The following is an 88,279-nucleotide window of genomic DNA, read 5'->3' on the forward strand; positions in this document are numbered from 1 at the left end:
ATGTTCGGCGGCGTGACGGGAATCGTTTTTACCGATCAGGCGCCAAGCACGAAACGCTCGATGGCGACGGCGACCCCGTCCTCGTCATTGCTGGCGGTGATGTGGCCGGCCAGCGCCTTGAGCTCGTCGGTGGCATTGCCCATGGCGATGCCAAGGCCGGCGTACTCGATCATGTGGCTGTCGTTGCCGGCATCCCCCATGCAGATCACCTGCCGGCGCTCGATACCGAGGTGCTCGGCCAGTGCCGAGACGCCGGCGCCCTTGTGGCTGTGGCGGTTCATGATCTCGAGAAAGAAGGGGGCGCTCTGTACCACGGTGTAATCCTCATAGAGCGAGGTCGGCAGTTGGGCGATGGCCGGGGTGAGCAGCTCGGGTGGGTCGATCAGCATCACCTTGAGGATCTCGTCTTCCGGGTCAAGCTCGGCGAAGTCGAGCAGGGTGATGGGCAGATCGTTGAGGCGGGACTCGTGCTCGGTGTAGTGATTGAGCGCCGGGGTGATGAGGCCAAGAGTGCGCGAGAAGGCGTGCACGTTGACGCCGAGCTGGCGGGCCAACTGCGCGACGCGGGAGGCATCAAGGCCACGCAGCGCCTGGCTGCGGATCACGCTGCGATCGGCGGCGCGCTGCACCAGGGTGCCGTTGTAGCAGATGACGTAGTCATCGGCGCCGGTCATCGCAAGCTCGTCCAGGTAGCGGGTCATACCCTCGAGCGGGCGTCCTGAGGCGAGCACCACGGTTACCCCCTGCTGGCGGGCGGCAGCGATGGCGGCCTTGTTGCGAGCCGAGATCTGCTTGTCGTGACCGAGCAGAGTCCCATCCATGTCGAGAGCGATCAGTTTGTACATACGGCTACCTGCAAGGGGCTGAGAAGAGGCCAGAGTCTACTCAAAAGTGCAGGGTGATGCGACCTCAGCGTGCGGTGCGCGGCGCGCTCCATGGCAGCACAACGGCCTTCCCCTCCTGAACCCGGATCTGCACCGGACCATGCTCGCTGTCGACGCGGCAGGAGAGGGGGCCGAGCTCGACCTCCACCCCGGCATAGAGGTGCTGGGCCGCCACGACCTTCATGCGGGTCAGCGCCATCTGTTGCTCCTCGCGGCAGCGCTCCACCTCGCTTTCGATCCGCGCCAGGGTGGCCATGTGTTGCTCCCGCTGCAACTTGAGGCGCTGCAACAGGGCCGGATCGCGGCGCTCGCGCGGCAGTTGCAGCAGCTTGAGCAGCACCTCGTGCACCTTGTCGAACCAGAGGTGGGTGGCCTCTTTCTCGCTGAGCAGCTCCTGCTCCTGACTGCGCAGCGCGAAGACACCGCCGAGCACCTGCAACGCGGTCTGATTGGCGGCCTGGGCGCCGATGATGGCCGCCTGTATGCTCTCGCCCGCAATGCTGAGGCCGCCGAGCAGGGTGCCCTTGTGCAGCGCCGGATCGCCGACCAGCAGGTGGTAGCCGGCCCGGCAGTAGCAATGGGAGATCTGGTTGTGGATATGGATATCCAGCTCGGCCTCCAGGCTGGCGTACTGGGCGAAGGCCAGAGTCAGGTTGCCGCCGGCCGTCAGGCGGCAGTTGAAGGGCTCCCCCTGGCGGTTGTGGTGGCCGATGGCGCCGTGCTTGATGGTGAGATTGCCCCCCGCCCGTACGCTGGCGGCCTCGACGAAGCCACCGATGACGATGTCGCCACCGGCCTGCACCCGCATGCCGGGCTGCACGTCGCCGCTGATCACCAGGCTGCCGTTGAACTCCACATGGCCGTGCTTGGCATCGACATTTTGCAAAGTGAGCAGGTCATCGACCGCCATGCCGCCAGGCTGGTGGCGTGGCATACCGGCGCGCTGGGCCAGCAGCAGATCGGGGTCTTCGGCCAGCACTGTGCCCTCGCCCACCGTCATGGTCACCTCCTTGCCCGGTTTAGCGGGGAGCACGTGGCCATGGACATCGACGCCGGGCTCGCCAGCGGTGGCCGGATGGCGGCGCAGCAGCGGTGTGTCTGCCTGTACCGTGGCCAGGGTGCCGAGATCGCGCAGGTCGACCCGGCCATCGTCCAGTTCACGGGGGCGCAGTACCCGTTCGGCCAGGGTTTCGACCAGCGGCTCCAAAAAGCCGTCGCTGCCATGGCGGGGGGGCCGCCCTTCGGCGATGGGCAGCAGCAGCTCGTGGCCAGGTGGGGCCTGGCGGGCGGCGAGCAGCGCCTGCTGCTCAAGTTGGGGAGAGAGACCCGTGGCGACACCGGCAGCCTGCATGGCGCCGTGCAGCCGGGCCTGGGTGATGGGCTCGCCACCCCAGTCGCAGCGGATCTGGGCATAGGCGGTCATCTTGTCTTTGTCGATGCGGATCTTCAGTTCGGCATCGAGGCGGGAGGCGATCCAGAAGCGATCGAGCTGCCCTGGAGGTTCGTGGTGTTCACACAGAAATTGCAGCCGTGCCAGGCACTGCTGAACCCCTTCGCGCCGGGGTTGCCAGCGCGGCCAGGGAGACGCGGCCAGCAGCGCTCTCAGCTCGTCTTCGCTTCCTTGACAGGTGTGACGCAGATGGATGAACAGCCGTCCCTGTTCCGCCTCGTCACCGACACTGAGCCAGCTCTGTTCCAGCATGGACACCTCCTTGTTACAGGGAGTATCCCGACTCCGGCCTCATGGCGTCAACCGGAACAACTATGCCGACGCCATAAAGCAACGAGGCTCCTTGCGGAGCCTCGTTGTGGGTCAGTTCACCACGGCGACGTTCACCTTGCCGTTGCCCTGACTCATGCGCACCTTGGCGCCCGGCTGGAAGCTCGGGTTGGCCTTTTGCACCACGGCGATGACCTCGCCGGTGTCCTTGCGGATCTCCAGCTCGACGCCGTCAACCTGGTTAACCTTGTCGTTGATCGCCTTGCCCGCGACCGCACCGGCAATGGCGCCACCGGCGGCGGCCAGGCTGCGGCCAGTGCCACCGCCGATTGTGCTGCCGAGCAGGCCGCCGACCACACCACCACCGACAGTGCCGATGAGGCCGCTGTCATCGGCCTGGATCTTGACCGGGCGCACCGCCTGGATGGTGCCGTAGGTGACGGTCTGGACCTGCTTGGCACGATCCGAGGTGTAGACGTCACCGGAGTAGATGTCGCTGTTGGCACACCCGCTCAGGGTGGCGACCAGCAAGGCCAGGAGGGTAACTTTTTTGTTCAGCATGGATGCCTCCGTCAGTGAATCCGTCGAACATGAGCGCGACCTAACTGTAGCTCCGCCCTTGTTCGAGTGAAACACCCAATCTGTCACCCCTTGTTTAGGCGCGGATGGCCGGCTGGCCCTGTTCGAGGGTGAAATGCAGGGCTTTTTCCAGCACATTGCGCGGCTCGCCCGGCCCGAAGTATTCGGCCTCGACCGCCACCAACTGGTAGCCCAGCCGCTGGTAGAGGCGATTGGCCGGGTTGCTGGGGGCGACGGTGAGGCGGGCGCGTTGCATCCCCTGCTTGCGCAGTTGCCACTCCAGCTCTTCCAGCAGGCGCTGCGCCAGACCCTGACCGCGTGCCTCGGGCAGCACCGCCAATGAGAGCACCCAACCGAGTTCCCTATCCTGGCCAAGGCCGCCCAGCACATAACCGAGCAGACGCTCGTCCTGCTCTATCACCAGCAGCAACTCGGGCCACAGCTCCAGGGCCTGACGAAAGAAAAAGGCGGGATAGATGGGATCGCCGAAGACGCTCGACTCGATCTGCCAGATGGCATCGAGGTCGGTATGGCGGGCGAGGCGGATAAGGGGGGATGGGGTCATGGCGTCTCCTTCTGGAATAGCACGGCGAGGCCGCGCCGACGAATGGGATGGCCGCACATTGGCCGGGGTGGGGGAGTATGCCGATGCGAGCCAGCCAGGGCAAGCCGGAGGCGCAGAAAACGAAACGGGGCCCAGCGGCCCCGTCTCGGATTACAGCAGCGCCGTGGCCTGCTCGAGCCAGGCGAGATCCGCACCGTCGAGCTGGGGGGCCAGACGGCGGCGCACCTCGGCGTGGTATTCGTTGAGCCAGCGGAACTCATCCGGGCTCAGCAGGGCGCGGTCGATGAGGCGGGTATCGAACGGCACATAGGTCAGCCGCTCGAAGCGCAGCATGGGCACTTCCCCCTGCTCATCGCTCTCGCTCACCACCACCAGGTTTTCACAGCGGATGCCGAAGGCGTTCTCGCGGTAGTAGCCGGGCTCGTTGGAGAGCACCATGCCCGGTTGCAGCGACTCCATGCTCCCCTTGGGGGCGATGCGCTGCGGCCCTTCGTGCACGCTGAGGAAGTGGCCCACGCCATGGCCGGTGCCGTGGTCGTAGTTGAAACCGGCGCGCCATAGCGGCATGCGGGCCAGCACGTCGAGCTGGATGCCGGCGGTGCCGCGCGGGAAGCGGGCCTGATCGAGGGCGATGTGGCCCTGCATCACGCGGGTGAACATCGCCTTCTGCTCTTCGTCCACCTCGCCGACACAGACGGTGCGGGTGATGTCGGTGGTGCCGTCGAGGTACTGGCCGCCGGAGTCGACCAGATAGATACCATCCTGGCCGAAGGGGCGCGGCACCCCGTTGCTGTGGCGGTAGTGGCACATGGCGGCATTGGGCCCCAGCGCCGAGATGGTGTCAAAGCTCGGCTCGACGTAGAGATCGCTCGCCTTGCGGAAAGATTCGAGCCGATCGGCCAGGGTGCCCTCGTCGACACCGGCGGTCTCACCGCTTTCGACCAGCCGATCCAGCCAGGCCAGGAAGCGCACCATGGCCACCGCATCGCGCTGGTGGGCGGCGCGCATGCCGGCCAGCTCCACCTCGTTCTTGCACGCCTTGAGGCGCAGGGTCGGGTCTTGTCCTGCCACCAGAGTGGCGCCGGCCTGCTCCAGGGTGAGCTGGCACCAGGCGTTGGCGGTGGCCGGATCGGCCTGTACCTTCAGGCCATCCTCGCCGAGGCGGGTCAGCACCTCGCCCAGATTGTCGATGGGGTGCAGCGAGACGTCGTTGCCCACGTGCTGGGTGAAGGGGAAGCACTCGAGCTTGTCGCTGTCGACGAAGAAGTCGAGGGTGCTGTTGGCGTAGAGCACGGCGAAGCCAAGCACCACCGGCAGCCGCTCCACGTCGCGGCCACGCAGGTTGAGCAGCCAGTTGATTGACTCGGCCTGGGTCAGCAGGGCGGCGTCGAGGCCACGGCGGCGCAGATCGGCGGCGATCTGCTCGCGCTTGGCGGTGCTCGACATCCCCGCCAGCTCCTCACCATAGAGGATCACCGGTGCCTTGCTCGGCGCCGGACGATCACTCCAGTGGCGATCGATCGGGTTGTCGGTCACCGGAACCAGCTCGATGCCGCGTTCGCGCAGCAGGGCGTCGGCTTCGCGGAACCAGTTGAGGCTGTGCAGACGCGGATCGAAGCCGACCTTGGCGCCGCGCTCGAGCTGGTCGGCCAGCCACACCAGGTGCGGGGTCTCGATCAGGTGGTGGTATTCGAAGATCTCGCCGGGAGCCTGCAGGCGGGCCTGCACGGTATAACGGCCGTCGATGAACAGGGCGGCCCGTTCGATGAGCAGCACGGCCAGCCCGGCCGAGCCGGTAAAGCCGGTCATCCAGGCGAGACGCTCGGCCTCGGCCGGAATGTACTCACCCAGATGTTCGTCATCATGGGGGACGATGAAGGCATCCAGTTCCAGTTCTCTCAGGGATTCCCTGACCAGGTTGACCCGGTCTGCGATGATCTCAAAGCTGTTCATTGTCAGTTGCCATTGTGGATTGCGAGCGAATAGACGGTCATGCACCGGCCTGTAGGATGCGCTTGACCGAGGCGGCCGCATCGGCGATATGCCGTTGCAACAGCACCACGGCCTCATGCTTGCGCCGCTCGCGGCACAGCGTCAGCAGCTGGGCGTGCTCCCGCTCGGCCTTGTCCACTCCGTCGCTGGCAAACAACAGCTCGAAGCGGACATAGCGATCGCAGCCCAGGTTTATCTGGGCGATCAGCTCAAGGGCCTGGGGACGTCCGGCGGCACGATAGAGGGTGGCGTGGAAGCGGTGGTTCAGTTCGGCCCAGCGCTCTACCTGGGTTCCGCTCTCCAGCGCCTGGTCAAACTCGGCCAGAATCGACTCCGCCTCGGCGAAGGTCGCTTCTGTCATCAGGTCGACGGCGTGAAACAGGGTATCGGCTTCCAGTAGGGCTCGCAAATAAAACAGCTCGTCGATGGCGGCGGCGTCCAGTGCGGTGACCACGGCGCCGCGATGGGCGGCGAACTTCACCAGCCCTTGTGCTTCGAGCTGCATCAGCGCCTCACGCACCGGGATGCGGCTCACCATGAGTTCGCGCGCCAGCGCATCCTGGCGTAGCGGAGCCCCGGCCGGCAGCTCGCCGCTGAGGATCCGGGCGCGCAGGTTGTCCACTACCATCTGGGTTCGGGTTGTATAGCCTTGGCTCATGATGCCCTGTCACTGCCCCTGTTGTCCGGGGTGGCAGCAGACCACAGAAGGGGACATGTTGCAAGTCTGTTGCCGGTGCTTGACCGGCGTGACGGCTTGATAGAGAGTTGTTTGACACCGCCCCCCATGATGGGCCTCGGAGCGGATGCCGGGAGCCTGTTACAGTGGGTTCACCTGACCACAAGGAGTGTGCGATGAATCTGATGTCCTGGTCGCTGCTGGCGACGCTTTGGCTCTGTACCGTGCTCAGCCCCGCCTTGCTGCTGGCGTTGCTGGTGCTCTGCCTGCTGGCCCTGCTGGATATCTGGTGGCCGTGGCTGCCCCTGTGGTGCGGCCTGCTGGGCGTGCTCCCCGGCATCGCATGGGCCGAAATCATCCGCCGCCGGACGGGTCTGCTCCCCTTCTATGCCCATCTTCTGCACATGCCGCAACTGCTGCGCCGCGAGGCCGATGAGCGCCACCACTCCTGACCTCCTCTGCCCGCACGGGTTATTTCGCATCACTGCCAATGAGTGCGACTGATAGTAATTATCATTTACATAATCTTGTCTGTCGATAAAATAGGGACACGTTCAGGCCTTCTAGCACCACGTGCCGTCGCACCCACGTTATCCAGATAAGAGCAGAGATCATGACTGTATTTCGTTATTCCCCGCTATCCACGTTCATCGTTGCCACCCTGACTACCGGGGGGGCCCTGGCCGCGCCGAGTGATGAAGTCATGGTGGTGACCGCCTCGGGTTTCCAGCAGAAGATCGAGGACTCCGCCGCCTCCATCTCTGTGGTCACCCGGGAGGATCTGGAGAAGCGGGCCTACACCGACGTCACCGATGCCCTCAAGGATGTGCCGGGGGTGGTGGTGACCGGGGGCGGCAGCAGCCGCGACATCAGCATCCGCGGCATGGGGGCCAAGTACACCCTGATGCTGATCGACGGCCGCCGCGTCGATACCCGTGGCACCCGCCCCAACAGCGATGGCCCCGGCATCGAGCAGGGGTGGATGCCGCCCTTGCAGGCGATCGAGCGCATCGAGGTGGTGCGTGGCCCCATGTCCTCGCTCTATGGCTCCGATGCCATGGGGGGGGTCATCAACATCATCACCCGCAAGACCAGCAAGGGGCCTTGGCAGGGCACCCTGCACAGTGATGCCACCATGCAGGAGAACCGTGACTCGGGCGATCAGTTCCAGGGCAGCGGCTATGCCGGTGGCGCGCTCATCGACGGCCTGCTCGGCCTGCGCCTGACCGGCCAGATGCTGCGCCGTGATGAGGATCAGATCGTCAACGGCTTCAACGAGCAGCGCACCCGCAACGGCGGGGTGGCGCTGACCCTGACCCCCAGCGAGCAGCACCGCTTCGACCTCGATATCAGCCGCACCCTGCAAGATCGCAACGGCACTCCCGGCCAGTCGCGCGATCTGCTCAACAGCCGTGGTCAGCCCAACAGCGCCAGCCTCAACCGCTATGAGCACACCGTCTACGCCCTGACCCACAACGGCCAGTTCGATGGCGCCTCCTCGACCAGCTATGTGCAGCGCGAGCAGAGCAAGAACCCGGGCCGTGCGATGCAGCTCGACAACACCCTGTTCAACACCCAGACCCAGTTCAATCTGGGGGCCCACATCCTGAGCCTGGGTGGCCAGTACCGCTACGAAGAGCTGGAGGATCTTGGCAACCAGCTGGCCGGGGCAGGTCATGTCAACCAGCTCGATCGCCGCAGCTGGGCCCTGTTTGCCGAGGATGAGTGGGCCATCACCGATCGCTTCGCCCTGACCGGTGGCCTGCGTCTCGACGATGACGAGAACTACGGCAGCCACTGGTCACCGCGCCTTTACGGGGTATGGCATCTGGACGATGAGTGGACCCTCAAGGGGGGCGTCTCCAGCGGCTACCGCTCACCCGAACTGCGCATGGCGGCGGCCAACTGGGGTCAGGCCACCGGCGGCGGCAGCTCGGACGGGGTGATCGTCGGCAACCCCGACCTCAAGCCCGAGCGGAGCGTGAGCGAGGAGATCGCCCTGCTGTGGAACAACCGGGCCGGACTCTCGACCGGCCTGACCCTGTTCAACACCGACTTCAAGGACAAGATCACCGAGGTGCGCCGGTGCAGCAGCGCACAAGACCCGGCCTGCACCATCAACGGCCACAGCTATGACTTCGTGAGCGACCGGGTCAACGTCGACAAGGCCAACATGCGCGGGGTGGAGGGCACCTTGGAGTGGGCCATCAATGACGCCTGGTCGCTGGCCTCCAGCTACACCTGGACCGACTCGGAGCAAAAGAGCGGGGTGTTCAGCGGCCAGCCGCTCAACCAGATGCCGCGCCACATGTTCAACACCAAGGTCGACTGGGCGGCTGCCGATGATCTGGATGTGTGGGCGCGGGCCAACTTCCGCGGCAAGACCTCGGAGTATCTGAACCGGGTCACCATGGCCGACGGCACCCCCTCCTACACCTTCGTTGATCTGGGGTTGCGCTATCGCGCCAACCGTCATCTGGACGTGACCGCCGGGGTCTACAACCTGTTCGACAAGACGGTGGATTACGCCAGCTATCAGACGGTGCTGGACGGGCGCCGCTACAACCTGGGAGTGACCTACAACTTCTGACGTGAGGGGGTCATTAGACCCCTTTTCGCGGCTGGCCTTTGCCTGCACGGACGTGTAGGCTGGATTTCGGGTGGTGACGATAGCGCCACCACAACGGCAAGAGGTGCGTGCCTCTGAATGTCGGTGGCACGCGATAGAGTCTCGGTCTGAAATGGAGCTCACATCATGAGTAAGTCCCACGGCAAAGATGCCAAGAAGAAACCGCAGATGACGTTGAAAGAGAAACGTGAGGCCAAGCGCCACAAGGATGAGTTGAAAAACGCCGCCGGTCCCATGAAGTAACCCGCTTGCAGCATCAAGCCAGCCCTCGCGCTGGCTTTTTTATGCCTGAAAACCGACAAAAAAACGGCGCCGTCAGGCGCCGTTTTGGGTCTCGAGCCGACTTAGGCGCCGGCCGGCACCGCGTGGGCGGTGTTGCGCGGGGCGGGGCCGCTGAACTTCTCCACCTCCAGCTGGGCCATGTGGCCGCAGTTGCCCTGGGCCAGGCTCGATGAGCCCACGTCGAAGGTGAGGCAGTTGACGTTGCCGTTCTTGCACAGGCTGCCCGGCTTGCCCGGCTCGGCCGGATCGAACCAGGCCCCCTCGCAGATCCGCACCGCCCCTTGGCGGATCTCGTCCGACACCAGGGCCCCGACCAGGATCTGGCCGCGATCGTTGAAGGCGCGCACCAGATCGCCGTTTTGAATGCCGCGCGCCTTGGCGTCCTCGGGGTGGATCAGGATCGCCTCCCGATCGGCCACCGCGAACTTATCGCGCAGCGGGGTGTTGTCGAGCTGGGAGTGCAGCCGCTGGGTCGGGTGCGCGGTGTTGAGCGAAAGCGGGTAGCGTTTGGCCTCTTCACCCTTGTACCACTCCTTGGGCTCATACCACTTGGGATGGCCGGCGCAGTCGGCGTAACCCATGCCGGCCACCGTCTTGGAGAAGATCTCTATCTTGCCGGACGGGGTACCGAGCGGGTTGAGCAGCGGATTGTCGCGAAAATCGCCGTGACGCACCCAGTTGCGGTTTGCCTCGGGCACCGGGAAGCGCACGTAGTTGTTGGACTCCCAGAACAGGTTGAACGGCGGCAGCGGCACCCGGGCGGCGCGCGCCTGGGCGGCCATGCCGTCGTACATCTGCTTGAGCCACAGCATCTCGTCCTTGCCCTCGGTGTACTGCTCCTGCACGCCCAGCTTGGCGGCCAGCGCGCTGAAGATGTCGAAGTCGTTGCGCGACTCAAACTGGGGCGGCACGCACTGGTGCATCGGGAAGACGTAGCGCTGGGAGTAGTCGCCGCCCATCTCCAGATCGTTGCGTTCATAGCTGGTGGTCACCGGCAGCACGATGTCGGCGTGCTTGGCGGTGGCGGTCCAGTAAGGCTCGTGCACGATCACGGTTTGCGGACGGCGCCAGGCCTCGAGCAGGGTATTGGTGTCCTGATGGTGGTGGAAGGGGTTACCGCCCGCCACATAGACCATCTTGATGTCCGGATAGGTCACCTTGCGGCCGTTGAAGTCGATGGTCTTGCCGGGGTTGGCGAGGCAGTCGGCGATACGGGCCACCGGGATCGGTGCCGGGCTGTTGGCCGGCGCGTTACCGGCCGAGATCCCGGCCAGGATGCCGCCCTTGGCGGTCGGGCTGCCGCCGGAGGAGTAGTGGTAGCTAAAGCCAAAGCCGCCGCCCGGCAGGCCGATCTGGCCCAGCATGGCGGCCAGGGTGACCAGCATCCAGTTCGGCTGCTCGCCGTGGTGCTGCCGCTGCATGCCCCAGCCGGCCATGATCATGGTGCGCTTGGCGGCCATGTCGAGGGCGAGCTGGCGAATGATCTTGGCGTCGACGCCGCAGATCTCGGCCGCCCACTCGGCGCTCTTGGGTTGACCATCCTCCTTGCCGAGCAGGTAGGCAAGGAACTGCTCGAACCCGACCGTGTAGCGATCGAGGAAGGCCTGATCGTGCTTCTGCTCGCTGTACAGGGTGTGGGCCACCCCCAGCATCATGGCGACGTCGGTGTAGGGGCGCGGGGCAATCCACTCGGCGCCGACCTGCTTGGCGGTCTCGTTGTGCACCGGATCGATGCTGATGATGCGGGTGCCCTTCTTCTTGAGGGCCTCAAAGCCGGCCTGCCCCTCGTGATCCGGCATGTTCCAGCTGTTTTTCAGGGTGACCTGGGCGTTGACCCCCCACAGCACCACCAGTTCGGCGTGCTCGACCACGTTGGGCCAGGCGGTCTGCTGCTCGTACACCTCGATGGAGCCCATCACGTGGGACATGATCACCTGGGCCGCGCCGGTGGAGTAGTCGCCGGCATAGCCGGTGAAGCCGCCCGCCAGGTTCATCAGGCGGTGCAGCAGGGTGCGGCAGTTGTGGAACATGCCCACGCTCTTCCAGCCGTAGGAGCCCGCATGGATGGCCTGCGGGCCGAAATCGCGCTGGATGCGCCGGATCTCGCCGGCCACCAGTTCGATGGCGTGTTCCCAGCTCACCCGCACCCACTCATCGGCGCCGCGCAGTTCCGGCTTGGCACCAGGGCCGTGCTCGAGCCAGCTCTTGCGCACCATGGGGTACTTGATGCGGTTCTTGGCGTGCACCTGATAGGGGGCCATCTCGATGAGATCGTTGGGGGCCGGATCGTCGGCGACCGGCTGGACGCGCACCATGCGCCCCTCCTCGACGATGGCCTCGAAGGCGCCCCAGTGGGCGCCGGTCAGAATGCCCTTCTGGGCCGGCACCAGGGTCGGGAACTGCTCCAGCGCGGTGCTGATGGCTTGGGCCAGGGCACTTTTCGGGAACAGACCGCCGAGCAGTGGCAGGGCGGCGCAGGCGCCGAGCCCCTTGAGCAGGGCGCGGCGGGAGAGGTCCGGTTGCTGCGATTTACATGTGGTCATGGAGTGCTTCCTCTTCGGTCCGTTCTCAGTGGGCGGCCATGTCGCTGGCGTGTTTTTGCACATACTGGGTCAGCATGCGCGCCTGTTCCGGGGTGAGGGAGGTGCGCGACTCCATCCCCTTGATGACGCCGATCCACTGGTTGGCGTTGAAGTGATCCAGGGCGGTGAGGCCGTGGCAGCCGGTGCAGTTGTTGGACATCAGGTTGGCGGCGTACTGCCACAGCTTCTCCTGCTCGCCGATGAGCTGGCTCTGGTCGACCCAGGCGGTCAGGCTGACCTGGTGCCAGGTGAGGTTGGTGGCGCTGTCGGTCTCGCTCTGACCTGTGGTGAGCTGCGCCTTGGCCTTGTCGCCGAGCAGCACGCTCAAGATCCGTTTGCCGGGGGCGGCGTAGAACACCTCGCTCACCCCGTCCTGCTGCCAGCCCTCGATGCGCACCTGGGCGCGGCCGTGTTCATTGGCCAGCACCTCCACCTGGGTGGAGGGCATCAGGTTGCCCTCGTTGGCCTCCGCCTTGGCGTCCAGATAAAGCGGGGTGGTGGCGATGGCGTAGCGGGTGGTGACCGAGGCCGAAGTCTGGGCGGCGGCCTGGGCCAGTTCGCTGGCGCCGGCGGCGGCCAGCTCACTCATGTCGGGCATGATGTGGGCCACGCCACGGTGGCAGTCGATGCAGGTCTGCCCTTCCTTGATGGCGACCGGGTGCTCGGCACGGGCGTTGGGACGCTGGGCCAGCACGTCCATCGCCTCATAGCTGTGGCAGCTGCGGCAGGTGGCCGAGTCGTTGGCCTTGAGCTGATCCCACACGCTCTGCGCCATGCGCAGCTTGTGGGATTCGTATTTTTCCGGGCTATCCAGGGTGCCGATCGCCTCGTGATAGATGTCCTTCACGGCGCGGATCTTGGTCCACAGGTAGGCGGTCGGTTCATTGGGGATGTGGCAGTCGGCGCACTCGGCGCGGATCCCCTTGGGGTTTTGGAAGTGGACGCTGCCCTGGTATTCGGCGAGCGGGGTCTGCATCGAGTGGCAGGAGACGCAAAATTCGGTAGAGCTGGTCTTGTGCAGTACGGTGACGGTGACGCCGAGGGCGGCGACGCCGAGCAGGGCACCGAGCAGCAGGATCCAGAACCAGGGCTTCTTGAACAGGGAGCCAGCGATCATGGGGGCCTCACATGTGCGGTTGTGCGGACGCGTCCGGCCTGGATGTCCGGAGTCAGGGCGCGGCCATGACACGGGGTTCCAGTGCTGAATTTAATTCCGCTTTATTGTGTTTTTGTTGGATGTAATGGAAGTGCGCGGCGAGTTTAACACACAACATTTCTGTGGTTAACGCAAAAGCACCACCAAAGAGATAGTTCTTGCGGGGTAAGCGTAGGCCGGTGAGAGGGGTGGCACCAGCCCCCGTTTCAGGGGGCGCTGGCCGGATGGGATCGACCGGGAGGGGCGCAGGCCGAGGTCTGTGGGGCGGCCGGCAGAGAGACAACCAGCCGACCGGGGTGGCGAGCGGGGGTTACGCTTCCTCTGCCCAGGGCATCTCGGGCAGGGTGTCGAGCAAGCCCTGGTAGCGCTCGAGATTGAAGGGGCCCTGATCGGCCTCCATCGCCATCAGCTCGGCGCCGAGGGCGCAGACGATGTAGTCGATGGCCTCTTCCCGTGGCAGCCCCTTCATGGTCAGGCGCAGCAGGGTGGCGGTGACATGGGGAGGGTTGCGCTCTGCCAGCTGGTTGGCCACGATTTCGCGCAGGCCGGCTTCGTCAAAAAGTTGTTCGCTCATGGACTCTCCTCGTTGCGAGCGGCGAGTATATCACGGCAGGTCGCTTGCCTTGCCGTCCCCTTCTCCGGCACCCTGCTTCTTTTCGATGGAGACGCCCATGCATATCGAGAGCGAACGGCTGCGCTTGCGCGAACTGGTGGCCGAGGATGCCCCCTTCATCCTGGCCCTGCTCAACGACCCCGATTTTCACCGCCACATCGGCGATCGCGGGGTGCGCGATCTGGCCGCGGCGCGCGACTACATCGAGCAGGGGCCGCGCCTGAGCTATGCCCGTCACGGTTTTGGTCTCTATCTGATTGAGCGGCGCAGTGACGGGGCGGCCATGGGGATCTGCGGCCTGGTCAAGCGCGATCATCTGCCCGATGTGGACATCGGCTACGCCCTGCTGCCGGCCTTTCGCCGTCAGGGTTACGCCCTGGAGGCGGCCCAGGCTGCCCTGCGCGATGGGCGGGAGCGGCTCGGCATCAAGCGGGTGGTCGGCATCGTCAGCGCCGGCAACCGCGACTCCATCGCCCTGCTCGAGCGGTTGGGGCTGCATGAGAGCGGCACCGTCATGATGGGTGAGGAGGCGTGTCTGCTGCTGGAGCCCGCCACTGATTGAGTTTGCCCCGACAAAAAGGCACTCTGAGGGGAACATCAAGACTCTGGGAGAAGGAATGAAAAACCTGGATCAACTCGACCTGGACATATTGTCCCACCTGTTTCGCGACGCGGGCATGACCAACAAGGATCTGGCGGCCCTGGTCGGCGTGGCTCCCTCGACCTGCCTCGAGCGGGTGCGCAAGTTGCAGGCGGAAGGGGTGTTGCTGGGGGCCCACTGCGAGGTGGATCACCAGGCCCTCGGTGGTCACATCCAAGCCATGGTGTCGCTGCGGCTGGCCCGCCACAGCCGTCAGATCATCGATGAGCTGCGCGACGCCATCATAGGTCTGCCCGAGGTGATCAGCCTGTTCCACATGGGGGGCAAGGATGATTTCCTAGTGCACCTGTGCGTGCCTGATACCGATCACCTGCGCAATTTCGTGTTCGACAACTTCACCTCCCGCGAGGAGGTGGTGCATCTGGAAACCTCGCTGGTGTTTGAGCACCGTTTCAGCCGTTCCCTACCCTGTTTCATCGGCTCCTAAGGGGCCGGTTTGACCAAGTGGGGGTAGAATTGCAAAAACGTTTTCTTTTGCCTTTTTCTTAGGCGGTAGCGTTTTATAATGGCTCTGCTGTTTATGGTAGAGCCAAGTTAATGCCTTTTTTCATTGATGTGGAATTCCTATCTGGCTGGCGCCTGTTTGTCGTGCTCTCCGACGGCACGACCGGTGTGCTGGACCTGTCCGAGTGGAAGACGCAGCCCTGCTGCGCCACGCTGCGGGATGAACGCGAGTTTGCCCGGGTGGCCATCGACGATCACCACGCCTTGAGCTGGCCGGGAGGCCCTCGGTTGGCTGCCCATGAGGTGTATCACCGCATCCGCCGCGACGAGGGCACCCCCTTCTCCACCTGTTGAGCCGCGCGGGTAACGGTTTCAGTCACGGTCGCTGGGCGCCGCTCCCGTTAATATGGAGGTCAGACAGTCACTCCACAGCGGGAAGATAACAATGAAACATGGATGGACACGCCGTGGCGCGCTCGGCGCCTTCACTCTGCTGCTGACGGCTTGCGGCGGCGGTGGCGGCGGTAGTAGCAGCAGTACCCCCACCACGCCGACCAACCCCCAACCGCCGGTTCAGCAGGCGACCCGGGCCTGCTATGGCGAGAACCAGGCCGCCTGTAACCTGCGGATGTACCAGGTGATGGTCGAGTCATTCGTCGACGGCGATGCCAGCCGTGGCTACGGGGTCGGCTATGGCCCCTCCCAGCACCAAGGGGATCTGGCCGGTATCCGCCAGAGTCTGGATCACATCGCCTCGCTCGGGGTCAACGCCCTGTGGCTGACTCCGGTGTTTGACTCCTGCGCCGGCCAGAGCGGCGACGATCGCCTCGACGCCACCGGTTACTACGCCTGCAACTACTTCAAGGTTGACCCCAACTTCGGTACCAACGAAGAGCTCAAGGCGCTCATCGACGAGGCCCACGCCAAGGGGCTGTACGTCTTCCTCGACGGTGTCTTTGGTCACGTCAACAAGGTCGGGATCAGCGAACCCTCGCCCGAGGGGCGCCTGCCGGCTCTCAAGAGCGACAGCCCTGGCCAGCTGGTGGACTACAGCAAGCCGCAGAGCCTGGCCTACTTCCAGGAGGTAGCCCGCTACTGGATCGAGCAGTACGGCATCGACGGCTGGCGTCTCGATCAGGCCTATCAGGTCGATCTGGCCAGCTGGCGCGCCATCCGCAAGACGGTGGAAGAGACCAGTGCCGCCCGCAAGGCCAAGGGAGAGCAGTGGGGCACCCTGGGCTACATGGTGGGTGAGGTGTGGAATGACGCCAACACCATCTCCCAGACCACCTACGGCCCGGCCAGCGCCCCGGCGCTCGCCTCGGCCTTCGACTTCCCGCTGCGCTATGGCCTGGTGCAGGCGCTGGCGGTCGAGGAGTCGGGCAAGGGAGGCCAGGGGGCAGCCGTGCTCGACGCCGCTTGGAACAAGGTCGAGAACTATCCGGCCCACGCCATGCCCAACCTGATGCTGGGTAACCACGATCTGGTGCGCTTCGGCGACCTGCTCGAGCGCGGCAACTTCGACCCTGCCGGCTACTGGCTGCGCCACAAGGCCGCCTTTAGCTTCCTGGCTGCCCGCTCCGGCCCCATCACCTTCTATTACGGTGAGGAGTGGGGTGACGAGGTGCCCGGTTTTGCCGCCAAGGTGACCAGTGACTGCGCCGCCAAGGGGTTGTGTGATGACCATGTGTCGCGCAGCGATGGCAAGGTGCCGGCCAACTTCACCCCGAGCGCCGAGCAGAGCGATCTCAAGGCCTACCTGGCTCAATTGATGCAACTGCGCGCCGCTCATCCGGCCCTCTATCGGGGTGAGCGCAGCAAGCTGGTGGCCGAGGGGAGCCTCTATGGCGACATCAAGTCGGCCGGTGGCGAGCAGATCGTCTACCTGCTCAACGTCTCCAGCGCTCCGCTGAGCTACACCCTGCCGGCTGGCAAGCTGGGCAGTGCGGCGTCACTGGTCGACATGCTGACCGGTGAGAAGATCCTGCTTGGCGGTGGTAGCCAGGCTATCGATGTGCCGGCGTTAACCGGGCGCTTCCTGCTGGCCCAGTAAGACGCGCACGTAGCAAAGAGGCCCTGCGGGGCCTCTTTTTTTTGTCTTGTTTCAGGCCCTGGCCGGCCGCAGGCGGCGCCCGGCCAGCCACAGGGCATCGAGCCCCCAGACGAGCAGCAAGGAAGCGCCCAGCAGGGGGAAGGCCAGCCCCAGCCCAATCAGCAACAGGGCTGCGCCGCGCCAGCTCGGCAGGACGGCGGGCAGGGAAGGGAGACCGAGACGGCCGGCCGGACGGCGGCGCCACCAGATCCACAACCCCGACAGGCAGGAGCCGATCACCATGAGGCACAGGGCCAGCATCAGCAACTGATGGGGGAGGCCATACATGCGTCCCATGTGCAGCATCACCGAGGTCTCGACCGTCTTGGCCACCGCGCCATAGTCCTGCCAGCGCACATCGGTCAGCACCTGGCCGCTGTACTGATCGAGGTGCAAGGTGGCGTCGTTGCGCGGATCGTCGGCGAACAGGGCGATGGTGAAGACCCCGCTCTCCCCCTTGGGCAGGCTGATGCTGTAACCCGGCGCCACGCCGCGATCGCGGGCGATGTCGACCACCTTTTGCAGCGGGATGCGCCCCGCCACCGTGCCGTGCTCGGCCATGGCGTCACCGTGATGGGCGGCGTGGGAGCGCGGCAGCGGCAGGGTCTCGGCGCCCCAGGCGACGGTCTGCTGGTGCGGCTGGTTCAGGCTGCGACTGAGGGTCGAGCTGGGCACCTCGTTCCACATGGCCGCCGGGAAGCGGTTCCACAAATCGGCGAAGCGCTGGCCCCAGATGCCGGTCCAGGTCATGCCGCTCAAGGCAAAGAAGAGCAGGCCGGCCGCTCCCCAGAGGCCGAGCACCGCATGCAGATCGCGCCACCACAGGCGGCCGCGGCGATCCGGGCGCGGCAGCAGGATCCCCTGCATGCCCCCCTTCTGTCGTGGCCACCACAGGTAGAGGCCCGAGCAGAGCAGCAGCAGGGTCCAGCCGGCGGCCAGTTCAATGACGGCGTCGCCGGTTTTGCCCAGCATCAGCTCGGCGTGCAGGGCGCGGGCGATGGCTTGCAGGTTGTCATGGGCATCCAGAGCGCCGAGCAGGGCGCCATCGGCCGGATTGATGAAGAGGTTCAGCTCGCGCTCCCCACTGCGCAGCACAAACTGGGCGCTGCGATCTGCCGCGCTGGGGGGCAGGTACTGGGTCAGGACGGCATCCGGATAGGCCGCCTGTACCACGGCGGCGAGCCGATCGGCAGAGAGGGGGTGTGTGATGGGGGTGACCTGGAGCAGGTGCGGGTACATCAGCTCGTCGAGCTGGGGCTTGAACAGGTAGATGATCCCGGTCACCGAGAGCAGGATCAGCAGGGGAGCGAGGAAGAGGCCGGCCAGAAAGTGCCAGCGCCAGGCGCGTTGATAGAAGGCGGTATCTGAGGTGGCCACTGGGTGTCCTTAGCAAAGGTTATGGTTGGTGGAAGGTTTGTGCCGCGCATCCTACAGGCAACGTTTTGTTAACGCCAGCGTTGCATGAGGGAGGGAAAAGCCTTTCCAACCGGCCATCCGCCATGTATTAACTGCATGGATGTGTTGATGAAATGTTGGATGTAAAGGAAGTAGGGTGATGCAGCCGCACGGCGATTTTCAGGTGCAAAGGCAGGGAGCCATGGTGATTTGCCGCCCGAGCGGCCCGTTCAACCTCGATGGAGCCAGGGCCTATGAAGCGCAATTTCTGGATGTGGTAGCGCCGCTGCTCGGGCAGCGCTGGGGGATTGTCGAGATCGCCAGTCAGTTCGAGGCGGCAGGGCCTGAGGTCATGGCGCATTTTCGCAGGCAGTTTGACTGGTGCCAGCGCCACGGCTGCCGCTTTCTGGCGCTGGTGTGCGAGGGGGCCTTCAAGCGCTACATGGCCGAGCGCATCTTTGCCGACATTCCCTTCGAAGCGATGGCTCACTTCGGTGACGAGGGGAGGGCGAGGCAGTGGCTGGCCCATCGACTGAGCGGGCCGTGGCCCGCCGCAGGGGAGTGATCGCCCACATCCGTGTGCGCCATGCGTCGCCCGCTAGAGGGGCAGCGTGACCCGCGCCTCCAGCCCGCCGGCGGGGCGGTTGTGCAGGGTCAGCTCGCCACCATGCTGGTGGATCAGGGTGCGGGCGATGGCCAGCCCCAGCCCCACGCTGCCACTTTCGGTGTTGCGGGCCTCGTCGAGCCGTACAAACGGCTTGAATACCTCTTCGATCTGCTGCTCGTCGATACCGGGCCCCTCATCGCTGACGCAGATCACCAGCTGCCCCTTTTGCCGCTCCAGGCTCACGTCGGCGCTACCGGCGTACTTGATGGCGTTGCCGATCAGGTTTTGCAGCACCCGGCGCATGGCGTTCGGCCGGCAGGCGTAGACCTGCTTGCCCTCGGCCAGGCTGGTCACCTGCTCGCCCATGTCGCTGTAGTCGTCGCAGATGCTCTCGATGAGGCTCACCAGATCCAGCTCGCGGGTCGGCTCCTGCTGCCCCTCTTCCCGGGCAAAGCTCAGGGTGGCCGCGAGCATCTGCTCCATCTGTTGCAGGGTCTGCTGGATGCGCTCTTTATCCTCCCCTTCGGCCAGGAATTCGCTGCGCAATCTCAGGCTGGTGATGGGGGTGCGCAGGTCATGGGAGATGGCTGCCAGCATGCGGGTGCGATCCTGCACGAAGCGGTTGAGCCGGGTCTGCATCCGGTTGAAGGCGATGATGCTGCCGCGCACCTCGGCCGGGCCGTTCTCGGCCAGCGGCTCGATATCCTCGCCACGGCCGAGCCGCTCGGCATTGGCCGCCAGCTGCTTGAGTGGGCGGGTGGCGCGGCGCAGCAGCCACACCATGATCCCGATCACCAGGGTGGCGACCAGCAGCAGGTTGAGGGTGGTGCGCAGTGACCAGCCGGCCCCTTCGCTGTCGACCAGCGAGCTGAAGTTGAGCCAGCGACCGTGACCGAGTTCGATGGAGCCGTACAGGCGCATGTCTTGCTGCGGTGGGCGCATCCGTTCACCCATCATGCGGGCATGGTGACGCCATGCCTTGCTGCGTTGGGCAGCCTCCTTGAGCTCGGCGCTGATCTCGATGCGCAACTGCTGCGGGTGGTTGAGGCGGGCGCGCAGCAGTTGCTCGAACTGGGGGCTGCGGGTCTCCGGTTGCAGCGGCTCCTCCGCCAGGCGCAGCAGCAGGGTTTCGCTGCGGCTCGCCTTGAGGATCTCGTCATAAAGGTAGGGGGGCGACTGGGTCAGCAGACTCACCACGGAAGAGAGGCGCTGCATAGCGTTGCGACTGCTGACAAAGCCGAGCGCCTCCTCCCGGTCGGAGCGGTAGATTTGCAGCGAGAGCAGCTGGATCAGCAGCAGACCGGTGAGGGTCACCAGGATGATCTGGCCGGCCAGACTACCGGGCCACAGGCGCTTAGGCATCCTGCACCTCGGCGGCAAACAGGTAGCCGCCACCCCAGATGGTCTTGATCAGCTCCGGGTTCTTGGGATCGCGCTCAAGCTTGCGGCGCAGGCGGCTGACCAGGGTATCGATGGCGCGATCGAAGGCCTGGGCCTCGCGGCCGCGCGCCAGATCGAGCAGCTGATCCCGGCTCAGCACCCGCTGTGGCCGCTCGATGAAGACCTTGAGCAGATCGAATTCGGCGGTGGAGAGGCTGTGGGCCACCCCCGCTTCGTCGACCAGTTCACGGCGGTTGAGATCGAGTCGCCAGCGGTCGAAGCGCAGCTCGGTCGGCAGATCGGTGGGACGCTCGGGCTCGGCATGGGTGCGACGCATCACCGCCTTGATGCGGGCCAGCAGCTCGCGCGGGTTGAACGGCTTGGCCAGGTAGTCGTCGGCCCCCATCTCGAGGCCGATGATGCGGTCGGTCTCCTCGCCCATGGCGGTGAGCATGATGACCGGAATGCTGGATTTGACCCGCAGTTCGCGGCACAGGGTGAGGCCATCCTCGCCCGGCATCATCAGATCGAGCACGATCAAATCCATCTCCCGCTCTTCCAGCAGGCGTTTCATCTCGCGCCCGTCGCGGGCTACGCTGACGCGAAAACCGTGCTGCTCGAGAAAGCGCTTGAGCAGATCGCGGATCTCGCCGTGGTCGTCGACCACCAGGATATGGGGGGACTCCTGCTTCATGACTACCTCATGTGGTTCATCTGGTTGCGAGTATACGGAAAAGAGGCGCGCGGTTTGTGGCAAAGTGTGGCAAACCCGCGCTCCGACATACTCTGCTACAAAAAAGGCCCCAACTGGCATAATTGAGACAAGAGAAAGGGCTGTAATGACCTCAAGCAAGGCGAATGGCCGCCTTGAACCACTGAATCACGAAGAGGAGTTGCACCATGAAAAAGCTGACCAAGACCCTGCTGGCGACCACCCTGATCCTCGGCCTGCCGCTCGGTGCCTACGCGGCCAGTGAAGCTGCCGCGACTGCGCCGGCGACCGCTCAATCCGCTGCCGCCCCCTGCCCTATGGGTGGCCCCATGATGGATGGCAAGGGCCCGCATCACGGCAAGCGCCACGACCGCATGATGCGGATGCAGAACATGACCCCCGAGCAGATGAAGGCCAACCTGCAGCAGCGTTACGACAAGATTGAAGATCCGGCCAAGAAGGCTGAGTTCATCAAGAATCTGGACGTGCGTTCTGACACCATGACCAAGCACGCCGAGGTGATGAAAGAGTTCGCTGACGCCAACAAGTAATCCCGTTCTCATGTCAAAAGGGAGGTCGTATGACCTCCCTTTTTTTGTGTCTGCGTTCACGTATTCCGACAAAACGAGCCAAACAGGCTCATTTTATGAGCGAATGCGCTCATCATGTGCCTGTTCGTGCCGATAGGGTCAAGGTTGATAATGCGACTAGACCCGACGGTACAGGGAGGCAAGATGAGTGTATTGACTGCCACGATTCGTGGCCGCTACACGGCGGTATTTGTTCTTTTTATGGTGCTGGTGACGGGGCTGACCGTGCTCGGCATCCAGCTGTGGGTCAAGCCGCGTCTGCAACAGGCGGCCGAGCAGAATCTGACCTTGCTGGTCAGCGAGATTGCCACCGACATCACCCGCGAACTGGATGCGGTGCAGAGTCAGGCGCGGGCGATCACCCAGTTGGTGCCTGAGCTTGGCAGCGAGCAGATCGATACCCTGCTGCCCAGCCTCATCGATCAATACGGCAATGCCATGGTGTTCGGCGGCGGCATCTGGCCGCTGCCCAATCAGCGCGCCGAAGGGCGCGACAAGTTCAGCACCTTCTATCACCGTGACGCCGGCAACCAGCTCATCGTCAACACCTACTGGAACTCGGCCGAGGCCCCCAACTACTACGAGCAGCCCTGGCACAGGGCCGGGCAGCAGGCGCCGCGTGGCCAGTGCGTCTGGGCGGCGGCCTATAAGGATGGTGCCAGCGCCCAGCCGCGCACCAACTGCGCCATGGGGATCTATCGGGGGGGCGCTCTTTATGGGGTGTCGACCATCGACGTGACCCTGGGTTTTTTCAACGATCTGGTGGCCAAGAAGGAGCGCGAGATCGGTGGTCAGGTGCTGATCGTGGAAGGCGATGGCAAGATCCTGAGCCGCAACGGTGCGCTGCAAGGGGATGTGGTGCTGAGCAACCTCTCCGAGCACGGTAAAGACCCCTTTGCCAGCGCCCTGCGCCCGCTGCTCTCCCAGGTGCAAGGGGATGTGGTGCGCGGCACCTTCAGCGCTCAGGGTGAGGAGCAGACCCTGCTGCTACAGGCGGTGCCGGGTACCCCATGGCTGCTGGCGACCGCGCTGCCGACCCGGGTATTGACCCAGAGCAGCAGTGAGGTGCTGACGCTGCTCGCCTCGATCCAGCTGCCGCTGGTGGGGCTCTTGTTCCTGCTGATGTTGTGGGCCATTCGCCAGCTTGGCCAGCGCTTGGCGGAACTCAAGCGCAACATCGAGGCGCTGTCGGCCGGTGATGCCGATCTGACCGCCCGGATCCGGGTCAGCGGCGCCGATGAAATCGATCAGATAGCCAGCTCTATCAACCACTTCATCGCCTATCTGCAACAGCTGATGCGTGAGGTCACCGACTCCAGCGCTCTGTTTGTGCGTGAGCTGGAACGCCTTGGAGGGCAGACCTGCGACTCCCACGCCACGCTGGCGCGCCATGCGGCGGAGACCGAGCAGGTGGTGACGGCGGTCAACGAACTGAGCTCCACCGCCGACAGTGTGGCGGGTCATGCTACCGAGACTGCGGACTTCACCCGCCAGGCCAGCAGCCAGGCAGAGCACTCGCGCGCTGTGGTGGCCAGTGCCTCGGCCAGCGTCATGGCGCTGATCGACGAGGTGGATGCGGCCGCCGCCAAGGTGCAGACCATGCAAGAGGAGGCCAACCACATCAGCAGCGTGCTCGGGGTGATCGGCGGTATCGCCGAACAGACCAACTTGCTGGCGCTTAATGCGGCCATTGAGGCGGCGCGGGCCGGTGAGCAGGGGCGGGGATTTGCCGTGGTGGCCGACGAGGTACGGGCCTTGGCGGCACGCACCCAGAACAGCACGGCCGAAGTGGGGGGCATGTTGAGCCGACTGACCCAGGGGGTGGCCCAGGTGGTCGTCGCCATGGAGCAGACCAAGCGGCGCTGCCAGGAGGCCGCCAGCACTACGGGTGAGGTGAACGAAGGGCTCGACAGCATGGCCGACTCTGTGGTGCGCATCAACGACCTCAGCAGCCAGATTGCCACGGCGGCGGAGGAGCAGAGTCGGGTCACCGAGGAGATCAACCGCAACATGGTGGCGATCCGCGACATGTTGAGCCATCTGGCGGACAGCGTCGAGTCGACCCGGGAGAGCACGACGACCCTGACCGGCGCCAACCAGCAATTGCAACAGATGGTTCACCGTTTCAGGGTGTGACCCCTCCAAGAGGGAGGGGCGGTCAGCTCCTCCCTAAACCACGTCTGGCGCGGGATTGAGCCCTTCTCTCATCGCTCTTCCTATCGCTTCCTGTTGCTGTTAAAAATGTAAATAAACCACCCCGCCATCGGGGTGGTTAGAATTGTATTCGGCAACATATTGTGTCTTGGCGGCAATCCAATATGATGTCGGTCGCCACATGGGTGGCGCTATTCAGAATGAGAGTGAGCAAGAGCCCACAGAGGCTGCCGAGGGATGGAATGAAAGCCGTATTGATGTGTCTGCTGGCGTTGTGGCCAGCATTGAGTTTTGCCTCGCTTTCTGCGGATATGGTGGTGGTGCATAAGTCGCGCTACAGCCTGACTCTGATGAAGGATGGCAAGGAAGTGAAGCGTTACTGGATCGCTCTCGGGCCGGCCCCCAAGGGGCACAAGGAGCGTGAAGGAGATCAGCGGACGCCGGAAGGCCGCTACCTGCTGGATTACAAGAAGACCAACTCCGGTTATCACAAAGCCATCCACATCAGCTATCCGGGGCTGGCCGATCTGGCCAGTGCCAAGGCCAAGGGGGTCAACCCAGGCGGCATGATCATGATCCATGGTCAGCGCAACAGCTGGGGCAGCCCGGCGGTGCAGCGCTCAAACTGGACCAATGGTTGTATCGCCATGCTCAATCACGACATGGATGAGGTGTGGGAGGCGGTCCAGCCAGGAACCCCCATCGTCATTTACCCCTGATTTCAGGCTCTTCACTCGCCGCCGATCCGAGACTCGGATTGGCGGTGGTCTCTTCGGATAACGGCGGCGCGATGTCGCCAGCGCTCACTTCACCCGAACCCCCGCTATCGGCATGCCCTGCTTTACTGCCACCGGGTGGGGATCTGTTGCCGCAATCCGGCCGGCGTGGTGTGAGCGGTCGCTCTAACGCTGGGTACTTGTTCCTAAGAGCGAGTCTGTGCTTGGCAATCAAAAGAGAGCCCCGTCATGCGGGGCTCGCTGTTATCAGGATGCCAGCACGGCGGCGATGGCGTCGGCCACATATTCTACGTTGCGGCTATTGAGGCCAGCCACGCACATGCGACCGGAGCGCACCAGATAGACGGCATGCTCCTCGCGCAGGCGATCCACTTGTTCCGGGGTGAGGCCGGTGTAGCTGAACATGCCACGCTGCTGGATGAAGTAGCTGAAATCACGGCCAGGCACCTTGGCGCTCAGCACGCTGTAGAGTTTCTCGCGCATCGCCTTGATGCGGGTGCGCATCTCGGTCACTTCATTGACCCACATGGCATGCAGTTCGGGCTGGGTCATGACGGCGGCGGTGATTTGGCCGCCGTGGGTGGGGGGGCTGGAGTAGTTGCGGCGCACGGTCGCCTTCAGCTGGCCCAATACCCGGTCAGCTTCGTCGCTGGTTTGGCAGACCACGGAGAGACCACCACAGCGTTCACCGTAAAAAGAGAGATTCTTGGAGAAGGAGTTACTCACGAAGAAGCTGACTCCGGCATCGGTCATGGCTCGGATGGCATAGGCATCGTCATCCAGGCCGTCGCCAAACCCCTGATAGGCAATGTCCATGAAGGGGATGAGACCCTGCTCGACCACCACTGCAATCACCCGATCCCATTGTTCACGCGAGAGATCCACCCCGGTTGGGTTGTGGCAGCAGGGGTGCAGCAGCACTATGCTGCGAGCCGGCATGTTTTGCAGGCAGGCGAGCATGTCGGCAAAGCGCACTCCGCCCGTGACCGCATCGTAATAGGGATAGTCGTGCACCTTGATGCCGGCCCCCTCGAACATGGCCTTGTGGTTATCCCAGGTGGGATCGCTCACCCATACCTCGGAGCCGGGGAAGTAACGTTTGAGAAAATCGGCCCCGATCTTCAGGGCGCCAGAGCCGCCTATGGTCTGGATGGTGGCGATGCGGCCGGCATTGACGGCCTCATGACGGGCGCCAAACAGCAGGTGCTGCACGGCGGTGCGGTAGTTGGCTGCGCCTTCCATCGGCAGATAAGGGCGCGGAGTGAGAGTGGTGGCTCGTTGGGTTTCGGCTTGTTGTACCGAAGGCAGCAGCGGAATGCGGCCCTGTTCATCGTAGTAGAGGCCGATCCCGAGATTCACCTTCTGTTCACGTAAATCTTTGTGGAAGGTTTCAACGAGGGTCAGGATGGGATCGCCGGGATAGGCGTCAACGTGTTCAAACATGGGGGGTCCTTGAAGTCTTGTTTCCAGTGCCTTGGCGGGCATCCCATGATGTCTGAATCCATGACCCTGCTCAAGTGAGATGAAATTCGGTCTCTCGTGGCGCTTGACGACATTTTCTGTCAGATGATGAATAAGCAATGACAATCTTTGCCGGATGGGGTCATATGAGCATTGTTGGAAAATATATACGTGTCGACGGTAGGATAAACGGGGCTCATTGGACTATATGCTGTTGGAGCGTTAAATGGGTGTATGCTCTATGTCGTTCAGGATGAGGGTGGTAGGGAACGAGTCTCGATTAACCACGACCGCATTCAGTTGCATAATGAAACTATAATTAGATTCCTCGACAATCAGCAGTGTGTCCGGACGCGTCTTGCTATCCGGCAATAATAAGGTGAGCCAGTCGCCAATGATTCGAACGTCTTCTCTTTCTCCTTGGCAGGAGTGGTATGGCCTGGGGGGGGGGAATCTCTACTTTCTCTTCAAACTGGCCTTACTCTGGGCCGGGTATCTTAACTTTCATCCACTACCCAACCTAGTGTTTGCTTGCATCCTGCTGTTGCCATTGCGCTGGCCTGGATTGCGCAAGGTTCGCCATTGGCTGGCCCTGCCCGCAGGGTTAGTGCTGCTTTATCACGACACCTGGTTGCCGGGTATCGACAGCATCATGAGCCAAGGCAGTCAGGTGTTCTCCTTTACGCTCGATTACTGGCTCGACCTGCTGTCTCGCTTCATCAACTGGGAGATGCTGGGGGCCGCCTTCGTGATGGCCTGCCTCTACCTTTTCCTGGCTCAGTGGCTCCGTTTCACGCCTTGGATCGTGCTATCCCTGCTCTGGCTGTGGTTGGTGCCCATCATGGGTAATCCGTTCCAAGGGCTGTTTGCCGCGGTGACGGCGCCCTCTTCGAGTGCGCAGGCGCCGCGCCAGGAACCCGCCGCTGCCGAGGAAGATCTTGCGTTGCAGCTGGATCAGAGTGCCCCGCCCACCAACGAGAATCTGACCGCCTACCTCAACGATTTCTACAACGAGGAGATGGGGCGCAGGGTCACATTCCCCACCGAGCTGCCAGCGCAGGCCACACCTTTTGATGTGCTCATCATCAATATCTGCTCACTGGCCTGGAGCGATGTGGAGGCGAGTGGATTGACCGAGCATCCGGTGTGGCGGCATTTCGACCTGCGTTTCACCCACTTTAACTCGGCAACCTCATACAGCGGCCCTGCCTCCATTCGTTTGCTGCGTGCCAGCTGCGGTCAGCCCAGCCATGAAGGGCTCTATACGGCGGCGGCCCGTCAATGCCTGCTGATGGAAAACCTAGCTTCGCTGGGGTTCGAGAAGCAGGTCGCCATGGATCACTCGGGAACGTTTGGCAACTACCTCAAAGATCTGAACGAGTACGCCGGATTGGATGTATCCCCCATGGATCGGCAAGGGTTGCCCCATGATATTGCCTCATTCGACGGTGAGCCCATCTTCCGCGGTGACGCGGTGTTTGCGCGCTGGGCCAAGTTACGGGAGCAAAGTGAGGCGGCCCGCAATGTCACTTTCTTCAACCTGATCGCCCTGCATGACGGTAATCGCTTTGTCGCCAATAAGCAGATTGCTCCCTTCAAGCCACGTCTGAAGACCTTGCTCGATCAACTGGATCACTTCATGACGGAGCTGGAGTCTTCGGGCAGGAAGGTGGCGGTGATCGTGGTGCCTGAGCACGGTGCGGCGCTGTCTGGCGATCGGATGCAGATGTCGGGGCTGCGTGATATTCCCAGCCCGACTATCACTCAGGTCCCGGTAGGGGTGGCATTGCTGGGCACCAAGGCTAAACATGAGCAGACCCGGGTCATCGAGGCGCCGAGCAGCTATCTGGCCATCTCCGAGCTGGTCTCCAGACTGGTGAAGGGCGATCTGTTTGGCAGCGACACCATCGACTGGGGCCAGCTGTTGCAAGGGTTGCCGCAGACGCCGGTGGTCTCTGAAAACAGCGGCGCCGTCGTGATCGAATACCAGGACAAGTATCACATTCGGTTGGGCAAGGGGGACTGGGTTCCCTATCCCCAGTAATTGCGAGGCCATGAGCGTGAAACAACAACCGGAAACCACCGATCTCCCCTTTGGGGTCACGGTCGAAGACTTCGCGGCAACCGATATCGACATGCTGCAAAGAACCTTTGGGGTGGCACTGCCCTACCATGACATCGCCCGTCAGGAGCACCTGGTTGCTCTGTGCCAGCACTTCCCGCTGCTGGCCGAGTTACCGGTCAAGGTGGTGAGATCATGATGAGAGTTGGCTTGCAAGGGTTGCGCGGTGGTGTGGGCACCACCTCTATTGTCGCGGGCTTGGCCTATGCCGCATGGCAGCAAGGGGCGCGGGTGCTGGTGGTAGAGCTCAACCGGGAGGGGCAGCTCGGGCTGCACTTCGGCCTCCCTTACGACACGCCCGGCGGTTGGAGCGTGTTACGGCATCCGGAGCAGGAGTGGCGTCAGGCTTTACATCACTGCCAGGATGGCCTGGATCTGCTGCTGCACGGCGGAGAGGAAGGGGCATACCCGTGGCTGGAGCAGCTGGATGGTTATGATTTGCTGCTGCTGGATCTCCCCCGCTCCCAGCGGATCCCCCACCTCGATCGCTACTTAACCGTGGTCAACGCCGATGCCAACTGCCACGTGCGTCTCTATCAACATGAGTTTGTGCCAAATGAGCAGGTGCTGGTGACCCAGTTCACCAGTCGCCGCGCCCTGCAACAGGATCTGCTCGAGCTGTGGTTGGACGGTGGCGTGCCCTTGCTCAGTATCCGCCTGCATCGGGATGAGGCCATGGCTGAGTCCCTGGCTGCCAAGCAGCCGGTGGGTCAATACCAGCCCGAGAGCCTGATCGCCAGTGAGCTGGTTGCCTTGGCTCACTGGTGCCTGGAGTCGATATGATGGCGCCTCGTTGGTTGACGCCTCACGCCGGACACTGGTTGCGGCTGCGCTATCGCTGGCTGCGCTGGCGAGGGGCGTCCCGCCTGGGGGCCATGGGGCTGAGCATGGGCTGGTTGCTGGCTTGGGCTCTGCTGCCGCTGGAGCGCTCCAACTGGCAACTGATCATGGCTCATGGCCGCGATCTCTTTCCCCACCTGGATCGCCCCCGTTTCGGTGATCCACTCCGGGTGGTGCTTCAGGTCATCTGGCTGCTGATCTGCCGCCCCGAGCCGCGTCCTTTCCAGTGGCCCGCCTCCTGGCGCCGCCTCTGGTTGCGCGCAACCACCGCTCTTTCCGAGCTATTGCGAAAACCCGAAGTGGTGGGGATCCGTACCGAACGCGAGGCGCCTCGCGCCGCTCGCTGGCAGAGCGTGGCGCTTTGTGTGGCGGCGGGCTTGCTCTCTCTGCTTTGCATCACCCAGCCCTTCGATCTCGAATCCCAGTTGATCTTTGTGCTGCTGTTGGCCGCCATGGCCTGGGTGCTGCGTGCGGTACCAGGTCGTTATCCCATGCTGATGATGATGGTGCTCTCGCTCACCGTCTCCTGCCGTTATATCTGGTGGCGCTACACCGCCACCCTGGACTGGCTCGATCCCATGAGCCTGTTTTGTGGCATGTTGTTGCTGTTTGCCGAGACCTATGCCTGGGTGGTGTTGGTGCTCGGCTATTGGCAGACCGCGTGGCCATTGCACCGCCCTCCTGCCCGGCTGCCGGATGATCCTTCGACCTGGCCGTGTGTGGATCTCATGATCCCCACCTACAACGAGGATCTCTCCATCGTGAAAGGCACCGTCTATGCGGCGCTGGCGCTGGACTGGCCCAAGGAGAAGCTCTCTATCTGGCTGCTCGACGACGGGGGGCGCGAGGAGTTTCGTCAGTTTGCCGAGGATGCGGGGATCCGTTATGTCGCCCGCACCACCCACGAGCATGCCAAGGCGGGCAACATTAATAACGCCTTGCGTCAGGCCACCGGCGATCTGGTGGCCATCTTCGACTGTGACCACTTGCCAACCCGCTCCTTCCTGCAGATGACGGTCGGCTGGTTCTACAAGGATCCGAAGCTCGGGGTGGTTCAGACGCCGCACCACTTCTTCTCCGCCGACCCGTTTGAGCGCAACTTGCAGCGTTTTCGCAAGATGCCCAACGAAGGGGCCCTCTTCTATGGTCTGGTGCAAGATGGCAACGATATGTGGGATGCCACCTTCTTCTGTGGCTCTTGCGCCGTCATCAAGCGGTCGGCCCTCAACCAGATTGGCGGTATCGCCGTTGAGACGGTGACCGAAGATGCCCATACCTCGCTACGGCTGCACCGGCTCGGCTATACCTCGGCTTACATTCGTATTCCCCAGGCGGCCGGGCTGGCAACCGAGAGCCTCTCTGCCCACATTGGCCAGCGCATTCGCTGGGCGCGCGGCATGGTGCAGATCCTGCGCCTCGACAATCCGCTGTTTGGCAAGGGCATGAGCCTGGGCCAGCGTCTGTGCTACTTCAATGCCATGCTGCACTTCCTGTCGGGGATCCCGCGTCTCATCTTCCTGACGGCGCCGCTCGCCTTCCTGATCCTGCATGCCTACATCATCTATGCCCCTGCGGTGCTCATCGCGCTCTACATGTTGCCGCATATCTTCCACAGCTCTATCACCAACTCCAGAATCCAGGGGAAGGTGCGCCACTCCTTCTGGGGCGAGGTCTATGAGACGGTGCTGGCCTGGTACATAGCCCGGCCGACCACGGTGGCCCTGTTTGCTCCCCACAAGGGGACGTTTAACGTGACGGCCAAGGGGGGGCTGACTGAGGAGGTCTATCTGGATCTCGGCGTCTCTCGCCCCTATCTGGTGCTGGTGTTGCTCAATGTGGCCGGCCTGGGATTTGGGATCTGGCGCATCTTCTACGGTCTGGCTGACGAGGTGCCGACCGTGCTGCTCAGTATGCTGTGGACCCTCTACAACCTGACCATACTGGGCGGGGCACTGGCGGTGGCGTTTGAGTCACGCCAGGTGCGCACCAACCCCCGCGTCGAGATGACGATGCCGGCGGCTATCAAGCTCGCCAGCGGGCATATCTATCCCTGCACCCTGAAGGACTACTCCAACGGCGGGGTCGGTGTCGAGCTGGCGGCCAAGCTGCCGTTGCAGGGCAAGGAGCGGGTCTGGCTGCTGCTGCGCCATGGTCAGCGCGAGGCCGCCTTCCCCGCCAAGGTGCAGCGCGCCTTTGATTGCAAGCTGGGGCTGGAACTTGACCCCATGGACAAGGATCAGCACATCGCCTTCATTCAGTGCACCTTTGCCCGGGCCGATACCTGGTCACTGTGGCAGAAACGTCTGAGCAAGGATCGCCCGCTGCACAGTCTTGTCGACATCACCTTGCTGGGGTGGAGCGCCTACTGGCGCCTGCTCAGAGCCTCCCCGGTAGGGCGTATCTGTATTGTTTTTGAGAAGCTGGGTCGCTGGCTGCTCTCGTTTGTTCCACGTCGCGTCTCACCGGATTTCCGGTATCAGGCTCCGACCTCACAGATAGTGAAAGGATGATGAAACTACAACGCTATCTAATCCCTAGCCTGCTGATGACACAGTGTGCGGTGGCGGCAGAGTCGCAACCGACTGTCTCGGAGACAGGGCCACTGCCCCCGTTTCCTGCACCGATCCGCACTCAAACGCTGACTCTGGAACAGCTGGCAGCCGCACCGGGCACCCTCTCATTGCGAGGGATGTCCCCGGAAGGTCTGGCTGATTTCACCGTTCGTCGTGACGAAGTGGTGACGAACGCCGCTCTGGCGGTGGACTACACCCCGTCCCCCTCGCTGCAACCGCTCATCTCCCAGCTTAAGGTCTATTTCAATGACGAGCTGATGGGGGTCACTGCCTTCCGGCAAGAGCAGATGGGGCAGCGCAGTCATGCCGACTTCGAGCTGGACCCGCGTTACGCCAAGGATTTCAACCGTCTCAGATTCAACTTCATCGGCCACTACCCGGCGGCGTGTGAAAACCCAGCCAGTGAGACCCTGTGGCTCAACGTGAATCGTGACACCAAGCTGACGTTGCAACTACAGACGCTACCGGTGCGCAACGAGCTCTCGTTCTTCCCCATGCCGTTCCTCGATACCCAGGATCACGGCAAGCTGGAGCTGCCCATGGTGTTTGCCGGTCAGCCCTCCTTGACCGAACAAAAGGCCGCGGCGGTGTTGGCCTCCTGGTTCGGGGTACAGGCCCAATGGCGTGGGCAGCACTTCCCGGTGGCCTTCAACCAGGTGCCCGAGCGCAACAGCGTGGTCTTCGCCACCAATGAGTCGCGTCCTGCCTTCCTGGGGGACTACCCCAAGGTGAAGGGGCCGACCATCGACATGATCAGTACCCCCGACAACCCTTACGTCAAGTTGCTGCTGGTGCTGGGGCGTGATGACGAAGATCTGCTGACGGCGACCCGCGCCCTGGCCCAAGGCAATGTGCTGCTGCGTGGCCAGAGTGTCTTGGTCGAAGAGTTCAAGCCGCTGGCGCCGCGCCAGCCCTATGACGCGCCAAACTGGGTGCGCCTCGACCGGCCGGTACGCTTCGGCGAACTGATTGACTACCCGAACCAGCTGCAAGCGGCGGGCCGTAACCTGTGGCCGCTCAGCCTGACCCTGCGTCTGCCGCCGGATCTCTACATCATCGGCTCCCAGGGGCTGCGGCTGGATCTGAAGTATCACTACACCTCACCGACGACCCGCGATGGCTCGCGACTGGACGTCTCCATCAACGATCAGTTCATGAAGTCCTACTCGTTGCCGCCCGATGACATTCAGGGCGAGCAGCTGATCAGCCTGCCGCTGTGGCTGTTTGGGGATGGTGATGAGCGGGTGCTGCGCATGCCGGGCCTCAAGACGGGGCAACCCAACCGCCTTGGTTTTTCGTTTGCATATGCCCAGCAGTTTTTGGGGGGAAGTTCCGGTGGGAGTTGCAGCATGACCATGCCCACTGGTCAGCAGGTGCGCATCGATGACAACTCGACCATCGATGTCACCGGTTATCGCCACTTCCTCGAGATGCCGAATCTGCGCGCCTTTGCCGGTGCCGGTTTCCCGTTCAGCCGACTGGCCGATCTCTCTGAAACCCAGGTCGTCATGCCTGCCAAGCCGCTGCCAGCGCAGATTACCACCCTGCTCGATACGGTCGGAGCCATCGGTGCCGAGACCGGTTATCCGACACTGGCGCTGCAACTGGCCGATGATTGGGCCAAGGTACGCGATGCGGATCTCGACACCTTGCTGATCGGTACGCTGCCCACCGAATTTCGTGGTGATGCCGAGCCCGATGCCCTGCTCGAGCTGACCCGCAGCTGGGTCAATCAGCCCATGCAGCCGCTTGGCAATGAGTTCCAGCGCTCCTTGGGCGATCGCAAAGCCGAGGCCCGGGTGGGGATGCGCGGCAATACCGCCATCGCCGCCATTTTGGGGGTGCAGTCGCCAAGCCACGAGCAGCGTAGCGTCGTCGCCCTGCTCGCCGACAGCGACAGCGGCGTCAAGCTGCTCAACGACGCGATGCAGACCCCGACCCTGCGCGATCAGGTGGCGGGCTCGGTCGCGATCGTCCGCGAAGCAGGCGTGACCAGCCTGGATGTGGGCAAGCGCTATGAGGTCGGTAACCTGCCTTGGTGGGAGAAGCTGTGGCACCGCTTTGCCAATCACCCCGTCTATCTGGCCATGGTGGCCCTGATCAGCATGTTGTTGCTGGGGTGGGGTCTGCGGGTTCTGCTGGCGGGCATCAGTCGCCGTCGCCTGAAGGAAGAGTAAGAATGAACATGATGAAAACCCTCTGTGGTGGCCTGCTGTTGTGGGCCCTCTCCATGCTGCCGGCCATGGCGGATTGCGACTGGCCCGAGTGGCAGCGTTTCAAGCAGGACTACATCAGCGAGGATGGCCGGGTCATTGACCCGGCGGGTGGCAAGCGCATCACCACCTCGGAGGGGCAGAGTTACGGCCTCTTCTTTGCCTTGGTCAATAACGACAAGGAGACCTTCGAGCGCCTGTTGCAGTGGACTGAACTGCAGCTCTCGCGCGGCGATCTGACCGGTTTTCTGCCGGCCTGGCTGTGGGGAGAGCACCCGGATGGCAGTTGGGGCGTGCTCGATGAGAACAGTGCCTCCGATTCTGACTTGTGGATCGCCTACACCCTGCTTGAGGCTGGCCGCCTGTGGGACAACCACAGTTATGAAGCGGTCGGCACCATGCTGCTGCGCCGGGTCGCCCGTGAAGAGGTGGCCAGATTGCCTGGTCTCGGCCCCATCGCCTTGCCGGGGGCCCACGGTTTTGCAGGAGAGGGGCGCTGGACGCTGAATCCCAGCTATCTGCCGCCTCAGTTGCTGGCCCGTTTCGAGCCGATGCTCGGCCCCTGGAAGGAGATGCGGGCTCTGCTGCCGCGTTTCCTCGGCGAGAGCGCGCCCAAGGGATTTGCCCCCGACTGGATCGACTGGAGTGGCACTGCCGGCTGGCAGGTGAGCGAAGGCAAGGGGCCGCTCGGCGGCTATGACGCCATCCGGGTTTATCTGTGGATCGGCATGCTGAGCGATGAGGACCCGGCCAAGGAGGCCCTGCTGCAACACTACGCGCCCATGCGCACCCTGCTGGCAGAGGGCAAGGTGCCCGAGAAGGTCGACGCCCAGACGGGCCAGGTCAGCAGCTGGGGTGGCCATGGTTTTGCCGCGGCGCTGCTCCCCTTGATGCAGGGACAACCTGGGCTGGAGACGCTGCGTGAGCAGGTGCGCCAGCAAGGCATGGATGCCGATGCCTACTTTGGCAGTGTGCTGACGCTGTTCGGGTCTGGCTGGGATCAAGGACGCTATCGTTTCGCCGCCGACGGTACCCTGGTGCCGAACTGGAGCGCAACATGCCAAGACGTACACTGACCGCCAGCTTACTGCTGGGGGTGTTGCTGACCGGTCTTCCCGCTCATGGCGCGGTGGAGCCGGTCAGCTGGCTGCTGGAGCAGATCCGCATTGGCGAGGCGACCGGTCGCGAAGATCTGGTCAGCAACTCGCTCTACTCTCTCTCCCTCATCGATGAGGCCCATCCCGAGCTGCTGGCCGCTCAGGCCAGACAGGCGCTGCGCCAGGGCAAGGTGGAGGAGGCCAAGCGGCTGTTGGCACAGCTCGGTCAAGTCGCACCCGACTCGCCACTGTACCGGCAGGGCATGGCCAACCTCGCCTTAAGTGAACCCGCCAAGCGGCAGCAATTGCAGCAGGCGCGCCTGTTGGCCAATGCGGGCCGGCTGGAAGAGGCGCAGGCGCTCTATCAGTCACTGCTGGTCGATGGCTTGGCGCCGAACCTGGAGGTGGCCGTTGAGTATGCCCTGCTGCAAGCCAGGATCCCCGCCCAGCATGCCAAAGGGGTGGCGGCATTGCAGGCGCTGGAGCAGCAGTACCCCGGTCAATCCGGCGTCCGTGCCGGCCTGGCTCGCCAGCTGTTGAACGATGGCCGCAACCAGGAGGCGTTTGCCATTCTGGGCAAGATGGCGCAGAGCCCGAGCAGCCGGGGAGAGGCCGCAGACATCTGGCTGGCGGCCATCAAGGAGATGCCGGTCGGAGCGCAGAGCATTAAGGCGCTCGAGCAGTACATAGTGACCTTTGGCAGCGGTGACAATGTGAGCGAGGCGCAGACCTTGCTGGCCGATTATGAGAGCAAGTGGGCATCTCCGGCCTTTCGCTCACGCCAGCAGGCGCTGGAGCGACGCGAGAGCGGGACGGCCTCGGTGGCCGAGCTGCAACGAGCCCTGGCCCAGAATCCGAGCGATACCGAGTTGATGGGCGTCCTGGGGGAGGCCTATTCCCGCAACAACCAGCGGGCACTGGCGATCGCCCAGTTCGAGAAGGTGCTGCGTCAGAGTGACGTGAAAGACCCGGGCAAGTGGCAGGGGTTGCTCGATACCAACCGTTATTGGCTGCTGCTCGAGCAGGCGGACAAGGCCCAAGAGAAGGGGGATCTTGACCGTGCACAGAGCCTGTATCAGCAGGCACTGCGCCTCGATGGGCGCGAGCCGGAGGGGTGGCTCGGGCTGGGCGATCTCCAGCTCGCCCGTGGCAACAAGGCGGAGGCTGAACGCACCTATCGCAAGGTGCTCTCTCTTGAGCCCGGTAACGAGCGCGCCTTGCGCCGACTGTTTGATCTCTACCGGGAAGAGGACCCGGCCAAGGCGCTGGCCTTCATCGAGCAGACCCGTAGTCGCAACCTGGCTTCACTCGGTCACGACTTGAAGGCCGAACTGCTGCAACAGGAGGCCGACCTGCTGGAGCAGCAGGGGAATTTGGACGCCGCCCTGGCCAAGCGCCGGCAGGCGCTGGCCATGCAGCCGCAGGATGTCTGGCTGGCCTATCGCACCGCCAATCTGCTGGCGGCGACCGGCCATCCCGAGCAGGGTGAAAAACTACTGCGCGATCGCCTCGCCGCCACTCCACGCGACACCACACTGCGTTACGCCACCGCGCTCTATCTGTCCGGGCAGGACAAGGACAGCGAGGCTCGTACTCTGCTGGCCGCTGAGCCGGCCAGCGGCTGGAGCGAGAAGATGCATGAACTCGACGCCAGGCTGGCCCGTGGCGCCAGGTTCGATGAGGCGCGCCGCCTGCGTGCGGCCGGTGACGAGGCGGCGGCCGAGCAGTTGCTGGCCGAGCTGCTGCCTGATGAGCGGGCGCTGCGGATGCTGGCGGAGTGGGCCCAGGAGCGGGGTGAATGGCAAGTGGCCGAGCAGCATTACCGCACCCTGCTGGAGAAGGATCCGGATGATCCGCAAACCCGCCTCAGCATGGCCAGGCTACTGCTGGCCAAGGGCGATCGTGCTGGCGCCCGCAGCTATCTGCCGGCTTGGCCGGTCTCGTCGCTGCCGGGTGGTCAGGCCAACTTCTATCGGCAGGTTGCCAATCTCTACCATGAGCTGGGGGATGAGCAGACGGCGAACGCCATCTTTGATGCCCTCTCGACCGAGGTGGCGCGCCAACCGGCCTCCGAGGCGTCGGCCCTGTTCTGGCGCGATGCGGCTCGTCAGCGTTTCGCGCAAGGGGACAACGAGGGGGCGCTGGCCTTCGATCGCAAGGCGCTGACCGCCGCAGGGCTGGCGCCGCGCGAGGATATCGACGATGCCTCACTGACCCGGATTGGCCGTGCCAGAGAAGGGGAGGGGTGGCTCGCCGCCGGGCTGCGCAGCGATCTCGACAAGCACTATCGCCAGAGTCAGACCACGGTGTCGCTCGACAGCGATTATTGGGGCGACAAGGGCACGGGCGGGATCTCGGATCTGCGCGCCCTGACCCAGATGTTGCAACTCGATACGCCGCTGGCGGCGGGGCGGGCCTTCGGCCGTCTGGAGTGGGTGCACCTGGATGCCGGCTCGTTTGCGGACTCCCCTTATCGCGAGAAGTTCGGCACCTGCTATCAGCGCGATTGTTACGGCGATGAGCAACAAAAGAGCGACGGGGTCACGCTGGCGGCGGGTTGGGCCAACGAACGCGTCGCCTTCGATCTCGGTACCACTCCGCTTGGCTTCGAGGTGGTGGACTGGGTCGGTGGTGCCAGCGTCAAGAGCGACTGGCACGATTTTGGTTTTACCTTTACGGCCTCGCGCCGGCCGATCAGCAGCTCGCTGCTCTCCTATGCCGGCACCGTCGATCCCGGTACCGGCATCCGTTGGGGCGGGGTCAGGGCCAACGGCGTGCGCGTCGATGTCAGCCACGATCTGGGCGGCGCGGTCGGTTACTGGGGCAGCCTGCAACAGCATCTGCTGACCGGTGAGAATGTGGAGGATAACTGGCGTACCCGCCTGATGGGGGGCACCTACTACAAGGTGGTCAACGAGGAGCATCGCCGGGTCAGCGTCGGTCTGAGCAGCATGCTGTGGCGTTTCCAGCACGACCTGAGTGCCTACACCCTAGGGCAGGGGGGCTACTACAGCCCGCAGCGTTACTTCTCGCTGGCGGTGCCGGTCAACTACCGGCAGCGAACCCCGGACTGGTCGTGGGAGCTGGGGGGCTCGGTCTCCTGGTCGGCTTCCAAGACCGATGACGAGCGGCGTTATCCGCTGCAAGGGCTGATCCCGACGTCACTGCCGGATCGGGATGCGCTGGAGGAGGGGAGCAGCAGTACCGGCTTTGGTTATACCCTCAACGCCCTGGTGGAGCATCGGTTGACCGACCACTGGCGAGTCGGCGGGCGGGTCGACATCCAGCAGGCGGATGACTATGCGCCGAGCCACTTCCTGCTCTACCTGCGCTACACCTTCAAGCCGTGGCAGGGCGATCTCGACATGCCGCCACAGCCGCTGACCCCTTACGCAGACTTCGATTGACCCAACGCCCGGCAATGCCGGGCGTTTTTTTTGCCCCTTATTTTAAGTAAGAGCGCAGCACCCGGCTGAGCTGCTCGAGATCCTGCTGGCGTTGCTCCTGGCTGGCCGCTTCATCCATCAGGTGCTCGCGCATGTGCCCTTCCAGCACCTCCATCATCAGACCGTTGACGGCGCCGCGGATGGCTGCGATCTGTTGCAAGATGGCGCCGCACTCCCCCCCTTGCTCGAGGGCCTGCTCGAGGGCGCCGGCCTGACCACGGATCCGGCGTACCCGGGCCAGCAGCTTCTTCTTGTCGTGGATGGTGTGGGACATCTAGGCGCTCCAGTGGCGTGAGAGTATACTGGGGGGGAGTATATTTCATGAGACTGGAGTCGCCAACATGCATGCCCACCCCTTCCCTTGTTATGCCCCCTTGGTCAATGAGGGGAACCCCCTGGCCGAGCGTAAGACCCGCTGGGCCGTGTTGCTCACCCTGGTCATGATGGTGGCCGAGATCGGTGGTGGTTGGTGGTTTAACTCGATGGCGCTGCTGGCCGACGGCTGGCACATGAGCTCCCATGCTCTGGCGCTCGGGTTGGCGATCCTCGCCTATCGGGCGGCTCGTCACTTCGCCCGTGACCACAGGTTCAGCTTCGGAACTTGGAAGATCGAGGTGTTAGGCGGTTTTACCAGTGCACTGATGCTGGTGGGGGTGGCGCTGCTGATGCTGGTGGAGTCCACCGAGCGGCTGCTCAATCCGAGTGCGATCCAGTACCAGCAGGCGATCGCGGTGGCGCTGCTCGGCTTGCTCGTCAATCTGGCCTGCGCCTGGCTGCTCAAGGATGATCATCACCACGGCCACGATCATTCGCACAGTCATGATCATCACCATGAGCATGAGCATGAGGATCTGAACCTCAGGGCTGCCTACATCCATGTGCTGGCCGATGCCGCCACCTCAGTGCTGGCGATCATCGCCCTGTGTGGCGGCCTGTGGTGGGGCGCCAGCTGGCTCGATCCTGTGATGGGGCTCGTCGGTGCGGCCCTGGTCGGGATCTGGGCGGTGGGGCTGCTGCGCCAGACCGGGCGGGTACTGCTCGATGCCGAGATGGATGCGCCTGTCGTGGAGGAGATCCGTGAGATCGTGGCCGCGGCGCCAGAAGGGGCCACCCTGCGCGATCTGCATGTCTGGCGGGTCGGACAGGCCCGTTATGTCTGCATGCTTTCGCTGCGTACCGAGCAGCCGCTGAGCGCCGACGAGATGCGGCGGCGGCTCTCGATACATGAGGAGCTGGCGCACATCACGGTCGAGATCAGCCCGCAGGGGGAAGATGGTGCAGTGCTGCCAGCAACAGCCTGAGCAGCAGCGCTGGCGGGTCGTCGAGCAGATGGCCCGCCTCCAGTTGCAACCGCCCGTCCGCATGCAGGGTGAGCGCGGCCAGCACCTGGCTGCGCTCATCGCGGATCTGCAGGTGCCCGAGCAGCTCGCCGCTGGTACTGGGGCGGCATTGCAGCACCAGCCAGCGTGACTCGCCGAGCAGGCTGAATTGCCGCGACTGGGAGGGCTCGTCCTCGTAGTCGGGCCAGCTCAGCCAGCCGTATTGCCCGCAGAGGCTGCCCGCCTCAATGCAGAAATGGCTAAACAGGCGCTGTAGCGCCGCATACTCCTGGTCCAGGCGCTCGGCCTGCTCCTGATATTTGTTCATCGCCCCTCCTACTGCTTTCATGCAGCATCCCTCTTCCCTGCAGCAAGTCTGTGACCTGACTCGAGTTTTTATTACAAAAGAATTACAAGGTTCCCTTGAAAAAGGTTTCAGTCACGTTCGTCCTCACTGGCTCTGACTAGTATGGGCGCTATCCCGAGCCGGTCGTTTCAGGCGCGGGCGGACACACAGATCCGACGACAAACTACAGCGGGAATTACAACGACATGGATATGAAAAAAACCAAGGTGGCACTGGCGACAGTGTCACTGCTTGCCTTATTGGCAGGCTGTAATGGCAGCTCCTCCAGCAGTAACGGAGGCCAGACTGATGATCCCCAAGCCCATCTTCCTCAAGTCACCCCCCCCAGTGAAGCGCTGACCGCCGGCGACAACGAAGCGGTGATCTCCTATGTAAACACCTCCAGCTTCGCCGCACGTGGTGTCGACGCCGCCTACGCCGACTGGAGCCTGCACCTGTGGAACAACGAGGCCTGCTCCTCGACCGATCCGACCGGACTCAACAGCGGTTGGGATGACAAGTCCAAAACCCCGGCGACCTCCGATAGCTTTGGCCCCACCTGGGTGGTACCGCTGGCCAAGCTGGAAGGTTGCATCAACTTCATCGCCCGTAACAGCGACCTCGGTAACCTGACCGGCCAGGACATGAAGCTCGACTTCGTCGAGCACCCTGACCGCACCATCGCCATCGTGGCGGGCAAGGGCACCATCTACGGCAGCCGCGCCGAGGCGTTCACCGCCTCCTTCGGGGTGGCTGGCGCCAGCGCTCACCTCATCGACGACAACACCCTGATCTGGGAAGGGGGCAAGGGCCAGCCGCTGGTTCGCCTCTACTACAGCGAATCCGGTACCATCCAGGCCAACAGCGAAGGGGTGTTTGACTTCCCCTACATCAAACTCAACGCCACCGAGCTGAGCGAGGCCCAGCAGGCCAAGTACCCGCATCTCAAGGGCAAGGCCGCCTTCCGTCTGCCGGCTGACCAGGATCTCAAGGGCATGCTCAAGGGCGAGCTGGTGGCTATCGCCACCGACGCCAACGGTGTCCTGCAGTCCGCCACCCTGGTGCAAAGCGCCGGTGCCCTCGACGCCCTCTACTCGGATGCCGCCAAGGCGCTCCAGTACGGCGCCGTGGTCGATGGCAGCAAGGTGCAGTTCCGCGTCTGGGCGCCGACCGCCAAGTCGGTCAAGCTGGCACTCTATGACGCCAACCACCAGAAGAGCGGCGATGTGGCCATGACCTTCGACAGCGCCAGCGGTAGCTGGTGCTATGAAGGCGGCAGCGACCTGATCGGTCAGTACTATCGCTACGACATGGAGGTCTACCACCCGGTCAGCCGTAAGGTTGAGCACTATGAGGTGACTGACCCCTACTCACTGAGCCTGGCGATGAACTCCGAGTTCAGTCAGGTGGTGGATCTCAACGATCCTGATCTCAAGCCCGCCGGTTGGGACAGCCTCAAGGCACCGCACAGCCAGGCCAATCCAGCCGACATCGTCATCTATGAGGCGCACGTGCGTGACCTCACCGGTAACGATGAGTCCACCCCGGCTGAGCATCGCGGCAAGTTCGTCGGCCTGACCGAAGGCGAGAGCAAGCCGGTACAGCACCTGAAGTCGCTGGCCAAGTCCGGCGTCAGCCACCTGCACCTGCTGCCGGTGTTCGACATCGCCACCGTCAACGAGGATCCGGCCAAGGTGGCCAACCTCAGCGACGACTTCAGCAAGCTGTGCGAGGTCAACCCGGATGTGAAGAGCTCCAGCTTCTCCGGTTATTGTGGCGGCGGCCAGACGGTCGGCCAGGTACTCGAGAGCCTGGACCCCAGCAGCAACCAAGCCCAGTCGCTGTATAGCTATATCCGTGGCTTCGACTCCTTCAACTGGGGTTATGACCCCTACCACTACACGGTGCCGGAAGGCTCCTATGCTACCGATGCCGAGGGCACGGCCCGGATCAAGGAGTTCCGCGAGATGGTCATGGCCATCAAGCAGAACATCGGCATGAACGTGGTGATGGACGTGGTCTACAACCACACCAATGAGGCCGGTCTTGGCAACAAGTCTGTGCTCGACAAGATTGTGCCCTGGTACTACCAGCGCCTGAACCCGGAAACCGGCTCGGTCGAAACCTCCACCTGCTGCTCCAACACGGCGCCGGAACACGCCATGTTCGCCAAGCTGATGGACGACTCCCTGGTGACCTGGGCTAGTGACTATAAGATCGATGCCTTCCGCTTCGACCTGATGGGTCACCACCCCAAGGCGCAGATGGTTGAAGCGCTGGCCGCGGTGAAGAAAGTCAATCCCGAGATGTACTTCTACGGTGAAGGCTGGAACTTCGGTGAAGTGCAAGATGACGCCCGCTTCGAGCAGGCGACCCAGAAGCACTTGGCCGGCACCGGCATCGGCTCCTTCTCCGATCGCCTGCGTGACGCGGTGCGCGGTGGTAGCCCGTTCGATGGTGGCGACGCCATCCGTGAAACTCAGGGCTTCGGTAACGGCGCCTTCGTCGACCCGAACGAAACCAACAAGGTGGATGAAGCCACGGCACTGCATCAGGCTGACCTGGTTCGCCTTGGCATGGCCGGTAACCTCAAGGATTTCATCCTGACCGACAAGGATGGCATGCCGCGTAAGGGTAGCGACATCGACTACAACGGTCAGGCCGCCGGTTACGCTCAGGACCCGACCGAAATCCAGAACTATGTCGACAAGCACGACAACCAGACCCTGTTCGATAACCTGGTCTACAAGGCGCCGGCAGGGGCTGATCTGGTGCGGATGCAGGGCGTTTCGCTGGCCACCGCCATGCTGGGTCAAGCCATCCCCTTCACCCACGCCGGTGTTGAACTGCTGCGCTCCAAGTCCATGGAACGCGACAGCTATGACTCAGGTGACTGGTACAACAAGGTCGACTACACGCTGCAAGACAACAACTTCAACAAGGGGTTGCCGCGCAGTGACAAGGATGGTGACAACTATCCGTTGATCGAGAAGGTGCTTGGCCAGCATAGCAAGCCGGCCCCGGCTGACATGACCACCATGGTGAGCTTCTACCAGGAGCTGGCCGAGCTGCGTCAATCCTCCCGCCTGCTGCGTCTTGGCAGCGGTGCCGAGGTGATCAAGCGGGTCGACTTCCGCAACACTGGGCCTGAGCAGGTTCCGGGTCTCATCGTGATGAGCGTGGATGACGGCGTCAAGGCGGGCTCCGATCTGGATCAGACTATCGATGGCCTGGTGGTGATGATCAACGCTACCAACGCGTCTCAGAGCATCGGTGACTTCCGCGATGGTGACGACAATCCGATCGATCTCAGCGGCATGGTGTTGAGTTCGGCTCACCGCGACAGCGACAGTATCGCCAAGGATGCCGTCGTCAGCGGCGGCAAGCTCACCCTGGGCCCCTGGTCTGCGGCCGTGTTTGTCAAACCGCAGGTGGGTGCACAAGGCAGCGGCCTGCCGGTCAGCAAGAAGGTGGATCTGAGCACGGTACCGCCGTTTGGTGAGACTGAGCTGTTTGTCCGCGGTCTGCTCGGTGAGTGGGGGGCCGTCAACCAGATGAGCTTCACCGGTAACTTCATGTACGAGTTCACTACTGAGGTGACCGACGAGCAGCTGGCGAGCACCACCCTGAAGATTGCCGATGCCGACTGGAGTCTGGCTAACTACGGTAAGTGCAGCGATAGCGATACCCTGCAACTGGGGGCGGCGCTCACCCTGTGTCCTAATGGCAACGATGTGCCGTTTGAAATCACCAAGGCGGGCACCTACAAGTTCGTGTTCACTGCGATGAACAAGGACAAGCCGACCTTAAGCGTCAGCTACACCGAGCCGCTGCAGAGCTGCAAGGTGCTCGACACCGTGGCGGGTGATCCGCTTGGCTATCCGCTCTTTGTGCGCGGCAGCTTGAGCGATTGGAATCCGAAGCCGGAGTACCAGCTGAGCTACAAGGGGATGGACGGTGATCTGGCCATCTACCAGGCCGTGTTCAACTACAATGGCAGCTTCGACTTCAAGTTTGCCAATGACGACGGCAGCTGGACCAAGCAGTTCTTCGTCAAGGACGCGGGCGGCAAGCTGATTGCCCTGGAGCCGGAGCAGTTCTATCCGCTGCAGCATGGCGATGGTGGCATGGGTAACAACAGCGTGACCCTGGATAACGGTCTGTGGAGCTTCCTGCTCAAGATCGATCCGAGCAAGGCCTCCGGTGAGGTTGGTTCGATGATCATCCAGGAGTGCAGTGCCAAGTAATTCGCTTGGGCCCTGGCAGTTGACTCGGCACTGCCAGGGTGGAATTCCTCCCTTGCCAAGGGGCGGAATAACACCGAGAGAGTAATAAAAGCGCGGCTCTGCCGCGCTTTATTTTTTGTTTAAGAAAACGGGGAAACTGGTCGCTCTGTCTTGTCTAAAGTAAATATCTGTTATCTGCGGGTCAGCACCCGCCATGCCGAGTATGCACAAATGACCCAAGAGATCATGAAATTTGCCATCGATGATGGCTCCACCAACGTCAAGGCCAGCTGGATCGAGAACGGGATCCTCAAGACAGTGGTGTCCCCCAACTCGTTTCGCAAAGATTGGAAGAGCGCGGCCCTGCTGCGTGGGCAGAAGGTGTTCAACTACACCATAGGCACCACCAAGTACACCTACGACGCCACCTCCGACAAGGCGCTCTCCACCACCCATATCGAGTATCAGTACGACGATCTCAACTTGCTGGCGGTGCATCATGCCCTGCTGCAAAGCGGTCTCGAGCCCCGCCCGGTTTCCCTGGTGGTGACGCTGCCCATCACCGAGTTCTACAACCCGGACGACTGCCAGCGTAATGAAGCCAAGATTGAGGCCAAGCGTCGCAATCTGATGCGCGACATCGAACTCAACAAAGGCGAGTTGTTCCAGATCGTGGAGGTCGAAGTCATGCCCGAGAGCCTGCCGGCGGCCCTCTCTCACCTGCTGAGCGCCAATTGCAGCGAGTTCACCAAGTCGCTGGTGATCGACTGTGGTGGCACCACCCTCGACATGGGGGTGATCGTGGGTGAGTTCGACGATGTCTCGGCCATCTACGGTAACAACGAGATCGGCGTCGCCATGGTCACCGATGCGGCGCGCAAGGCGCTGGCTGCGGCTGACAGTGACTCCAGCTATTTGGTGGCCAACGAGCTGATCAAGCGCCGTCACGACATGAGCTTCGTGCAGAGCGTGGTCAACGACGAGTCGCGCATCCCCGAGATCCTGCAACGCATCGAGACCAAGATCCGTGAGCTGGGGGATCAGGTCGCCTACGAGGCGAAGAAGTTCGCCAAGCACCCGAACCGGGTCTATCTGGTTGGCGGCGGTGCGCCGCTGATCGAGGGGGCGATCCGTGAGGCCTATGCCACCTTGGGGGAGCGGGTCGTGATGGTGGAGAATCCGCAGAGCGCCCTCTCGCGCGAGATCTGTCTCTATCATGCCCAGCAGCCGGCCAGCGCGATCGCTGAGCCGGTGCTGCTTGAGGTAGGGGAAGATGCATAAGGGACCGGTCAAGCGGATCAATCCCTCTATCCACCTCAATCCAGAGCAGAGTGAGGCGGATCGCCGTGCCATCCTGGCCTTGCAGGAGTGGTATCAAAAGCTGCGCCAGAGTGACAGTGAACGCGACTCCATTAACGTGGCGATGCGCACCTTCCATCGCAGCGTCTATCTGGCCGGCTTGCGCCTGCATCTACTCAGCCCGCGGCTGTGTCAGCATGTCGCCGAGTCACTGGGGCGCGAGTCACGTTCGTTTCCTGAACTGCTCGCCGAGCTTGGCGAATGCGGGTTGTTGCCCGCCGGTACGGCCATGCCTGGTGTCACGGTTGCGGCGCCGGGGGGAGCAGCAGGAGAGGCCGACTTTTCTTCGCGTCAGTTGGAGCAGCTGGCGGCGCTCATGGGGAGCGCCGGAGAGGGCGCCGCGAGTGGGGCGCTGCTGGCCCAGCTTGAGGCGCAGCGAGGTGAGTTGGCGGAGCTGCGCGCCATGCTGGCCTCATCCTCACCGGCCCAGGCCGCTCAAGGGAGCCAAGGGGATGGCGCCGCCTTGCTGGCCGCGCAGGGCGCCGAGTTCGAACGCTTGCATCAGGAGTTGGCCCAGTTGCGTACCCTGGCCGAGCAGCAGGCGTTGCAGTTGCAGCAGTTGCGACTGAGCGGGCGCGGCACGGTTACCGAGCCGACCCGCAGCGGGGGCGGCACCGAGGAGGTGCTGCTCGACGACGTTGCCCCGGCGGCAGAAAAGCTGCAACGGGTGCGGCAAAAAGGACTGTTCTGAGCAAAGCGCGTGGCCATGGTCACGCGCTTCTCTTTTAGGGGTTACAGAGCCAGAGCAGGGCTGAGAAGAAGAGCAGATTACCGGCAACGCTCAGCCACAGCGGCAGCTTGTACTCCTTCTTGCTCGACTTGTGGCGCAGGTAGTGGCGGGCCAGCAGGGCGCCCGGCCAGCCGCCGAGCCAGCTCCAGCTGTGCAGGGTGCGCTCCGGCACCCGGCTCCTCTTGAGGCGGGCAGCCCGCTTGTCCCAGGCATAGACGCAGAAGGTGAGCAGGCTCATGACGGCGTAGAGGCCGGCCACCGCCAGCGGCAACATGCCGATGAACGTCAGTAAGGGGAGGGCGGCGAGCTGACTCAAGGCCAGCAGGACGGGAAAGGGCACTGAGATTAGTCTCCTGCGGGGTTGCGACGGGTGGCCTTGATGGCTCCCTTGCGTTTCTTGGCATCGACCCGGCGTCGTTGGGAGGCGCGGGTCGGGCGGGTGGCATGGCGCACCTTGGGGCGTTCGGCCGCCTTGGCGAGCAGGGCGTGCAGCCGGTCGATCGCCTCCTGGCGGTTCATCTCCTGACTGCGATGGGTTTCGGCGCGGATCAAGATGAAGCCGTCATGCACCCGGCTGTCGCGCAGCCGATCCAGCCCCTCTTTGAGATGATCGGAGAGGGTGGGGGAGCTGCGGTAATCGAAGCGCAGCCAGACGGCGGTCTCGGTCTTGTTGACGTGCTGGCCACCGGCGCCTTGGGCGCGCATGGTCTGAAAGGTGAGCTCCTGCCAGGGCAGGGTCAGGCGGGACATGGCTTGCTCCGTTTTGGTGCGTTATCGTGCGGTGATCCAAGATGGTGCGTCGCTTTGGCGCACGGGGTGCCAGATTGGCGCTAGCGACCGGCCATGAGGGGCTCGGCAGACAAGATCCTCCGCGCATCAATAAGTTGGCACAGGAATTGTTTATTGGTTATCCGGACCACCTAAGGATTGGGAGAAACCAGATGAAACTCATCACCGCCATCATCAAGCCCTTCAAACTGGACGACGTGCGCGAGGCCGTCGCACAACTTGGCGTCGAAGGGTTGACTGTATCCGAGGTCAAAGGCTTCGGTCGCCAGAAGGGCCACACCGAATTGTACCGCGGAGCCGAGTATCAGGTCGACTTCCTGCCCAAGGTGAAGCTGGAGATCGCCACCTCTGACGACAACGTGGAGCCGGTGATCGAGGCCATCTGCAAGGCGGCCTACACCGGTAAGATCGGCGATGGCAAGATCTTCGTCTATGACCTGGAGCACGCGGTGCGGATCCGAACTGGCGAGGCCGATGGCGAAGCGCTTTGACGCAGCAGGCGCGGATACGATACCGACCGGATGGCTTGCCGTCCGGTTTTTTTATCTGTGCTGCAATTTTGTGAGACCGCTCTGCGCTTTTGCTTGTGTCTGGTCGGTGAGTGTGCAAAATACAAACGCGAATTATTGCTACTTGCAACTCACACCAGGAACCTGCTGAGATGAAAAAGAGACTGCTGGCATTGACCCTTTGCACCATGGCCGCGCCTTCTGCCTTTGCCGCACAGGAAGTGAACGTCTACTCCAACCGTCAGGATGAGCTGATCAAGCCGATCATCACGCAGTTTGAACGGGAGAGCGGTATCAAGGTGAACCTGGTGTTCGCCAAGGATGGGCTGACCGAGCGCCTGCAACGTGAGGGCAAGTTGACCCCGGCCGATCTGATGCTGACCACCGACATCAGCCGCCTGACCGAGCTGGTGGACAAGGATCTGGTACAACCGGTACAGAGCCCGGTTCTGGAGCAGAACATTCCGGCGGCCCTGCGCGACCCCGACGATCGCTGGTTTGCGCTCACTACCCGGGTGCGGGCCATCTATTCGAGTAAGGATCGTCTGGGCAAGCTCGACGCCATCAGCTACGAGGATCTCGCCAAGCCCGAGTACAAGGGCAAAATCTGTGTGCGCAGCGGCAAGAATGATTACAACGTGGCCCTGGTGGCCTCGATGATTGCCCACCACGGCAAGGCGGATGCCAAGCAGTGGCTGGAAGGGCTCAAGGCCAACCTGGCGCGCAAGCCGCAGGGCAACGACCGGGATCAGGTCAAGGCGATCAAGGACGGGGTGTGTGATCTGTCGCTTGGCAACAGCTACTACCTTGGCAAGATGCTGGCCGATCCGGCCCAGAAGGCTTGGGCGGATGCCGTCTACATCAACTTCCCGAACCAGCAGAACCGTGGTGCCCACGTCAACGTGAGCGGCATGGCCATGACCAAGTTCGCCAAGAACAAGGAGGTCGCGGTCAAGCTGATGGAGTTCCTCTCCGGTGATGAGGCCCAGCATCTGTACGCCGATCTCAACACCGAGTATCCGGTCAAGCCGGGGGTTGAGCGCTCGCCGCTGGTTAAATCCTGGGGGGATTTCAAGGCCGACAGCCTGCCGGTGAGCGATTACGCCAGACTGCGCAAGGATGCCCTGACGCTGCTGGATGAAGTGAAGTTCGATCTGTAAGGTGTGGGGGTTTTTCTCACCCGAGTCAGGAAACCGATGAAGTATTCCGGTTGGATGGCCGGCAGCTGGCTCACGGGTCTGCTGCTGGCCTTGCCCATTGTGGCGCTCTTCTTTTCCGCGCCGTCTGCCGACGGGGCGGTGATCTCGCATCTGGTCGACACCGTACTCGGAACCTATGTGGCCAACACCTTGCTGTTGGTGGTGCTGGTGGTGGCTCTCTCGTTGCTGCTCGGGGTGCCGACCGCCTGGCTGGTGGCCATGTGCCAGGTGCCGGGGCGGCGTGCCCTGGAGTGGGCATTGATCCTGCCCATGGCGATGCCCTCCTATATCGTCGCCTACGTCTATACCGACCTGCTCGACTTCTCCGGCCCGTTGCAGCAGGCCCTGCGCGGCTGGTTCGGGCCGGATCTGCGGCTGCCTGAGATCCGCTCCCTCGGCGGCGCCGCTTGGATGTTGGCGCTGGTGCTCTTTCCCTATATCTACCTGTTGGCCCGCGCCGCGTTTTTGGAGCAGTCGGTGAGCCTGATCCAGTCGAGCCGCCTGCTCGGTTGCTCCCCCTGGCAGAGCTTTACTCGCCTGAGCCTGCCGCTGGCGCGCCCGGCCATCATGGTCGCCGCCTCGCTGGTGGCGATGGAGACGCTGGCCGACTTTGCCACCGTGCACTTTTTTGCCGTCAACACCCTGACCACGGCGGTGTATGACACCTGGCTCGGTTATGGCAGCCTGTCGGCCGCCGCCGCCCTCTCCTGCTTCATGCTGGTGGGGGTGGTGGCGCTGATCGCCCTGGAGCGCTTCAGCCGGCGCCGCCGTCAGGTGTTCCAGAAAGGAACGGGGCAGGAGGCCGCGCTGCGCTACCCGCTCTCGCCGCTGCGCCGCTGGCTGGCTGGCCTCTGGTGCTGGTCACTGGTGCTGGCCGGTTTTGCCCTGCCGTTTGCCATCCTGCTCGGTTATGCCATCGACTACGCCGGCCCCTCGTGGACGCCGGAGTTTGTGCGCTTCTCCGGCAACAGCCTGCTGGTCTCCTCCCTGGTGGCCCTGCTCGCCACCCTGGTGGCGGTGCTGCTGGTGTTTTACCGTCGCCTCGAAGGGGGCGTGCCGAGCCTGATCCCGCTGCGCCTCGCCGCGCTTGGCTATGCCCTGCCGGGTACCGTGCTCGCCATCGGTGTGCTGGTGCCGCTCACCGCCCTCGATTTTGCCCTCAACGATCTTGCCGAGTGGTGGGGGCTAAGCGGCCCTGGGCTGCTCTTCACCGGCACCCTGGCCGCCATCGTGTTCGGCTACCTAGTGCGTTTTTGCGCCATCGCCATCGGCTCGGTGGAGAGCAGCATGGCCAAGGTGGGGCCGAGCCTCGATATGGCGGCGCGCACCCTGGGTGAGAACAGCGCCGGCATGCTGCGCCGGGTACACCTGCCGCTGGTGCGCCGTGGCCTGCTGGCCGGTGCCCTGCTGGTGTTCATCGAGTCGATGAAGGAGCTGCCGGCGGCCCTGCTGCTGCGCCCCTTTAACTTCGAGACCCTGGCCACCCATGTCTATCAATTCGTGTCAGACGAGATGCTCGAGCGCGGCGCGCTCGGCGCTATCGTCATCGTGCTGGTCGGCCTGTTGCCCCTCATCTGGGTCAATCGCTCGCTCGATCGCCACTGATTTGTAAGGAGTTGCCGATGTCTGTGCTTTGCGTCGAACGGGTCAGCTGCCGCTATAACGGCAGCAACGTGCTCGAAGATCTCTCCCTTCATGTCGCGAAGAACGAGATCGTCTGCCTGCTCGGGGCGAGCGGTTGCGGCAAGACCACCCTGCTCAAGGCCATCGTCGGTCTGTTGCCGTTGGCCGCGGGCGCTATTCGCCTCGGTGAGCGCCTACTGGAGGGGGAGGGGAGTGTGGTGGCTCCCGAGGATCGCCAGATCGGCATGATCTTTCAGGATTACGCGCTCTTCCCCCACCTGACGGTGGCGGGCAACATCGCTTTTGGCATCGCGCACCTGCCCGCGCGGGAGCAGGCCGCCGAGGTCGAGCAGGTGCTGGCGCTGGTCAACTTGCAGGGGCTGGCCGACCGCTACCCGCACCAGCTCTCCGGCGGTCAGCAGCAGCGGGTGGCCATCGCCCGCGCTCTGGTGTGCCGGCCACGGCTGATGCTGCTCGACGAGCCCTTCTCCAACATCGACACCCAGGTGCGCATGAAGCTCATCGCCGAGATCCGCACCCTGCTCAAGAGCCGCGGCATCGGCGCCGTGTTTGTCAGCCACAGCAAGGAGGAGGCGTTCGCCTTTGCCGATCGGCTGGCGCTGTTTCGTGCCGGTCACATCGAGCAGGTGGGTGAGCCGGAGCGGCTCTACCGCCGACCCGGCAACCGCTTCGTGGCCGACTTTTTGGGGGCCACCAACTACCTGCCGGCCGAGGGGGTGGATGAGTGGCGCGTCATGACGCCGGTTGGCCCCGTGCAGGGCAGTGAGCCGCACGGTCTGGCATCCGGTCAGCGGGCCGTATTGATGCTGCGACCGCATCAGCTGCGATTGATCCCGGACGAGGCGGGCTGCGAGGTGCGGGAGCAGCAGTTTCTCGGCCACCATTGCAAGGTCACGATCGCCTGTGGTGAGCAACTGCTCGAGGCGAGTTGCAGTGAGCCGCTGCATGCCTCCCGGGTGCGCGTGGACGTCGCCCCCCATCCACTGGTACTGTTTGACCCCGCGCCGTGAATCCCTTGCTCTGGGGCAAGGAATGGGCGGTGCGCCGGCCTATAATGGCCAGACCCATATGACGAGGGAGAAGATATGCAAGCACAACAAGGCATCTGCGCCGAGCCCAACCTGCACGCGCTCTATCTGATGCTCAACCGCACCGGCGATGCGACCGAGCTGGTGGCCCGTCTGGCCAAGGTGCCGACCCTGTGGGAGTCCGTTCAGGCCGATTTTTCCGATGCGCATTTCAGCGGTCTGGTGGCTATCGGCGCCGAGGCCTGGGATTCCCTCTACCCGGCAGCGCGCCCACCCCAGCTGCGCGGTTTCATGGCCCAGTCGGCCAATGGCCAGGAGGCGCCGAGCACGCCGTTTGATCTCTTCGTCCAACTGCGGGCTGATCGCATCGACGTGCTGCACCATGCCGGTCACCGCCTGCTGGCCCTGCTCGATGGGTTGGTGGAGATCGCCGAGGAGCAGCGCGGTTTTCGTAACCTCGACCTGCGCGATCTGACCGGCTTTGTCGATGGCACCGAGAATCCGCAGGGCGATCATCGCCCGGAAGTGGCGCTGGTGGCCGAGGGCGAGTTCGCCGGTGGCTCCTATCTGCACGTGCAGCGCTGGGTGCACAACCTGACCGACTGGCAGCGACTGGCCCTGAAAGAGCAGGAAGACATTATCGGTCGCACCAAGGTCGACAACATCGAGTACGAATCCGAGGACAAACCGCTGACCGCCCACATCAAGCGGGTCAACCTCAAGACCCCCAAGGGGGAGTCGATGGAGATCCTGCGCCAGAGCATGCCGTGGGGCACCATGCGTGAGCAGGGGCTCTATTTCATCTCTTGCTGCCGTACCCCGATGCACTTCAATACCATGCTGGCCAGCATGTACAAGGGCGAGGGCAGTCACTTCGATCACCTGCTGCGTTTCACCCGTGCCGTGACCGGTGCCGCCTTCTTCGCGCCGAGCATCGATTTTCTGCGCCGCGCCGGCCGCTGAGCTGACTCGGACACAAAAAAACCCGGCCTTGGCCGGGTTTTTTCATGGGGAACACACCTCAGGCGGTCTGCTCGAACAGCTCGAGCGCCGACATGTAGAGCTCTTCGACGTCGGTGTCGCTGGTCGGGGTGATGAAGATGGTGTCATCACCGGCAATGGTGCCGAGGATCCCCTCCGCCTTGCCGAGGGAGTCGAGCAGGCGGGCGATCAGCTGCGCGGCGCCGGGGCTGGTGTGGATCACCACCAAGGCGCCGTTGTGGTCGATGTCCAGCACCAGGTTCTTGAGTGGGCTGGAGGTGGTCGGCACCCCCAGCTCCACCGGCAGGCAGTAGACCATCTCCATCTTGGCGTTGCGGGTACGCACCGCACCGAAGCGGCTCAGCATCCGCGATACCTTGGACTGGTTGATGTTTTCGAAACCCATTTCCTGCAAGGCGGCAACAATTTCCGCCTGGGAGCCAAACCGTTCTTCCTTGAGCAGAGCTTTGAAGGCCTTCGCCAGCTTTTCTTGCTTGTCGTTGTGTTTCATTTTGGTCTCGTAGATGAGGAAGTGAGGCCGCCATGGCCGGATCCGGGCGGACCGATTTGCCCGCTTATTCTGCATTCAGAGAGGCTCTGGCGCAAGAAATAGGGGTTTGTTTTGCATATTGATGCAAATATGGCTTGCATCAACCTATCTGGGGACTAAAATCGGAAGCTAATTCTGAAAACTTATTCACTGATAATCTATGGGTATTGAGCTTACCGGTGTCGCCAAGTCGTGGCAGGAACACACCATATTGCAGCAGGTCACGTTTCGCTCCGAGCCCGGAGAAACCCTGGTATTGCTGGGGCCGAGCGGTGCCGGAAAGAGCTCTTTGCTGCGTTTGCTGAATCTGCTCGACGTGCCGGATCAGGGAACCTTGCGCATCGGCGACAGTGCATTTTCTTTCCCGAACACCCTGCCGGCGGCAGAGTTTGCCCGCCAGAGTCAGGCACTGCGCCGCAAGGTGGGCATGGTGTTCCAGCAATACCATCTGTGGCCGCACCTGACCGTGATGGAGAACCTTATCGAGGCGCCGACCAAGGTACTTGGCATGAGTCGTGCTGACGCTATCGACAAGGGACGCTACCTGCTGACCCAGTTGCGCCTCGCTGACAAGCAGGACGTGTGGCCGGCCCGCCTCTCCGGTGGCCAGCAGCAGCGGGTGGCGATCGCCCGTGCCCTGATGATGGATCCGCAGATCCTGTTGTTTGATGAGCCGACGGCGGCCCTGGATCCTGAGATCACCAAGGAGGTGGCCGAGATCATCCGGACCCTCGCCGGCACCGGCATCACCCAGGTGGTGGTGACCCATGAGGTGGACTTTGCCCGCCGCATCGCCAGTCAGGTCATCTATCTGGAGCGGGGGCAGATTGTGGAAATGGGCGGACGCGAGATTTTTGACGCCCCGCAAACCGAGCGCTTTGCGCAGTTCTTGAAGCATTGATAAGGAAAGTTGTCATGAAAAAAGCCGTACTGCTGTTGGCTGCCGTGGGAATGCTGGCAGGTCAGGCCGTTGCCAAGGAAGTGAAGTTCGCGACCGAAGCCACCTACCCGCCGTTCGAGTACATCGACGACAAGAACGAGTTCCAAGGTTTCGACATCGAGCTGGCCCGCGCCATCTGCGCCGAGGCCAAGCTGGAGTGCTCCTTCCACAACCAGGCCTTCGACAGCCTGATCCCGAGCCTCAAGTTCCGTCGTTATGACGTGGCCATCGCCGCCATGGACATCACGCCGGAGCGCGCTGCCCAGGTCGACTTCTCCGATATCTATTACGAGAACTCCGCCGTGTTCGTGAGCAAGAAGGGCGCCTTCAAGAGCCCGGAGGCCCTGACCCAGAGGACTGTGGGTGTGCAAAACGGCACCTCCCACCAGACCTATGTGCAGGACAACTGGACCAGCAAGGGGGTGCTGAGCGTGCCTTACGCCAGCTACCAGAACGCCTTCCTCGACATGCTTAACGGCCGTATCGATGCCGTCTTTGCCGACACCGCCGTGGCCGCCGAGTGGCTCAAGAAGCAGCCCGAGTACGCCATGCTGGGCGACAAGGTGACCGACACCAAGTACTTCGGTACCGGTTTTGGTATGGCGGTAGCCAAGGGTAACGGCGAGCTGCTCGGCCAGCTCAACGCGGGTCTGAAGGCGGTCAAGGCCAACGGCACCTACCAGAAGATCTACGACAAGTACTTCAGCCACTAATCCATGCTGCAACTGTTGTTACAGGCCACCCTCATGACCCTGGGTCTGGGGCTGGCCTCTTTAATCGGTGGCCTGCTGCTGGCCATACTGCTGAGCGCCGCCGAGCTATCGGGTAAGCGCCTGCTGGTCTGGCCGGTGGCGCTGTTCACCTCGCTGATCCGCGGTCTGCCCGAGATCCTGGTGGTGCTCTTCATCTATTTCGGCTCGACCCAGCTGCTGTTTCTCATCACCGGTGATTATGTGGAGTTCAGCCCGTTCGCCTGCGGCGTGCTGGCGCTCTCGCTGCTGTTTGCCAGCTACGCCAGCCAGACCCTGCGCGGTGCCCTCAATGCGGTGCCGATGGGGCAGCGTCAGGCGGCATGGGCACTCGGCTTGGGACGAACCCGTACTTTCCTGCGTATCGTCTTGCCCCAGGCATGGCGCCATGCCCTGCCGGGTCTTGGCAACCAGTGGCTGGTGCTGCTCAAGGATACGGCGCTGATCTCCCTCATCGGGGTCAATGATCTGATGCGTCAGGCCCAGCTCGCGTCGGCCAGCACCTACGAGCCCTTTACTTGGTACGCCACGGCGGCCCTCATCTATCTGGTCATCTCCCTGTGCAGCGAGTGGCTGCTGGGGCGGGCCACCCGCTATACCCGCCGCTACGGAGGCTAGTCATGCTCGGTTATCTCATCACCCTGCTTGAGGGCATGACCACCACCCTCGGCCTGAGCGCGGCCAGCCTGCTGGTTGGCCTGACCCTGGCCCTGCTGATGACCTGGGCGCTGGAGCGCCGGGTCGTGCTGTTAACTCAGGTGGTACAGCTGTGGATCCTGCTCTTCACCGGCACTCCGCTGCTGGTGCAGATCTTCCTCATCTATTACGGTCCCGGGCAGTTTGTCTGGATCAAGGAGAGCTGGCTCTGGGAGTGGCTCAAGCAGCCTTGGTTCTGCGCCATGCTGGCCCTGGCGTTTAACACCGCCGCCTACTCGACCCGCCTGTTCAAGGGGGCGCTCGACGCCATTTCGGCCGGTGAGGTCGAGGCGTGCCGCGCACTCGGGATGAGTGCCGGGCAAACCCTCTGGATGAAGGTGCGCCATGCGGCGCGGCGACTGGTGCCGGCCTACTCCAACGAGGTGATCCTGGTGATCAAGGGGAGCTCGCTCGCCAGCACCATCACCATCATGGATATCATGGGGCTGGCCCAGCGCCTCAATGCCCAGACCTATGACACCCTGGCGGTGTTCGGGGTTGCGGGTGCCCTCTATCTGGGTATGAACGGTTTGTTAACACTGCTGTTCCGCTGGTGCGAAAAACGGGCGCTCCGTTTCCAGTCGTAAACGCTCAAACGAGCATAAAAACGAAAAAAAAACGTGTTTCATATCCACTTTTGGGTAATTGAGACCGATAAAATGGCGCGCATGTACGGCGGCTCACAGAACCCGAAGTTGTCCCTGTTATCAGATTGTTTTTTCTGGGGTGATCCAGTAAGGTGAGGCGCACAAGAACATAATGCCTTCCAACCTACGCTTAAACAGGGAGTTGATCATGAAAGTTGCCGTTCTGGGTGCCGCTGGTGGTATCGGCCAGGCCCTTGCTCTGCTACTGAAGAACCGTCTGCCGGCTGGCGCCGAACTGAGCCTGTACGATATCGCGCCTGTCACCCCGGGGGTTGCCGTGGATCTCAGCCACATCCCGACCGACGTCAAGGTGAAGGGGTTCAGCGGTGAAGATCCCACTCCGGCCCTGGTAGGCGCCGATGTGGTGCTGATCTCCGCCGGTGTGGCCCGCAAGCCCGGCATGGATCGCTCCGACCTGTTTAACATCAACGCCGGTATCGTGCGCAACCTCATCGAAAAGTGCGCAGCCACCTGCCCGAAGGCCCTGATCGGCATCATCACCAACCCGGTTAACACCACGGTGGCCATCGCGGCCGAAGTGCTCAAGAAAGCCGGTGTCTATGACAAGCATCGCCTGTTCGGTATCACCACGCTGGATGTGATCCGTGCCGAGACCTTTGTTGCCGAGGCCAAGGGGCTGAACGTCGATAACGTTCGCGTCAATGTCATCGGTGGCCACAGTGGCACCACCATACTGCCGCTGCTCTCCCAGGTGGAAGGGGCCTCCTTCACCGAGGAAGAGGTCGCCGCCATGACCAAGCGCATCCAGAACGCTGGTACCGAAGTGGTGGAAGCCAAGGCCGGTGGCGGCTCTGCGACCCTCTCTATGGGTCAGGCGGCCTGCCGCTTCGGCCTGTCGCTGATCAAGGGTCTGCAAGGCGAGGCCAATGTGATCGAGTGCGCTTATGTGGAAGGCAACGGCGAGCACGCCACCTTCTTCGCCCAGCCGGTACATCTTGGCAAGAACGGCATCGAGGCTGTGCTGGATTACGGCAAGCTGAGCGCCTTCGAACAGCAGGCCATGGCGAGCATGCTGGATACCCTCAAGGCTGATATCCAGCTCGGTATCGACTTCGTCAAGTAAGTCACGGTCATGCGAAAAAGGGGAGCTTCGGCTCCCCTTTTGCATTGTTCCGGCTTCAAGCCTGACGCCGGGCGGCCGATAAACGGGGATAGCAGGAGGGTTGTATGAAGAGAAAGCTCTGGATATCCCTGTGGGGCATGCTCTCGCTGGCACAGGCCGCCGAAGAGATACCGGTGGCGCGGCCCCCGCAGCCGGCGGTCGACCCGTCGCTCCAGGTGGTGCAGATCTACCGGCAGGATGATCTGCTCGACTGGATTGAGCAGGGCAAGCACCTGGCCAGGGTGAAGGCGGACAAGTGTCAGCTGACTCAGGATATCGAGGCGCGCGCCGAGGTGATGAAACTGCCCGCCTATCAGTTCCTGTGGGGCGACATGCTGGCATGGGGCGTTTGTACCCAACGCAATGCCGAACTCGGTGTGCAGTACATGTGGGATGCCGCCGATCAGGGGCTGGCTCCCGCCCTCGAGCAACTGGGGCGCTACTACTGGAAAGGCACTCTGGTGCAGAAAGATTTGCAGCGCGCCGAGGTGCTGCTGCGTGAGGCGGCGGGGGCCGGGTTTCTCAAGGCCCAGCTGGAGTGGGTCGAGTTTTTGCTGGCAGGTCATGGCAGCCCGCTTGATTATGAGGATGCCTATCGTTGGCTGCACAATGCGGTGATCGGCGATCAGGCGCTGCATCGCCAGGCCAGTACCCTGCTGGCCAGGTTGGAGGGGCGGATGCCGGCCAACGTGGTGCAGAAGGCAGAAGCGATACGTTGATAGGAAAGGGGGAGTGCCGTGGCACTCCCCCTGCTCTTTTACAGCTCCTGATGGGGGCCGAAGCATTCGTAGTGGATACGCTCACCCGGTACACCGCGCGCCACGAGCTGGCTCTTGATGGCTCGCATGAAACCGGTGGGGCCGCAGAAGTAGTAGTGGGCGCCGGCCGGCAACAAGGCGTTGACCTGCTCGAGATCCAGGGTGCCGTGAAAGTCGAAACGGCCGGCATCCTCGGCGCGCGGGGTGCGATACCAGGTGCGCGCCGCGAGTCGTGGGTGGGTGGCGCTCTGGCTGGCCACCTCCTCTGCGAAGGCATGCACGCCGCCGTGCTCGCAGGCGTGCAACCAACGGATCTCAGCCTGGTGTTCACCGGCCAGCAGTTGATTGAGCATCGCCAACATGGGGGTGAGGCCGACCCCGGCCGAGAGCAGCACCACAGGGGTCTGTGCATCGGCGGTTAGGGTGAAATCCCCGGCCGGCGGCATCACGGCCAGCTCGTCGCCCGGCTGGATCTGGTCGTGCAGCAGGTTGGAAACCTGGCCATTGGTTTCACGCTTGACGCTGATGCGGTAGCTGTGGCCGTTGGGGGCATCGGAGAGGGAGTACTGGCGGATCTCGGTGTTGGCGAGGCAGGGATGGGTCAGCTGCAAGCTCAGGTACTGGCCCGGCATGAAGTCGATGACCGGCTGGCCATCCTTGGGCTCCAGAACAAAGCTGGTGATGAGTTCGGACTCGGCCCGCTTCTCGCGCACGATGAAGGCTCGGGTGCCACGCCAGCCCCCTTTGGCTTCGGCGCGCTCGGTATAGAGCTGCTCCTCGCGGCCGATGAAGACCGAGGCCAGCAGGCCATAGGCCTGTTCCCAGGCATACAGGATCTCGTCGCTCACCGCGTCACCGCCCACTTCTTTGAGCGTGGCTAAGAGATGGCTACCCACTATGTGATATTGTTCCGGCTGGATCATGAAACCGGTATGCTTGTGCGCGATGCGCTCGACCGCGCCGGTGAGGGCGCCCAGGTTGTCGATGTTGCGGGCATAGGCCGCCACGGCGTTGAACAGGGCCACCGGCTGGCCACCGCTGTGCTGGTGCGCCAGGTTGAACACATCCTTCAGCTCGGGGTTGTGGTGGAACATGCGCTGGTAGAAGTGCTGGGTCAGCGCTGGCCCGGCAGACTCCAGCAGAGGGATGGTGCTCTTGATGGTTGCAATGATCTGTGGATCCAGCATCATGATCTCCGTTTAATTGAACATGTAAAATGCCATTTAATGAAGTGGCATCCTAGATGTTTATTTGATTTGGATCAATACGCATGGTGCCATGCGTGCGGACACATATATGAGACTGACCAGCTATACCGATTTTGGATTGAGGGCTCTGCTCTATCTGGCCACCCTGCCGGAGGGAGAGTTGTCCAGTGTGGCCAAGGTCTCGGCCCTTTACGGCGTTTCCCGCAACCACATGGTCAAGGTGATCAACCAGCTGGTGAAGCTGGGCTATCTGGGTTCCCAACGGGGTAAGAACGGGGGGATCTGGCTGGCGGTCAAACCGGCCGAGGTGAACATTGGGGCGGTGATCCGCGAGCTGGAGGGGAACCTGGACGGCATCGACTGCGGCTCACCGGCCTGCCACATCGTCTCGGTCTGTCTGCTGAAAAATGCGCTGAAGGAGGCGATGAACGCCTTCCTGGGCGTGATGGATGGTTACTCGCTGGAAGCGCTGCTGGCCAACAAGGCCGAGCTGCAACAGGTGTTCGGGGAGCTCATTCCCACCCTGATGGTGGAAGAGGAGCCGCTCGAATAACGAGCGGCCCCCCTGAGCGCGGCGTTATGCCTCGTCGCTAGTGGGTTGGTACCAGGCTGGCATGATGCGGGCCAGCTTCACCATGTTCTGCTCTACCTCAACGATCTCGATGGGGTAGCCAGCCAGTCGCATGCTGATGTTGGGCTGGGGCAAGTCTTCCAGGTACTCCAGGATCAGGCCGTTGAGGGTGCGTGGCCCATCGGTCGGCAGATGCCACTCCATCTCCTTGTTCAGCTCACGGATGCTGACGCCCCCCTCGACCAGGAAGGTGCCATCTGGCTGGGGATGGATCTCGTCGCTCGGTGCCGGCGCCATCGAGGTGGTGAAGTCGCCGACGATCTCTTCCAGAATGTCATCCAGCGTTACCAGCCCCTGAATATCGCCGTACTCGTCGACGATGAGCCCGATGCGCTCCTTGTTGCGCTGGAACTTGGCCATCTGCACATTGAGTGGCGTTCCTTCCGGAATGAAGTAGATCTCTTTGACCGCGCGCAGCAGGCTCGACTTGTTGAACTGCTCCTTGGCCAACAGGCGCAGGGCATCGCGGGCGTGCAGAAAGCCCACCACGTCGTCGATGTTGTCCCGATAGAGCAGCACCTTGGTGTGCGGGCTGTGGATCAGTTTGCGCACGATGACCTTCCAGTCATCGTTGATGTCGATGGCATAGATGTCGCTGCGCGGCACCATGATGTCCTCAACCTGCACCTTGTCGAGATCCAGAATGCTGAGCAACATATCCTGGTGATGCTGGGGGATGAGATTGCCCGCCTCGTTGACGATGGTGCGCAGCTCATCACTGCTGAGGTTGTGATCGCCACCGGGTTTGAGATGCAGCAGTTTGAGCAACAGGCCGGTGATGCCGTTCATCAGTTGCACAAAGGGATAGAGCGGCACCATCAGGAACTTCAGCACGATGGAGGCCGGGTAGGCCACCTTCTCCGGATACATGGCCGCCAACGTCTTGGGAGTGACCTCCCCGAAGATCAGCACGACGATGGTCAGGCCAAACGTGGCCACTGCCACCCCGAGATCGCCGAACAAGCGGATGCAGACCACGGTGGCGATGGCCGAGGCCAGGATATTGACCAGGTTGTTGCCGATGAGAATGAGGCCGAGCAGCTTGTCCGGGCGTTCAAGCAGCTTCTCCACCCGGCGGGCGGCGCTGTGCTTGCTCTGGGCCAGATGGCGCAACCGGTAGCGGTTGAGCGACATCATGCCGGTTTCGGAGCTGGAGAAAAAAGCGGAAAAGAGGATCAGCAGCACCAGCGTAATGAGAAGGGTGCTTGTCGATATGCTATCCAAGAGTGTCTCCCATGGTGGAACAGGTGAGCCGGCGCAGGCCGGCTCAGCTCAGGATGACTTCCTTGACGAAACGGCTTCCAAAGTAAGCCAGCGTGAGGATGAACCCTCCCAGCAGGCTCAGCCAGGCGACGCGGCGGCCACGCCAACCATGCACATGATGCCCCCATAACACGAGCACATAGGTACACCAGGCGACAATCGAGAGGATCGCCTTGTGCGCCTTGCCTTGAGCAAACATGTCGTGGAGGAAGAAGAGGCCGGAGGCGATGGAGAGGGTGAGCAGGAACAGGCCGACCGTCATCAGCTGGAACAGGCGCTGTTCGACCGACATCAGCGGTGGCATGGAGGGTAACTGGGTCAGCTTGCGCGATTTGAGCCGATAGTCGAGGTAGGCCAGCTGCAAGGCAAACAGGCTGGCGATGGAGAGCACCGAGTAGGCCAACAGCGCCAGACCGATGTGCAACAGCAGTTGGGGGTGGTTCTCCAGATGAGTGATGTAGCGGCTCGGGATCAGGGTATCGGCCACGATCAGCAGGGCCGAGAAGCCGTAGACGACCGGCAGCAGTATCCAGCCGTTGACACGACGGACTATACCCGTCATGAAGGCACTGATGATGAGGCTGATGAGCGACGCCACGTTGAGCATGCTCAGGTTCTGCCCTGATTGGGTCATGACCTCCTGAGTCAGCAAGATGGCGTGGCTGAGCAGGGCAAGTGCACCGCACGCAAACAGCTGCCCGTGCCCTCGTCTGCCGGGATTGAGCAGCAGATGCAGGGTGGCGATGCTGGCCAGCAGATAAAAGGCCAATGCCAGTAGGGAGGAGGCGATCATGGGGTAAGTCGTTGCCAGGTAAACGCTAATGGGCTCAAGATGGGCAGTATACCCTCTGCTGAGGTATGGTCGCCAGTTGTACAGCTCGGATCCTGCCCCCATCTCTGTTGACATGGGGCCAGCTCACCATCGTGCCGAGGACGATGCTGGGTTATAATGCCGCCAATTTGCAACGCCAGAACATTCGGAACGCGTCATGTTTGAGAATTTGACAGATCGACTCTCGCGCACCCTGCGCAACATCAGTGGCCGTGGCCGCCTCACCGAAGAGAACATCAAAGAGACCCTGCGCGAAGTGCGCATGGCCTTGCTGGAGGCCGACGTTGCCCTGCCGGTAGTGCGTGATTTCGTGGCGCGCGTCAAGGAGCGGGCGGTGGGCCAGGAAGTGGCCAAGTCGCTGAGCCCGGGGCAGGCCTTCATCAAGATCGTCCACGGTGAGCTGGTCGGTGTGATGGGGGAGGCCAACGAAGCGCTCAATTTGGCGGCGCAGCCACCGGCAGTCATCCTGATGGCGGGCTTGCAGGGGGCCGGTAAGACCACCTCGGTGGCTAAACTGGCCAAGTTCCTGAAAGAGCGCAATAAGAAAAAAGTGCTGGTGGTCAGTGCCGACGTTTACCGCCCGGCCGCCATCAAGCAGCTGGAAACCCTGGCCAGCGACATCGAGGTCGATTTTTTCCCGAGTGAGGCGACCCAGAAGCCCGTCGATATCGCCAATGCCGCCGTCGATCATGCCCGTAGAAAGTTCTATGACGTGGTGATCGTCGATACCGCAGGCCGCTTGCACGTGGATGGCGAGATGATGGAGGAGATCAAGGATCTCCACGCCTCCATCAAGCCGATCGAGACCCTGTTCGTGGTCGATGCCATGACCGGTCAAGATGCAGCCAATACCGCCAAGGCCTTCAGTGAAGCGCTGCCGCTGACCGGTGTCATCCTCACCAAGGCCGACGGTGATGCCCGTGGCGGTGCTGCCCTTTCGGTTCGCCACATCACAGGCAAACCGGTCAAATTTATCGGGGTCGGTGAGAAGACCGATGCCCTCGAGCCGTTCCATCCGGACAGGCTGGCCTCCCGTATCCTCGGCATGGGGGACGTGCTCTCCCTCATCGAAGAGGTGGAGCGTAACGTCGACAAGGAGAAGGCCGCCAAGCTGGCCGAAAAGGTCAAGAAAGGGAAGGGGTTCGATCTCGAGGACTTTCGCGAGCAGCTGGCCCAGATGCGCAACATGGGCGGCATGATGGGGCTGCTCGACAAGCTGCCAGGCATGTCGGGGCTGCCGGATAACGTCAAGGATCAGATGGATGACAAGCTGACCGTGCGCATGGAGGCCATCATCAGCTCCATGACCCGCAAGGAGCGTGCCCACCCTGACATCATCAAGGGGTCGCGCAAGCGCCGTATCGCCGCCGGTGCCGGTGTCGAGGTGCAGGAGGTCAACCGCCTGCTCAAGCAGTTCACCGAGATGCAGCGCATGATGAAGAAGATGTCCGGCAAGGGGGGCATGCGCAAGATGATGGGACAGATGCGGGGCATGATGCCGCCAGGCTTTGGTGGTGGTCGCGGATTCTGACACCCGATCCTCCAGATGGAAGGGGCTCGCCATGGCGAGCCCCTTGTTGTTCGGGTTGGGCAAAAAGTGGCAGGTTCGGTTGCATTTGTCCCGAATCCAAGTAGAATTATGCGGCTTATTTTAAGCTAGGGTCCGCGTGTTTGCGGGCCTTGTTCATTTGATGTTTATGAGGACGATATGGTAACCATTCGTTTACAACGTGGCGGCGCGAAAAAGCGTCCGTTTTACCAGGTAGTAGTTGCCGATAGCCGTAACGCCCGTGACGGCCGCTTCATCGAGCGTGTTGGCTTCTTCAACCCGATCGCCGCCGGCCAAGCTGAAAAGCTGAACCTGGACATGGCTCGCATCGACCACTGGGTTGCCACTGGCGCCACCCTGTCTGATCGCGTTGCCAAGCTGATCAAAGACGCCCGCAAGGCTGCTTAATCAGTCTGATTGGTAAGGAGTCCGAGGTGGAAAAACCTGTAGTCATGGGCACGCTGGGTACCGTTTACGGTATCAAGGGCTGGCTCAAAGTGAACTCCTTCACCGATGTTGCCGAAGCGATTTTCGATTACACCCCCTGGCTGATTCAGCAACATGGGGAGTGGCGTGAAATCCAGGTTTCTGCTTGGAAACGCCACAACAAGGGTCTGATTTGCAAGCTCGATGGTATCGATCTGCGCGAAGATGCCCTCGCCCTGACCAATCTCGAGATTGGCGTCAAACCGGAACTGCTGCCGGATCTACCCGAAGGGGAGTTCTACTGGCGTGACCTCATCGGTTGCACCGTAGTGACCACCAAGGGGTATGACCTTGGCAAGGTGACCGAGTTGATGGAGACCGGCTCTAACGATGTGCTGGTTGTCATGGCGAATGTAAAAGATGCCTTTGGCAAAAAGGAGCGGCTGCTGCCGTTTCTGGAAGGGCAGGTGATCCTCAACGTGGATCTGGCTGCCAAAACAATCGAAGTAGATTGGGATCCTGGTTTCTAGTTCCCTGATATTCGGGGGCGGAGGTTTCAGATGTGGATTGGGGTCATAAGCCTCTTCCCGGAAATGTTCCGAGCCATCACCGAACACGGGGTAACGGGTCGGGCCGTCAAGAATGGCCTGTTGCAGATTGAGTGCTGGAACCCTCGGGACTTTACCCACGACAAACACCGCACGGTCGATGATCGTCCTTACGGTGGTGGGCCCGGTATGTTGATGATGGTTCAGCCGCTGCGTGATGCGATTCACGCGGCCAAGCAGGCGGCAGGTGACGGGGCGAAAGTCATCTATCTCTCACCGCAGGGGCGCAAGCTGACACAGGCTGGCGTGACCGAGCTGGCGGTTAACCAGAAGCTGATTCTGGTGGCCGGTCGATACGAAGGTATCGACGAGCGGGTAATCCAGACCGAGGTCGACGAAGAGTGGTCCATCGGTGATTACGTGCTCAGTGGCGGCGAACTGCCTGCCATGACCCTGATCGACGCGGTTTCGCGGCTGGTTCCAGGTGTCTTGGGGGATCAGGCAAGTGCCGAGCAGGACTCCTTCACGGATGGCCTGCTGGATCATCCCCACTACACCAGACCCGAGGTGTTGGATGGACTGACGGTGCCGTCAGAGTTGTTGAGTGGTAACCATGCGCTGATTAAGCGCTGGCGCCTGAAACAGTCTCTGGGACGGACCTGGCAGAGAAGGCCGGAACTAATTAACAACCTAGCTCTGACTGACGAGCAAGAATCACTTCTTGCCGAGTATGTCCGCGAACAGCATGACATCGTTAAGTAGAGTTATCAGTTAACCCTAGGTAGGAAAAGACAATGAGCAAGATTATTCAACAGCTTGAACAAGAGCAACTGCGTACCGACATCCCGGCTTTTGCCCAGGGCGACACCGTACGTGTTCAAGTTCGCGTAAAAGAAGGTGGTAAAGAGCGTCTGCAGGCTTTCGAAGGCGTTGTCATTGCCAAGCGTAACCGCGGTCTGCACTCCGCTTTCACCGTTCGCAAGATCTCCAACGGCGAAGGTGTTGAGCGTGTATTCCAGACCCACTCCCCGCTGATCCACAGCGTGGAAGTGAAGCGTCGTGGTGACGTTCGCCGCGCCAAGCTGTACTACCTGCGTAACCTGTCCGGTAAGGCTGCTCGTATCAAAGAGAAGCTCAACTAATTCCGACAGGAAGCAAAGAAAGGCTCGCCATTGGCGAGCCTTTTTTGTTGCCGCAGGATCAGGGCTGTACCTGAACGACCGAGTTATCCCGACCGTAGGGGCAGGGCACGTAGGCATCCGCTTCCCAGTCATTGTCGTAGCGCTCGGTACCGGCCTCATCAATCAACTGGTAGCAGAACTGATACTGCGCCTGTTCATCCGTGGGCAGATTGAGGGTGGTCTTGAACTCACCGCTTTTGAGTCGGCGCATGGCATGCGGTTGCCATTGATTGAACTCTCCGAGCAGGAAGACCTGATGGGCATCTCCGGCGGCTTCACGGGTGACCACGAAGGTCACTTTTACCTCGGGACGTGACTTCAGGAATTGCTTTATCAGCGACATGGGGGCTCCTCTGTTCATGATGCGAATCCATTGGCGGAGAACAGTTTTACACCATTTAGTGATAAAGGTGTTAGTTTGCGAGTTATCCCATACCTGCGTAATAGTTGCGCAGCAGGGCATGGGTGAACGCAATTTTCAGATAGAAGCCGCGCGGGCGGGTCAGTGTCGGCTCACCATCGTGGCCGATGGCACGGGTCAGTGCCTGCCCATTGGCCGCCTTGGGTCGCAGTTGCAACACCTGACCGTGGCGCGCCGTGATTTGCTCCACCTCGCCCAGCACTATCATGTCCATCAGCTCTTCCCAATCCTGACGTAACAGCGCCTCCTCTTCACGGGAGGGACTCCACAGCAGCGGCATACCGACGCGGCGTTCGGCCAGCGGGATCGTGCGGGAGCCTTCGACCGGGATCCACAGCACCCTGGATAGCTTGTTGCGGATATTGGAGTGCTCCCAGGCCAACCCGGATACCCCCACGAGTGGTGCCACGCAGACAAAGGTCGTCTCGAGCGGCTTACCGAAAGGATCGATGGGGATCGTCTTGAGTTCGATGCCGAGGTCGGGAAAGTCCTGCTCCGGTTTACTGCCGGCGCTGGCGCCTAGGTGCCACTCGAGCAGTTGACCGATCCACCCCTTGTGGCGGCGTAGATCGCGGGGAACCGGCTGACCCGCCATGGCCGCCAATTCACCTAGGGTGAGGCCGGCCAGGGCATCGGCGCGTTCCAGCAGGAGCTGTTTATTGTGGGGGGGAGAAGGTGCTTTCATGTGGGCAGTTTACCGGAATTGTCGCACGGCGTCCTTTTGGTGGTTTTTTGAACATAAATGCCAGGCTGGCTGGGAATGGGTTCCAAAACCATGTCTAAGTTAAATATTGTTTACTATCAATGCCTTATTTGATTTTTATCGTCAGGTTCCCGCTACGTTTTAATTGTGCTCCGCTTGTCCCATGGTTGGGCAAGGTTGGTGCACACACTTATCCACAAAAAAATGGGATAAGTGGATGGGAAGGGCGGTAAAAGCATTTATCAAAGAAAATAGTGTGAGGGCCAGACCATTTTTACAGCCATTCCGGTCGATATTATGGGCATGATCTGTGGATAAAATCGCTTTGTTTATTCTTTGAGCAGTCAAACTTGTTCACAACGATCCTGTCGGATCTTGTCTGGATCCTGAACTCGGTAAAGGATCCTTTTTTATGCTGTATCTTAATGTTTTTACATGGATTATTATCTTAGCAAAAGACGGTGAATCGAGTGGCAGCGGGATGATCCCGTGCAGGAAAATGGTAGCTATACCAAGATATCCCAAGCTTTTTCCACAGAACAGGTGGGAAACTCTATCTGATCTGCCACGAAAAATGTTTATAAGTCAGCTTGAAAAGTAAAGTTATTCATGATGAACCCTGTTCCGAGGTGGTTTGCCGCCATCAGATGAATATGGAACAATCATCCCAATTAGATTTAGCCTTAAGGTGATCACGTGATTGATGGTGACGGGTTTCGTCCCAATGTCGGCATCGTGATCTGTAACCGTGATGGGCAGGTGTTGTGGGCGAAGCGCTACGGCCAGCACTCCTGGCAATTTCCGCAGGGGGGCGTGGATGATGGAGAGACGCCCGAGCAAGCCATGTATCGCGAGCTTTACGAAGAGATCGGTCTCAAGCCCGAGGATGTCACCATCCTGGCGACCAGTCGAAACTGGCTCAAGTACCGCCTGCCCAAACGCCTGGTTCGCTGGGACAGTTCACCGGTCTGCATAGGCCAGAAACAGAAGTGGTTCCTGCTGCTGCTTGGGCAGGGCAAGGAGTCCCACATTGAGTTTGGCTGCCATGGCCACCCGGAGTTTGATGACTGGCGCTGGGTCAGTTTCTGGTATCCGGTACGTCAGGTGGTTTCGTTCAAGCGCGAAGTCTATCGCCGGGTGATGAAAGAGTTCGCCCCTGTGGCCATGCCGATGTCACAGCCGGCCGTACCCAGGCAGGGGAAAAAGGAGGGGCGACGGCATCGCCCGCGTTGAGGAGAAGCAGATTGCTGACACAGCTGCGCCACATCGTCGAGAGCATGACCGAGGCGTCCTCTCTCGAGCAGGCACTGCATGCCCTGGTGCGGCTGACGCGTTCGGCCATGGTGGTCGACTGCTGCTCGGTCTACGTGGCCGAGCCGGAGCAGCGTTGTTACCGTCTGGCGGCCACCGATGGTCTGGCTGCTGCGGCCGTCGGTAAGGCTTTTCTCCCCTTCGAGGAGGGGATCGTCGGGCTGATCGGCCAGCGCGAAGAGCTGATCAACCTGGCGGATGCCCCCTCCCACCCCGCCTTTAAGTTTCTTCCCGACGTTGCCGAGGAGCCGTTTCGCTCCTTTCTCGGCGCGCCCATCATGCATCAGCGCCAAGTGGTCGGGGTGTTGGTGGTGCAGCAGAAAGATTGCCGCCTGTTTGATGAGGGGGAGGAGTCCTTTCTGGTGACCCTGGCGGCCCAGCTGGCGGCACGAATCGCGCATGCTCAGGCCAAGGGACTATTGCGCAAGGCCGACTGGAGCAAGCCGCTGCGCGGCGTAGCCGGTTCATCCGGGGTGGCGATTGCCAAGGCGTGGGTATGGCGTCCACGCAAGGAGCTGTCGGCCATCACGCCGCGTAAGAGCGACGATAGGGCCGCCCAGCTGACCCACTTCGAGGAGGCCGTCGGAGCGGTCCGCCGTGATGTGGAGGCGCTTGCCCTGCGCTTTCGTGATAGCGCAGGGCAAGATTCCGCTACCTTGTTCGACATCTATCTTCACCTGCTGGATGACCCCAGCTACATCCGCCCCATCAGCCACCGCATCACCCAGGAAGGGTGGACCGCCATCAGCGCAGTCAAACTGATCAGTGAAGCGCTCATGGGGCGTTTCTCCGCCATGAAAGATGCTTATTTTCGTGAACGCGCCAGCGACATCAAGGATATCGCTCAGCGCATCATAGGGCGTCTGGCACAGAGTGAACCCGACCACATCCATGTCAGCGAGCCGGTGATTCTGGTGGCCGAAGAGGTGACGGCGACCGTGCTGGCCGAAGTGCCGCGCCACTGTCTGGCTGGGGTTGTCTCCCTGACCGGCTCCACCAACTCCCACGCGGCCATTTTGGCGCGCGCCATGGGGGTGCCGGCCATCATGGGGGTGGACTTCCCGCTGGCCGAGATCCATCAGCACCTGCTGGTCGTCGATGGCTACAGCGGCGACCTGTTTGTGGAACCGAGCGAGCCACTGCTCATCGAATATCGCCAGCTGCTGCACGAGGAGCAGGCGCTCGATGCCCTGGTGCACAGCACCGACGGACAGCCCTCCGAGACGCTGGACGGGGTCAAGGTCTCCTTGCTGCTCAATGCCGGTCTCAGTGCCGATACCGAGATCGCTCTCAACGATCTGGCCGACGGTGTGGGGCTGTATCGCACCGAGATCCCTTTCATGCTGCACGACAGTTTCCCCTCCGAATGGGAGCAGACCGAGCGTTATCGGGCCATTCTCGAGACCTATCGGGGTCGCCCCGTCTGTATGCGCACGCTGGATGTGGGCGGTGACAAGCAGTTACCCTATTTCCCGATTGTCGAGGAGAACCCCTTCCTCGGCTGGCGCGGTATCCGCCTGACCCTGGATCACCCCGAGCTGTTTCTGGTGCAGCTCAAGGCGATGCTGCGCGCCAGTGAGGGGCTCGACAACCTCTCCATCATGTTGCCGATGATCAGCTGCATCGGTGAGATAGAGTCGGCCCGCCGCCTGCTCGATCAGGCGTGGCGCGAGGTATCGGAAGAGGTGGCCTCGCGTGGCCATACCCTGCATTACCCCTCACTCGGCGTGATGATTGAGGTGCCCTCGGCCCTCTACATCCTGCCCGAGATGACGCCGCTCATCGATTTCTGGTCGGTCGGCTCGAACGATCTCATCCAGTACCTGCTGGCGGTGGATCGTAACAATGCCAGGGTGGCGAGTATTTACGACGCCTTCCATCCCGCGGTGATCCGGGCGCTGCAATTGCTGGTCGACTCGGCGCGCCGCTATGGCAAGCCGGTCTCGGTCTGCGGCGAGCTGGCCGGTGATCCGGTAGGGGTGCTGGTGCTGCTGGCCATGGGCTATCGCCGCTTCAGCATGAACACCTTCAACATACCGCGTATCAAGTACGTGCTGCGTCATGCCCGCCTCGACGAACTGACCCCGCTGCTGGCAGAAGGGTTGAGGGTTGACTCACCCCATACCCTGCGTGGCTTGTTTGCCCGCTATCTCGAGGAGCGTGGGATGGGAGGCTTCTTACGTGCCGGTCATAAGAGTCATTAATCGAGACTCCATCGCGCCTTGATCGGCTCTCAAGGTTGCCCGTCGATGTGAATGATTGCACAATGCGGGCACTTTAAACTCATGCGACAGACTCTCCTATGCAAGTGCAAGACGGTTATTGGGTATTCCCACAGTTCGATCCTGTGGCCTTCGCGATGGGGCCGCTTCAGGTGCGCTGGTACGGTCTCATGTACCTGTTCGGTTTCGCCTTCGCCATGTGGCTGGCTGGTCGGCGTGCCGATGAGCCGGGCAGCGGATGGACCCGTGATGAGGTCTCTGATCTGCTGTTTTACGGCTTTCTTGGGGTGATCCTCGGTGGCCGTGTCGGCTATGTGCTTTTCTACAATTTCGATCTGTTCCTAGCCGACCCTCTCTATCTGTTCAAGATCTGGACGGGCGGCATGTCGTTCCACGGTGGCCTCATCGGTGTCATCACCGCCATGATCTGGTTTGCCCACAAGACTCGGCGCCACTTCTTCACCGTGGCGGATTTTGTGGCGCCGCTCATCCCGTTTGGTCTCGGGGTGGGGCGTATCGGTAACTTCCTCAATGGCGAGTTGTGGGGCCGCGTCACCGACGTCCCTTGGGCGATGATCTTCCCGGAGGCGGGCAACATGCCACGTCACCCCTCTCAGCTCTATCAGTTCGCCCTGGAAGGGGTGGCGCTATTCGTCATCCTGAACCTGTTCTGGCGCAAGCATCCGCCGCGCGGGGCCATCTCCGGCCTGTTCCTGCTGTTCTACGGCCTGTTCCGCTTTCTGGTGGAGTTTGTGCGCGAGCCTGACAGCCAGCTTGGCCTCTACTTCAACGAGATCAGCATGGGGCAGATCCTCTCCACCCCGATGATCCTGGCCGGTATTCTGATGGTTTGGGCGGCCTACACGCTGCCGCGCCTGTTTGGTGTTAAGCCCGAGGGAGTGAAATGAAGAGTTATCTCGACCTGATGCGTAAGATCCTGGCCGAAGGCAGCGACAAGTCAGATCGTACCGGCACCGGTACCCGCTCCATCTTCGGCCACCAGATGCGCTTCAACCTGGCCGAGGGGTTTCCCTTGGTCACCACCAAGAAGTGTCACCTGCGCTCCATCATTCATGAGCTGCTGTGGTTCCTCAACGGCGATACCAATACGGCCTACCTGAAGGAGAACGGGGTCAGTATCTGGGATGAGTGGGCCGATGAGAATGGCGATCTCGGCCCTGTCTATGGGGCTCAGTGGCGCTCTTGGCCGACCGACGATGGCGGCGTGGTGGATCAGATCCAGAAGGCGCTTGACGATATTCGCAGCAATCCCGATTCACGGCGCATCATCGTCTCGGCTTGGAACGTGGGTGAGCTCGACAAGATGGCGCTGGCGCCTTGCCATGCCTTCTTTCAGTTCTATGTGGCCGACGGCAAGCTCTCTTGTCAGCTCTATCAGCGCAGTTGCGATGTCTTCCTCGGCCTGCCGTTCAACATTGCCAGCTATGCCCTGCTGACCCACATGGTGGCGCAGCAGTGTGATCTGGAGGTGGGTGACTTCGTCTGGACCGGTGGTGATGTGCACCTTTACTCCAACCATATGGAGCAGACGGCACTGCAACTGAGCCGCGAGCCGCGCCCATTGCCCCAGCTGGTGATCAAGCGCAAGCCGGATACCCTGTTCGACTATCGCTTTGAGGACTTTGAGATCGTGGGTTATGACCCCTATCCCGGTATCAAGGCACCGGTGGCCATCTGATGGCTGCGGAGATAAAAAAAGCGCCTAAAGGCGCTTTTTTTATATGGTAATTCCGTTTTTTATTCGGTTTTATCGAGGTGTTAGTTAACTAGAATCGATTTTTCAAGACGCCTCTCACTCACTAGACTGAATCCATCTGACAAGACGAGGTTTTGTTCAATGAGTGAAATGGTCAAAAAATTCCTGCGTCTGGAGTCGGCATCGGGGATCATTCTGATCCTGTCGGCAGCCTTGGCGATGCTGCTGGCGAACTCGTCATTGGCGGGTAGCTACCAGGCTTTTCTCGACGTACCGGTACAGATCCGTATCGCCGCGCTCGATATCAACAAGCCGCTGCTGCTCTGGATCAACGATGGCTTCATGGCGATCTTCTTTCTGCTGGTCGGCCTTGAGGTCAAGCGGGAGATGCTGGAGGGCGCGCTCTCCACCCGTGAGCAGGCCACCTTCCCTGCCATCGCTGCCCTGGGTGGCATGCTGGCGCCTGCGCTGGTCTACACCCTGTTCAACTACTCCGACGAGGTTGCCAGGGCTGGCTGGGCGATTCCGGCCGCCACCGATATTGCCTTTGCCCTTGGCGTGATGGCGCTGCTTGGCAAGCGGGTGCCGCTCAGCCTCAAGGTGTTTTTGCTGGCGCTGGCCATCATGGATGACCTGGGGGTCATCGTCATCATCGCGCTGTTCTACACCAGTCAGCTTTCGCTGGAGGCCCTGGTGGTCTCACTGACAGCCATCGCTGTGCTGTGGTGGATGAACCGGCGCGGGGTCGACCGCATCTCGGCCTACATTCTGGTCGGGGTGGTGCTGTGGGTGGCTGTGCTCAAGTCGGGCGTGCATGCCACGTTGGCCGGAGTCATCGTCGGCTTCATGGTGCCGATCAAGGGGGTGCGCCACGAGTCGCCACTCAAGCATCTGGAGCATGCCTTGCACCCCTGGTCTGCTTACCTTATCTTGCCGCTGTTTGCTTTTGCCAACGCCGGTGTGTCGCTAGCCGGCATTGGCCTGGCCGACATGCTCAAGCCGGTGCCGCTCGGTATCATGCTGGGGCTCTTCATCGGTAAGCCGCTGGGGGTGTTCACCATCAGCTGGCTGGCGGTCAAGATTGGGGTCGCCAAGATGCCGGATGGGATCACCTTGCGCCACATCTTCGCCGTCAGCATCCTGTGCGGCATTGGCTTCACCATGTCGATGTTTATTGCATCGCTCGCCTTTGAGCATGGTGGCCTGGACTATGGCAACTACTCACGGCTCGGGATCTTGAGTGGCTCGACGTTGGCGGCTGTGTTCGGGTATCTGGCACTGCGTTGGGCGCTACCTTCCCATACGACACGCTGAATGAGACAAGCCCGCCATCGGCGGGCTTGTTGTTGGCGAACAGGCAACCCTCTGTGACATACTGACGGCGCCGCCCCTCCTGTAATGGTTCTATGTCGCACCTTAATTACAATCACCTTTATTACTTCTGGATGACCCAGAAGAAGGGATCTGTTACCCAAGCCGCCGAGGCGCTGTTTCTCACCCCACAGACGGTGACGGGGCAGATCAAGCTGCTCGAGCAGCGCCTCGGCGGCAAGCTGTTCAAACGCAAGGGACGCTCTCTCGAGGCGACCGAGTTGGGCCAGCTGGTCTATCGCTATGCCGATCGCATGTTCAGCCTCTCCTACGAGATGCTGGATATCGTCAACTACCGCAAAGAGAGCCAGATCCTGTTCGATGTGGGGATTGCCGATGCGCTCTCCAAGCGATTGGCGAGCCGGGTCTTGCTCTCGGTCATTCCTAATGATGGCTCCATTCACCTGCGCTGCTTCGAGTCGACTCACGAGTTGCTGCTGGAGCAGTTGAGCGAGCACAAGCTGGATATGATCCTCTCCGACTGCCCGGTGGACTCCTCCCAGCATGCGGGTCTGCTCTCCAAGCGTCTCGGTGGCTGTGGGGTCAGTTTTTTTTGCAAGGCTCCGTTGCCAGAGAAGCCCTTCCCGGCCTGCCTTGAGGAGCGCAAGTTGTTGATCCCTGGCCGGCGTACCGCCATGGGGCGCCAGCTGACCCAGTGGTTCGAGGAGCAAGGAGTGACGCCCAGCATCCTGGGGGAGTTTGATGATGCCGCTCTGATGAAGGCATTTGGCTTCTTCAACCAGGGGATCTTCATGGCCCCCTCCATCTATCGCGACGAGTTGCTGGAGAGTGAGGAGGTGGTGCTGCTAGGGGAGACCCAGGATCTCAAGGAGGAGTACTACGTCATCTTCGCTGAGCGCATGATCCAGCATCCGGCGGTCAAGCGTATCTGTGAGAGTGATTTTACGGCGTTGTTTGCTGGCGATGAGCATCTGGATCAGTCGCCTCCCGCAGCACTCTCGTTTTAAAAATGGCGGGTAGCCAGTATGATACGGGCCTTTCAGAGAGGAGGTAAGTGATGGAACTTGCACAGATGGAGGCCAATGCATCCCGCGCGGTTGCCCTGCTCAAGGCGCTGGCCAACGAACGGCGTCTGTTCATCCTATGCCATCTGTTGGATAAAGAGCTCTCAGTCAGTGAACTCAATGGCATGCTGGGGCTCAGCCAGTCGGCGCTTTCACAGCATCTGGCGGTGCTGCGTCGTGATGGGCTGGTGGCGACCCGTAAAGAGGCGCAGACGGTCTACTACTCCCTCAACAGTCATGAGGTCAGGGAGGTGATCAGCTTGCTGCATTCGCTTTACTGTCAGCCTAAAAAATAAAAAACCGGCAATTCTGCCGGTTTTTTCGTTCGTGCGAACAGCTGTGTCGATTAGGCGAGAGCCTTGATCTGAGCAGCCAGACGGCTCTTGTGACGAGCAGCCTTGTTCTTGTGGATCAGACCCTTGGTTGCCATGCGATCGAGGATCGGCTGAGCCTTCTCGAAAGCGGCAACGGCAGCAGCCTTGTCACCAGCGGCAATGGCAGCTACGACTTTCTTGACGTAGGTACGGGTCATGGAACGACGGCTGGCATTGTGCTGACGACGTTTCTCTGCCTGAATCGCGCGCTTCTTAGCAGATTTGATGTTAGCCAAGTTAAACTCCTAAAACTGTCTTAGCGAGTGTATTGCAAAGGCCGAGGAATATGCCTTTGCAACCACATTTTGTCAAACAATTTGTGCAAATAAGCACCGACCCCCGATGGTGTGTCAGCGGGTGTGCGGGTAAACTGTCGGCCGATTCTATCAGCATTCGTTGCATTCCGACAGTTCCCGAGGCCCTCCTTGAGCAAGAAATTGATTAAATCCGGGATGATTGTGTCCTTTATGACACTGCTCTCCCGCATCATGGGTTTGGTGCGTGACATCGTCATCGCCAACCTGTTGGGGGCGGGTGCCGCCGCCGACGTGTTCTTCTTCGCCAACCGTATTCCCAACTTTTTGCGCCGCCTGTTTGCCGAGGGGGCCTTCAACCAGGCCTTCGTACCGGTGATGACGGAGTATAAGAAGGAAGGGGACGAGGAGAAGGTGCGCGAGCTGCTGGCCGTGGTGTCGGGGACGCTGGGGGGGATCGTTACCATAGTGACCCTGCTCGGCGTGCTCTTCTCCGGGGTGCTGACCGCACTGTTCGGCTGGGGCTGGTTCTGGGACTGGCTGCACGGCGGCCCCTCTGCCGAGAAGTTCGAGATGGCGAGCCTGATGCTCAAGATCACCTTCCCCTACCTCTGGTTCATCACCTTCACCGCCATGGCAGGGGCAGTACTCAACACCTTCGGCCGCTTCGGGGTCTCCTCGTTTACCCCCATCTTTCTCAACATCACCATGATTGCCGCCGCCTGGTGGGTCGCGCCCTGGCTCGATGATCCTGAGCTGGCATTGGCGCTGGGCGTCTTCTTCGGGGGTCTGGTGCAGTTCTTGTTCCAGTTCCCCTTCCTGCGCCAGCTCAACATGCTGGTGCGGCCGAAGTGGGGCTGGCATCACCCTGGAGTGGTGAAGATCCGCACGCTGATGATCCCGGCCCTGTTCGGGGTGTCGGTGAGTCAGATCAACCTGCTGCTCAATACCATGCTGGCGTCGTTTCTTGCTACTGGCGCCATCAGCCACCTCTATTACTCGGATCGGTTGCTGGAGTTCCCGCTCGGCCTGTTTGGGGTAGCCATCAGTACCGTCATCCTGCCGGCCCTGGCCAAGAAACACGTCGACGCCGACTCGGCCGACTTTTCCCGCACCATGGATTGGGGGGTGCGCATGGTGGTGCTGCTCGGTCTGCCGGCCATGGCCGGGATTGGTGTGTTGCGTGAGCCGATCCTGCGGGTGCTCTTCATGCGTGGCGAGTTCGGCATGCATGAGGTCAGCATGTCGAGTGCCAGCCTGCTGGCATCGGTCTCTGGCCTGCTCTCGCTCATGCTCATCAAGGTGCTTGCCCCCGGCTACTATGCCCGCCAGGACACCAAGACCCCGGTGCGTATCGGCATCATCGCCATGGTGGCTAACATGGTGTTCAACTTGGCCTTCATCTATCCCCTCGACTATGTCGGCCTGGCGCTCTCGACGGCCTGCTCGGGGACGGTGAATGCCTTCCTGCTCTATCGTGGCCTGAGTCAGCACGGGGTTTATCGTATTACCCGCGAGACGTGGAGCTTCTTCCTGCGACTGTTGCTGGCGACGGTCGCCATGTCCCTGTTGCTGTGGCAGTTGTCGCCGAGTCTGGCCCAGTGGGGTGAGTGGCACATGCTCAAGGCCAGCTGGGAGCTGACCAAGCTGTTGATCTTGGGAGGGGGGACCTATGGCGGCATCCTGTTGTTGACCGGTATTCGCCTGCACCACCTGAAAGCGGGACGCGAGGGCTGATCGCAGAGCCCACCTGAGATATAATCCGGCGATTTCGACAGCAGCAAGACACAAGGCACTGATGGAGCTTATTCGCGGCATCCACAATCTGCGGCCTCGCCACCGAGGCTGCGTGTTGACCATTGGCAACTTCGACGGGGTGCATCTTGGCCATCGCGCCGTATTGGCACGCCTGCAAGAGAAGGCTGCCAGCCTGGGCCTGCCCGCTTGCGTCATGCTGTTCGAGCCGCAGCCGCTGGAGCTGTTTGCCGATGCCAAGGCGCCGCCACGCCTCAGCCGGCTGCGCGAAAAGGCCGAGGCGTTACAGGCCATCGGTATCGAGCGGCTGCTCTGCGTACGCTTCAACCATGATTTTGCCAGCCAGTCGGCCGAGTGCTTCATCGAGGAGTTGCTGGTCGGCAAGCTGGGGGTGCGCTATCTGGTGGTAGGGGATGATTTTCGCTTCGGCAAGGGGCGGTGCGGTGACTTCCATCTGCTGGAAGAGGCCGGTCGCCGCTTTGGTTTCGAGGTGATCAGTACCCAGAGTTTCAGCCTCTCCCGTCAGCGGGTGAGCAGCACGCTGGTGCGTGAGGCGCTGGCTGCCGGCCGGATGGCCGAGGTGGAGATGATGCTGGGGCGTCCCTACAGCATCAGCGGGCGGGTCGCCCATGGCGACAAGCTCGGCCGCACCATCGGCTTTCCTACCGCCAATCTGGCCCTGAAGCGGCGCGTGGCGCCGGTCAGTGGCGTCTATGCGGTGGAAGTGTTATGTTCCGGCAAGACCTTCCCCGGCGTTGCCAATGTGGGACAACGACCCACCCTGAACGGTACACAAGCCCGTTTAGAGGTACATCTTTTTGATTTCTCCGGTGATCTCTACGGGCAACAGGTGCAGGTTATGCTGCACCACAAACTGCGCGAGGAGCAGAAATTTCCCTCCTTCGACGCCCTGCGAGCCCAGATCGAACGCGACGCCCAGGCCGCCCGACATTGGTTCGGCCTGCCGGCAACCGATGAACCATCCGGCACTCTTTTAGAAATGCAGTCTTTAGATATGAAGGGAAACCAGGATCGATGAGCGACTATAAACACACCCTGAATCTTCCGGAAACCGAGTTTCCGATGCGCGGCGATCTGGCCAAGCGTGAACCCCAGATGCTCCAGCGTTGGTATGATCAGGATCTCTACGGCGCGATTCGCAGCGTCAAGAAGGGCAAGAAGTCCTTCATCCTGCACGATGGCCCTCCCTATGCCAACGGCAGCATCCACATCGGTCACTCCGTCAACAAGATCCTCAAAGACATCATCATCAAGTCCAAGGGGCTCTCTGGTTTCGACTCTCCCTATGTGCCGGGTTGGGACTGCCACGGCCTGCCCATCGAACTCAAAGTCGAAGGCATGGTCGGCAAGCCGGGCGAGAAGGTGACCCCGGCCGAGTTCCGCGAAGAGTGCCGTAAGTATGCCAAGACCCAGATTGAGGCCCAGAAGGCCGATTTCATTCGTCTTGGCGTGCTGGGCGATTGGGAGCATCCCTACCTGACCATGAATTTTGGCACTGAAGCCAATATCATCCGCTCCCTGGCCAAGATCGTCGGTAATGGTCACCTGCACAAGGGCTCCAAGCCGGTGTACTGGTGTACCGACTGCGGCTCCGCTCTGGCGGAGGCCGAGGTCGAGTATTACGACAAGAACTCCCCCTCTATCGACGTGCGTTTCAAGGCCGTCGACGAGGCTGCCGTGGCCGCTAAGTTTGACTGCGCCGAAGGTCATACCGGCAAGGGACCGCTCTCTGCGGTGATCTGGACCACCACGCCGTGGACCCTGCCGGCCAACCGCGGTATCGCCATGAATGCCGAGCTCGACTATGCCCTGGTGCAGGTCGAAGGGGACAATCCTGAGCGCCTGATCCTGGCCACCGAGTTGGTCAAGGATGTGATGGATCGCGCCGGCATCGAGCACTATCACAACCTGGGCTTTGCCAAGGGGGCAGCCCTTGAGCTGCTGCGCTTTAACCACCCCTTCTACCACTTCGACGTGCCTGTGGTGCTGGGTGACCACGTCACCCTGGATGCTGGTACCGGCGCCGTGCACACCGCTCCGGGCCACGGCCAGGAAGACTTTGTGGTCGGTCAGAAGTACGGGCTTGAAGTGGCGAACCCGGTCGGTAGCAACGGCGTCTATCTGCCGGATACCGAGCTGTTTGCCGGTCAGCATGTGTTCAAGGCTAATGCCTCCGTCATCGACGTGCTGATCGAGCGCGGTGCACTGCTGCATCACGAGGTGTTCAACCACTCCTATCCGCACTGCTGGCGTCACAAGACCCCGATCATCTTCCGTGCCACCCCGCAGTGGTTCATCAGCATGGATCAGAACGGTCTGCGCAAGCGCGCCTTGGAAGAGATCGATCGCATCGAGACACAGGGCATCGCCGAACACGGCCAGAGCGGCTGGGTGCCGGCCTGGGGTAAGAACCGCATCCAGGCCATGGTAGAAGGTCGCCCGGACTGGTGTATCTCCCGTCAGCGTACCTGGGGTGTGCCCATCGCACTGTTCGTTGATAAGGATACTCATGCCATCCATCCGGATTCGGTCCGTCTGATGGAAGAGGTGGCCAAGCGCGTCGAGCAGAAGGGTATCCAGGCCTGGTGGGATCTGGACAAGGCCGAGCTGCTGGGCAGCGATGCCGATCAGTATGAGAAGGTGCCCGATACCCTGGACGTCTGGTTTGACTCCGGTTCGACCCACGCCTCTGTGGTGGACGCGCGCCCGGAATTCAACGGCAAGCCGGCCGACATGTATCTAGAAGGCTCTGACCAGCACCGTGGTTGGTTCATGTCCTCGCTCATGATCGGCGTGGCCATGAAGAACAAGGCCCCCTACAACCAGGTGCTGACCCACGGCTTCACCGTGGATGGCCAGGGCCGCAAGATGTCCAAGTCGATCGGCAACGTAGTGAGCCCGCAGGACGTGATGAACAAGCTGGGTGCCGACATCCTGCGTCTGTGGGTCGCCAGCACTGACTACACCGGCGAGATGACGGTCTCCGACGAGATCCTCAAGCGCTCTGCCGACGCCTATCGCCGGATCCGCAATACTGCCCGCTTCCTGCTGGCCAATCTCAACGGCTTCAATCCGGCCACCGACATGGTCGCTCCCAGCGACATGGTGCTGGTGGACCGTTGGGCCGTCGGTCGTGCCAAGGCGGTGCAGGCGGAGATTGTCGAGGCATTCGATGCCTACAACTTCCACGGTGTGACCCAGAAGTTGATGCAGTTCTGCTCGGTTGAGATGGGCTCTTTCTATCTCGACATCATCAAGGATCGCCAGTACACCGCCAAGGCGGATAGTCTGGCTCGTCGCTCCTGCCAGAGCGCCCTCTACCATATCGCCGAGGCCATGGTGCGCTGGATGGCGCCCATCATGAGCTTCACTGCCGATGAGATTTGGGCCCTGCTGCCGGGTGAGCGCGCCAAGTTCGTGTTCACCGAGGAGTGGTACCAGGGGCTGTTTGGCCTGGCTGCGGATGAGCAGATGGGCGATGCCTTCTGGGCCGAGATCCTGAGTGTGCGTGGCGAAGTGAACAAGGCGCTGGAAGCGGCCCGCGGCGAGAAGCGCATCGGCGGCTCTTTGCAGGCAGAGGTAACCCTCTATGCCAAGCCGGCGCTGGCCGAGCAGCTGCGAGCCCTGGGCGATGAGCTGCGCTTCGTGCTGCTGACCTCCAAGGCCACCGTGGTGACTGCCGAGGCCGCTGGTGAGGGCGCGGTTGCAACCGAGCGCGACGATCTGTGGGTGAGCGTGGTGCAATCTGCTGCGGCCAAGTGCGATCGCTGCTGGCACCATGTGGAAGACGTGGGCACCATCGCGGGCCACGAAGAGATCTGTGGCCGCTGTGTGACCAACGTCGATGGCGCCGGTGAAGTGCGCTCCTTTGCCTGATGGGTGACATGATGCAACACAAGAGTGGTTTGCGTTGGCTGTGGCTGGCCGTGCTGGCCTTCATCCTTGACCAGGCGAGCAAGCTCGCCGTGGTCAAGCTGCTGCCATACGGCTATCCGGGGGTGGAGATCACCCCCTTCTTCAATCTGGTGCATGTCTACAACAAGGGCGCTGCATTCAGCTTCCTGGCTGATCAGGGTGGATGGCAGCGCTGGTTCTTCGCCGTGCTGGCCTTTGCCATCTGCGGCCTGCTGATCCATTGGCTGCGCAAGCAATCGGTCACCCAGCGCTGGAGTGGTATTGCCTACGCCTTCATCATTGGTGGGGCGCTCGGTAATGTGTTCGACCGGCTGGTACTGGGTCACGTGGTCGACTTTCTCGACCTCTACTGGGGCCGTTCCCACTGGCCGGCCTTCAATCTGGCCGACAGCTTCATCTTCATCGGTGCTGCCATGATAGTGCTAGATGGCCTGTGCGGTGACAAACAAGCCAAGGAGCCTGCATGAGCAGCGTCATCGCGGCAGACAGCCAGGTGATCTTCCACTTCACCATCAAGCTGGAGGATGGCTCGGTGGCGGACAGCACCCAGCTTGGCGGCAAGCCGGCCCGGCTGGTGATGGGGGATGGTAGCCTGACCCCGAGCTTTGAGGCGTGCCTGCTGGGCCTTAGCGCCGGTGAGGCCAAGAGCTTCACCCTGGCGCCGGAGCAGGCCTTTGGCCTGCCCAACCCCGACAATATCCACCACCTCGATCGTGCCAAGTTCGGCGCCGACGCCGAACCCGAGGTCGGCGCCATCATCGGGTTCAGCCTGCCCAATGGCGGCGAGATCCCGGGGATCGTCAGAGCCGTGGAGGGGATGTCGGTGACCGTCGATTTCAACCATCCGCTGGCCGGGCATACCGTGACCTTCGAGGTCGAGATCCTGGCGGTGGATGAGGAGCTGGAGGAGGTCTGATGGAGATCCTGCTTGCCAACCCACGCGGGTTCTGCGCCGGTGTCGACCGTGCTATCAGCATTGTCGAGAGCGCGCTGGAGAAGTTTGGGGCGCCCATCTATGTGCGCCATGAAGTGGTGCATAACCGCTATGTGGTGAACAAGCTCAAGGAGGCGGGGGCCATCTTCGTCGAGGAGATCGACGAGGTGCCGGATGACAACATTGTCATTTTCTCTGCCCACGGCGTCTCCAAGGCGGTACGCGAGAAGGCCAAGTCACGGGAGCTCAAGGTATTTGACGCGACCTGCCCACTGGTGACCAAGGTGCATATGGAAGTTCATCGCGCCAGTCGCAAGGGGTCAGAGGCCGTGCTCATCGGCCACGCCGGTCATCCTGAGGTGATCGGTACCATGGGGCAGTACGAGAATCCGAACGGTGGCATGTATCTGGTGGAGACCCCGGATGACGTGGCGCGTCTTATCGTGAAGAACCCGGACGATCTCTGCTTTGTCACCCAGACCACCCTGAGCGTGGATGAGACCTCCGACGTTATCGATGCCCTGCGTCGCCACTTCCCCAAGATCCAGGGGCCGCGCAAGGATGACATCTGCTACGCCACCCAGAACCGTCAGGACGCGGTGCGCGAGATGGCGGGCTTGGTACAGGCCATGCTGGTGGTGGGTTCGCGTAATTCCTCCAACTCCAACCGCTTGCGCGAGCTGGCCGAAAAGGTGGGCGCCCGTGCCTATCTGATCGACGATGCCGCCATGATAGAGCCGAGCTGGCTGGAAGGGGTTGAACGGGTGGGTGTCACCGCAGGAGCCTCGGCCCCCGAGGTGCTGGTTCAGTCGGTCATCTCCAGGTTGCGCGAGCTGGGCGGCCAGATGGTGGCCGAGCATCCCGGCCGTGAAGAGAACGTGGTGTTTGAGGTGCCCGCCGAGCTGCGGATCCTTTAATCAATGATGCCGGCAGATGCCGGCATCACTCTTTTCGTCCCCTGATTCTTTCTATTTCCAGCAATCAGCGGGTGTCTTGATATCAGCCTTATTGATGGTCATGGTGGCACAACCTGTGTCACCTATTTGCGCACCTTTGGCAACTGCCCTGAGGGTGTAGGTCGTGGCACTGGCCCCTGAGATGGAGAAGTCGTAGTAATCACTGCTCGGATTACCGACTTGTGCCGGGTTGCTGCTGTAGCTGGCATTGCTGAGACGATACTCCTCCTGCTTTAGCTGCATGGAAAAGAGCCCCTTGATGGCGTCAGCGCGGCGGGACTGCTGCAACCCCTTAGTGAAGGAGGGGTAAGCAACGGCTGCGATGATCGCCACGATGGCTACCGCAACCAGCAGTTCGATGAGTGTTATGCCATTCATTGAGCGTTTTGACATCGGCACTATTCCTGAAAAGAGTCGATACTGTGAGGATAGTAGGCCACGCCCACGGAAGGGCGGTTGATGGGGGCGCAGCAGATGAAAAGGGCGCGTTGTGAGCAGGGACGGGGGTTTACGTTATTGGAGCTGATGGTGTCCATTGCGATGGTCGCCATTCTCGTTACCGTCGCCTTGCCCAGCTACAGTTCTTTGCGTCAGGAGCAACTCGTCAAAGCGGCCACCCAAGCCATTTATACCGACATGATGCTGCTCAAGTCCGAGTCGATTAAGCGCAATCAGGGGCTCTCCCTCATCATCTTTAACAGCGGCCAGAGTAACTGGTGCTATCGCATCGCTATCGATGGCACGGCGACGTGCACCAGTTGCAACACCACTTGTTCGACTCTGGAGGGGCGTAAAGGTGGGGATGCAACCGAGTTCCCCGGAATCGCGTTGACGGCAAGTTATAGCGAGTCAGCCAGTAAGGTCAGACCGGTTGCATTTTCACCCAGAAGAGGCTCCTTGCCGGCCGGTAATATACAGTTGACCGCCAATGCGTACAGCATGCAGGTAGTGACCAACAATCTGGGACGAGTGCGAAGCTGCGCGCCTACTGGAAGTAAGGTCGGAGGGGTACCCGCATGCTGAGCCGCCACGCTGGTTTTAGTCTGGTGGAGCTGATGGTGGCCATGGTCGCCGGACTGCTGCTGGTTGCCGCAGTGTCGGCACTGTTTGCCTCCATTCTGCGCGCCGATCAGACCTCGATGCAGGTCAGCCGGCTCAATCAGGAGATGCAATCGATCGTGGACATGATGGCCAGAGATCTGCAGCGCTCCGGCTATGATGCGGGCGCAACCGCCTTTCTTGGGGCGACATCGAGTGCTCGTTCCTCCTTTTATTTTGACTCTGTGACCGACCTGATGAGTGAGACGGCAGCGGGCTCAAAGCGCTATCTCTGCTTGCGGATTCGTTATGACGATAATGGCAATTCGGCGTTGGATAGCGATGAGACTCGGGTCTACAGCTACAGCAGTGCCAGTAAGGGAGTCAGGCTCGATACCGGAAATTCAGCCTCTTGCTCAGGAGGTAGTCTGCTTAGCACCGACAATACCATCGATATATCCAGCCTCACTTTTGAGCTTCTGAGTAGTAGCCTTTCGGCTGGCGCGAGGACGATCCGCCTTTCCATGACAGGTAATTACAAGGCGACACCGGCCATATCTCTTTCGCTGCAGCGCGATATCAAGCTGCGCAATGATGGGTACTGACACGATGCGGCGCTCGCTTGGTTTCACCACCTTTACCGTCACTTTGTTGCTGATCACCATTCTGATCGGCGTCTCGTTGCTGGTCGGTAAATTGATGGTGATCGACAGGCGGATCACTCTGAATGAGGTGCTGTACCGTCAGGCTCTGGCTCTGGCTGAACTGGGGATCGCTGATGGTATTGGGCGGCTGGCCTACGACGCCAGTTGGCGAACCAGTGGTAGTGGAACCACAGTCTCGTCGGCAACCGGTAGTTACACCCTGACCGCACTCAATGATATGGCAATCAATGTGGGCTCGGCCGTAGTGACCCCGGTACGAGTGAGAGCTCAGGCCACTCTGGCTGATACGACGGCGCAAGCCGTAGTGGAGGTCAAAACCGTGAGTGTGAATGTGTTGGCAGGAACACCCGCAGCGCCGTTGACCGTGGCTGGGGGCATGGTCATTGGCGGTAATTTTACTGCTGTAGCAAATCCCAACGGTGGGGGGCTCGGAGTGCCTCTCTCCGTCTGGACGAATGATGATGTTGGTGGGCACGGCTCTTGGCAAACCTGCCATCAAGGTGATTACAGCGCTGGGTGTAGTTCTAACCTCAGCGATAACAGTCACAAGAACTCCGATATCAAGGACAACGACCCGGATTTCCCGACCGACCTGGTCTGGTACCTGTTCAATCAACCTGATACGGAAGAGGGGTGGTTGAATCTGGAAGCCTTGGCCGTACAACAGGTAAATGACTGCAATGGCCTCACTACGGCATCGAGCGGCTTGATCATCGTTGATGGGGATTGCGCCATGCCAGGAGAGATCGGCAGTGTGGCGAGTCCGGTCATACTGATTGTCAGAGACGGAGAGCTGACAATGAACGGGGGCAGTATCTTCAATGGCCTTATCTTTGATTATTCATCTGACCCCGCCACGATTGTTCCGGATGCCAAGGCAAACGGGACGGCGACCGTGAATGGCGCTTTGGTGGCTAACTTCCCGCTCGAAATTACCAGCGGGACATTCAATGCTGTCTATGATGCGTCGGTGTTGCAGAATCTCGGAAGCGGGGCTGCCTTTAAGCGGATCAATATTGTTCCTGGCAGTTGGCGAGACTGGTAGAGGTCATCATGAAACAGTGGAAGTCTCACAAGGGATACGGTCTGCTGGAGATCTTGCTCACACTGGTGCTGCTGGGGGTCGGTGTGGCGGGATTGGTGGCATTCTCCCGAGGACTACTGGGCGTCTCTCAAGATGGAAAACGCTACGAAGTGGCTATGCGCTTGGCTGAGTCCAAGCTGGATGAATTGCGTAATTTCAATGGCATCGTAACAGCGGTATCACCACTGCGTGCCTATCAGGGGATATCGGCGGGCAGTGGCAATCAGACGGTCTCAGGGGATACCTACAGCCTGAGCTGGGCGGTCAGTAATCAGTTTTGGGGGGGGAGTGGTTGGGTCACCAGCCAACCTGCGGGTTATCTCTTTTCCTATCCAGCACGCAAAGTTGTGACGGTGACGGTCAGTTGGAGTGATAACCAAGGGCAGAGCAAAAGTCTCCAGCTATCAGGAGCGATAACCCCCGTCGATACGCTCTCGGCCTCTCAACTGAACAATGGTCTGGATACCACCCGTCCCAAGCCAAAAGTCTCTTACACACCAGGTGTGGTCCCCGACGTGGTTTCGGTCGATCTGGGTAATGGCAGCAAGAAAGAGACCAGCAAGCCGCTACCTCATATCAAGGGCAACACGGGCTCCAGTCGACTGATCCAGTTTGACTCGATCACTTATCAAACCCAGGGCACGGCCAGTAATAAACAGTCGCTACAAGACACGGCCACGGTCTACTGTTCTTGCTCCACGACCGGGAACTTTGAAAAAGCTTATCTTCCTGACACTCCTTACTATTCAGCTAATGACAGGGTTCAGTACTGGAAAACGGGGGAGTTGGTCGACAAAGGGGTTGGGGTATTGCAGGGTAACAGCAATCAGCAAGAGACTCTCTGTCCCTCCTGTTGCCGTGAACATTATGATGTGGCTGACAAGGGCTTCTTTGGTTATTACGCTCCCTTGAATATCAGTCGCGGCAAATACCGGATGAGTGGGGCATCGCTGCAATCGGTTAGCAGTGGAGACTATATCGATGCGTGCCGTTTTATCAGAATCGATGGTGTTTACCGACCCGCCCCGGATTGGCGATTGGTCTCATTAACAACCTTTTCCGCAGCGTTTCTTAACGATGCAACCAATCTTGCCAATTACCAAGCCTATATCGCCTACGTCATCACGGAGCATGCAAAATGGCAACAGAGCGCCTTTGCCAGCAAAAGTGACAGCAACTGGTCGGCTGTCAGTTCATCCCCTTCGATACAGAGCTTTAACACCTGGTTGGCCGGCAATCGAGGCGGCAGTAGTACCGATCTCTCCACCCCTATCGGAACCCTGCAACTCATCAGTCGGGGCATCTATGTTGATATTATGTCTCCCGGCTATTTGAGTAATGAGGTCTTTCAAGGGGGAGCGAGCGAGCCGAATATCGCCAAGATCCCCTTCCAGGATGTCAACATGACCCTGCTCAGTGAGTGGAGCAGTGGTGACAGTAACAAGGCGACGGTGACCAGCCAGCCCATAGCGACGGTCGTCGACCCGACCAACAACTATTACGGCACTTATAGTCGGGGATTACTCAGTGCCAAGAACACCACCTTCTCCGGCACACCACAGACTGACACACCGATCACCATCACGGCCCGCAGTTATCAGGGGAACTCCGGCATAGTGGGGGCTCCTGTGTTGCAGCAGGATATCGATGCGCAGGTCAGTTCGACCATGCGGGTCAGCATCCTAGCATCTGCCGTTGCCAATCTGCACGGTGTCGTCGAGTGCTTGCAGTTGAAGACGACGGGCAATGCCAATAATCCCAATCACAGCGCCGTCTCCTGTGATGCGACCTCTGTTGGTTTGACCGTGGGCGTCAACAATATGAATGTCACCTGCTCGCTCCTCGATATGGGCAAGCCGGCCAAACCGAATTACACCTGCAGTGGAGTGCCCAGCTCGAGTTTCACGCTGACTCTGTCCAAGAGTGGTTACAGAGTGACCCCCTCTTCTCAATCACTGACCTTGCCTAGTAGTGGTTCAACCACCAGTGGTTGTGTGATGATGGTGGAAGAGGCATTGTTGGCCGTTCTGCCAGCGACGCCCACAACTTGTAGCTCTCAGCCTTGAGTTGCCTATAATCGGCGCATTGTGTGTATGGAACGGAACTAACGATGACTGACGATCCTTGGGCCCTGTGCCATCTTGATGACTCCTTCGACGCCTCGGTGTTAGGTACCAAAGGCGCTCAACTGCAATGGTTTGAAGACCGGGATGATCTGCTGGAATTCCTGCGGGAGGATTTCGTCGATCTGCTGGCCGATACCGGGGAGCTGGATGAGGAGCAGACTGAGGCGGCCAAGGCTCGTTTTGCGCTGTTGATCGAGCAGAGTTTTGACGACCGAGGACTGGTGGATGCGCTCAATGATCTGGCGTCAGGCCTGCGCCGTATCATCTGGATGGGGCCGCTCTCCGAGTTGGCTGAGGTACATGAAGAGTTTGCATCGGCCCTGCGGCGCTATTTCTGGGAGCAGTTTGAGGGGGATGAAGACGATCCCGATGCCTGGATTCCAGAAGAGTTATGGCCACAGCTGGCTGAAATCGTGGATGAGTTTTTAGCTGAGGGTGAGTACTGAATTTCATCTTCATCGGGGCGTGAATCACATCAAGAAAAAGGCCGACAGTATCTGTCGGCCTTTTTCTGTGATGGCGGGATGGATAGCCTGGAGTCATTTGTCGTGCAGGCCAAAGGTGACCCGGCTGAGCTCTTCATTGACGTCGAAGAGCTTGTACTGAACGTTACGGGCCCCCATCGCTAGCACTCGCTGCTCGTGCATGGTGACATAAGCGCGGGCGTGCTCTTCGTTGTCAAACAGGTAGATGCCTCCCGCTTCACCGGTTTGTGGATTTTCAGTCCAAATCTTGGAAATAAATCCGGGCTCGTGGGTGATGGATTCAGCCAGAGGGAGGGCCGCGCTGGCTAACGAGGGCCCCATCATGTCAGCAGGGAAATCGAAGTGGATCTGTAGCAGGGTGGTCACGGTGTTCTCCTTTTCGATATGTGGTTGGCATCATAGGGAGCTGGGGGACTCTTCTGCAAGAAGGCACTTTTTCGTGGCATAGTATGTCAATCAGCATCGAAAA

At 61.5% G+C, this 88,279-nt stretch carries 82 protein-coding genes; 56 read left to right on the forward strand and 26 right to left on the reverse strand.

Features of this window, described 5'->3' with window-relative positions; all coding sequences use genetic code 11:
* Nucleotides 1-35: 35 nt before the first annotated feature.
* From yidA to BN1134_RS06100, 6 genes are all read right to left on the reverse strand, one after another.
* A complete protein-coding gene (gene yidA, locus BN1134_RS06075; RefSeq protein WP_042045940.1) occupies nt 36-845 on the reverse strand; it encodes a sugar-phosphatase in 810 nt (269 codons plus the stop codon).
* Between the two features lie 64 nt (nt 846-909).
* On the reverse strand, nt 910-2,586 hold the full coding sequence (locus BN1134_RS06080; RefSeq protein ID WP_042045941.1) for a FapA family protein: 1,677 nt from the start codon (nt 2,584-2,586) through the stop codon (nt 910-912).
* A 111-nt stretch (nt 2,587-2,697) separates the two neighbouring features.
* The gene (locus BN1134_RS06085) at nt 2,698-3,165 is read right to left on the reverse strand and encodes an outer membrane lipoprotein (protein WP_408862800.1); all 468 of its coding nucleotides are present in this window, start codon (nt 3,163-3,165) and stop codon (nt 2,698-2,700) included.
* Between the two features lie 94 nt (nt 3,166-3,259).
* Entirely contained in the window at nt 3,260-3,748 is a 489-nt protein-coding gene (locus BN1134_RS06090) for a GNAT family N-acetyltransferase (RefSeq protein ID WP_042045942.1), read from the reverse strand.
* 150 nt (nt 3,749-3,898) lie between these two features.
* The gene (locus tag BN1134_RS06095; protein ID WP_042045944.1) at nt 3,899-5,701 is read right to left on the reverse strand and encodes an aminopeptidase P family protein; all 1,803 of its coding nucleotides are present in this window, start codon (nt 5,699-5,701) and stop codon (nt 3,899-3,901) included.
* Nucleotides 5,702-5,738: 37 nt separating this feature from the next.
* The gene (locus BN1134_RS06100; protein ID WP_042045945.1) at nt 5,739-6,398 is read right to left on the reverse strand and encodes a GntR family transcriptional regulator; all 660 of its coding nucleotides are present in this window, start codon (nt 6,396-6,398) and stop codon (nt 5,739-5,741) included.
* Nucleotides 6,399-6,592: 194 nt separating this feature from the next.
* Between BN1134_RS06100 and BN1134_RS06105 the strand changes: the two genes are divergently transcribed.
* The gene (locus tag BN1134_RS06105) at nt 6,593-6,868 is read left to right on the forward strand and encodes a hypothetical protein (RefSeq protein ID WP_042045947.1); all 276 of its coding nucleotides are present in this window, start codon (nt 6,593-6,595) and stop codon (nt 6,866-6,868) included.
* A 161-nt stretch (nt 6,869-7,029) separates the two neighbouring features.
* Complete coding sequence (locus BN1134_RS06110; protein ID WP_042045948.1) at nt 7,030-9,006, forward strand: ligand-gated channel protein; 1,977 nt, start codon at nt 7,030-7,032, stop codon at nt 9,004-9,006.
* Nucleotides 9,007-9,389: 383 nt separating this feature from the next.
* Here BN1134_RS06110 and torA read toward each other — a convergent pair whose 3' ends face one another.
* The 3 genes from torA to BN1134_RS06125 form a co-directional block, all read right to left on the reverse strand.
* Nucleotides 9,390-11,870 carry a trimethylamine-N-oxide reductase TorA gene (gene torA / locus BN1134_RS06115; protein WP_042045949.1) on the reverse strand — a complete coding sequence of 827 codons (2,481 nt, stop codon included), beginning with the start codon at nt 11,868-11,870 and terminating at the stop codon, nt 9,390-9,392.
* A gap of 25 nt (nt 11,871-11,895) precedes the next feature.
* Complete coding sequence (locus BN1134_RS06120) at nt 11,896-13,026, reverse strand: NapC/NirT family cytochrome c (RefSeq protein ID WP_415857799.1); 1,131 nt, start codon at nt 13,024-13,026, stop codon at nt 11,896-11,898.
* A 349-nt stretch (nt 13,027-13,375) separates the two neighbouring features.
* The gene (locus BN1134_RS06125; protein ID WP_042045951.1) at nt 13,376-13,639 is read right to left on the reverse strand and encodes a hypothetical protein; all 264 of its coding nucleotides are present in this window, start codon (nt 13,637-13,639) and stop codon (nt 13,376-13,378) included.
* A gap of 97 nt (nt 13,640-13,736) precedes the next feature.
* Between BN1134_RS06125 and BN1134_RS06130 the strand changes: the two genes are divergently transcribed.
* The 4 genes from BN1134_RS06130 to BN1134_RS06145 all read left to right on the forward strand — a co-directional run bounded on the left by BN1134_RS06130 (nt 13,737) and on the right by BN1134_RS06145 (nt 16,836).
* A complete protein-coding gene (locus BN1134_RS06130) occupies nt 13,737-14,240 on the forward strand; it encodes a GNAT family N-acetyltransferase (RefSeq protein ID WP_042045954.1) in 504 nt (167 codons plus the stop codon).
* 55 nt (nt 14,241-14,295) lie between these two features.
* Entirely contained in the window at nt 14,296-14,766 is a 471-nt protein-coding gene (locus BN1134_RS06135) for an Lrp/AsnC family transcriptional regulator (protein ID WP_042045955.1), read from the forward strand.
* A gap of 110 nt (nt 14,767-14,876) precedes the next feature.
* Nucleotides 14,877-15,137 (forward strand): DUF2442 domain-containing protein, encoded by a 261-nt coding sequence (locus tag BN1134_RS06140; RefSeq protein ID WP_042045958.1) that lies wholly within the window; start codon nt 14,877-14,879, stop codon nt 15,135-15,137.
* A 91-nt stretch (nt 15,138-15,228) separates the two neighbouring features.
* On the forward strand, nt 15,229-16,836 hold the full coding sequence (locus BN1134_RS06145; protein WP_042045960.1) for an alpha-amylase family glycosyl hydrolase: 1,608 nt from the start codon (nt 15,229-15,231) through the stop codon (nt 16,834-16,836).
* 51 nt (nt 16,837-16,887) lie between these two features.
* On the opposite strand, the gene BN1134_RS06150 is transcribed toward BN1134_RS06145, so the two are convergent.
* Nucleotides 16,888-18,252, reverse strand: coding sequence for a PepSY-associated TM helix domain-containing protein (locus tag BN1134_RS06150; protein WP_042045962.1), 1,365 nt, complete (start codon nt 18,250-18,252; stop codon nt 16,888-16,890).
* Nucleotides 18,253-18,430: 178 nt separating this feature from the next.
* Between BN1134_RS06150 and BN1134_RS06155 the strand changes: the two genes are divergently transcribed.
* Entirely contained in the window at nt 18,431-18,835 is a 405-nt protein-coding gene (locus BN1134_RS06155; RefSeq protein ID WP_042045963.1) for a hypothetical protein, read from the forward strand.
* A 33-nt stretch (nt 18,836-18,868) separates the two neighbouring features.
* On the opposite strand, the gene BN1134_RS06160 is transcribed toward BN1134_RS06155, so the two are convergent.
* Nucleotides 18,869-20,239: an ATP-binding protein gene (locus tag BN1134_RS06160; protein WP_042045964.1), complete on the reverse strand. Its 1,371-nt coding sequence runs from the start codon at nt 20,237-20,239 to the stop codon at nt 18,869-18,871.
* A complete protein-coding gene (locus BN1134_RS06165; RefSeq protein ID WP_042045966.1) occupies nt 20,232-20,951 on the reverse strand; it encodes a response regulator in 720 nt (239 codons plus the stop codon). Before BN1134_RS06165 ends, BN1134_RS06160 begins: the two co-directional genes overlap by 8 nt.
* Before the next feature lie 206 nt (nt 20,952-21,157).
* Here BN1134_RS06165 and BN1134_RS06170 point away from each other — a divergent pair, with 206 nt between their 5' ends.
* The 3 genes from BN1134_RS06170 to BN1134_RS06180 all read left to right on the forward strand — a co-directional run bounded on the left by BN1134_RS06170 (nt 21,158) and on the right by BN1134_RS06180 (nt 24,432).
* On the forward strand, nt 21,158-21,520 hold the full coding sequence (locus tag BN1134_RS06170; protein ID WP_042045967.1) for a hypothetical protein: 363 nt from the start codon (nt 21,158-21,160) through the stop codon (nt 21,518-21,520).
* 183 nt (nt 21,521-21,703) lie between these two features.
* Entirely contained in the window at nt 21,704-23,695 is a 1,992-nt protein-coding gene (locus tag BN1134_RS06175) for a methyl-accepting chemotaxis protein (protein WP_042045969.1), read from the forward strand.
* A 260-nt stretch (nt 23,696-23,955) separates the two neighbouring features.
* Nucleotides 23,956-24,432: a L,D-transpeptidase family protein gene (locus tag BN1134_RS06180; RefSeq protein WP_042045971.1), complete on the forward strand. Its 477-nt coding sequence runs from the start codon at nt 23,956-23,958 to the stop codon at nt 24,430-24,432.
* Between the two features lie 264 nt (nt 24,433-24,696).
* Here BN1134_RS06180 and BN1134_RS06185 read toward each other — a convergent pair whose 3' ends face one another.
* Complete coding sequence (locus BN1134_RS06185) at nt 24,697-25,893, reverse strand: amino acid aminotransferase (RefSeq protein ID WP_042045973.1); 1,197 nt, start codon at nt 25,891-25,893, stop codon at nt 24,697-24,699.
* 412 nt (nt 25,894-26,305) lie between these two features.
* Between BN1134_RS06185 and bcsG the strand changes: the two genes are divergently transcribed.
* From bcsG to bcsC, 7 genes are read left to right on the forward strand one after another with little or no spacing between them, the layout of a single operon-like run.
* Nucleotides 26,306-27,955 (forward strand): cellulose biosynthesis protein BcsG, encoded by a 1,650-nt coding sequence (gene bcsG / locus BN1134_RS06190; protein WP_042045974.1) that lies wholly within the window; start codon nt 26,306-26,308, stop codon nt 27,953-27,955.
* A 10-nt stretch (nt 27,956-27,965) separates the two neighbouring features.
* Entirely contained in the window at nt 27,966-28,172 is a 207-nt protein-coding gene (gene bcsR, locus BN1134_RS06195) for a cellulose biosynthesis protein BcsR (RefSeq protein ID WP_042045976.1), read from the forward strand.
* Nucleotides 28,169-28,816: a cellulose synthase operon protein YhjQ/BcsQ gene (locus BN1134_RS06200; RefSeq protein WP_042045978.1), complete on the forward strand. Its 648-nt coding sequence runs from the start codon at nt 28,169-28,171 to the stop codon at nt 28,814-28,816. Before bcsR ends, BN1134_RS06200 begins: the two co-directional genes overlap by 4 nt.
* Entirely contained in the window at nt 28,813-31,383 is a 2,571-nt protein-coding gene (gene bcsA / locus BN1134_RS06205) for a UDP-forming cellulose synthase catalytic subunit (RefSeq protein ID WP_042045980.1), read from the forward strand. Before BN1134_RS06200 ends, bcsA begins: the two co-directional genes overlap by 4 nt.
* Nucleotides 31,384-31,418: 35 nt before the next feature.
* Complete coding sequence (bcsB, locus tag BN1134_RS06210; protein WP_232300604.1) at nt 31,419-33,623, forward strand: cellulose biosynthesis cyclic di-GMP-binding regulatory protein BcsB; 2,205 nt, start codon at nt 31,419-31,421, stop codon at nt 33,621-33,623.
* Between the two features lie 2 nt (nt 33,624-33,625).
* Nucleotides 33,626-34,735 carry a cellulose synthase complex periplasmic endoglucanase BcsZ gene (gene bcsZ, locus BN1134_RS06215; protein ID WP_042045982.1) on the forward strand — a complete coding sequence of 370 codons (1,110 nt, stop codon included), beginning with the start codon at nt 33,626-33,628 and terminating at the stop codon, nt 34,733-34,735.
* The gene (bcsC, locus tag BN1134_RS06220; RefSeq protein ID WP_052449433.1) at nt 34,717-38,163 is read left to right on the forward strand and encodes a cellulose synthase complex outer membrane protein BcsC; all 3,447 of its coding nucleotides are present in this window, start codon (nt 34,717-34,719) and stop codon (nt 38,161-38,163) included. The genes bcsZ and bcsC overlap by 19 nt, the downstream gene beginning before the upstream one ends.
* A gap of 37 nt (nt 38,164-38,200) precedes the next feature.
* Here the strand turns inward: bcsC and BN1134_RS06225 are convergent, their stop codons facing one another.
* Nucleotides 38,201-38,476: a metal/formaldehyde-sensitive transcriptional repressor gene (locus tag BN1134_RS06225; RefSeq protein WP_042045984.1), complete on the reverse strand. Its 276-nt coding sequence runs from the start codon at nt 38,474-38,476 to the stop codon at nt 38,201-38,203.
* 67 nt (nt 38,477-38,543) lie between these two features.
* Here BN1134_RS06225 and dmeF point away from each other — a divergent pair, with 67 nt between their 5' ends.
* The gene (dmeF, locus tag BN1134_RS06230; RefSeq protein WP_042045985.1) at nt 38,544-39,503 is read left to right on the forward strand and encodes a CDF family Co(II)/Ni(II) efflux transporter DmeF; all 960 of its coding nucleotides are present in this window, start codon (nt 38,544-38,546) and stop codon (nt 39,501-39,503) included.
* On the opposite strand, the gene BN1134_RS06235 is transcribed toward dmeF, so the two are convergent.
* Nucleotides 39,457-39,849, reverse strand: coding sequence for a hypothetical protein (locus BN1134_RS06235; protein WP_042045987.1), 393 nt, complete (start codon nt 39,847-39,849; stop codon nt 39,457-39,459). The genes dmeF and BN1134_RS06235 overlap by 47 nt on opposite strands.
* A 224-nt stretch (nt 39,850-40,073) precedes the next feature.
* Here BN1134_RS06235 and pulA point away from each other — a divergent pair, with 224 nt between their 5' ends.
* The 3 genes from pulA to BN1134_RS06250 all read left to right on the forward strand — a co-directional run bounded on the left by pulA (nt 40,074) and on the right by BN1134_RS06250 (nt 46,143).
* Nucleotides 40,074-44,114 carry a pullulanase-type alpha-1,6-glucosidase gene (gene pulA / locus BN1134_RS06240; protein WP_042045990.1) on the forward strand — a complete coding sequence of 1,347 codons (4,041 nt, stop codon included), beginning with the start codon at nt 40,074-40,076 and terminating at the stop codon, nt 44,112-44,114.
* Nucleotides 44,115-44,339: 225 nt separating this feature from the next.
* Complete coding sequence (gene parM, locus BN1134_RS06245; protein WP_232300599.1) at nt 44,340-45,374, forward strand: plasmid segregation protein ParM domain-containing protein; 1,035 nt, start codon at nt 44,340-44,342, stop codon at nt 45,372-45,374.
* On the forward strand, nt 45,367-46,143 hold the full coding sequence (locus tag BN1134_RS06250; RefSeq protein WP_042045993.1) for a hypothetical protein: 777 nt from the start codon (nt 45,367-45,369) through the stop codon (nt 46,141-46,143). The genes parM and BN1134_RS06250 overlap by 8 nt, the downstream gene beginning before the upstream one ends.
* Before the next feature lie 34 nt (nt 46,144-46,177).
* On the opposite strand, the gene BN1134_RS06255 is transcribed toward BN1134_RS06250, so the two are convergent.
* Both BN1134_RS06255 and arfB read right to left on the reverse strand, forming a co-directional pair.
* Nucleotides 46,178-46,522 carry a DUF1294 domain-containing protein gene (locus BN1134_RS06255; protein WP_232300600.1) on the reverse strand — a complete coding sequence of 115 codons (345 nt, stop codon included), beginning with the start codon at nt 46,520-46,522 and terminating at the stop codon, nt 46,178-46,180.
* Nucleotides 46,523-46,527: 5 nt separating this feature from the next.
* Nucleotides 46,528-46,932, reverse strand: a complete 405-nt coding sequence (gene arfB, locus BN1134_RS06260; RefSeq protein ID WP_042045994.1) for an alternative ribosome rescue aminoacyl-tRNA hydrolase ArfB — start codon at nt 46,930-46,932, stop codon at nt 46,528-46,530.
* A gap of 191 nt (nt 46,933-47,123) precedes the next feature.
* On the opposite strand from arfB, the gene glnK reads away from it, so the two are divergent.
* The 5 genes from glnK (at nt 47,124) to BN1134_RS06285 (ending at nt 52,314) form a co-directional block, all read left to right on the forward strand.
* On the forward strand, nt 47,124-47,462 hold the full coding sequence (glnK, locus tag BN1134_RS06265; RefSeq protein WP_042045995.1) for a P-II family nitrogen regulator: 339 nt from the start codon (nt 47,124-47,126) through the stop codon (nt 47,460-47,462).
* A gap of 170 nt (nt 47,463-47,632) precedes the next feature.
* Nucleotides 47,633-48,640 (forward strand): Fe(3+) ABC transporter substrate-binding protein, encoded by a 1,008-nt coding sequence (locus BN1134_RS06270; protein WP_042045997.1) that lies wholly within the window; start codon nt 47,633-47,635, stop codon nt 48,638-48,640.
* A gap of 36 nt (nt 48,641-48,676) precedes the next feature.
* On the forward strand, nt 48,677-50,284 hold the full coding sequence (locus BN1134_RS06275; protein ID WP_042045999.1) for an ABC transporter permease: 1,608 nt from the start codon (nt 48,677-48,679) through the stop codon (nt 50,282-50,284).
* Between the two features lie 17 nt (nt 50,285-50,301).
* On the forward strand, nt 50,302-51,333 hold the full coding sequence (locus BN1134_RS06280; protein ID WP_042046000.1) for an ABC transporter ATP-binding protein: 1,032 nt from the start codon (nt 50,302-50,304) through the stop codon (nt 51,331-51,333).
* A 75-nt stretch (nt 51,334-51,408) separates the two neighbouring features.
* The gene (locus BN1134_RS06285; RefSeq protein ID WP_042046002.1) at nt 51,409-52,314 is read left to right on the forward strand and encodes a Dyp-type peroxidase; all 906 of its coding nucleotides are present in this window, start codon (nt 51,409-51,411) and stop codon (nt 52,312-52,314) included.
* A 58-nt stretch (nt 52,315-52,372) separates the two neighbouring features.
* Here BN1134_RS06285 and argR read toward each other — a convergent pair whose 3' ends face one another.
* Nucleotides 52,373-52,843 (reverse strand): transcriptional regulator ArgR, encoded by a 471-nt coding sequence (gene argR, locus BN1134_RS06290; RefSeq protein WP_042046003.1) that lies wholly within the window; start codon nt 52,841-52,843, stop codon nt 52,373-52,375.
* A 199-nt stretch (nt 52,844-53,042) separates the two neighbouring features.
* Between argR and BN1134_RS06295 the strand changes: the two genes are divergently transcribed.
* The 6 genes from BN1134_RS06295 (at nt 53,043) to BN1134_RS06320 (ending at nt 57,756) form a co-directional block, all read left to right on the forward strand.
* Complete coding sequence (locus BN1134_RS06295) at nt 53,043-53,783, forward strand: ATP-binding cassette domain-containing protein (protein ID WP_042046005.1); 741 nt, start codon at nt 53,043-53,045, stop codon at nt 53,781-53,783.
* A 14-nt stretch (nt 53,784-53,797) separates the two neighbouring features.
* The gene (locus BN1134_RS06300; RefSeq protein WP_042046006.1) at nt 53,798-54,535 is read left to right on the forward strand and encodes a lysine/arginine/ornithine ABC transporter substrate-binding protein; all 738 of its coding nucleotides are present in this window, start codon (nt 53,798-53,800) and stop codon (nt 54,533-54,535) included.
* A gap of 3 nt (nt 54,536-54,538) precedes the next feature.
* Entirely contained in the window at nt 54,539-55,189 is a 651-nt protein-coding gene (gene artQ, locus BN1134_RS06305; RefSeq protein ID WP_042046008.1) for an arginine ABC transporter permease ArtQ, read from the forward strand.
* A 2-nt stretch (nt 55,190-55,191) separates the two neighbouring features.
* A complete protein-coding gene (artM, locus tag BN1134_RS06310) occupies nt 55,192-55,854 on the forward strand; it encodes an arginine ABC transporter permease ArtM (protein WP_042046010.1) in 663 nt (220 codons plus the stop codon).
* Between the two features lie 208 nt (nt 55,855-56,062).
* Nucleotides 56,063-56,998 carry a malate dehydrogenase gene (gene mdh / locus BN1134_RS06315; protein ID WP_042046012.1) on the forward strand — a complete coding sequence of 312 codons (936 nt, stop codon included), beginning with the start codon at nt 56,063-56,065 and terminating at the stop codon, nt 56,996-56,998.
* A gap of 104 nt (nt 56,999-57,102) precedes the next feature.
* The gene (locus tag BN1134_RS06320) at nt 57,103-57,756 is read left to right on the forward strand and encodes a tetratricopeptide repeat protein (RefSeq protein ID WP_156991694.1); all 654 of its coding nucleotides are present in this window, start codon (nt 57,103-57,105) and stop codon (nt 57,754-57,756) included.
* Between the two features lie 38 nt (nt 57,757-57,794).
* Here the strand turns inward: BN1134_RS06320 and hmpA are convergent, their stop codons facing one another.
* Nucleotides 57,795-58,982: an NO-inducible flavohemoprotein gene (gene hmpA / locus BN1134_RS06325; RefSeq protein WP_042046014.1), complete on the reverse strand. Its 1,188-nt coding sequence runs from the start codon at nt 58,980-58,982 to the stop codon at nt 57,795-57,797.
* A gap of 109 nt (nt 58,983-59,091) precedes the next feature.
* On the opposite strand from hmpA, the gene BN1134_RS06330 reads away from it, so the two are divergent.
* Nucleotides 59,092-59,556: an Rrf2 family transcriptional regulator gene (locus tag BN1134_RS06330; RefSeq protein WP_042046015.1), complete on the forward strand. Its 465-nt coding sequence runs from the start codon at nt 59,092-59,094 to the stop codon at nt 59,554-59,556.
* A 24-nt stretch (nt 59,557-59,580) separates the two neighbouring features.
* On the opposite strand, the gene BN1134_RS06335 is transcribed toward BN1134_RS06330, so the two are convergent.
* A complete protein-coding gene (locus tag BN1134_RS06335; protein WP_042046016.1) occupies nt 59,581-60,858 on the reverse strand; it encodes an HlyC/CorC family transporter in 1,278 nt (425 codons plus the stop codon).
* Nucleotides 60,859-60,901: 43 nt separating this feature from the next.
* Nucleotides 60,902-61,690: a cytochrome C assembly family protein gene (locus BN1134_RS06340; protein WP_042046017.1), complete on the reverse strand. Its 789-nt coding sequence runs from the start codon at nt 61,688-61,690 to the stop codon at nt 60,902-60,904.
* 196 nt (nt 61,691-61,886) lie between these two features.
* Between BN1134_RS06340 and ffh the strand changes: the two genes are divergently transcribed.
* The 5 genes from ffh (at nt 61,887) to rplS (ending at nt 65,394) form a co-directional block, all read left to right on the forward strand.
* Nucleotides 61,887-63,260, forward strand: a complete 1,374-nt coding sequence (gene ffh / locus BN1134_RS06345; protein ID WP_042046018.1) for a signal recognition particle protein — start codon at nt 61,887-61,889, stop codon at nt 63,258-63,260.
* A gap of 177 nt (nt 63,261-63,437) precedes the next feature.
* A complete protein-coding gene (gene rpsP / locus BN1134_RS06350; protein ID WP_042046019.1) occupies nt 63,438-63,686 on the forward strand; it encodes a 30S ribosomal protein S16 in 249 nt (82 codons plus the stop codon).
* A 26-nt stretch (nt 63,687-63,712) separates the two neighbouring features.
* Entirely contained in the window at nt 63,713-64,234 is a 522-nt protein-coding gene (rimM, locus tag BN1134_RS06355) for a ribosome maturation factor RimM (RefSeq protein WP_084214728.1), read from the forward strand.
* A 30-nt stretch (nt 64,235-64,264) separates the two neighbouring features.
* Entirely contained in the window at nt 64,265-65,014 is a 750-nt protein-coding gene (gene trmD, locus BN1134_RS06360; RefSeq protein ID WP_042046022.1) for a tRNA (guanosine(37)-N1)-methyltransferase TrmD, read from the forward strand.
* Nucleotides 65,015-65,046: 32 nt separating this feature from the next.
* Entirely contained in the window at nt 65,047-65,394 is a 348-nt protein-coding gene (gene rplS / locus BN1134_RS06365; RefSeq protein ID WP_042046023.1) for a 50S ribosomal protein L19, read from the forward strand.
* A gap of 58 nt (nt 65,395-65,452) precedes the next feature.
* Here rplS and BN1134_RS06370 read toward each other — a convergent pair whose 3' ends face one another.
* Nucleotides 65,453-65,776, reverse strand: coding sequence for an isoamylase early set domain-containing protein (locus BN1134_RS06370; RefSeq protein WP_042046026.1), 324 nt, complete (start codon nt 65,774-65,776; stop codon nt 65,453-65,455).
* Nucleotides 65,777-65,858: 82 nt separating this feature from the next.
* Nucleotides 65,859-66,539, reverse strand: coding sequence for a DNA mismatch repair endonuclease MutH (gene mutH, locus BN1134_RS06375; protein WP_042046028.1), 681 nt, complete (start codon nt 66,537-66,539; stop codon nt 65,859-65,861).
* Between the two features lie 714 nt (nt 66,540-67,253).
* Between mutH and rppH the strand changes: the two genes are divergently transcribed.
* From rppH to BN1134_RS06410, 7 genes are all read left to right on the forward strand, one after another.
* Nucleotides 67,254-67,790 (forward strand): RNA pyrophosphohydrolase, encoded by a 537-nt coding sequence (rppH, locus tag BN1134_RS06380; RefSeq protein ID WP_042046030.1) that lies wholly within the window; start codon nt 67,254-67,256, stop codon nt 67,788-67,790.
* Between the two features lie 11 nt (nt 67,791-67,801).
* Nucleotides 67,802-70,072, forward strand: coding sequence for a phosphoenolpyruvate--protein phosphotransferase (gene ptsP, locus BN1134_RS06385; RefSeq protein WP_042046031.1), 2,271 nt, complete (start codon nt 67,802-67,804; stop codon nt 70,070-70,072).
* Between the two features lie 98 nt (nt 70,073-70,170).
* Complete coding sequence (gene lgt / locus BN1134_RS06390) at nt 70,171-70,998, forward strand: prolipoprotein diacylglyceryl transferase (protein WP_042046032.1); 828 nt, start codon at nt 70,171-70,173, stop codon at nt 70,996-70,998.
* The gene (gene thyA, locus BN1134_RS06395; protein WP_042046033.1) at nt 70,995-71,789 is read left to right on the forward strand and encodes a thymidylate synthase; all 795 of its coding nucleotides are present in this window, start codon (nt 70,995-70,997) and stop codon (nt 71,787-71,789) included. Before lgt ends, thyA begins: the two co-directional genes overlap by 4 nt.
* Nucleotides 71,790-71,948: 159 nt before the next feature.
* Nucleotides 71,949-73,121: a Na+/H+ antiporter NhaA gene (gene nhaA, locus BN1134_RS06400; RefSeq protein WP_042046034.1), complete on the forward strand. Its 1,173-nt coding sequence runs from the start codon at nt 71,949-71,951 to the stop codon at nt 73,119-73,121.
* 92 nt (nt 73,122-73,213) lie between these two features.
* Complete coding sequence (gene nhaR, locus BN1134_RS06405; protein WP_042046035.1) at nt 73,214-74,146, forward strand: transcriptional activator NhaR; 933 nt, start codon at nt 73,214-73,216, stop codon at nt 74,144-74,146.
* Nucleotides 74,147-74,196: 50 nt separating this feature from the next.
* Complete coding sequence (locus BN1134_RS06410; RefSeq protein WP_042046036.1) at nt 74,197-74,499, forward strand: ArsR/SmtB family transcription factor; 303 nt, start codon at nt 74,197-74,199, stop codon at nt 74,497-74,499.
* A gap of 50 nt (nt 74,500-74,549) precedes the next feature.
* Here BN1134_RS06410 and rpsT read toward each other — a convergent pair whose 3' ends face one another.
* On the reverse strand, nt 74,550-74,813 hold the full coding sequence (rpsT, locus tag BN1134_RS06415) for a 30S ribosomal protein S20 (protein WP_042046038.1): 264 nt from the start codon (nt 74,811-74,813) through the stop codon (nt 74,550-74,552).
* Between the two features lie 189 nt (nt 74,814-75,002).
* Here rpsT and murJ point away from each other — a divergent pair, with 189 nt between their 5' ends.
* The 6 genes from murJ (at nt 75,003) to ispH (ending at nt 82,373) form a co-directional block, all read left to right on the forward strand.
* Nucleotides 75,003-76,568 (forward strand): murein biosynthesis integral membrane protein MurJ, encoded by a 1,566-nt coding sequence (murJ, locus tag BN1134_RS06420; protein ID WP_042046039.1) that lies wholly within the window; start codon nt 75,003-75,005, stop codon nt 76,566-76,568.
* Between the two features lie 61 nt (nt 76,569-76,629).
* The gene (ribF, locus tag BN1134_RS06425; RefSeq protein ID WP_042046041.1) at nt 76,630-77,625 is read left to right on the forward strand and encodes a bifunctional riboflavin kinase/FAD synthetase; all 996 of its coding nucleotides are present in this window, start codon (nt 76,630-76,632) and stop codon (nt 77,623-77,625) included.
* Nucleotides 77,622-80,483 carry an isoleucine--tRNA ligase gene (gene ileS / locus BN1134_RS06430; protein ID WP_042046042.1) on the forward strand — a complete coding sequence of 954 codons (2,862 nt, stop codon included), beginning with the start codon at nt 77,622-77,624 and terminating at the stop codon, nt 80,481-80,483. The genes ribF and ileS overlap by 4 nt, the downstream gene beginning before the upstream one ends.
* Nucleotides 80,483-80,989 (forward strand): signal peptidase II, encoded by a 507-nt coding sequence (gene lspA, locus BN1134_RS06435; RefSeq protein ID WP_042046044.1) that lies wholly within the window; start codon nt 80,483-80,485, stop codon nt 80,987-80,989. The genes ileS and lspA overlap by 1 nt, the downstream gene beginning before the upstream one ends.
* Nucleotides 80,986-81,438, forward strand: a complete 453-nt coding sequence (gene fkpB / locus BN1134_RS06440; protein ID WP_042046045.1) for an FKBP-type peptidyl-prolyl cis-trans isomerase — start codon at nt 80,986-80,988, stop codon at nt 81,436-81,438. The genes lspA and fkpB overlap by 4 nt, the downstream gene beginning before the upstream one ends.
* Entirely contained in the window at nt 81,438-82,373 is a 936-nt protein-coding gene (ispH, locus tag BN1134_RS06445; protein WP_042046048.1) for a 4-hydroxy-3-methylbut-2-enyl diphosphate reductase, read from the forward strand. The genes fkpB and ispH overlap by 1 nt, the downstream gene beginning before the upstream one ends.
* 51 nt (nt 82,374-82,424) lie before the next feature.
* On the opposite strand, the gene BN1134_RS06450 is transcribed toward ispH, so the two are convergent.
* Entirely contained in the window at nt 82,425-82,805 is a 381-nt protein-coding gene (locus tag BN1134_RS06450) for a type IV pilin protein (protein WP_042046050.1), read from the reverse strand.
* A gap of 66 nt (nt 82,806-82,871) precedes the next feature.
* Between BN1134_RS06450 and BN1134_RS06455 the strand changes: the two genes are divergently transcribed.
* From BN1134_RS06455 to BN1134_RS06475, 5 genes are read left to right on the forward strand one after another with little or no spacing between them, the layout of a single operon-like run.
* On the forward strand, nt 82,872-83,435 hold the full coding sequence (locus BN1134_RS06455) for a GspH/FimT family pseudopilin (protein ID WP_232300601.1): 564 nt from the start codon (nt 82,872-82,874) through the stop codon (nt 83,433-83,435).
* On the forward strand, nt 83,429-84,055 hold the full coding sequence (locus BN1134_RS06460; RefSeq protein ID WP_084214729.1) for a PilW family protein: 627 nt from the start codon (nt 83,429-83,431) through the stop codon (nt 84,053-84,055). Before BN1134_RS06455 ends, BN1134_RS06460 begins: the two co-directional genes overlap by 7 nt.
* On the forward strand, nt 84,042-85,160 hold the full coding sequence (locus BN1134_RS06465) for a hypothetical protein (protein WP_232300602.1): 1,119 nt from the start codon (nt 84,042-84,044) through the stop codon (nt 85,158-85,160). The genes BN1134_RS06460 and BN1134_RS06465 overlap by 14 nt, the downstream gene beginning before the upstream one ends.
* Before the next feature lie 8 nt (nt 85,161-85,168).
* Nucleotides 85,169-87,265 carry a hypothetical protein gene (locus tag BN1134_RS06470; protein WP_042046053.1) on the forward strand — a complete coding sequence of 699 codons (2,097 nt, stop codon included), beginning with the start codon at nt 85,169-85,171 and terminating at the stop codon, nt 87,263-87,265.
* A gap of 44 nt (nt 87,266-87,309) precedes the next feature.
* Entirely contained in the window at nt 87,310-87,771 is a 462-nt protein-coding gene (locus BN1134_RS06475) for a hypothetical protein (RefSeq protein ID WP_042046054.1), read from the forward strand.
* Nucleotides 87,772-87,864: 93 nt separating this feature from the next.
* Here the strand turns inward: BN1134_RS06475 and BN1134_RS06480 are convergent, their stop codons facing one another.
* Nucleotides 87,865-88,176, reverse strand: a complete 312-nt coding sequence (locus BN1134_RS06480; RefSeq protein WP_042046056.1) for a monooxygenase — start codon at nt 88,174-88,176, stop codon at nt 87,865-87,867.
* Nucleotides 88,177-88,279 lie beyond the last annotated feature (103 nt).

It is taken from the genome of Aeromonas simiae, from assembly GCF_000820125.1.
Taxonomy (GTDB): domain Bacteria; phylum Pseudomonadota; class Gammaproteobacteria; order Enterobacterales; family Aeromonadaceae; genus Aeromonas; species Aeromonas simiae.

Coding starts and splice junctions, on each gene's coding strand:
- BN1134_RS06300 (WP_042046006.1), top strand. CDS start 53,798: ATGAAAAAAGCCGTACTGCTGTTGGCTGCCGTGGGAATGCTGGCAGGT.
- BN1134_RS06280 (WP_042046000.1), top strand. CDS start 50,302: ATGTCTGTGCTTTGCGTCGAACGGGTCAGCTGCCGCTATAACGGCAGC.
- BN1134_RS06465 (WP_232300602.1), top strand. CDS start 84,042: ATGATGGGTACTGACACGATGCGGCGCTCGCTTGGTTTCACCACCTTT.
- mutH (WP_042046028.1), bottom strand. CDS start 66,539: ATGAAAGCACCTTCTCCCCCCCACAATAAACAGCTCCTGCTGGAACGC.
- bcsB (WP_232300604.1), top strand. CDS start 31,419: ATGACACAGTGTGCGGTGGCGGCAGAGTCGCAACCGACTGTCTCGGAG.
- BN1134_RS06175 (WP_042045969.1), top strand. CDS start 21,704: ATGAGTGTATTGACTGCCACGATTCGTGGCCGCTACACGGCGGTATTT.
- rpsP (WP_042046019.1), top strand. CDS start 63,438: ATGGTAACCATTCGTTTACAACGTGGCGGCGCGAAAAAGCGTCCGTTT.
- bcsG (WP_042045974.1), top strand. CDS start 26,306: ATGATTCGAACGTCTTCTCTTTCTCCTTGGCAGGAGTGGTATGGCCTG.
- BN1134_RS06095 (WP_042045944.1), bottom strand. CDS start 5,701: ATGAACAGCTTTGAGATCATCGCAGACCGGGTCAACCTGGTCAGGGAA.
- BN1134_RS06145 (WP_042045960.1), top strand. CDS start 15,229: ATGAAACATGGATGGACACGCCGTGGCGCGCTCGGCGCCTTCACTCTG.
- BN1134_RS06110 (WP_042045948.1), top strand. CDS start 7,030: ATGACTGTATTTCGTTATTCCCCGCTATCCACGTTCATCGTTGCCACC.
- glnK (WP_042045995.1), top strand. CDS start 47,124: ATGAAACTCATCACCGCCATCATCAAGCCCTTCAAACTGGACGACGTG.
- BN1134_RS06370 (WP_042046026.1), bottom strand. CDS start 65,776: ATGTCGCTGATAAAGCAATTCCTGAAGTCACGTCCCGAGGTAAAAGTG.
- BN1134_RS06455 (WP_232300601.1), top strand. CDS start 82,872: ATGGGGGCGCAGCAGATGAAAAGGGCGCGTTGTGAGCAGGGACGGGGG.
- BN1134_RS06295 (WP_042046005.1), top strand. CDS start 53,043: ATGGGTATTGAGCTTACCGGTGTCGCCAAGTCGTGGCAGGAACACACC.
- BN1134_RS06475 (WP_042046054.1), top strand. CDS start 87,310: ATGACTGACGATCCTTGGGCCCTGTGCCATCTTGATGACTCCTTCGAC.
- BN1134_RS06180 (WP_042045971.1), top strand. CDS start 23,956: ATGAAAGCCGTATTGATGTGTCTGCTGGCGTTGTGGCCAGCATTGAGT.
- bcsZ (WP_042045982.1), top strand. CDS start 33,626: ATGAACATGATGAAAACCCTCTGTGGTGGCCTGCTGTTGTGGGCCCTC.
- ileS (WP_042046042.1), top strand. CDS start 77,622: ATGAGCGACTATAAACACACCCTGAATCTTCCGGAAACCGAGTTTCCG.
- bcsA (WP_042045980.1), top strand. CDS start 28,813: ATGATGGCGCCTCGTTGGTTGACGCCTCACGCCGGACACTGGTTGCGG.
- BN1134_RS06080 (WP_042045941.1), bottom strand. CDS start 2,586: ATGCTGGAACAGAGCTGGCTCAGTGTCGGTGACGAGGCGGAACAGGGA.
- BN1134_RS06320 (WP_156991694.1), top strand. CDS start 57,103: ATGAAGAGAAAGCTCTGGATATCCCTGTGGGGCATGCTCTCGCTGGCA.
- artQ (WP_042046008.1), top strand. CDS start 54,539: ATGCTGCAACTGTTGTTACAGGCCACCCTCATGACCCTGGGTCTGGGG.
- ribF (WP_042046041.1), top strand. CDS start 76,630: ATGGAGCTTATTCGCGGCATCCACAATCTGCGGCCTCGCCACCGAGGC.
- yidA (WP_042045940.1), bottom strand. CDS start 845: ATGTACAAACTGATCGCTCTCGACATGGATGGGACTCTGCTCGGTCAC.
- artM (WP_042046010.1), top strand. CDS start 55,192: ATGCTCGGTTATCTCATCACCCTGCTTGAGGGCATGACCACCACCCTC.
- BN1134_RS06165 (WP_042045966.1), bottom strand. CDS start 20,951: ATGAAGCAGGAGTCCCCCCATATCCTGGTGGTCGACGACCACGGCGAG.
- nhaR (WP_042046035.1), top strand. CDS start 73,214: ATGTCGCACCTTAATTACAATCACCTTTATTACTTCTGGATGACCCAG.
- ffh (WP_042046018.1), top strand. CDS start 61,887: ATGTTTGAGAATTTGACAGATCGACTCTCGCGCACCCTGCGCAACATC.
- argR (WP_042046003.1), bottom strand. CDS start 52,843: ATGAAACACAACGACAAGCAAGAAAAGCTGGCGAAGGCCTTCAAAGCT.
- pulA (WP_042045990.1), top strand. CDS start 40,074: ATGGATATGAAAAAAACCAAGGTGGCACTGGCGACAGTGTCACTGCTT.
- BN1134_RS06225 (WP_042045984.1), bottom strand. CDS start 38,476: ATGTCCCACACCATCCACGACAAGAAGAAGCTGCTGGCCCGGGTACGC.
- BN1134_RS06250 (WP_042045993.1), top strand. CDS start 45,367: ATGCATAAGGGACCGGTCAAGCGGATCAATCCCTCTATCCACCTCAAT.
- BN1134_RS06285 (WP_042046002.1), top strand. CDS start 51,409: ATGCAAGCACAACAAGGCATCTGCGCCGAGCCCAACCTGCACGCGCTC.
- BN1134_RS06275 (WP_042045999.1), top strand. CDS start 48,677: ATGAAGTATTCCGGTTGGATGGCCGGCAGCTGGCTCACGGGTCTGCTG.
- BN1134_RS06130 (WP_042045954.1), top strand. CDS start 13,737: ATGCATATCGAGAGCGAACGGCTGCGCTTGCGCGAACTGGTGGCCGAG.
- BN1134_RS06160 (WP_042045964.1), bottom strand. CDS start 20,239: ATGCCTAAGCGCCTGTGGCCCGGTAGTCTGGCCGGCCAGATCATCCTG.
- BN1134_RS06410 (WP_042046036.1), top strand. CDS start 74,197: ATGGAACTTGCACAGATGGAGGCCAATGCATCCCGCGCGGTTGCCCTG.
- rplS (WP_042046023.1), top strand. CDS start 65,047: ATGAGCAAGATTATTCAACAGCTTGAACAAGAGCAACTGCGTACCGAC.
- BN1134_RS06460 (WP_084214729.1), top strand. CDS start 83,429: ATGCTGAGCCGCCACGCTGGTTTTAGTCTGGTGGAGCTGATGGTGGCC.
- dmeF (WP_042045985.1), top strand. CDS start 38,544: ATGCATGCCCACCCCTTCCCTTGTTATGCCCCCTTGGTCAATGAGGGG.
- bcsR (WP_042045976.1), top strand. CDS start 27,966: ATGAGCGTGAAACAACAACCGGAAACCACCGATCTCCCCTTTGGGGTC.
- BN1134_RS06200 (WP_042045978.1), top strand. CDS start 28,169: ATGATGAGAGTTGGCTTGCAAGGGTTGCGCGGTGGTGTGGGCACCACC.
- BN1134_RS06470 (WP_042046053.1), top strand. CDS start 85,169: ATGAAACAGTGGAAGTCTCACAAGGGATACGGTCTGCTGGAGATCTTG.
- BN1134_RS06155 (WP_042045963.1), top strand. CDS start 18,431: ATGCAGCCGCACGGCGATTTTCAGGTGCAAAGGCAGGGAGCCATGGTG.
- lspA (WP_042046044.1), top strand. CDS start 80,483: ATGGGTGACATGATGCAACACAAGAGTGGTTTGCGTTGGCTGTGGCTG.
- BN1134_RS06100 (WP_042045945.1), bottom strand. CDS start 6,398: ATGAGCCAAGGCTATACAACCCGAACCCAGATGGTAGTGGACAACCTG.
- BN1134_RS06120 (WP_415857799.1), bottom strand. CDS start 13,026: ATGATCGCTGGCTCCCTGTTCAAGAAGCCCTGGTTCTGGATCCTGCTG.
- BN1134_RS06450 (WP_042046050.1), bottom strand. CDS start 82,805: ATGTCAAAACGCTCAATGAATGGCATAACACTCATCGAACTGCTGGTT.
- trmD (WP_042046022.1), top strand. CDS start 64,265: ATGTGGATTGGGGTCATAAGCCTCTTCCCGGAAATGTTCCGAGCCATC.
- BN1134_RS06270 (WP_042045997.1), top strand. CDS start 47,633: ATGAAAAAGAGACTGCTGGCATTGACCCTTTGCACCATGGCCGCGCCT.
- BN1134_RS06105 (WP_042045947.1), top strand. CDS start 6,593: ATGAATCTGATGTCCTGGTCGCTGCTGGCGACGCTTTGGCTCTGTACC.
- arfB (WP_042045994.1), bottom strand. CDS start 46,932: ATGTCCCGCCTGACCCTGCCCTGGCAGGAGCTCACCTTTCAGACCATG.
- BN1134_RS06140 (WP_042045958.1), top strand. CDS start 14,877: ATGCCTTTTTTCATTGATGTGGAATTCCTATCTGGCTGGCGCCTGTTT.
- hmpA (WP_042046014.1), bottom strand. CDS start 58,982: ATGCTGGATCCACAGATCATTGCAACCATCAAGAGCACCATCCCTCTG.
- lgt (WP_042046032.1), top strand. CDS start 70,171: ATGCAAGTGCAAGACGGTTATTGGGTATTCCCACAGTTCGATCCTGTG.
- BN1134_RS06340 (WP_042046017.1), bottom strand. CDS start 61,690: ATGATCGCCTCCTCCCTACTGGCATTGGCCTTTTATCTGCTGGCCAGC.
- BN1134_RS06085 (WP_408862800.1), bottom strand. CDS start 3,165: ATGCTGAACAAAAAAGTTACCCTCCTGGCCTTGCTGGTCGCCACCCTG.
- mdh (WP_042046012.1), top strand. CDS start 56,063: ATGAAAGTTGCCGTTCTGGGTGCCGCTGGTGGTATCGGCCAGGCCCTT.
- BN1134_RS06235 (WP_042045987.1), bottom strand. CDS start 39,849: ATGAACAAATATCAGGAGCAGGCCGAGCGCCTGGACCAGGAGTATGCG.
- BN1134_RS06135 (WP_042045955.1), top strand. CDS start 14,296: ATGAAAAACCTGGATCAACTCGACCTGGACATATTGTCCCACCTGTTT.
- bcsC (WP_052449433.1), top strand. CDS start 34,717: ATGCCAAGACGTACACTGACCGCCAGCTTACTGCTGGGGGTGTTGCTG.
- fkpB (WP_042046045.1), top strand. CDS start 80,986: ATGAGCAGCGTCATCGCGGCAGACAGCCAGGTGATCTTCCACTTCACC.
- BN1134_RS06170 (WP_042045967.1), top strand. CDS start 21,158: ATGAAAAAGCTGACCAAGACCCTGCTGGCGACCACCCTGATCCTCGGC.
- BN1134_RS06125 (WP_042045951.1), bottom strand. CDS start 13,639: ATGAGCGAACAACTTTTTGACGAAGCCGGCCTGCGCGAAATCGTGGCC.
- nhaA (WP_042046034.1), top strand. CDS start 71,949: ATGAGTGAAATGGTCAAAAAATTCCTGCGTCTGGAGTCGGCATCGGGG.
- BN1134_RS06185 (WP_042045973.1), bottom strand. CDS start 25,893: ATGTTTGAACACGTTGACGCCTATCCCGGCGATCCCATCCTGACCCTC.
- BN1134_RS06090 (WP_042045942.1), bottom strand. CDS start 3,748: ATGACCCCATCCCCCCTTATCCGCCTCGCCCGCCATACCGACCTCGAT.
- ispH (WP_042046048.1), top strand. CDS start 81,438: ATGGAGATCCTGCTTGCCAACCCACGCGGGTTCTGCGCCGGTGTCGAC.
- thyA (WP_042046033.1), top strand. CDS start 70,995: ATGAAGAGTTATCTCGACCTGATGCGTAAGATCCTGGCCGAAGGCAGC.
- torA (WP_042045949.1), bottom strand. CDS start 11,870: ATGACCACATGTAAATCGCAGCAACCGGACCTCTCCCGCCGCGCCCTG.
- parM (WP_232300599.1), top strand. CDS start 44,340: ATGAAATTTGCCATCGATGATGGCTCCACCAACGTCAAGGCCAGCTGG.
- BN1134_RS06330 (WP_042046015.1), top strand. CDS start 59,092: ATGAGACTGACCAGCTATACCGATTTTGGATTGAGGGCTCTGCTCTAT.